This window comes from bacterium, assembly GCA_040755755.1.
GTDB lineage: Bacteria > SZUA-182 > SZUA-182 > DTGQ01 > DTGQ01 > DTGQ01.
Genome location: JBFLZW010000087.1, coordinates 1 through 105,637 on the forward strand (window position 1 = coordinate 1; position 105,637 = coordinate 105,637).

Annotated in this window: 87 protein-coding genes and 2 pseudogenes; 36 read left to right on the top strand and 53 right to left on the bottom strand. The window is 48.3% G+C overall.

Translation table 11 applies throughout. The annotated features are described in order from the left end of the window. Positions 1-197: 197 nt before the first annotated feature. The 4 genes from AB1611_22020 to AB1611_22035 form a co-directional block, all read right to left on the bottom strand. Positions 198-956, bottom strand: a complete 759-nt coding sequence (locus AB1611_22020; GenBank protein ID MEW6382250.1) for a hypothetical protein — start codon at positions 954-956, stop codon at positions 198-200. Positions 957-2,092: 1,136 nt separating this feature from the next. Continuing rightward, positions 2,093-3,601 carry an oligosaccharide flippase family protein gene (locus tag AB1611_22025; GenBank protein MEW6382251.1) on the bottom strand — a complete coding sequence of 503 codons (1,509 nt, stop codon included), beginning with the start codon at positions 3,599-3,601 and terminating at the stop codon, positions 2,093-2,095. A gap of 44 nt (positions 3,602-3,645) precedes the next feature. Beyond that, positions 3,646-6,486: a polysaccharide biosynthesis tyrosine autokinase gene (locus AB1611_22030; GenBank protein MEW6382252.1), complete on the bottom strand. Its 2,841-nt coding sequence runs from the start codon at positions 6,484-6,486 to the stop codon at positions 3,646-3,648. A gap of 56 nt (positions 6,487-6,542) precedes the next feature. Next, a complete protein-coding gene (locus tag AB1611_22035; protein ID MEW6382253.1) occupies positions 6,543-7,355 on the bottom strand; it encodes a polysaccharide biosynthesis/export family protein in 813 nt (270 codons plus the stop codon). A gap of 915 nt (positions 7,356-8,270) precedes the next feature. Between AB1611_22035 and AB1611_22040 the strand changes: the two genes are divergently transcribed. The 5 genes from AB1611_22040 to AB1611_22060 all read left to right on the top strand — a co-directional run bounded on the left by AB1611_22040 (position 8,271) and on the right by AB1611_22060 (position 12,936). After that, positions 8,271-9,317, top strand: coding sequence for an ion transporter (locus AB1611_22040; protein ID MEW6382254.1), 1,047 nt, complete (start codon positions 8,271-8,273; stop codon positions 9,315-9,317). Between the two features lie 168 nt (positions 9,318-9,485). Beyond that, positions 9,486-10,520 (top strand): ion transporter, encoded by a 1,035-nt coding sequence (locus AB1611_22045; protein MEW6382255.1) that lies wholly within the window; start codon positions 9,486-9,488, stop codon positions 10,518-10,520. 194 nt (positions 10,521-10,714) lie between these two features. Further along, entirely contained in the window at positions 10,715-11,386 is a 672-nt protein-coding gene (locus AB1611_22050) for a SatD family protein (GenBank protein ID MEW6382256.1), read from the top strand. A 79-nt stretch (positions 11,387-11,465) separates the two neighbouring features. After that, the gene (locus tag AB1611_22055) at positions 11,466-12,218 is read left to right on the top strand and encodes a DUF3307 domain-containing protein (GenBank protein MEW6382257.1); all 753 of its coding nucleotides are present in this window, start codon (positions 11,466-11,468) and stop codon (positions 12,216-12,218) included. A 49-nt stretch (positions 12,219-12,267) separates the two neighbouring features. Beyond that, entirely contained in the window at positions 12,268-12,936 is a 669-nt protein-coding gene (locus AB1611_22060) for a cyclase family protein (GenBank protein ID MEW6382258.1), read from the top strand. On the opposite strand, the gene AB1611_22065 is transcribed toward AB1611_22060, so the two are convergent. The 13 genes from AB1611_22065 to AB1611_22125 form a co-directional block, all read right to left on the bottom strand. Continuing rightward, positions 12,914-13,930: a 3'(2'),5'-bisphosphate nucleotidase gene (locus tag AB1611_22065; protein ID MEW6382259.1), complete on the bottom strand. Its 1,017-nt coding sequence runs from the start codon at positions 13,928-13,930 to the stop codon at positions 12,914-12,916. The two genes, AB1611_22060 and AB1611_22065, sit on opposite strands and share 23 nt — an antisense overlap. A gap of 3 nt (positions 13,931-13,933) precedes the next feature. Further along, positions 13,934-14,518, bottom strand: a complete 585-nt coding sequence (locus AB1611_22070) for a nitroreductase family protein (protein ID MEW6382260.1) — start codon at positions 14,516-14,518, stop codon at positions 13,934-13,936. 133 nt (positions 14,519-14,651) lie between these two features. Then, complete coding sequence (locus AB1611_22075; GenBank protein ID MEW6382261.1) at positions 14,652-15,818, bottom strand: AAA family ATPase; 1,167 nt, start codon at positions 15,816-15,818, stop codon at positions 14,652-14,654. Between the two features lie 19 nt (positions 15,819-15,837). After that, complete coding sequence (locus AB1611_22080) at positions 15,838-16,299, bottom strand: helix-turn-helix domain-containing protein (GenBank protein ID MEW6382262.1); 462 nt, start codon at positions 16,297-16,299, stop codon at positions 15,838-15,840. Between the two features lie 619 nt (positions 16,300-16,918). Continuing rightward, on the bottom strand, positions 16,919-19,030 hold the full coding sequence (locus AB1611_22085) for a hypothetical protein (GenBank protein ID MEW6382263.1): 2,112 nt from the start codon (positions 19,028-19,030) through the stop codon (positions 16,919-16,921). A 55-nt stretch (positions 19,031-19,085) separates the two neighbouring features. Continuing rightward, positions 19,086-20,687 (bottom strand): hypothetical protein, encoded by a 1,602-nt coding sequence (locus AB1611_22090; GenBank protein MEW6382264.1) that lies wholly within the window; start codon positions 20,685-20,687, stop codon positions 19,086-19,088. 249 nt (positions 20,688-20,936) lie between these two features. Further along, positions 20,937-21,548 carry a hypothetical protein gene (locus tag AB1611_22095; GenBank protein ID MEW6382265.1) on the bottom strand — a complete coding sequence of 204 codons (612 nt, stop codon included), beginning with the start codon at positions 21,546-21,548 and terminating at the stop codon, positions 20,937-20,939. Between the two features lie 497 nt (positions 21,549-22,045). Next, positions 22,046-24,301 carry a hypothetical protein gene (locus tag AB1611_22100; GenBank protein MEW6382266.1) on the bottom strand — a complete coding sequence of 752 codons (2,256 nt, stop codon included), beginning with the start codon at positions 24,299-24,301 and terminating at the stop codon, positions 22,046-22,048. Between the two features lie 203 nt (positions 24,302-24,504). Beyond that, positions 24,505-25,023, bottom strand: coding sequence for a hypothetical protein (locus AB1611_22105; protein ID MEW6382267.1), 519 nt, complete (start codon positions 25,021-25,023; stop codon positions 24,505-24,507). A gap of 196 nt (positions 25,024-25,219) precedes the next feature. Next, complete coding sequence (locus tag AB1611_22110) at positions 25,220-27,427, bottom strand: hypothetical protein (protein ID MEW6382268.1); 2,208 nt, start codon at positions 27,425-27,427, stop codon at positions 25,220-25,222. Positions 27,428-27,815: 388 nt separating this feature from the next. Then, positions 27,816-28,826 (bottom strand): metal-dependent hydrolase, encoded by a 1,011-nt coding sequence (locus tag AB1611_22115; protein ID MEW6382269.1) that lies wholly within the window; start codon positions 28,824-28,826, stop codon positions 27,816-27,818. Then, entirely contained in the window at positions 28,771-30,330 is a 1,560-nt protein-coding gene (gene hflX / locus AB1611_22120; GenBank protein MEW6382270.1) for a GTPase HflX, read from the bottom strand. Before hflX ends, AB1611_22115 begins: the two co-directional genes overlap by 56 nt. A 163-nt stretch (positions 30,331-30,493) precedes the next feature. After that, entirely contained in the window at positions 30,494-31,357 is an 864-nt protein-coding gene (locus tag AB1611_22125; GenBank protein ID MEW6382271.1) for a DUF3108 domain-containing protein, read from the bottom strand. A 256-nt stretch (positions 31,358-31,613) separates the two neighbouring features. Between AB1611_22125 and AB1611_22130 the strand changes: the two genes are divergently transcribed. Next, a complete protein-coding gene (locus AB1611_22130) occupies positions 31,614-31,991 on the top strand; it encodes a response regulator (GenBank protein ID MEW6382272.1) in 378 nt (125 codons plus the stop codon). 44 nt (positions 31,992-32,035) lie between these two features. On the opposite strand, the gene AB1611_22135 is transcribed toward AB1611_22130, so the two are convergent. From AB1611_22135 to AB1611_22150, 4 genes are all read right to left on the bottom strand, one after another. After that, positions 32,036-33,067 (bottom strand): phosphotransferase, encoded by a 1,032-nt coding sequence (locus AB1611_22135; protein MEW6382273.1) that lies wholly within the window; start codon positions 33,065-33,067, stop codon positions 32,036-32,038. An 87-nt stretch (positions 33,068-33,154) separates the two neighbouring features. Continuing rightward, positions 33,155-34,165 carry an NDP-sugar synthase gene (locus tag AB1611_22140; protein MEW6382274.1) on the bottom strand — a complete coding sequence of 337 codons (1,011 nt, stop codon included), beginning with the start codon at positions 34,163-34,165 and terminating at the stop codon, positions 33,155-33,157. 12 nt (positions 34,166-34,177) lie between these two features. Continuing rightward, positions 34,178-35,350 (bottom strand): DUF1343 domain-containing protein, encoded by a 1,173-nt coding sequence (locus AB1611_22145; protein MEW6382275.1) that lies wholly within the window; start codon positions 35,348-35,350, stop codon positions 34,178-34,180. A 460-nt stretch (positions 35,351-35,810) separates the two neighbouring features. Next, the gene (locus tag AB1611_22150; GenBank protein ID MEW6382276.1) at positions 35,811-36,584 is read right to left on the bottom strand and encodes a Sir2 family NAD-dependent protein deacetylase; all 774 of its coding nucleotides are present in this window, start codon (positions 36,582-36,584) and stop codon (positions 35,811-35,813) included. A gap of 293 nt (positions 36,585-36,877) precedes the next feature. Between AB1611_22150 and AB1611_22155 the strand changes: the two genes are divergently transcribed. Then, positions 36,878-37,345: a Rieske (2Fe-2S) protein gene (locus AB1611_22155; GenBank protein ID MEW6382277.1), complete on the top strand. Its 468-nt coding sequence runs from the start codon at positions 36,878-36,880 to the stop codon at positions 37,343-37,345. 151 nt (positions 37,346-37,496) lie between these two features. Here AB1611_22155 and AB1611_22160 read toward each other — a convergent pair whose 3' ends face one another. The 3 genes from AB1611_22160 to AB1611_22170 form a co-directional block, all read right to left on the bottom strand. Then, entirely contained in the window at positions 37,497-38,072 is a 576-nt protein-coding gene (locus AB1611_22160; protein ID MEW6382278.1) for a LemA family protein, read from the bottom strand. A 166-nt stretch (positions 38,073-38,238) separates the two neighbouring features. After that, entirely contained in the window at positions 38,239-39,084 is an 846-nt protein-coding gene (locus AB1611_22165; GenBank protein ID MEW6382279.1) for a TPM domain-containing protein, read from the bottom strand. Beyond that, positions 39,081-39,836, bottom strand: a complete 756-nt coding sequence (locus tag AB1611_22170; GenBank protein MEW6382280.1) for a hypothetical protein — start codon at positions 39,834-39,836, stop codon at positions 39,081-39,083. The genes AB1611_22165 and AB1611_22170 overlap by 4 nt, the downstream gene beginning before the upstream one ends. 184 nt (positions 39,837-40,020) lie before the next feature. Between AB1611_22170 and AB1611_22175 the strand changes: the two genes are divergently transcribed. From AB1611_22175 to AB1611_22195, 5 genes are all read left to right on the top strand, one after another. Further along, positions 40,021-41,073 carry a GAF domain-containing protein gene (locus tag AB1611_22175; protein MEW6382281.1) on the top strand — a complete coding sequence of 351 codons (1,053 nt, stop codon included), beginning with the start codon at positions 40,021-40,023 and terminating at the stop codon, positions 41,071-41,073. Between the two features lie 39 nt (positions 41,074-41,112). Continuing rightward, positions 41,113-42,189 (top strand): 4Fe-4S dicluster domain-containing protein, encoded by a 1,077-nt coding sequence (locus tag AB1611_22180; protein ID MEW6382282.1) that lies wholly within the window; start codon positions 41,113-41,115, stop codon positions 42,187-42,189. A 126-nt stretch (positions 42,190-42,315) separates the two neighbouring features. Then, complete coding sequence (locus AB1611_22185) at positions 42,316-43,143, top strand: FAD/NAD(P)-binding protein (GenBank protein ID MEW6382283.1); 828 nt, start codon at positions 42,316-42,318, stop codon at positions 43,141-43,143. Positions 43,144-43,194: 51 nt separating this feature from the next. Continuing rightward, complete coding sequence (locus AB1611_22190) at positions 43,195-43,992, top strand: oxidoreductase (protein MEW6382284.1); 798 nt, start codon at positions 43,195-43,197, stop codon at positions 43,990-43,992. After that, positions 43,967-45,262, top strand: a complete 1,296-nt coding sequence (locus AB1611_22195) for a nickel-dependent hydrogenase large subunit (GenBank protein ID MEW6382285.1) — start codon at positions 43,967-43,969, stop codon at positions 45,260-45,262. The genes AB1611_22190 and AB1611_22195 overlap by 26 nt, the downstream gene beginning before the upstream one ends. A gap of 5 nt (positions 45,263-45,267) precedes the next feature. Here the strand turns inward: AB1611_22195 and AB1611_22200 are convergent, their stop codons facing one another. Continuing rightward, a complete protein-coding gene (locus AB1611_22200; protein ID MEW6382286.1) occupies positions 45,268-46,782 on the bottom strand; it encodes a glycosyltransferase family 39 protein in 1,515 nt (504 codons plus the stop codon). 504 nt (positions 46,783-47,286) lie between these two features. Further along, positions 47,287-47,463, bottom strand: coding sequence for a hypothetical protein (locus AB1611_22205; GenBank protein ID MEW6382287.1), 177 nt, complete (start codon positions 47,461-47,463; stop codon positions 47,287-47,289). Between the two features lie 491 nt (positions 47,464-47,954). Here AB1611_22205 and AB1611_22210 point away from each other — a divergent pair, with 491 nt between their 5' ends. Further along, positions 47,955-48,119, top strand: coding sequence for a thrombospondin type 3 repeat-containing protein (locus AB1611_22210; GenBank protein ID MEW6382288.1), 165 nt, complete (start codon positions 47,955-47,957; stop codon positions 48,117-48,119). Here the strand turns inward: AB1611_22210 and AB1611_22215 are convergent. Then, positions 48,094-50,118, bottom strand: a complete 2,025-nt coding sequence (locus AB1611_22215) for a cache domain-containing protein (protein ID MEW6382289.1) — start codon at positions 50,116-50,118, stop codon at positions 48,094-48,096. The genes AB1611_22210 and AB1611_22215 overlap by 26 nt on opposite strands. Positions 50,119-50,453: 335 nt before the next feature. Here AB1611_22215 and AB1611_22220 point away from each other — a divergent pair. Next, a pseudogene (locus AB1611_22220) lies at positions 50,454-51,551 on the top strand (IS66 family transposase). 423 nt (positions 51,552-51,974) lie between these two features. On the opposite strand, the gene AB1611_22225 reads toward AB1611_22220, so the two are convergent. After that, entirely contained in the window at positions 51,975-52,367 is a 393-nt protein-coding gene (locus AB1611_22225; GenBank protein ID MEW6382290.1) for a hypothetical protein, read from the bottom strand. Between the two features lie 160 nt (positions 52,368-52,527). On the opposite strand from AB1611_22225, the gene AB1611_22230 reads away from it, so the two are divergent. Both AB1611_22230 and AB1611_22235 read left to right on the top strand, forming a co-directional pair. Next, on the top strand, positions 52,528-53,640 hold the full coding sequence (locus tag AB1611_22230) for an ABC transporter ATP-binding protein (GenBank protein MEW6382291.1): 1,113 nt from the start codon (positions 52,528-52,530) through the stop codon (positions 53,638-53,640). A 26-nt stretch (positions 53,641-53,666) separates the two neighbouring features. Next, complete coding sequence (locus tag AB1611_22235) at positions 53,667-54,524, top strand: ABC transporter permease (GenBank protein MEW6382292.1); 858 nt, start codon at positions 53,667-53,669, stop codon at positions 54,522-54,524. 41 nt (positions 54,525-54,565) lie between these two features. Here AB1611_22235 and AB1611_22240 read toward each other — a convergent pair. The 5 genes and pseudogenes from AB1611_22240 to AB1611_22260 form a co-directional block, all read right to left on the bottom strand. Further along, a pseudogene (locus AB1611_22240) lies at positions 54,566-54,709 on the bottom strand (GxxExxY protein). A 92-nt stretch (positions 54,710-54,801) separates the two neighbouring features. Continuing rightward, a complete protein-coding gene (locus tag AB1611_22245) occupies positions 54,802-55,257 on the bottom strand; it encodes a DNA polymerase ligase N-terminal domain-containing protein (protein MEW6382293.1) in 456 nt (151 codons plus the stop codon). A 40-nt stretch (positions 55,258-55,297) separates the two neighbouring features. Then, entirely contained in the window at positions 55,298-56,164 is an 867-nt protein-coding gene (locus AB1611_22250) for a methylenetetrahydrofolate reductase (protein ID MEW6382294.1), read from the bottom strand. Positions 56,165-56,179: 15 nt separating this feature from the next. Continuing rightward, on the bottom strand, positions 56,180-57,973 hold the full coding sequence (locus AB1611_22255; GenBank protein ID MEW6382295.1) for a B12-binding domain-containing radical SAM protein: 1,794 nt from the start codon (positions 57,971-57,973) through the stop codon (positions 56,180-56,182). Between the two features lie 232 nt (positions 57,974-58,205). Further along, positions 58,206-59,336 (bottom strand): ATP-binding protein, encoded by a 1,131-nt coding sequence (locus AB1611_22260; GenBank protein ID MEW6382296.1) that lies wholly within the window; start codon positions 59,334-59,336, stop codon positions 58,206-58,208. Between the two features lie 439 nt (positions 59,337-59,775). Here AB1611_22260 and AB1611_22265 point away from each other — a divergent pair, with 439 nt between their 5' ends. Together AB1611_22265 and AB1611_22270 are read left to right on the top strand one after the other, a co-directional pair. Further along, entirely contained in the window at positions 59,776-60,201 is a 426-nt protein-coding gene (locus AB1611_22265; GenBank protein ID MEW6382297.1) for a UPF0158 family protein, read from the top strand. A gap of 216 nt (positions 60,202-60,417) precedes the next feature. Next, on the top strand, positions 60,418-60,654 hold the full coding sequence (locus AB1611_22270; protein ID MEW6382298.1) for a zinc ribbon domain-containing protein: 237 nt from the start codon (positions 60,418-60,420) through the stop codon (positions 60,652-60,654). Between the two features lie 57 nt (positions 60,655-60,711). Here the strand turns inward: AB1611_22270 and dksA are convergent, their stop codons facing one another. The 5 genes from dksA to AB1611_22295 all read right to left on the bottom strand — a co-directional run bounded on the left by dksA (position 60,712) and on the right by AB1611_22295 (position 64,976). Next, positions 60,712-61,074 (bottom strand): RNA polymerase-binding protein DksA, encoded by a 363-nt coding sequence (dksA, locus tag AB1611_22275; GenBank protein ID MEW6382299.1) that lies wholly within the window; start codon positions 61,072-61,074, stop codon positions 60,712-60,714. A gap of 27 nt (positions 61,075-61,101) precedes the next feature. Continuing rightward, a complete protein-coding gene (gene accC, locus AB1611_22280) occupies positions 61,102-62,442 on the bottom strand; it encodes an acetyl-CoA carboxylase biotin carboxylase subunit (protein MEW6382300.1) in 1,341 nt (446 codons plus the stop codon). Positions 62,443-62,467: 25 nt separating this feature from the next. Further along, positions 62,468-62,902: an acetyl-CoA carboxylase biotin carboxyl carrier protein gene (gene accB / locus AB1611_22285; GenBank protein ID MEW6382301.1), complete on the bottom strand. Its 435-nt coding sequence runs from the start codon at positions 62,900-62,902 to the stop codon at positions 62,468-62,470. A gap of 168 nt (positions 62,903-63,070) precedes the next feature. Then, entirely contained in the window at positions 63,071-64,162 is a 1,092-nt protein-coding gene (locus tag AB1611_22290) for an aminopeptidase P family protein (GenBank protein MEW6382302.1), read from the bottom strand. A 22-nt stretch (positions 64,163-64,184) separates the two neighbouring features. Further along, positions 64,185-64,976, bottom strand: coding sequence for a tetratricopeptide repeat protein (locus AB1611_22295; protein MEW6382303.1), 792 nt, complete (start codon positions 64,974-64,976; stop codon positions 64,185-64,187). Between the two features lie 513 nt (positions 64,977-65,489). On the opposite strand from AB1611_22295, the gene AB1611_22300 reads away from it, so the two are divergent. Further along, positions 65,490-65,750 (top strand): AbrB/MazE/SpoVT family DNA-binding domain-containing protein, encoded by a 261-nt coding sequence (locus AB1611_22300; protein MEW6382304.1) that lies wholly within the window; start codon positions 65,490-65,492, stop codon positions 65,748-65,750. Positions 65,751-65,755: 5 nt separating this feature from the next. Continuing rightward, positions 65,756-66,160: a PIN domain-containing protein gene (locus tag AB1611_22305; protein MEW6382305.1), complete on the top strand. Its 405-nt coding sequence runs from the start codon at positions 65,756-65,758 to the stop codon at positions 66,158-66,160. A 5-nt stretch (positions 66,161-66,165) separates the two neighbouring features. On the opposite strand, the gene AB1611_22310 is transcribed toward AB1611_22305, so the two are convergent. Together AB1611_22310 and AB1611_22315 are read right to left on the bottom strand one after the other, a co-directional pair. Beyond that, complete coding sequence (locus tag AB1611_22310; GenBank protein ID MEW6382306.1) at positions 66,166-67,050, bottom strand: transposase; 885 nt, start codon at positions 67,048-67,050, stop codon at positions 66,166-66,168. Positions 67,051-67,405: 355 nt separating this feature from the next. After that, entirely contained in the window at positions 67,406-68,377 is a 972-nt protein-coding gene (locus tag AB1611_22315) for a hypothetical protein (GenBank protein MEW6382307.1), read from the bottom strand. 305 nt (positions 68,378-68,682) lie between these two features. Here AB1611_22315 and AB1611_22320 point away from each other — a divergent pair, with 305 nt between their 5' ends. The 11 genes from AB1611_22320 to AB1611_22370 all read left to right on the top strand — a co-directional run bounded on the left by AB1611_22320 (position 68,683) and on the right by AB1611_22370 (position 81,204). Then, on the top strand, positions 68,683-68,907 hold the full coding sequence (locus AB1611_22320) for a hypothetical protein (GenBank protein ID MEW6382308.1): 225 nt from the start codon (positions 68,683-68,685) through the stop codon (positions 68,905-68,907). Positions 68,908-69,032: 125 nt separating this feature from the next. Next, complete coding sequence (locus tag AB1611_22325) at positions 69,033-70,547, top strand: proton-conducting transporter membrane subunit (GenBank protein MEW6382309.1); 1,515 nt, start codon at positions 69,033-69,035, stop codon at positions 70,545-70,547. A 15-nt stretch (positions 70,548-70,562) separates the two neighbouring features. Further along, positions 70,563-72,536, top strand: a complete 1,974-nt coding sequence (locus tag AB1611_22330) for a proton-conducting transporter membrane subunit (protein ID MEW6382310.1) — start codon at positions 70,563-70,565, stop codon at positions 72,534-72,536. 418 nt (positions 72,537-72,954) lie between these two features. Next, entirely contained in the window at positions 72,955-73,722 is a 768-nt protein-coding gene (locus tag AB1611_22335; GenBank protein ID MEW6382311.1) for a F0F1 ATP synthase subunit A, read from the top strand. Between the two features lie 63 nt (positions 73,723-73,785). Then, complete coding sequence (atpE, locus tag AB1611_22340; protein ID MEW6382312.1) at positions 73,786-74,046, top strand: ATP synthase F0 subunit C; 261 nt, start codon at positions 73,786-73,788, stop codon at positions 74,044-74,046. Positions 74,047-74,104: 58 nt separating this feature from the next. Next, complete coding sequence (gene atpF, locus AB1611_22345) at positions 74,105-74,605, top strand: F0F1 ATP synthase subunit B (GenBank protein MEW6382313.1); 501 nt, start codon at positions 74,105-74,107, stop codon at positions 74,603-74,605. A gap of 321 nt (positions 74,606-74,926) precedes the next feature. Then, complete coding sequence (gene atpA / locus AB1611_22350) at positions 74,927-76,486, top strand: F0F1 ATP synthase subunit alpha (protein ID MEW6382314.1); 1,560 nt, start codon at positions 74,927-74,929, stop codon at positions 76,484-76,486. Between the two features lie 20 nt (positions 76,487-76,506). Further along, positions 76,507-77,439 (top strand): ATP synthase F1 subunit gamma, encoded by a 933-nt coding sequence (atpG, locus tag AB1611_22355; GenBank protein MEW6382315.1) that lies wholly within the window; start codon positions 76,507-76,509, stop codon positions 77,437-77,439. Between the two features lie 63 nt (positions 77,440-77,502). Next, positions 77,503-78,999, top strand: a complete 1,497-nt coding sequence (gene atpD, locus AB1611_22360) for a F0F1 ATP synthase subunit beta (protein MEW6382316.1) — start codon at positions 77,503-77,505, stop codon at positions 78,997-78,999. Further along, positions 78,996-79,472 (top strand): F0F1 ATP synthase subunit epsilon, encoded by a 477-nt coding sequence (locus AB1611_22365; GenBank protein MEW6382317.1) that lies wholly within the window; start codon positions 78,996-78,998, stop codon positions 79,470-79,472. The genes atpD and AB1611_22365 overlap by 4 nt, the downstream gene beginning before the upstream one ends. A gap of 154 nt (positions 79,473-79,626) precedes the next feature. After that, a complete protein-coding gene (locus tag AB1611_22370; protein ID MEW6382318.1) occupies positions 79,627-81,204 on the top strand; it encodes an ATP-binding protein in 1,578 nt (525 codons plus the stop codon). A 311-nt stretch (positions 81,205-81,515) separates the two neighbouring features. On the opposite strand, the gene AB1611_22375 is transcribed toward AB1611_22370, so the two are convergent. From AB1611_22375 to AB1611_22420, 10 genes are all read right to left on the bottom strand, one after another. Beyond that, entirely contained in the window at positions 81,516-82,931 is a 1,416-nt protein-coding gene (locus AB1611_22375; protein MEW6382319.1) for a M23 family metallopeptidase, read from the bottom strand. A gap of 56 nt (positions 82,932-82,987) precedes the next feature. Continuing rightward, positions 82,988-83,611 carry a V-type ATP synthase subunit D gene (locus AB1611_22380; GenBank protein MEW6382320.1) on the bottom strand — a complete coding sequence of 208 codons (624 nt, stop codon included), beginning with the start codon at positions 83,609-83,611 and terminating at the stop codon, positions 82,988-82,990. A 22-nt stretch (positions 83,612-83,633) separates the two neighbouring features. Then, the gene (locus AB1611_22385; protein ID MEW6382321.1) at positions 83,634-85,013 is read right to left on the bottom strand and encodes a V-type ATP synthase subunit B; all 1,380 of its coding nucleotides are present in this window, start codon (positions 85,011-85,013) and stop codon (positions 83,634-83,636) included. Beyond that, positions 84,997-86,781: a V-type ATP synthase subunit A gene (locus tag AB1611_22390; protein ID MEW6382322.1), complete on the bottom strand. Its 1,785-nt coding sequence runs from the start codon at positions 86,779-86,781 to the stop codon at positions 84,997-84,999. The genes AB1611_22385 and AB1611_22390 overlap by 17 nt, the downstream gene beginning before the upstream one ends. After that, the gene (locus AB1611_22395; GenBank protein MEW6382323.1) at positions 86,772-87,110 is read right to left on the bottom strand and encodes a V-type ATP synthase subunit F; all 339 of its coding nucleotides are present in this window, start codon (positions 87,108-87,110) and stop codon (positions 86,772-86,774) included. Before AB1611_22395 ends, AB1611_22390 begins: the two co-directional genes overlap by 10 nt. Continuing rightward, positions 87,103-88,125 (bottom strand): V-type ATPase subunit, encoded by a 1,023-nt coding sequence (locus AB1611_22400; protein ID MEW6382324.1) that lies wholly within the window; start codon positions 88,123-88,125, stop codon positions 87,103-87,105. Before AB1611_22400 ends, AB1611_22395 begins: the two co-directional genes overlap by 8 nt. A gap of 42 nt (positions 88,126-88,167) precedes the next feature. Next, positions 88,168-88,752 (bottom strand): V-type ATP synthase subunit E, encoded by a 585-nt coding sequence (locus AB1611_22405; GenBank protein ID MEW6382325.1) that lies wholly within the window; start codon positions 88,750-88,752, stop codon positions 88,168-88,170. A 44-nt stretch (positions 88,753-88,796) separates the two neighbouring features. Next, on the bottom strand, positions 88,797-89,312 hold the full coding sequence (locus tag AB1611_22410; GenBank protein MEW6382326.1) for a V-type ATP synthase subunit K: 516 nt from the start codon (positions 89,310-89,312) through the stop codon (positions 88,797-88,799). Positions 89,313-89,634: 322 nt separating this feature from the next. Then, a complete protein-coding gene (locus tag AB1611_22415) occupies positions 89,635-91,707 on the bottom strand; it encodes a V-type ATPase 116kDa subunit family protein (protein ID MEW6382327.1) in 2,073 nt (690 codons plus the stop codon). A 41-nt stretch (positions 91,708-91,748) separates the two neighbouring features. Continuing rightward, positions 91,749-92,048, bottom strand: a complete 300-nt coding sequence (locus tag AB1611_22420) for a hypothetical protein (GenBank protein MEW6382328.1) — start codon at positions 92,046-92,048, stop codon at positions 91,749-91,751. Positions 92,049-92,474: 426 nt separating this feature from the next. Here AB1611_22420 and AB1611_22425 point away from each other — a divergent pair, with 426 nt between their 5' ends. From AB1611_22425 to AB1611_22445, 5 genes are all read left to right on the top strand, one after another. Further along, complete coding sequence (locus AB1611_22425; protein MEW6382329.1) at positions 92,475-92,603, top strand: hypothetical protein; 129 nt, start codon at positions 92,475-92,477, stop codon at positions 92,601-92,603. Between the two features lie 1,190 nt (positions 92,604-93,793). Beyond that, the gene (locus tag AB1611_22430; protein MEW6382330.1) at positions 93,794-94,627 is read left to right on the top strand and encodes a hypothetical protein; all 834 of its coding nucleotides are present in this window, start codon (positions 93,794-93,796) and stop codon (positions 94,625-94,627) included. Between the two features lie 335 nt (positions 94,628-94,962). Next, on the top strand, positions 94,963-97,410 hold the full coding sequence (locus AB1611_22435; protein MEW6382331.1) for an Ig-like domain-containing protein: 2,448 nt from the start codon (positions 94,963-94,965) through the stop codon (positions 97,408-97,410). Between the two features lie 639 nt (positions 97,411-98,049). Next, a complete protein-coding gene (locus AB1611_22440; protein MEW6382332.1) occupies positions 98,050-99,495 on the top strand; it encodes a sigma-54 dependent transcriptional regulator in 1,446 nt (481 codons plus the stop codon). 26 nt (positions 99,496-99,521) lie between these two features. Continuing rightward, positions 99,522-100,409 (top strand): HDOD domain-containing protein, encoded by an 888-nt coding sequence (locus AB1611_22445; GenBank protein ID MEW6382333.1) that lies wholly within the window; start codon positions 99,522-99,524, stop codon positions 100,407-100,409. Positions 100,410-100,494: 85 nt separating this feature from the next. Here the strand turns inward: AB1611_22445 and AB1611_22450 are convergent, their stop codons facing one another. The 3 genes from AB1611_22450 to AB1611_22460 all read right to left on the bottom strand — a co-directional run. Next, on the bottom strand, positions 100,495-103,422 hold the full coding sequence (locus tag AB1611_22450; GenBank protein MEW6382334.1) for a hypothetical protein: 2,928 nt from the start codon (positions 103,420-103,422) through the stop codon (positions 100,495-100,497). Positions 103,423-103,785: 363 nt separating this feature from the next. Next, complete coding sequence (locus AB1611_22455) at positions 103,786-104,871, bottom strand: hypothetical protein (protein ID MEW6382335.1); 1,086 nt, start codon at positions 104,869-104,871, stop codon at positions 103,786-103,788. Positions 104,872-105,041: 170 nt separating this feature from the next. Further along, positions 105,042-105,637, bottom strand: a 596-nt coding sequence (locus AB1611_22460) for a hypothetical protein (protein MEW6382336.1), incomplete at its 5' end; no start/stop codon positions are given.

Sequence of the window (105,637 nt, forward strand, 5' to 3'; positions counted from 1 at the left end):
CTGGCATGATAATCACTCCTTTCAGACCTTTTTTGATACCTCTTCTCTGGTACCAAGGATATTTTACCATGTCCGAACCTCTTTTTGTTTTCTATGTGGTCGCGTATTTATGGCGATCTGTACTTAGGGGCGCACAGCCGTAGCCCCCTGCTGCAATTAAATTTCTGGAAATCTATAGCAGTGTGAGACAGGTAAGATCACTTCAGAGAAGGGAGGGAATGACCTTCTCGTGAGACATATATAATAGCCTGACCGTTATCTACATCATCAACATGAATAAACAATTCACCATTCCAGGGGATAATATCCTGCAATTTACCCAGTTCTTCTTCTTTATTAAGATCAACATTGAATTCTAGATCAACGCGGCAAAAAGTACTATGACAATCGAGATTGACTACTTTGAAATCTTTATTACTATCTCTTTCCTTTTTAGATAATTCTTTTTCCGCCCAATCCGACCATTCAGAATCGACCGGTTCGGCTTGAAGCTTCTCTTCCATCATGTCAATAATGGCTTGGGTTTCTGCCGCAACCTTTGCATCTTCCTGTTCAGGAGTCAGGACAACGTCGTCCTTATCCTCGTCAGATTTATTAACTGCTGCCGATTGTTGCTGGTTCGCCTTAAGATCGGATACTACTGATTCGAGTGCTTCCAATTTTTTCGAAAGATCCGATTGGGTTTGCTGCAGGTTACTCGTTTCCGTGAACTGTTTGTCGATAGCTTGCCTGCCGGAGGGTATCGTCGATTGAGAGCTTTCGGATTCTTCGTGTACCGTTAACGGTGATTTCGCTATTTCCGGGGTTGTTACTTGTGGGGTTGTGATTTGCTCCGGGATAACAATATGTTTTTCCCTCGTTGCCACGAATATCAGGATAGCGATTACAGCTAAGGAACAACCCAATCCCAGTTTGAATTTTAAAAAATTGACTTTTTTCAAAAATTTCTCTATCATTCAGGCATTAATCCTTAAATTATTTAGGTTGATAAGTCCTTGGAGTTACCCATGATCCGGGCATGGTTTCGTGAGACTTTATATTTCTTTAGATTTACGCCCTTTTGGTATGCACAGTGAAATATAGATACCCCGGCAGAGAATGCCGGGGATACTATACTTGCAGCTTTTAATCCTTGCAACTTTCAATCATATTCATTCACCTGATAGGTACATATTCCTGATCGATTATTGCTATAGACTGGTGGAATAGTAATACTATAGTAATAATGGGCATAAGTGCCGCCAGCTAGATCGGTGCCGATGGATAGCTGTTGAGGATTGCAGCTAGATCCCGTAGTTCTTCTCTCGGAAGAGCAATTCACAGTCCAAGAACAACCAGTACTATTCCGGTAAACGCTGCAGAGCCGAGCTGTAATGTCTTGACTATAATGCTGATCCACGGCTCTCACCCACCCGCTGTCTATGGAAGAAGAATCTTTTATACAGGGACAGTCCACTCTGAGTGAGGATGTTGAACTGGGATTCCATATTCCACTGTAACTCAACGCAGGTGCAGGTTGGGATTCGTTCCAGGGCACACACATCGAACCAGGATAATTCTTAGCATCATTTGCGGATGTTAATGACGGCATGGCAGCGCATAATAATACGAACAGTATTGCTAACATCAATGATTTTTGTTTCATTATATTGTCCTCCATGTAATTTTTAATGCCTACGAAAAATAGAAATATTTTTCTTAATTCTCAAATCTATAATAGATTCACTTCATCACCCTAAGTCTTATATATCCATCCTATCCCCCCTTTTAGTGACCGTTAGATGTTAATGTTAAAGCCAGGTCTCATCGTTTTAACCTGACCTTACACTTCCACTCCCCTTTGGGAACTCTGTTCTGTAATATCTTTATAAGCAAAAAATATGCCATTTTTATTATGAACATATATTTATATAATATATTATTTATATTTATTAGATATATATTGTTAAAATTAAATCTAATAATAAAATTGAATATTACTTATTTACATCAAGCCGAAAAATGTGAAAAATATGTAACAGTTATTGAAAAATTTTTCACACCATCTCCACCATCTCCCGCCGCTTTTTCTTGTTCCTGCCGCTTTTTCTTCCTATGGCACCACATACTTTCGGAGTAACTGACGCTGCAGTGGAGAGAGGATGAAAAAGTAACATACTGGTATAAACAGCACAATCGAGAGACCAGCCGTTACTAAAATGTTTATGTAGCTCGGCATGAGGTAGCTCCTTACAAAAAGCCAATATCCCCCAATAGGTATGATAGTCTTGATCGCTGTTACCAATAACGTATCAACAAAATATTCTTTCCACTTCAGGTCGATTACCCGGCAAACGTAGAGAGGTTGAAAGACCAACTTGGCAACTGCCAAGGGAATGAGTGTGCCCAGCGCAACACCATAAATTCCATAATATCTGACAAGTACAAGGCTTAATACGAGATTGACAATACCTTCACAACTGCTCAAAATTGCAAAGTAGCGATGTTTTGATATGCCGTAGAGCAATCCGACGCTTGGACTTTGAGCAAGAGCCAAGGCCATGGGAATACATAAAATGAGCAAAACAGAGTAGCTGTCATAGTAGCCTGCCCCCATCCATCGTTCGATAAAGACTCTCCCATACATAATCAGGCTGGTTCCCATAAAAACAGCCAAAATTACCCCCGCTTTTGAGGCCTCTAAAAATGCCTTTCTCATGGTCTGCATATCACCTTTACCCTCATACTGGCTGAAAACAGGGGCCATCATTCCAAGCGCACTTACCATAAATTGATAAAACAGGTCTATCAGCTTGGTAGCGATAAAATAGTGGGTCACGAGATTAACGCTCAAGAATCCGGCAATCACGAACTCATCGACCCTGAACCTCAGCAGGTCCGCAAGTTCCTGAATAAAGCTGAACATGCTGTATTGAAATAGGTCCTTGATTTTTCTCATGCTGACCAGGCCCAGGCTGAGCCTGAGCTGCCGGAATTCTCTTACCAACAGCCATAAATAGGCTATATCACCGATCAGTCCAACGATAAAAGTAATAACCGCCAGGGCCAAAATACCATTCCCGGCCTTGATGAAGTATACGATAAGGACAGTTCGCACCAGAAGTTTCAGAAGGTCCACACCGGCCAGCAGGTCATATCGCAGTTTCGAATGCAGAACACCCAGAAAACTCCGGGCTGGAAATCCTAAACCCAAACTGAGGCCTAAAATCGGAATAACTTTCCTGAATAAGACAATTTCACCCGGATCTTTCAGAAACCATGGACACAGCATAGCGAGCAGGAAAGATATTCCTAAAGCCACAATCCCGATCAGGCTGAACAGGGCAAGAGAGGTATTGAAAATGTAATTTATTTCCTCAAAATCATTCTGCCCATAAGCTCTCGATACGAATCTTGATACAGCGGAAGACAGCCCAAGATCAAGGACACCGTAATATCCCATGAATCTCCCGATCAGCACCCAGAAACCATGCTGCCTGTCCCCAAGGGCATGGACCAGAAAGGGCACCAGGAAAAATGAGACTCCAATGGTGCAAAAAAGCAGAGTTATCCTGACCAGGGAGCCGGAAATCAATTTTCTCACTATTGTTTTTGAATCCATGGAAATAGCAAAAGTTTTCTTGCCGGTTTTCGGTTACCTGCCGCTCAAATCTCGTGCTGCTTTTGGTAATAGTCACCATACCGATAGTAGCTGTAGTAGTAATAGCCATCTTTCTTTAAATCCAGCCGGTTCAGGACCGCACCAAAGATCCTGGCATCGATGCTGTCCAACTGCTGTTTGGCTTTCATAGCCACATTGCGGTTAACGCGGCCCACGAATACCACCATGATTACCCCATCGGCTAACGAAGCCAGGATGGAAGCGTCAGTTACCGAATTAATGGGGGGGGAATCCATGATAACATAGTCAAACCTTCCCTTGAGGATATGCATTAATGCTTTCATGCGCCTTGAACTCAGAAGCTCGGAAGGGTTTGAGGGCAGCGGACCTGAAGTCAATATCTTCATGTTCTCCAGGGGGCCGTTCTGAATAATGGAGAATATGCTTCTTTCCAGAAAGGGAATAGCCTGATTATCGACGATCTCATGCCACGAAGGAAAACTTTCGTCCAGGTAATTATGAGAACCCTGACCACTGTTTCCCCTTGGATACCCGTCTTTAAAGATAAAATATCCTTTTTCCAGGGTAAATATTCTTTTCATGACCGATGAGAAGTGAAGTGTCAGCGGACCTTTTATATCCTCAGCGGTTATCAGATTCATATTCAGGAGAATAGATCCGAGTTTCTCCTGGTAATGATCCTGCTGCTGCAAGGCCTTTCTCCTCTGCTCTTCGCTGATCCTGCGGCTGGCCACCAGGATAGCCCCTAACCTTTCCTCCTCCGGACGATCTTTCCATTGGGCTTCGATGAGCTCTCCTCCCTTGAAGGAAAGCTGGAAATTTTCCGAATGACCTGATACGATGCTCAATATCCCGCTTCTTCCCTGGATATTGACCAGATTGATAATATCAGCGAGGCTGTATTCCTCCAATGTCCCTTCATGAAGACTGGTGTTGAAAGAATCAACCAGGATATTGGTTAAGCCTTTGCTGTTCCGGTCCAGCCTAAATTTTTTATGCACTGAAGGTACCCGCAGGTCAGTATCGACCAGAAGGACCCGTGCACCTGCCTGAGACAGGGCAAGTGCCAGGTTGGCAGCCGTAGTTGATTTTCCTTCCTGAGGGATACTGCTGGTAATCAGGATAACCTTGCTCGGATTCTCACTATTTCCGGAATAGACGAGGTTGGTTCTCAGACTTCGGTAAGCTTCAGAAAAAGCCGAAGAGCAATGGCCGTCGGTGACAAAGGGGAATTCCCCCGGCTTCATTTTCCTTCGATTCGACCCCGCTCCCCTGCCAGTTTCAGTATTCTCAGGAATGATGCCTATCACGGGAAGCTGCAGGTAATACTGCACATCTTTTTCAGTCCTGATCTCCGTATCGACATGTTCCAGGAGAAATATCAAACCAAAGCCACCCATGAGCCCCAGAATAAAACAACCCAGAACAATAGTCAGTTTTTTCCGTGCACCCGAAGGGGATTCGGGTATCCGTGCAGGTTCGGTTATCCTGATATTACTTTTCTTCATGGTTTCATTTATTTTGGTTTCCTTGAACTTATTCAGCAGAACTTCATAGAGGGCCTTATTAGTTTCAACCTCGCGCTCAAGCATGGCGTAGGTAATCTCTACTTTATTGTCAGCCAGGGCTTCCTCTTCCAATTTGACCATGGCTGCCTGAAGGGTATCTTCCCGCGATTTGAGAACAGCATCCTGCAGGAGAAGACCTTGCAGGGACTTGTCCAGCGTACTGTTAAATTCCTTTTTGAGAATTTCAATCTTGCTGGTCGCATCCAGAACTTCCGGATGCTTGTCTTTATAATCGCGCTTCAGATTATCCAGGCGAATGCTCTCAACTGAAAGTTCTTTGCTCAAATCCATAAGGAGCGGATTATCGACGATATCCTTGCCCAGGATCCTGTCTTTTCTTCTATTGAGCAGAGTTTCCAGTTCCATGACTTTAGCCCTTATGCCCATCCTTTCCGTATGAGTTTTGATATAAGCGTCATTCAGTTCATGGACCTTTCCGGTGATAATATCCTGTCTTTCCTGAATGGAATAAATTTTGTTATTAGCTTTAAAATTGTAAAACTTTTTCTCGGCATCATCTATTTTTTGCTTCATCTCAGCGACCTGAACCGAGATCCAGTCGATAAACTCCTTGACCGACTTGTATCGTAAAGAGGTGTCATAATCGACATAGCTCCTGACGAGAGCGTTAGCTATGGCTGCTGCCCATGATGGACTTTCATCGCTTACCGTGATTGTAACCAGCCGGGTTTCCCGTATGGGCTTCACCTCGATTTTATCGGCCAGGGCTGACACCAGGGCAGCCATCTCACGGTCAGGTGCGGCCTGGATAAAATCCCGGGGGACGTCCTTATCCGCAAGGACCTTGCCCTCACAGCTTTCGCCTAATAAGCTCTTTATGCTCTGGATATTATCCCTGATAGCAGTCTTAAACTGCGAGAGAAAGCCATCCTTACCCATAAGTTCCTCCGCCTTTTTCTTCCGCTCCCGGTCTTGAAGTCCTAATCTGTTGATGACCTGTTCCAGGACCTGATAGCTGGTGATAATTTTCAGTTGGGTATTAAAGCTTAACTCTTCTGACAGGGCTGTCTCATAATAAAGATACTCCATGTTCTCTCCGGTTACCGGAGATCTGTTGACTTCCTTATCAATAATGATCTGACAATCAGCCTGATAGACAGGAACCATTGTCTGAACGAAGATAATTGCCGTCACAATGCTGATCAGGACACAGGCAATTAAAATCCATTTCCTCTTGCGGATGAGGTTCAGATAATCCAAAAGGTGAACTTCACTGGCTTGATCGATACCATTGAGAAGGTGTTCCTCAAGGTAATCATCTTTCGTTTGTTCCATATTCGGTTTGCCTTCCAAGAGAGAATTTCAGACTGAACCTGAGTAGTTACCCAGGATTACCAGAAAGATTCCGGTACATTCAACCTGTCGCCAGGTCTCAGCTTAAAGTCAGCAGCCTTGCCTCTTTTTATTTTATTGAGGTCTATCTTGTAAACTTTGTCTTCCCCATCGAGATTTCTGATTACCGTGGCCTTGTGAGGGGCTGCACGATCGGAGAAACCTCCGGCTATTATGCACAGGCTCAGGGCTGTCAAACCGTTTTGATATTCGTATGATCCGGGTTTTGCGAGACAGCCGGTAATATAAACCCGCTGTTCATTGATGTCAGAATCTTTCTGCGCCTCCACGATAATCAGGTCTCCTGAGGTTACCAGAAAGTCTTTGATAAGGTTGCCGTTTTTCGTAAGTTGATCAATATCTATGATAATTGAATCTTTTTTATCGAGTGTTCCGGGAATATCAATCCGGGCATCGTGCAGGGAATCAAGAGCATTATGAAAAAGCGCCACTCTCCTGCCAGCCTCTTCCGTTAATCCGCCAGCCTGAGCAATAATTTCAAGAAGCGTTGTTCTTCCTGTGAGCACATAAGCCCCCGGTGATTGAACCTCTCCCCAGACGATAACCTTCTGACTGTTATACTTTTCCATGCTTACATAAACCTTTGGATCGACCAAATAATCTTTGCCCAGCAAGTCCGTAATCTTCCGTTCTATCTCTTTAACTGTCAGGCCGGAAACCGGGACATCTCCTAACAGGGGAAAATTGATAATCCCATCGGGAGAGACAGGAAAGACTGCATCTATACCCGGTTTTCCCGCTACGCTGATCCTCAGGATATCCAGCGGGCCGACCTTGTAGGCGCTATCCATGGGTGAAGCATACAGGGTAGCTTGATGAAAATGGGTTAGATATATAAGGAATGATATGCAAAACGGCAGAATAATCTTTTTCATAGGCTTGGCTGTATCTATATTCTCATTTTAAAAGCTAAAGCTTCGCCCTCTCGATTTCAAGGATTTCTTCAAATCGATGAATAACTGCTTTCCCTCATACCAGGAGCATACCGTTGTCTGCTGAAAGAATTAATGATTAGGCGGGCTATAAATTTAAGACACTCACAGAGGCATACAGAGTAAGAGCCGTGACAGGTTAAACCATCGGCCTTTCCATCCCTCTCCAACCACCGGGATAAACCCTTGGCCAGATGTGACCGTTATTACCCGGGTTTCTTCACGATGCCTCAGAAGGACTCTCCTTTTAACCCTCTTTCAACTTCTTACTCCTGCTCTCTGTTGACAATAATTTTTTCACAAGCAATAAAACCGCTTTTTTAATTCTTTAATATGCTTGCAAGACTAATGCCAGCATAATATTATAATTATTGATCTATCTCATAGTTAATAATACTTTTTAATATATTTATATTTATTGTAGATATAACAGAAAATATAAAATATCGAACCTTAATCAGGAAACCGCCGGTCTTTTTTTTTATGTGCAAAATATTTACCTGGTATTAAATGCTTAAATAATCAATATAATATCAAGCTTATATGCAATTAATTTCATATTTAATCCACTCTCTCCGGATGAACTGATCAATGAGCCCCGTATCAGTAAACTGTTGAGCAACTCCTCCTGATTTAAAAAAATGGCAGCGAAACCTTGACTTTTTAAGTCCAAATTGCCGAAAAGGGAAAGTAAGGAATAGCCTGTTCATGGATAAAAACATCAAACAGTACGCAGCGATCAACCATCGGAAAACACTATCAGCGTAAAATACTATGTCTGCTGAAAGGCAAAATCCCGTCCAGACGTTAATCGCCGAATCCCTTGACGGGCAACTCCAGTCGATGGATAAGGGAAAACTCATTCAGACCGTAAAACAGCTTTCTCTGGAACTTGAACAGCAAAAAGGAATTATTCATTATCAGAGAAGTGAAATCCAAAGCCTGACTGACCGTCTTTTGAATGGAGAAAACCGGATGGGTTCCCGGCCTCAGCATGAGGATACCGGGGAAGAGGGAATGCTGCTGCCCCTCCTCGAAGCCATGGAAGATGGTTCCTCACGGAGGGTGGGCAGCAGGCTGCACCGGCTGCTGGCAGATGCCTTTTTGAACAGAAATTCAAAGCATTACTGCACAGTCAACACTTTTTTGGTCGGGCTGATCCTTTTTTCCGTACTCAGCGTTACTCTGGAATCCGTGCCCTCGATTGCAGAGCGATGGGGAGCCTTCTTCCACTGGTCGGAACTGATCATCGTGGGACTTTTCACCATCGAATACCTGATAAACATCTTTGTAGCTGATGATAAGCCCGGCTATATCTTCGGCGTCTGGGGATTGATCGACCTGGTAGCTATTCTTCCTTCCTATTTCCACCTGATGGATCTTCGGGGAATAAAACTGGCCAGGACTCTGCGGATTGTACGCTTCCTGCGGACAATCAGGATGATGCGGATTCTGAAACTCGCTAAAAATACTGCCAGCCAGTACAATCAGAGTGCCAGCCAGCGTATTAATACTTTAAAACTCGATCTCCAGATATATCTTACCGCCCTCTTCAGCGTAATTATTATTTTCAGTACCCTGATCTACTATGCGGAGCAGAACACTCCCGGCACATCCTTTAGCAGCATACCCGCAGCCATGTGGTGGTGCGTGGTCACCATCACCACGGTCGGATATGGAGATATGTACCCCTCCACCCTGGCCGGAAAGGTCATTGCTGCCGCAGCCATGATTGTGGGTCTGGCTCTGTTCGGCATTCTCATGAATGTCATTGGCAAGGCCATGATGACCTCTCTCTTTGGAACCGCGGACCTGGATTGATTTTTGGACTGATACGGACTGATACTCCTGGTAAAAATTGCGGCTTCCTTAAGACTTCTCGGAAAAAACGTATTCAGCCCGCTGAGCCGCCGATAAGAAAAGTAGTATACAGCCAGTCGGCAAATCCATTACCCGATTCAAATCCGTCTCAACCAGGATATTTGATCTATGTCGGCCAAAAAGAGAGCTTCTCTCCCTGAATCCATCGATCCCGGTGTCCAGCCCAAGGACCGGGAAGAGCTCATCAGGACCATCAGCCGCCTCTCTCAGGAAAATGAACGGCAAAAGGGAATAATCCACTATCAAAAGGAGGAAATCCAGACCCTGACCAGCCGTCTTCTGGATATGAAAAAAGGGGTGAATTCCCAGACCCCAAATACCCTGACCGAAGAGGAATCGCTGCTGCCGCTGCTTGAATCAATAGAAGAAGAGGAATCACCCCCGCAAAAGGGCAGCAAACTGCACCGGATATTAAGCGAGGCTTTCCTGAATAAAAGCTCAAAATACTATGCATGGGTCAACAATTTTCTGGTGGGACTGATCCTTTTTTCCGTTCTCGGTGTTACCCTGGAATCCGTGCCTTCGCTCATGGAGCGGTGGGGAGCTTTTTTCCATTGGTCTGAGCTTATTGTGGTCAGCCTGTTTACCGTCGAATACCTGATCAATATCTATGTTGCCGAAAACAAGCTCGGTTACATATTCAGCATCTGGGGACTGATCGACCTGATAGCCATTCTTCCTTCCTACTTTCACCTGATGGATCTTCGTGACGTCAAACTGGCCAGAACCCTGCGGATCGTCCGATTCCTGCGAACGATCAGAATGTTGCGGATTTTGAAATTGGCCAGGAATGCCTCCGACCAATACCACCAGAGCGCCAGACAGCGCGTTCATACCCTGAAGTTAGACCTTGAGATCTACGCCACCGCTCTCCTGAGCGTGGTTATCATTTGCAGCACTCTTATCTATTATGCAGAGCGAAACACGCCCGGCACATCCTTCAGCAGCATACCGGCAGCCATGTGGTGGTGCGTTGTTACCATCACCACCGTCGGATATGGAGATATGTACCCTTCCACCCTGGCGGGGAAACTCATTGCTGCCATAACCATGATCATGGGTCTGGCCCTGTTCGGCATTCTCATGAATGTCATCGGCAAAGCAATGATGACCTCACTCTTTGGAACTGCGAAACTCGAATAAAGCAACTCGCGACCATGACTCTTTTGGAAACACTAAACATAAAAATACGTTGATCTTTTCCCTCTGTTGTATTATCCTTCATGAAGGATAGACCGAGATAAAATATAAGGGATTATCCTTATATGTCAGGATTATAAGCATAAGACCTTATTTGAGATGGGCCGGGTGATTATAGCCTGTCCACCACTCAGGGAATGGAACAAAACAGATTCTATGCAGCCATCACTGGAGATGTTGTAGGATCGACCAGGTTTTCAGCGGATCAGCGGGAAAAGGTATTGTCAACGTTAAAATCTTCCTTTGAGGCCGTGGAAGATACCTTGCCCGGGGCTCTGTGTGCACCTTTCGCCGTGTACCGGGGTGACAGCTTTCAGGGAGTACTGGACAGGCCGGAGCTTGCCCTGCGGGCAGTGCTCATTATTCGGGCCGGACTGAACCGGGGTTTTGTGTCCGGAAATCGTCGGCTGCGTATGGATGCCCGCATGGCTGTCGGAATCGGATCGATTGATTTTCTCCCCAAGGGCTTAAGCTCTGAAGGGGATGGAGAGGCTTTTCGTCTTTCCGGGCCTGCCCTGGATAAGATGAAAGGAGATCAGCGGCTGGTGATTCGGACCCGATGGCCGGAGGTTAACGCTGAATTCGATGCCGAGTGCGCCCTGCTGGATGTTCTGATCAGCAAGTGGTCTGCGGAGCAGGCCCAGGCCATAATGGGACAGATCCGGCATCTGACCCAAGGGGCGGCTGCCCGCGAGTATGGCATTTCTCAGCCTGCGGTCCAGCAGCGTCTGAAGCACGCCGGCGGCTGGGCAGTGGCTGAGCTTTGCCAGCGGTTTCAGGAAGTCATCAGCCGGTTGACTGGGGAGTGATGAGTGGCCAGTGATCAGTGGTCAGTGGTACTTACGGGTATGGGGGGGCAGGGGAGGAAAGGAGACGGAAGAATTCATCATGCTACAGCAGGGCAGCGAGGTACTTCTCCTTCGCCTTATCATGGCCCATCTGGTTGCTGACTTTCTCCTCCAGAGAGAGTGCTGGGTACGGCAGCGATTTCAGAAAAAATGGGCTTCCCTCTGGCTTTACGCTCACGGAGCCACGGCTGCGGTTTTGGCCTATCTGCTGGCAGGATACTGGAAAGCCTTCTGGCTGCCGGCTGGAATCTTTATCTCTCATGTGCTGCTGGATGGTTTCAAGGCATACCAGGGAGAGGACAACTGCCGGGCTTTCCTTCTTGATCAGGCAGGGCACCTTCTGGTTCTTCTGCTCTGCTGGGCTTTCCTGGCCGGAATAAGATTGGCCGATCTGTCGGACTTTCTTCTCTCCTTGAATTCAACGAGAAAATTCTGGATTCTGGCTTTGTCCTACTTTTTTGTCCTCTGGCCGGCAGGTTTCTGGATCGGCAACATTACCCAGGCATGGCGGAGGGAGTTTGAGGAATCAACCTCTCAGGGGCTGGCCAGGGCAGGGCTTTGGATCGGCTGCCTGGAAAGGGTTTTGATTCTGACCTTTGTGCTGTTAAACCAGTTTGGGGCCATAGGCTTTCTGATTGCCGCCAAGTCTATATTTCGCTTCAATGAAATCAGTCTTCCGGAGAGGAGGAAGGAAGCAGAATATATTCTGATCGGAACCATGCTCAGCTTTACGATCGCCATTGGCCTGGGGATACTGGTGCGCCTGATCCTGCATTATCCCCTGATACAGTAGCGGGCAAAGATTCAAAGCCTCCATCAGTACACAGAGAGATTTAAAGACCATGATCTACGATATTACCATGCCGCTTTTTCCCGGACAGTTGGTCTGGCCGGGAGATCCTGAAATCGAGATTGCTCCCCTTTTGTCCATCTCGTCAGGAGACCCTGCCAATATCTCATTATTGAAGTTTGGAACCCATACTGGAACCCACATCGATGCTCCCCGCCATATGCTGGCAGATGGGCCAGGGGTTGACCAGATCGAGCCGGAAAAACTCATCGGCCCCGTGCAGGTTCTGGATATCACCTCATCCGAAGAAAATCTGATTCTTCCTGAAGCCATCCGTCGGGCAGGATTTTGCCGCACGATTCCGCGGGTGCTCTTTAAAACCGGAAACTCACAAATTGCCGATGATCAAAAGTTTCATCGGACCTTTGTCTCCCTGGCCAGAGAGTCCGCGGAGTGGCTCGTTCAGGAAGGTGTCTTTCTGATCGGCATCGATTACCTGTCCATTGAGGCCGCGGATACTTCAGATTATGGCCTGCACCGGATTCTGCTATCACGACAGGTCGTTCTGGTCGAGGGACTTATCCTGAACAGTGTTCCGGCAGGGATTTACGAGCTTATCTGTGCACCCTTGAAAATCGTTCAGGGAGATGGTGCTCCTGCCCGGGTCTTTCTTAAAACCCTCTCAAAGAGATCATCCATTATCCCTTCAGCTTCTGGATAGCCTCAATAACTGACTGGTGCACCCTTCCATTGGAAGCCGCGATACCCTGGTTGGCCGCAAGCTTTTTGCCCGTACTGAAGTCGAGAGCCTGTCCGTGAATATCGGTCACTACTCCTCCGGCTTCTTCCACGATGAGTGCACCGGCTGCATGGTCCCAGATCTTCTCATGATAGTCAGGAGTTCCCGGTGAAGGAAGACGCAGGTAGATATCGGCAGCCCCGCGGGCCAGCATGCCATATTTTGTCTGGCCATCCATCCGGATGGAGGGGACTGTGTTTTCAAAGCTTCTGAGAATGCGCTGCTGAGTCTCATGGTCGGCATGGCCAGCCTCAACGCTTTCAACAAAGCGGGCATGGCGAAGATCAGTGGTTGAAGAGACCTGCACAGGGGTGGTCTGTCTGCGATCAAGACTCATCAGGTATGTCCCCTGCCCTGCCACTGCCACATACAGGCTTCCTGAACCGGGGCTGTCCCAGGTGCGGGTTGCGGGAGAGTCAAACGAAAGGTTCGGACAAGCCAGAATACCAAGCTGTACCTTATGGTCAATGATTAATGCCAGGGCCACGGCATATTGTTCCATTCGCAAAAATCCCTTGGTTCCGTCAACAGGATCAAGGGTCCAGAAACGGTTATCCGGCTGTCCATCTCCTGAATCGATCCAGTCACAAACCTTTTGCCTGCTGACCTTTATCCCCAGGGCCTGCTCCACATAATGCACTGTGCCATCAAGCAGCGGCAGATTCTCGGAACGATTGAGGATGAAAGAATTTTCTTCGGCTACAATGGTATCGTCCGGGAAGGCATCTTTCAGGGCATGACAGATGACAGCCTGGGCTCCATAGTCGGCAATGGTAACGGGACTGCGGTCAACTTTTTCCACTGCTCCTTCCTTCCTGCAGCCAACCATCTCTTTTTGTACCCGCTGACACAAAAATGCAGCCCTGATAAGGGCCTCGATTCCCACATCCCTTTCATGCTCATAGCGTTTTCCCATGGATCAACCCTCGAAATTTCCGGTCAAGATAATACTCTCCAGCAGCCTTTTCGGCACATGATGCCCGGACTGACTATCCCGCCAGTACCGTATATCCCCTCCTTCGCCAACATCCTCAAGGAAAACCTGTTCAGCCGGTTTACCAAGAGCTAAAACCAGCAGGATCTTGTACTGTTCAGGAATAGACAGTGCCTTCCGTAACCCCTCCCGCTGAATGGACCCTATCATGCATCCTCCCAGCCCCCTTTCCACAGCCCCAAGCAGTATGCTCTGGCTGGCGATGCCGGTGTCTATATCGAAAGAGGAGGCAAGAGCGGTGTCTCCCAGCACGATAATATATGCCGATGGGCGCTCACCCTCAACTGGACCGGGCCAGTCCTTCAGATAACCTGCCCAGGCCAGATGGGGGAATATCCGGTTGTTTTCTTCCGGCTCCCAGGATAGATAATACTTCAGCGGCTGCAGATTGGCAGCCGAAGGGGACAGTCTGGCCAGATTCACCAGGTCCTCCAGATCTTTTCGGCCCAGGCGGAAACTCTGGTCAAATCTCCTCATGCTGCGGTTCTTGGTAATCAGCTCTTTAAACATGGCCTTGTCTCACCCTCTCGTTGATAAGTTTTATGGAGGAAGTTTTACCATGGAGATCATGGTCATCCGCTCCTATTGTATAATAGTTCATATGCTCTTTGAAAGCACTTTTCTTTCAATAATCCTTCCCGGTTCAGGATATCGCGCAAGCTGCGGCCATTTTCCTTCTTCCTCCGTGCAGGGGGTGTCCCGATGCATGCTCCTGCAGAAGCTTGAGGGCTGAAAAGATGCGGCCCTTGGCCTTATCCCAGAGGATCACCGGGTCATCATGGGAATTTTTCGGCTGAGTCTGCTGAACATATTGAACAGCTATTTTCCCCGCCAGATCCTGCAATTGTTTCTCTTCCATTGAAGATATCTGGCTATGAAGGTAAGATGGAATCCACTGAATCAAACCGGCAATTTCCGAATCGAGACCTGCCGGGATATGATCTGCAGGAGAGGGTGGTTTTGTAATCGGGTCATCGGGGATGGGTAATGCTTTCTCCCGCTCGAACATCGAGGCTATGGCCTGAACCATGTCAGCATCAATCTGTCTGACCTGATTGGTTTCTCCTGCCTTCAGGCACAGCTTGGCAAGTTTATTGACCAGCCGTGGAACACCACGGGAACATGTCCAGATAACCTCGGCTGCCTCTTTGGTGAAAATCTCCGGCGATCCGCCGCAAAGCCGGATGCGGTGGGCAAGATACTGCCTGATATCTTCCGGCCCGCTCAATCCCTTGATACGGCAGTAGACACCGATTCTCTGATAGAGGTTTTCGAGGGACCTGGACTCAAGCCGCCTCGCCAGTTCCTTCTGGCCAGCCAGGACGAAGATGACCATATTCTGCTGATCGTCCTGCAAGTTAGTCATAAGCCGCAGATTGTTTAACTGGGCAGTGGACATGACATTGGCCTCATCGATGAAGATAACCACCTTTTGACCCTGATTGGCACATTCAAAAAGGATAGCGTTGAATTCCTCCATGAGCTGATCCTTAAAATGAGTAGCCACCTTTTTATTTCTCAACTGGCCGATGATCTCACGCATAAACTGCGACAGGGACAGCTCCGGATTGGTGATGAAGGCAATCCGGTATTTCTCTGGATTCAGCTCATTTAAAATAACGCGCAAACTCAGGGTCTTCCCTGTCCCGATATCTCCAACCAGCACAGCCAGACAATCATTTCCATCTTCGATAGCAAACAGGATTTCGGAAACAGCATCTTCCACCGAACTGTTTTGACTCCAATAAAGGCCGGGGTCCGGCACATTATCAAAAGGAGCTTTTTGCATTCCCCAGTATTCGTAATACATGACCGGTATTCCTCCTTTTTCAATCTTCCGCTGTCTTAGTGAGAGAATTCGAAGATATCCGCCACGTGCGCCCGATTTTCAAACCCTGCAAACTGCCCCGATGGAGTCGTCGATAGATGATATCTTTGGATACCTGGCAGATTCTGGCCGCTTCCTCGACCGTCAGAAAATCCTGATTGGACTGATCCGAATCGGCCAGTTCCAGGGAAATGCGCATTTTCAGGGGTTTTTCGAGTCCCGAGACGATTTCCACCATAAACTGATGCCTGTTGATTTGAAGGAGGCTCACCTTCTCACGAATCAGAGAGCCTAAAGATCGAGATTGTACTTCAGGAGCTGGCAATTCTCGATGAGCGGGTGATGATTCCATTCCGGGAAGGGGCATACATGCTTCCCTTCTCGATGGAGCGGGATCGGTTTGTAGGGAAAAGAAGGGCTTCTGCTGTTCCCATCGCCGGCGGGCAATACTGATCTTCTCCATATGGTCTATCTCCTTTGCACAAACTCATGGGTTGAATAAAAGGCCTCTTGTTCTGGAAAATGATGCAAAAGGGATGCCACGTGAGAGAAAAGAAGGTATTCCCCGATCCTGACAGAGAAAAAGCAAGAAAAACAATCAGCTACCGGATAAAAAGAGATCGCGGGAAAATCTCTCTCACCGCAGCCGATTTCACTTTTGTATATCCTGATTTCATTTTTGTCATATCAACCGAAAAATGAGCTCAATTTTGTAATCGCCTGGCAATCAACCGCATCTTTCTGAAAATATTGAGAGGCCTTTTATTTCCCCGGTGCGCTCAGCGAGACGCCACACCTGCCATTAAGTACTGCAAAAGCAATGCCACTTTTGATTTCTCCCGCGACCATGAGGAGTACCTTATTGAAAAATAACGTGTTCAAATCAGGAGTAAGTTTATCTTCGGAAAAACGCCAACCCTGGGACCAGATTACAGATTTGTAATCGGACAACAGAAAGGAATTACAATTTTGGTATTCGGTAACCATTCATCACAGGGCAAAACCTCTCTCCCAAAAAAAGAGGCAGGGGCCTTGGTAAAGGCCCCTGCCTCTTTCAGTCAGTTCTTTGGATGTCAAAAAAGCTATTTCTGAAAAAATCCCGGACGAATCGCTTTGATAAAGCATTCGTACCAGTGATCACCCTCTGATTTCTTGGGCGGCTTCGTGGTAGTCGCGGTTGTTGTTGTCTGTTCGGGCTCCTCCACTACTTCCTCCTCAACAGCGGTAAACCAGTCACTCGTATGCTTGGTCGTTACCCTGGCAAAGAGTAGCTTGTCATGATATCTCAGCTCGATACCTTCCCCCCAGGAGGTATTGGGGATAAAAAGCTCAGCCTTCTTTCCAGCTCGCTGGAAATAGATCCCGTATCGCTTGGGGGCAGTTGATTCAGGTTTCACATAATCAGGAGATGCCGGATTGTGTGACTCCTCGGTTCTCAAACAATGAGCGTAGATTTCCTCCAGGGTGGCAGATTCAAGAGAATCAGGCAATGAAGTGTCAGGATAATAATGCTGCTTGAGGTAAGTTTGAAGCCCTTTGTGCAAGGGGACCTCAATGATGATCGGACCTGCTGAAGCCCTTACCTCTTCAGGCGGATCATACTCAAACGATTTTCCGTTTTCATCCGTGAAATCGATTTTAACAACAGTAATGTCAGTCTTTGCTTCAAGAGGCTTAAACTCGACCGCCAGATTAAACCTCGTTTGACTCAGTTTATTCGGGTCAATATAATCACCTGCCTGACCCGCTGCCGGGGCAGTCCCCTTAAGGTAGTTGAGACTCATTTCATTGGCCTTGAATTCGGTTACGATTTCCTGATGGGTATTCTGATTAAGGTAAAAATTACCCTTGACCGTCATTTCACCCACTGAGGCAATTTCACTCCCGGTGAAGGTGTTGGTGGCCTGGGCAATACTCACCCTGGTCATGTCAATACTCCCGGCAGAAACGGGCACCTCCACTTCAATTGTACTCGTAAACCTTTCGACCCCTTCGGTTAATGTTCCTGTTTCAAAGGAAATCGTATATACTATTTTGTTACTCTTGATCTCCTTTGTTACATAATAAGCATTGGGATCGATAGTCATGGAGATGTATTTTGCCTGCCCGAATAAGCCGCCTCCGGTTGGAGGGGTAATGATTTGCGGGAAACCGTAAGACACAAATGCACTGGCACTTGGACTATAAACTCCAGTTCGCGGATTCAATGTCACTGAGGGACCTGCCTTGCCATCCCTTCCGGTAAAATTCACCGCCAGGGTATTGGCGTCATTTTCAGGCCAGCTAACTATCTGCCCCCTGCTATTTCTATATCCAAAACCGAGCTCCAGCTTTTTCTCCGTTGTGACCTTTCGGACTACAGCAATCCGTGACTTGATCGCTGTCATTGCAAAGTCGTAGTTCGGCTTGGATGTTTCGGCAGGACCTATTACGATCTTCTGCAATGTGCTGCTTTGGTAGCCAATGCTCTCCACGACCGCCCAGTAGGTATTGCCCGGTTTCAATTCAAAAGTACTGTAGCCGGAAATGTTCGTATCCTTTTTACGCTCTATCGTTCTGTCTGCACTCCAGAGTCTGATGGTATACGGATGATTCTCCGGCAGACCAGTCGGTTTAATATTCACCGTACACAAGACATCGGAAAAATTGACTTTTACCGTTGTGGGGGTCAATTCCTGAATCTGATTCTGGCCGACAAAGCCTTCAATGGTGATGTAGGTACTTTTACCGGCTTTGGCCATACTATCAACATCTTTGTTAATAGTAAAAGGAAGGGTCAGGAACTTGCCTGCTGGCTGGGCAGTATCCAGAGACCATGCCTCCAGCATATTTTCCGCTTTCATTCTGACACAGGCACCGATCATGACGGCATTGGCCCTCGTCCCTCCATCGGTCCGTTCAATTACCTTGTTTATCGCCAGGTGCAGGCTATCATATGATGTAATGTCACTTCCCTGTAAATTACCCAGGGTCACGAAATTCGGGTCATAGGACACGCTCAGGGTAAAGTGCTGTACCCCAACATACGGGGAAAATCTGAGGGGTATGTTTACTGCGGTGTCACTTACTCTGACGTCGATCGACGGGTTCTCTGCAAGCAGACAGTAAGTTGTCGCTGCCCATCCGGAGCTGCAGACCAAATGCAGTACCAGACCTAAAATCATTGGTATTGACCAAAATTTTATTTTAGCCAAGGCTAAATCCTCCTCTCTTATTTTCTTCAGCGATTCGCACAATTTTTTCAACTACCTACTCTCCATCTAACACATCTACCAGACTGTTTATTGGGTTACGGTCAGGATCAGCAACAGAATCCTTCAAAATGGCATCGATATCGTCATCGTCGATGACCTCGTCGCCAAGACCACGGACACGATCAGCGGCAATGATCTGAGGGCCGTTTAACTCAACCAGTCCTGCATGTGCCTTGACAATTTCCAGCGCATTATAGGCAGTAATATTTCCCGCCTTGGTAACGTCACCCTCCTTGCAGCCATAATAAAGGGCCAGGATCGCCTCGCTATTGCGATCGACCCGAGGTACCGCATATTCACCGGTGGAAGTATAATCCATACGGTCTACGAACACCTCATACTCGTCAGGAACTGAGGCCATCATGGATTTAATCAGGTAGTTAAGACCCCAGTAGGTACCTTTGTAGAGATCGCGTTTTTTCCAACTGGTCTGAAAATTGTTGGCCATGGCCCTGATTCCGTAGCATTGATCCTCCAGGGAGATTCCGTTCCAGGGGGATAATCGTCCGTCTCTCGTCTCTCCTCCCCAGTAAAATAAACCGCACGATGGATCGACCTTGGTTGAGGTAAACTGGAGGCCCTTCAGATAGGCCAATCCCGCCTTGAGATTAGCCTTGCGTGTGGCATCGTGAGAGTAGAACCGCTTGAGCACTTCGACCGCCTTGGCCTGCCCCGCGGTCCGCACATAGTTACTGCTCCCGCTCTGATGGTAGAAAAATCCGCCTGCGCTGTCCAGGCAGGTACTACTGCAGAGTTTATCCATTAAATCATCGGCCCACTGATCGAACGTTGTACCTACCAGGCCGGATGTTCTGAGACGGTATAATTTGGCGGCTTCAACCCACGTGGCTAACTGCCAGATTTTGAGCTGCTTGAGATTGATATCGGCACTATTATAAAGATCATATACCTTTGCTGCGGTATCGTACTTTTGAACAAAAGCCCGCAGGCCCTTCAGACCCGCCTGATAGTACTCGCTCTTATCAGCGGTATCAACAGCCGGAACCTTGGACAGAGCGTGAAGGAAGATGATATCCGTCGATACCAGGTTAGGATCGGATTCAGCCCTCTCAACCAGCTTATCCCCTGCCTTGCAGGCAGCAGCAAGATATGAGCTTCCCTGACGCCTTTGGATTATAAGACTACCTTCACACCGATCCGCTGTAACATCCATGTCATAGGCTGCCAGCAAGCTCAGGCCGACGATTCCATAGTTGTTTGGCAGCAGATTAGCCGGATTTTTCGTCGAGTCGCTCAAATCTCTCGGCCATCCATTGTTCCCGTTCGTCCCGGTTATCTGGATCTGCACCAGCCTGTCAGCTACATTGGTCACAATGGCGGATATATCAGCCATAGTCTGAGACCTTCTTCCCGGAGTGACCGTGACCTGATTGGCATAGAGCTCTTTGGCTCTGCTCGGACTGACCGGTGTATTGTCTCTATCTATTGGCTGCACTTCTGTCTGTCCAGGGTCAATGGTAGCTCCCACTCTGGCACGATAAATCGGCTCTTCGGCTGATGGGGCTTTCAGGGTAGTTCCTAAAAATGCAGGAATAACAGCCAGAAATAAAAGTGTTCGAAGCCATCTACTTTTCACGTATTCTTCCTCCTCTCAGCGATTCAGATGTTTTGATTATAGATAGCGATCTTGCGGCAAAGTAATTGATACCATCTAAACTGCGATAACAAATCCATCCTGTGACTAACCAGATATTTGACCGTGCGGCTCAGAGAGTTTGGCCACTCTTTTTGAGAAGCTGAAAACAAAGAGGAAAAAATAAGAATGGGAACTAAACATTGTTGAAAATTTGAATATGCTCCATGCCCCACTCACTTCAATAAAAAATTACCAGTAAGGGCTTGCCCATGCCCATGGTGACTGCTGTCCATACGAGGCATTCCAGGGCAAATTGATAATATACGGACCTCCCTGATACGGCAAATAGCTATTGGGCGCACTTTGAGAAGGATTTACTACCAGGCCGGAGAGCCGTCCTTCCACCCGTTCCCTCAATCGTGCCCCGCTGGCGGTTATCCCCTGAGAGCCGACATTCACTGGCAGGATACTTAAGGCGATAACTTCACCCCGCCCCACTTTGCGGGTTCTTTGACCTGAAACCGCTTCGATCGACCCGGACAGGCATCTGAATTCCCTGTTTGTTTCTGACTCATAGGCCATCTCGTCACCCTTGTCGAGAATCAGTTGGGCATTCTCAACTTCAATAACGGATGTACCTTCCAGGGATATAATTCTTGCCTGAGGAGTGAGAGGAAGGTCTTTTTCCCCTTTCTCACAGAAAATTTTTTTCCCCTCAGCAGTAATCAAAAGCAATTTCCCGGTATTTACCCTCACCATGCCCGTAACCATTCCCTGGATTGCAAAGGCCGGAGCAGACAATGCCGCCGCGAGCAATACAATCACCAACACAATACCTGATTTTTCCCTTCTCTTTCTCATGTTACCTCCTTGCTTGATAATGATTTTGTGTTAAGTTCAATACGCTTGCTAAAATCCACCGTCAGCAACCCGCTTATGAGAGGTTATCGAACTCTCGGCACCACTCTCCTTCCCTATCACCAACAATAAGCCAGTCAGTGCAATTGTATTCTAAATTCTATTCTCTCGTATGCTTCACTCAATTCCTTTTTCCTTTTCCTGGTTGATCAACAGTGCCCGCCCGCTTGTTTCTCTGGGTATCACTATCTGGATAAGGTCTTGATTTATTTGATTGATAGTCATGGAAGCAGCCTTTTGAGGAAAGTCTTTTCCTGAATATTTTCTAAACCCTAAACTCTTTATCGGAGCAAAGCACGGTTTTCATCGTGAAAAGGTGAATCACAATAATCAAGCTATTTTAATCTGCAAGTCTACAAAGGAGAGAAAAAAATATCGGGCAGTATAAGGATAATCCTTATCCTGCCCGAAGAAGGATGATAGGATGTTGGAGCAGGTGGTCAATACGCCCACCAGGGCTGGACATCGATGGGGAACACCGACTGTGTCCATCCGCCCCGCGGGTCGAAAGCGGTAATTTCCACAAAATAGAAGCCGGGTAAATTGGTCTGGAAGGTCCAGTAAGCTCTGGCTATGCCGTCATCGTCCTTATCAAGGATAATGGATCCGATGTTGCAGGAGTAATACAGCTCATCTCCATCCGGATCATGAAAGTCGAGCATGGGCGGACCGAGAATAAAAAGCTGGCCTGCCTTGATAACCAAGGGTGCAGCATCATTAAAATCTCCCATGATATACGGGCTATGGTTGAGCCAGGTTCCGGGAGAGGTGCATAAAATACCGATGTGGGAGGTGGCAGATAATCCCCGGGAATCGGTCACCTGCACCCGGACATGAGCTACTCCCTCGAATTGGGGAGTAAAGGTAATCTCTCCGGTGTGAGGATTGATAATCGACTCTGACCAGGGGCCATACTGGTAGGAAGGCAATCCGCTGATGGTTGCACTCCAGGTGAGATTCAACTGATCCGCGGTGAACGATCCATCCGGACTGAACCAGTCCTGATCCGTAGCCACCATCTGGTAGCGGTAGACTTCTCCCACAGCCACTGCCTGCTCATCGACATTTTCCATCTTGGGCGGGTAATTGGTCACTGGATAGTTAGTCACTGAAAGAGGAAAGGTTTCAAGATCCGTCCGGCCATGCGCATCCTGTACTCTTACCGTCACTACCAGGTCTTCCATGACCTGGGGAACGAAGAAGAGGCGGGCGATATCCGGCCAGGTTTTAAAGCCCAGACCGAGAAGGTAATTCCCGTAAGCAGCTACAGCTTTCGGATGATAAATTCTCACCCCGCCGGTACCGGGCTTGAGGTGAGGAATGGTTTCAGGGTCATAGTCAGAAATCCGTTCAGGATCCCGGGCTATCAGTGCAGGATCATACGGAGTAGGCAGATCCACCATGCAGGGCTTGTAGGGACTCAGCCAGAGCTGAGGGATCAGGGCAATGATATTGGGATCGCAGTAATCGGCAATTCCGTCAGCATTGCTGTCCCTGTTGGCTATGGGCACTTCGCTGAGGAGGCTGGCTGGTGCTCCGTGTGCTCCCCATCCCCCGACGGTAGCTGTCCAGAACAGCCGGTCACGGGCTGGATCGATTTGCTCCGGATCGCTGATGTGGCCACTGTGGCCCTCATCCTGTGCGCTGCGGATAAAGATATCGGTCAGCTTCCTGACATAATTCGGGTCAGGCTCCGATCCTCCTCCCATCTCGTATTCATTTTGCCAGATATCGAGAAACACCCGATAAGCCAGATCCGGGTCCCTGGCATAGCAGTAATACTCGAATGGGCTGAAAAGCTGGACAAACTGAGGTCCGATCTTGAAGAAATAGGGCGGCTCCCCTTCGATAGGAACAGTATCTTTCATCAGCCAGATATTGTCAAGGCGATATTTATTGCCGCAGATTATGATCCTGTTCACTTTTCCGAGCACAAGGTCAGGGTCCTGGCTCGCCCTGTTGACTATGGCCGAGAGGTCGGCTTTCAGGGTATGCCAGGAGCCATCCTGATAGTTTCGGCCCATTGGCACTTGAATCATGGCGGGGTTGGTATCCTGGGAGTTTCGAAAGTCAATCGTCCCCGCTCTTACCATATCCAGCCCGGTCTGCCCATCCATGCCAACGGGCGTAAAACTGATGGCGAAGGGATAGTTTTCCCTGTCCGGGTCGCTTTCAGCTTTTGACCTGGTAGTTCCCACGACAATCAACCGCCACTGGGCAAATTGCTCGATCTCCAATGGCGCCCGGATGCTGACCCAGAGCACGTTGGCCTGTACGCCTTCCTGTCCGGTATCAGGATCTTTGATCGCCTTTTGAATCTGTAATTGCCAGCCATTCATTGGTAAGAAGACCGAGTAGGGCATCTCCACATCCAGAACCCGGCTTATGATTCTGGAATCGATCAAAGTCCGCAAACTTCCATAGCCGATGCCTGCGCCCCAGACCGGATAAGGAGGTTCGCTGGCTGTCCATCCATGATTCCGGGGACTGTCCCAGTATTCGAAGTTATCTACCAGAACATCTCCCCGCTCGTTTGAAACAGGTGTTACCAAGGGAGTATCGGTGCTGAGTACATGGTCATAAGTGAGGTATTGAGCCTGAACAGGATTACCTCTGCCGAAAACTCCTACTGCCAGAATAATTACAATGAATGTCATCTCTCCAAGCCTTTTCCCTCTGAACCTTCTCTTCTCCATAACTTCTCCTCTTCGCTGGGGCATTATCGCTTCCTCGTACTACCCACATCCTCACTCTTCAATCACACGTCGAGAACTTTTCTCCTGTTTCCGGGGGCCGGTAAACCACTTTGTCCAATAACTCTCGATATACGTTTTCCCGTGTATAATTCCTATACACCGGTCAACGAATAGAAATTATGCATGAAAATGGGTGATGATTTTCAGGAGATAATTACTGAGGTATTGAGAATTGTTTGATTGAATGGGAGAAAAAGCGGCTCCCCGGTCTTCAATAAGCCTGGTTTGGCAATTAAGGGAGCAAGCTTCCAAAACCATAGAAGAATAAAGGAAGGGGAGGGGATGATATTATCTCCGGTAAAATCATCCTTGTATCGGGGAACCAGATGATATGCCTGCTGCTGATGATGCTTTTTCAGTTCATAATTTGGGGTGCGAGGATGAATCAGGGAAGGATGAATAAGATCGAGTATCGAAAAAGGCGGGGGCACCTCCCAGCGAGCTTTTTCGGCAGATTCGCCTGAATTGAAAGATTCATTCGTCCCTATAATGTCCAGGAATTCGCAGATTCCCAAATCGCTGCATTGTGCGTAAGCGGAGGCATCAGCCAGGTAGAGGAAGGGCATGAGTATAATCAGAACCAATGAGATTCCAAGATATACGGTAATGTTCCCCTGGGTACCAGGACGGAGCATGCATTGACCCTGCTGATACTGTGCCATCTGTTTTTCTCCCCAAAAACTTACTCACCCGCCATCCACATCCGGTTACCTTATTGACAGCATAGTTGATGCCAGTGTGCCAGCCCTGGCGTCGAGTATAGTATGAAAAGAAAATCCCCAGCCGGCAGGCAGCGCAGTTTCCTGCATGCCTGGCCAGGTGGGGATTCCTATTACCGGACTTCAGCCCGATGTTGGGTTACATCGACCACCAGGGCCGGACCTCGAGGTGGATGGTAAATACCGTAAAGGCTCCGTGGGTATCCATGGCAAAGATGTTGGCCGCGTAGAACCCTGGAAACTGGGTCTGAAATGACCAGATAGCATGACCGTTGGCATCTACTCCGATAGCGCCGATATCACAGGTGTAATAGACCTTGTCTCCATCCGGATCCACAACATCCAGGGTCGGTTCAGATAAAATAAACATCTCTCCTGCCCGGCAAACTTGAGGATGGTCCCAATCACCCAGTACAACCGGCGGATGATTCAGCCAGGTCCCCCTGTTGACGCAATGGAGGACAAACCGTCCGATATTGAACAACCCCCGGTCATCCTGAACGGTTACCACCACGGGGTAGACTCCCTCAAACTGCGGGGTAAAACGGATCAGTCCGGTGCGGGGATCGATAAGCTGCTCATTCCAGGGGCCAAATTGATAAGATGGCAGACTGGCGATGGTCATACTCCAGGTTAAATTGAATTGATCGAATCTGGGATGGGTCGGTGAGTAGATGCAGCTATCCGGATCGACAGCGGAAAGGGCATATTCAAAAACTTCACCGACGTAGGCGATTTGATCATCCAGGTCCTCCATGCAGGGAGGGTAATTTTCAACCGGATAGTTGACCACCGAGACCGGAAAGGTTTCTATATCGTTGGTTCTCCCGTCGCTTACCTCCACGGTAACGATCAGGTCTTCCAGTACCTGAGGGCAAAATTCCAGGACAGCTACTCTCGGCCAATATTTATAGCCGGCATGCTGGAGGGCCAGCTCGATGTTCCTCACCCGCTCAGGAGGATAATAGAAGGTACCTTCCGAGCCAAGGCTGCAGCCGCAGGCATGTTCCACCACGGGATCTCCCTCATCACCCGTCAGCCGGTAGTAGGCCGGGAGAAAGAGAGGATATTCGTCATCGGGATTGACTTCCAGAGGGCGGATCATACCTGGTGCCAGGCTCCCGTGCGCTCCTCCTTTGCCGATATACGCATAAAAGCGAAGCATGTCTTCCTCATGGTTGTTCCTGCTTGTTCTCATATTACAGTCAGCCAGCACTGGCCTGGTGGTATCGATAAGGGCTGCATACCTGGTTCTGAGCCTGAGGTAATCCTTATCGGGATCGGCATCCCAGTCGCGGGCGATGTTAGGATCGATGAATCCAGCGCGGGAATCCTGGATATAAGCATCACAGATCTCATTGGGGTCAATCAGGACATCGTTCTGGTTGCAGACATCATCAGTGGCATAGACAAGCCTTTGAGTCCGGGTAAATAACTGAGCAAAGAGAGGGCCGATCTTAAAGATGTAGGGAGGCTCTTCGGCTCTATGATCATGGGTGTGGAAGATGATATCATCCAGCCGGTACCGGTTCCCCTGAATGGTTATAAAATCGATGCTGCGCAGATACTTGCCGGTTGTTCCGAGGGATTGGGTAATAGTATCCTGGATATCGACATAAATGGTGTGCCAGGTCCAATCAGCGTACTGTCGTCCGATTTCTACATTAATCACCCCAGGTTTTTTGGGGTCATCGGTTGGATCGCTGACCAGGACCGGGTCCATTTGATAATCATCACAGCCTGGACAGTTCTCTCGCGGAATCAGACGGATAGCATAGTAATATACTTTGTCCCGGTAGAGGGGATCCTTGAGCGTGCCCTGAATTATAAAGGTAAAGCTGTCAAACATTTCAACAGTCAGGGGAGCCCGGATTTTAAAACTCAGGTGAGTGCATTGCGGCGATTGCGAGGGATTATTGTTCGGATCCGGGTTGACAAAATCTGCAGGATCGGGACTGGCAAGGGCTTTCGAAATGGCGAATCTTTGAAAGTTTGGAAGAAACACCGAAGGAGGCATATAGACATTCAGTACCCTGCTTACTTCAATGGTATCCAGGACCGTCATCAGTCTGCCATAGCCGATATCCTCCCCCCAGATGGGGTAAGGTGGTTCATTCGTGGTCCATCCGTGATTGAGCGGATTGTCCCAGTATTCAAAATTATCAACAATTACATCACCGTTCGGCAGTGAAAAAGGAAGAGACGTAGCCTGGTAGAGTTGTTCCGGCTGTGCCCAGGTGTCACCGGATGAAACCGCAACCTGGTGGCTGAAAATCAATAAAAACAGCAAAATCATCATTGAAAAAGTTATTATCGTGAGTTTGATATTCCTGCCAGTTTTTACCATACCTGTTTTTCTCCTCAAGGACTTTTCTCGAACCTGAATTGTTGTAGAATATTTTTTACCAAGATTAATCATCGCATAATATTGATGCGTTATCGTATTGATGAAGCATGAGTAAACAAGTTTATTCCGGGGAAAATTTCAGTTTGGTAATCCAAAAGGAGGGACAATCGGAAGTAACGCACTGCCGATATACTTCTCTTTTTGACTATGGAGGGCTGGACAGTCCTCCAATACAAATCAAACCATACTTCCGTATAATGCTTGCTGGGCCACTTCTTTCAGAACCACCAAAATCGTACTACCTATTCACCAATAAAAATGATATATAAAGGGTTATTCTTATGTCAAGTAAAATTTGTCAAAATTTGCTTTCAGCGGAGAAGAGGAGTTAGTGGGCGACAGCATCTCTCAATCCTCTGGCCCACCTGCGCACGTCCCAGTTGCGATGGAAATACTGGGAGCTCACCTGCCCGTCGGGATTAAAATCAACCACATAGACAAAGGGAAGTTTTCCCTTAAATCCTTCGAACCGATAATCAGAGAAGGAAATGCGATGGGTATTCTGAACAAAGCCATGATACTTCATCACCGGAAACCGGGCAAACCAGAGGTAAGTCTTGACCTCTGGAAGCTCCATCGCCTTCCGGAGCCAGGCGGAATTCTCCCGCGAGGATTGATAGCTGACCTTTGGCCACATCTGGTAATCCCTTTGACCGGAGTGCCGGGTCAGAGTATTGACACCAGCCTTATAAATGTAGTCCTCGGTCTCAATCAGATTCCTCCACCGGAAGGGGGAAAAATGGGTGGGCAGTGAAGCGGATTTGGCAGCCTTGAGGCAGTTCGCACTGATGTAGTGCTGATTATGTCGGCAGGCCCGCTCATGGTTGATAAAGCGAAAAATGATATAGAGGGACAGGCATACCAGAGAGCCGACGCAGATTAGCCTGCCGTGCTCCGGCTGGGTATAAGAAGCAATCAGCGGGAAGAGGAGCAGGCTGGTAAAGATGATATCGACGATATAAACCACGTCCCAGGAAAAGCGATAGTTTGAAAATGGGGCAAAGATCATGGTCCCGAACGGATTCAGGGTATCGAAGAATATGTGACTAGCCAGGGCGATAAAAGTCAATGTCGCGAAGGCAGGAAATTTATGGAGGCCGGACAGCCAGTTGAAGAGAAAACCCCACAGCAGCGAAAGTGGAATGAGGCAGAAAAGTGAATTGGCAAGGCTGCGGTGATACTTAATGTAAAGCTGCTTATTGACAAATTTCAGGAGAAAATCGACGTCCGGCAGCAGAGATACGGCTACACCGGTGATTACACCCCATTTTCCCAACGATGGCTCAAACGCAGCCCTGGCAATGACTATTCCGGCTAGACTGTGGGTAAAAGCATCCATACTCTTCGAGTATCCTCTCTATCTGGCAGGTGAGGGGAGCAAGGGTATCGACAGACCGGGCGGAAATGAAAATTCCCTGATATCTTTTTCGGTATGCGGTGAGTGTATCTTCAGGAATTTTATCAATTTTGTTAAAAACCTGAAGGACTGGAATATGAGACAGGTTCAAATCATGCAAAATCTGCTCTACCGCTTTCATCTGTTCATGAAACTGCGGATTACTGATATCGATGACGTGCAGCAGTAAATTGGCATCCTCCAGCTCCTCCAGAGTCGAGCGGAACGCTCCGAGCAGGTCTGGCGGCAGCGAGCGAAGGAAGCCGACAGTGTCAGTGACGATCACTTCCCGCTCCCTGGGAAAGCGGAGTCTGCGCGATGAGGTGTCGAGAGTGGCAAAATACAGGTCTTCGACCAGGACCTGACTATTCGTCAGAGCATTCAACAGGGTGGATTTCCCGGCATTGGTATAGCCGATAATGGACACAATCGGCAGGCAGGAGTTAGACCTTTTGGCTCTCCTTTGCCTGCGGCTCCTGCTGGAAGCCTCCAGTTTCTTCTCAAGATACGAGATGCGATTGCGGATATGCCTTCTGTCGGTTTCCAGTTTTTGCTCGCCAGGGCCTCTTCCGCCGATGCCTCCGGCCAGCCGGGAAAAGGCGGCCGTGTTCTCCTTGAGCCGGGGAAGAATATATTTTAATTGCGCCAGCTCCACCTGGATTTTCCCATCGGGGGTGTGAGCATGCCGGGCAAAGATGTCCAGAATGAGCTGGCTGCGGTCCACAACTTTCATTTCCGTAATTTCACTGATCGACCGGACCTGGGCAGGAGTCAGTTCCCGGTCAAAAATCAGGAGGCTGGCACCCAATTGCAGTGCCCGGATAATCAACTCCTTGAGTTTTCCCTTTCCCAGCAGGTACTTGGGATTCATCCGGTCAGCATTTTGGATGATAGTATCCAGAACCTGCACCGAGCTGGTCCGGGCCAGTTCTTTCATCTCCTCGATTGAATTTTCAACTGCATTGATCCCCTGGCCATCACGCACTCCGACCAGAATAGCCCGTTCATCGCTGCCGACCTCATGAGATCCTTTTTCCGCATGGGCGATTTCCCGCTCCAGCTCACCAATAAGCTGTTCAAAGTCAAGATCGATGTGGTGAACGTCGCGAGGCGGCAGAAGCTCATATTGCCTGCCCTCTCCGTTGAGCGGAAGAAGGTGGGCCAGAAGTATCTGCGAGGGCAGACCCGCATCTCCGACGCCGATGCTGCCAACAAGATCGAAGCGGGACAGGGCCAGATCCGCCAGATCGTCCCGGGACAGCGGCTCTCCCTTAAGATGCGTATGAATGAACCGTAAGCCCCGCAGCCGGCGGTGCCCAAGCCGGTAATCATCGAGCGGCGGGATGGATATTTCCTTTTGATTTCCGACAACCACGGAGGCGACTTCACCTCTTCTGGTGATCAGGATGCCGATCTGGCGGCCAAGATCAAATGACAGCTCAGTCAAGTACCGGCACAGCTCAGGGGTGATAACCTCCTGAGCGGGAACCCGTCGGCGGTAGACTCTCTCCAGCCGCTTCAGGCTGCCGGGACCTAACCCTTGAATTTCTCCATAAATGTTTTTGATTTTTATTCACCTTCTTAGTGTAAAACCTTACTGGCTCCCGGACTTACCGCACTGCGCCCTCTGGACCATGAACCTCCTTCAGCAGGCCCTGAATAGAGCCCAAAAAAATCTCACTCTGCATCTTGACCGGGATCTTGAGATGGTCATTGGTTACCCAGATATGAAGCTTTGCATTGACCTTTTTATTGAATACGCCTTCCAGCTTCTGCATTTTCGGTTCAATCTTCAGGCAGTCATAATAGCCTGTCCAGGCTTTGACCCTCTCACGCTTTAAGACATTGATCTGCATCAGATACATCGCCATTCCATCCGTAACCCGGGCATTGATCTGATCTCCCACCCGCAGATTCATTCCTCTTACATAATATAGCACACCAAAAGGGTCGAGTAAATCTTCATCTTGCCGTATTTTCATAGTATTCTTAAGCTTGCCCCCCCGGTTCAGGATCGCCATCTCTCTTCGGTAATCAATAACCAGTTCATCATCCCGGCGAAACGATCCCTCCTCCTGCTTCTTGCGGTAATATTGCGACCTCTTCAATGAGGTTTCGATCAGGGACCCTATCGAATCACGAACTTTGTGGATATTATCCAAAAATGAATTTGTCCTGGTAGTAATCTTTACCCAGTAGCAATCCACGCCATCCCATCGCACCAGGGAATCAACTTCAAGAATGGCTGTGCCAGCCGGCACGACTCCCCAGGTTAAAGTATAAACGAGCTTCTCTCCGACTCTCAAACTGGCTGAAGCCGATGGTTGCTCTGTAAGGGATGCTGACGCCGGTACCAACATATCCTCTCTGGAAATCGCAGGGCTTTCCGGCGCTACTCCGGAAGCGGGCAAAGGACAGGACCGAAATAGAACGATAAAGAAAAGCAAGCTGATGGCAAATCCAATTCTTTTCATGTTACCTCACGATCGAGCGCTCAGGATTATGGTGAGCACTCAAGATGCATCTATAGCCCAATTCAGGGTCCTCAATCAGGAGATTATTTTATCGTATTTTCCCCATAAAGCAAAAAAATTTTTTTCATAAGAGAATCATTCCTTTCATCGTCTTTTCCAGGAAAAACAGGTTAGAGCAGGATATGAGAAACAGCAAAAGATAAAAAACAGCAGGAAATGAGACAGAGCGAACTTTTACTATTTGGAGAATGCAATAATGAACGATTATAAATCGCCGGTTATCCTTGTCGTTGATGATGAAGAAGATTTACGCGAAAGCCTTGCTGAGATTTTAGAGCTGGAAGGATTGCAGGTCTTACAGGCTCAGGATGGATATGTTGCTGTTGAAAAGGCTAAAGCAAACATGTTCGATATTGCTTTGATTGATATCAAGATGCCCGGAATGAACGGTCTGGAAACCCTTAATCAGGTGAAATCCCTTCAGCCGCATATCAAAGCCATTATGATGACCGGCCACCCCATGGAAAGTACCAGGAGTAATCTGGTAAAAGGGATCCACGGAATTCTCCAAAAACCCTTCTCCATTGCCAAACTCCTGTCCATGATTCAGCAGATCACCTGTGTCCTGGCTTGATTGGCTATTCCGCATGAGCCGGTATCGGAATTATTCATGGGGAATCATCCAATAGCCAGAGTCAATATCTTTCTTTCGAGAATCCGCAGTGGCGCATAGCGGGGAAGGTTTGATTTCAGGTACTGAACTCCCGTTGGAATGTATTGCTCGAATTGCTTTTTCTTTTTATTCCGGGAAAGAAAACTGAAGGCACCCAGGGCCTGCATATTTCTCTGAAGTGCAGCCCGAAGGTATAAATCCTTAAATTCCTCCTCTCCCTGCGTAATTCCCAGCCGCTGCTGCCGTTGCACAAGATAGTAGGAAATGAGGGATTCGCGCGTCTGATCGTCCAAAACAAGGTAGCAGTCGTTCAAGAGAGAGGCAAGGTCATAAGCGGCTATCCCCATTCTTGCACCTTGAAAATCAATAAGATACGGTTCACCTGATTTGAGCATGATATTCTGGGACTGAAAATCCCGGTGCATCAATGCCAGGGGCTCTCCCGAAAAACTTGCTGCCAGACAGTGAAATCCCTCCTCCAATTCTTCCTCCTCGATAGGGAGTTGACAATATTCCCTGAGAAAGAAGCGGGTGAAATAAGCGGTTTCCCATCTCAACTGCCCGTAATCAAAGACCCTGTTTTTGATCGGAGCACAGGCAGCTATCCGGTCTGTTGAAACTCCCTGCACGGCAATGAGAATATCGATGATTTTCCGGTAATATTCCTGCAATAGGCGGGTATTGTGACACGATATCCCTCTCAGGTAGAAACTCTCATCCCCCAGATCCTCCAGCAGGGCTTTGCCGGACTGATCATCATAGCTGTAGATACGGGGAACGGGAAGGCGGTTTTCGGAAAGAAACCGGCCAACTTGAATATAGGCTGAAAATTCCGTCGGATTGGGGTCGATAAGGAGAATAAGGCTGCGCTCCCCCTCCCTGATCCGGCAAAAAATCCGGTCCGATCCACCGGCAGTAAGGGCGGATATGACCGCCGAATTACTGAAACTGCCGCCAGGTGCATCCTTGAAAAGAGGCTCCTGGAGAATCACCTCTCGGCACAGGTTTTCCTGATGCAGGCTCTGCTGTTCTATCATCACGGTATTTCCTTCTCACAGACTTTCGATACTATTTGAGTTTCAATGAACAGTACTTTTCGTGTGTTTCGTGGTTAATATTCTTTATTATCTCTCCCGGCAGATAAAGCCATTACCCAATACAGCCCGCTGCGCCCGGGTGTCAGCCGACACCCTGGTCCCTGGCCAGAGGACGCAATCTTCTAAAAAGACATTATCTTCGATAATGCATCCATCTCCGATGGATACAAAACCCCGTAACTGAGCCCGGCTGGAAATCACTATCCCCGCACCGGCCCGATGGACACATCCGACACATCCGGTTGTATGCCCGGATGTCTGCGTAAGCCTGGCTGCCGGTACTTTCCTCTGAGAGCGATCGATCACAAGATGGCGATGGACATCGAGGTAACTGGTAATGGTTCCAAAATCCGCCCAGTAATGTCCCTGTCCCCTGAAACCGCAGATTTTTCCCATGCCCTCAGAGGCAATGATATCCTGATATATCCCTGGCATTTCGGAATATCCCTGTGGTATATAATCCAGGATCCGGGGGCTGAGGATCGAAATGCCGGTAAAGGTTAATGAGGTAGTGTGGCAATCCCTGCCAGCGGGCTCTGCACCGGGCTTTGCAAACAGGCTGACGATGTTCCCCCCCCGGTCCACAGAGACCGTATTGATCGGCGGATAATCCCAGAGGATCAAAGTTGCCAGGGCTCCTCTGGCCTGATGAAAATGCAGGGCGGAGGCAAGGTCAAGATCGGAAATAATGTCTCCGTTATAAACCCAGAATGGTTCCTCTCCCCGGAGGAAATCCCGGAAATTATCCAGCGCCCCGCCGGTGCCGAGTATTTCTTCCTCACGAGAGATACTGATTTTGATATTTTTTTTTAAGCGGCAGCCTGATGCCAGGCAGACATCAGATTCCAAATGCTCCCTGATCTGCTCAGCCCGGTAGTGCACATTGACTCCCACCTGCCGGATACCCTGATCATGCAGCCGCCAGAGCACATGATCTATGGCCGGGATGCCTAATATCGGCACCAGGACCTTGGGAAGATGGTCTGTCAGAGGCCGCAGCCTCTTCCCGAACCCGGCAGCCAGAACAATAGCCTTCATCCCAATGTCCTGCTATTCATAATGAAGATAATTCCTGCGGGTGGCCAGGAATTCGTCCAGTCCAGCAGCCCAGCCCGCTTCCATGTCGGTGAGTGGGGTATGCTCTTCGATCTGGCGGCGGACCTGATCTGTACCACAGAGGATATCGATGGGCAGCTTTTCGTACTCATATTCATAGGGAGGCGGTTTCCACTTCAGGCGGTCAGGATACAAGCGGTGAATTGCCTGGAGAATGGCGATTGCAGTCAGGTATGGTTTGAAGGAAGCCCAGTTTGTTACATGCAACTGGGCCCCTGCGCACAGCTCGCCCTGGAATTTATGGAACGTGGGTTGAAAATAGCAGGGCCGGAATACTACTCCCGGCAGGGAATGATCACGCAACTCGCGGACAAGGTTCCAGGGCTGGATAAAGGGGGCCCCGAAGATTTCGAACGGCAGCGTGGTTCCCCTTCCTTCCGAGACATTCGTTCCTTCCAGCAGACACATGCCCGGATAAACCCGGGCTGTTTGCAGGCCGGGCATATTCGGCGAAGGGGCCACCCAGGGCAGTCCTGTGTCGGCAAAGCTCATCCGGCGATTCCATCCTTCCATCCAGACTACCGTAAGATGAGCATCGAGCCGATGTTCCCGGTTCAGCAGACAGGCCAGCTCTCCAATGGTCAGGCCATAGCAGGCCGGGAGAGGAAAGAGCCCGACAAAGGACAGGAAATCCCCCTGTGAGACATTCCCCTCGACCTTCAGCCCCCCCAGGGGATTTGGCCGGTCCAGAACCACCACCTTCACATTCGTCTCCGCACAGGCTTCAAGACACAGGGCCATAGTCCAGATAAAGGTGTAGTAGCGGGCGCCAACATCCTGTAAATCGATAACCAGGGTATCGATGGTATCGAGAATATGCTTGTGCGGCTTCCGGATCTTTCCATACAGGCTGTACACCGGGAGCCCGAAGGTCGCCTCATGAAAGTCTTCCCACTCGATCATATTATCCTGGGTCTCTCCGTACAGCCCATGCTGGGGACCCATCAGGCAAACCAGCCGCCCGCCCAGCTTTTCCGTGAAGATTTCAACCGCATGGGTAAGGTCCGAAGCCACCGAAGCCGGATGAATCAGCAACCCGACTTTTTGGCCCAAGCCGTGAAAACCGTTTTTGAGAAGAACCTCTAAGCCTGAAAGAACCCTGTTCATAAGAGAACCTTTTTCCTTGAGAATTCAGGAGCCGGAAGCCAGGAGTCAGGAGTTAAAGAAAGTGGTCAGTAGTCAATATCCAGAATAACGGTCGTTTTTACTTCTGGCTCCTGACTTCTGACTCCTGCCGTAGTATAGCTATCTATTTAACCTATTCCTATGAGTCAAGTCAACTGGTTTCGTGTGCATGGTGAATCAAAGGGGCAATCGAGGGAAAAGCATTGACAAGGTGAAAAAACGAGATTACCATCCTTTTATGGAGCATAAAATATCCTTGAGGAGTTAATTCTTGGAGTTTATCAAAAACATCAGGGTATTTCTGGTAATCAATTTGGGGTGATTCCACCATTTTTTTATGCCTCCTTTACTACTTTTTTGAGGCATAAAGGATAAAAATTCACCTCATATAGCAAAATTTATTCCGATCTCGAGGGGTAAGTTCTGTATGGTGGGCCTGGTCTTATGGCAGCCTTCCGAAGGCCTCTTGAGCCAGTTCAGCGCTGATTTCATCACAGTTTCCCAGCAGCAATTCCATTTTCCGCCGGAATGCCGGGGGTGGAGCGGTCTTGTTAACCATGATGATAGGGCAATCCGGCGCTACTACATCGACCAGGCCTGCAACCGGATAAACATTGAGCGATGTTCCCATGACCAGCAGGAGATCAGCCTGGGGGATGTCCAGGGCAGCCGATTTAAAAAAGGCATCCGGCAATGCCTCGCCGAAAAAGACTATGTCCGGCTTGATAACGGATTGCGGATGACAGGTACACGAGGGCACTTTTCCTGCTCCTATATCTTTTTCGATATCGCTCAGTTGATACTTCCTGCCGCAGGACAGGCAGGTAGCGGTCTGGAAAGTGCCGTGGCAGGCTATGACCCGCTGGATATGGGCTGCCTTTTCAAGGCCGTCGATGTTTTGCGTGTAGTTGCGCAGGAGCTTTCCTTCTTCTTCCAGCATCCGGATAAACCGATGAGCAATGGTGGGCTGGTAATTGCCGGGTAAAAGCTCTCTGGCCAGCTCGAAAAAAGGTTCCGGATGATGAACAAAATAGTCGATATCAAAAATGGCCTCCGGATACGGGAGATGATACTTTTGCAGGTTGTAATAAAGCCCTGTTCCCGGTGACCGGAAATCGGGGATTCCCGCTGCCGTAGAGATTCCGGCTCCGGTTATGACGATAATACTCCATGCTTCCCGGATACGAGAAGCGCATTCTTTTATCTGATCGGACATGGATTTCTCAGCACTCCGGTATTATTGTCTTTTTATCCCAAGCCATTATAGCCCTGAACGCAGTGAGAAGTCAAACTGAAACCTCTCCTCGCGGGAAGGGACAGCAGGAGTTGCCCTGCTTGACAGGGAGGAATTTCACACCTGGCACGATCTTTGCTTCATTAAGAATCAGGACATAGAGCATTGACCTTGCGGGTAAAAAATTTCCCCTGGCCGGCTTTCTGGTTGCAGGAGAATGCAATACCGGTGTTTTTCAGCGATACAGTCCCAAAGAGGCAGAAGGAGTCAGGAGTATGAGTTATCAATCAGGAGTTATTTATTCAGTAGCAGGAGATATATACGTAAAAAAAACCGCTTTTCGCAAGGTTATTGTTCGATGGGTGATCGCCCTGGCAATGCTCACTCTTTTCCTCTATCCTCTCATTCGCTATCTGATTGCTCCTCCAAGCCAGGTCAGGTACCTGGAAGCTATCCAGATTCCGCTGGCCAGTCTCCCGGAAGGGGCTTTTCAGTTGATCGCTTACCGCGGCCAGCCGGTAATCGTCATTAATAATCATGGGAATATCAAAGCTCTTTCCGCCCTGTGCACGTATAGTGACTCGCTCCTGCAATGGGACAAGGATCGGGAAGAGCTGGTTTGCCCATCTCATGATGCCCTGTTTGATATCAATGGAAATGTGAAAGCCGGTCTGGCTCCCAGGCCCCTGGAGCGATTTAAACTCATGGTTGTAGAGGACCATATTGTCATTGGTGAGCTATAGCCTCGGAGAGATGCCAATCAACCAAATGCCAGAGCAGGGGGAGAATTCCCGACAAGTTGTCTGGCGGATACTGAACAGGTATAATTTATGACAGGATCGTAAATTATCCGGCTCCCTCGATTGAGTTAAGAGGCTAATTCCCTCCTGATGGTTAGAATTCCACTTTCGGAACCCGCTTTTCCTCTTCTGGCACCTGGTAATATACTCCCTTTTCAAAGCCAAAGAGCCCGGCAAAAATGCGGTCGGGAAATCTGCCGATAGTGGTATTGTACTCCTTGACCACGTCATTGTAGCGCATTCTTTCCACAGCGAGGCGATTCTCCGTACCGGCCAGCTCATCCATAAGCCGGTTGAAACTCTCATTGGCCTTCAATTCGGGATATCGCTCCACGATGACCAGTAATCTTCCGAGAGCGGACCCCATTTCCTGCGCTCCCTGGATTTTCTCCGGAATGGTTTGCGCGCCGGCCAGCTTTGCCCGTGCCTCGGCGATCTTGATGAATATTTCCTTCTCGTGAGCAGCATATCCCTTGACCGTATTCACCAGGTTGGGAATAAGATCGTTTCTCCTTTTGAGTTGATTATCGACCTGAGCCCATGCTCCGTCGATATTTTCTCTCAGGGTCACGAGTTTGTTGTAATGAGACACTCCCCAGCCAGCCAGCAGGACAAAAAATATGGCTATTGCGGCCAAAACCGCCAGAAAAATGCCAAGACCTCGCTTCATTTGTATCTCCTCCGTGAAAAGAAGTTAGTACCCTCCGCAGCAATTCCAGGTCAGTTGTAGGGGCAGGCCCCTGTGCCTGCCTTTGGGCGGCCACAGGGGGCCGCCCCTCCAGATTATTAAGCTGCCTGTTGTCTTCACTGACCACTGACCACTCTCCCCACTCCCCTTACCATCTGCCCGTTGCTCCACCGCCCCCGCTCGATCCTCCGCCGAACCCGCCGAACCCGCCGCTGCCCCAGCCGCCGAACCCGCCTCCACCGAACCCGCCGCCTCCCCTGCGGCCCCAGTAGCCGCCGCCTCGCGGGCCTAAGAGCCAATAGCACAGGAGGCCGCTCTTCCATCCCAGAAGAAGAACCAGGAGAAGCAGAGTGAATAAGAGTTCCACTCCGGCAGAATCAGGGGCTTTTTGATCTTCCGCTTCCGGCATTTCCGGCAGGCCGGTAATCCGGACCTGATACTCCCTGGCCACCTGGAAAACAACAGCCCTTGTTCCGGCTATGATTCCCTGTCCGTAGTTCTCTTTTTTAAAGGATGGGATCATGTACTTTCGGATGATTTCACCGGCCAGACCGTCAGGTAATATTCCCTCCAGTCCATAGCCGACCTCGATCCGGACTTCGCGCTCCTTCAGGGCCAGCAGGATGAGGACGCCGTTATCCTTGTCTTTGGTCCCGATGCCCCATTTTTCAAAGAGCTTGACTGCATAAAGGTTGATATCGTACGGGGCCACGCTCTCCAGGGTAACGAGCGCGATTTCGGCAGTGGTTTTCCGGTGAAGCTCCCGGATGATCCCGCTGATGGCCTCTTCTTCCCGGGGAGACAGAATCTGTGCATAATCATTGACATACCCCACAGGCTCAGGGAATTTCATCTCCTGACTGTCCGGCTGCGGTGACAGTGCAAGGGCCGGGGTGCTTTTCCCTCCTGCTGTCAGACACAGGAGACAAAGGAGAAGGGTTGCCAGGAAGAGCCGTGTCGGCAGGGCTTTAATCCGAGCGTGTGGATGGATCATAGAACCACCGGCAGGGTATCGACTTTTTGAGCCAGCACCTGAAGGTTATGGAGATAGGCATCCATGATGCTCTCCAGTTCCTGCTTTTTCATCCCGACTCTTCCTTCCTTAAGATCCAGCACCTTCATAAATACCTCAGCCTGAAGCTGGAAGCTTTCGGCTGTCTGCTGAATGATCCTTTCCCTGGACTGGGGAGGAATGCCTCCCTGAAGGCGGATAATGCTGCGAAAGACAGGGATGAGGGAGGTCAGGGAATAGGACAAAAGGTGCTCAAGCGGCTTTTTACATAATCCTGTTTCCAGGTAGGTCTGACGGATCCTGATCAGTTTGCCTTTGATTTCCTGCTCGCACTGAAGGCGGAGATTGGATTGATCGATGGTAAGCTTCTGGAAGATATCCTCACCATAGAGAGTGACATGCTTTTCCTTGATCTCGATGAATTCAATGGGGAAGGTATCACATGAAGAGAGAATGTGCTCCTCGGTGAAAAAGAGAGGTGCCGGAATTTTTCCCTTCCTGCCGGAGGCGATAAGCTTCAGGCTGTTTTGTAATGTGGAAAAGGGAATATCCTGAAAGATGAATACGAGATTGATATTGGATTTTTTGGGAATATAGCCTTCTCCGGCAGCGCTGCCATAGACGGTAACTGATCTCAGGTTTGCCTGGTGGATCTGAATCATGTCCTGGCAGTACCGGCTCACTGCCGACTGAATGCCGGGAGGCAATTTGTCCAGATTTTTCAGCTCGATCACCCTTTTTCTCCTTTGGGTTACACGGTGTTTGATGCACAAAAAAAGATAAAATCAGAGAGATTTTATTATTTATCAATCCGATTGTCAACTGAGGCCGAAGTCTTCCGGTTTTCTGTCGTGATATTTTTCCTGATTGCCCGAAAAGCAGATCAACATATAGTTGCCAGATGAGAAAGGAAGATTTATGCAAGAGATGGAAACAAAATACCGGGACGATTTTTGTCAGCGATGCGGGGAAATTTCCTGTACTCTCGACTTTAATGAGGCCCTTGAAACAATTCTCAACAATGTGGAGCGTTGTCTGGATATTCAGGCCTCTTCCATTCATCTTGTTGATAAGGCTTCGCAGACAATGGCGGTTGTGGCCGCCAGAAATCTGTCGAAGGAATATGCCGGTCAGGGGTATCTGCGGCTCGAAGATAATCCGGTGGAACGGGAAGTGCTCAAGGGAAAGGTCATTACCATTGCCGATGCCAGGGAGAATCCGGCATACCGGAAACTGGCCGAATCGGAAGGCATCCGCTCCATCCTCTGTGCTCCGCTGAAATCAAGGGACGTCATAATCGGCAGCCTCTGGGTTTTCACCCGCACGGAGCGGTCGTTCGATCCGGGAGAGATCAGCTACCTCACTACCCTGGCCAGCCAGGCAGGCGTGGTGCTGAGTAATGCCAAAATGTACCAGAGCCTGCACGCCCTGTCTGAAATAGGCAGAGCCATAACTTCCCGGCTGGATCTCCCGGAGGTCCTGCAGATGATTGCCGAAAAGGCTACTCAGCTCATGGGCGGCAGGGGAGCTTCTATCCTGCTGGTTGCGCGGCAGGAAGAGACCCTGGAGGTTGGCGCTACCTATGGCCTGAGTGAAAAATTCCTGAAAAAAGGGCCGGTGCATATTCAAAAATCACTCCGGGAATGCCTGGATCACCTGCTGGTTATTCCCGATGTTTCGAAAAGCCCGGATGTGCAGTATCCGGAGCACCTTGAGGAAGAGGGCATTCGCTCCATTTTCTGCATACCCTTGAAGGTCAGGGAAAGACCTATCGGCACGCTGAGAGTGTATATGGTTCATCCCCGGGAATTTTCCGCCGAGGATCTGGAGCTGCTGCAGATCTTCGCTGATTTCGGTGGCATTGCTATTGAAAATGCCAGGTTATTCAATCACATAAAAAGAGACTATGAAGATTTGACGCAAGATGTATGGCAATGGTATGACTGGGGCAAGAGATCACCGAATATATGAAAACCCCTTGTTAACAACATGACGCTCAGGATAGAGAGAATGCAGTATCAGGCTTTTGTGATTGAAAAGATAAGTTTTTTCTCCTGGCTGGAGGAACTGGGGCAGGAATTCCAGTTAATCGGGCCACGAGAGCGGGAGGGAGGCCCTGCCTTCAGCCGGATTGAATCCATCAAGGATCTGAATTTGGACTACGGGCTTACCATGATGGGGCCGCAAGTCCATCTCTACCACCCTGAAGAGCAAATCTGCACCATTGAGGAGAGGGGTGCAGGGTTTGAAGTCTCGGTCAGGCAGGAGGTTCCCCGGCAGGTTCTGATCGGTGTTCATTCCTGTGACCTTCACGCCATTCTGGTGCTTGACAGGGCTTTTTTGAAAGCGGGAATGGAGGACCGCAATTACCGGCTGTGGCGTGAAAATACCGTCGTGATCGGCCTTCACTGCCCCCATGTATGTCCCCAGTGCTTTTGCGCTTCCATGGGCACCGGGCCGTTTTTCGAGCCGAAGCAGGGATATGACTTCCTGCTGACCGATCTTGGGGACAGTTACCTGACCGAAACTCTGGGGAACCGGGCACTGAAACTTATCGCTCACCTGAATCCGCACCTGGCCACCCAGGACCACTTTGACCGGAAAAGCCAGCTTGGCCTGGAATTGCTCAACCAGTTTCAAAAGAGCATAGATACGACTCACCTGGTTGAGATCCTGCTGCGGAATCAGAATCACCCGGTCTGGTCCCAGACCGCCGACCAGCGATGCCTGAACTGTACCAATTGCACCAAAGTCTGCCCGACGTGCTTTTGCTACAACGTGAAGGATACCATCAGCTTTGACCTGACGCGGTGTGAACGAAGCCGGTACAAGGATTCCTGCCAGGAGCTGCATTTTGCCGAAGTGCACGGGGCAAATTTCCGCTCTACCCGGACAGCGCGGCTGCGTCAGTTTGTGACTCACAAGCTGGCTACCTGGGTGGAGCAGTTTGGCTGCTTTGGCTGCATCGGCTGCGGCCGGTGCATGACCTGGTGTCCGACCAAGATCGATCTGACGGATATGGCCAGGGAGATTATGGCTTCCGAGGGGCTTTATACAGCCGGGAGAGTGAAGAAGAGAGCGGATTGACAAGGCGCGAGACGCCAAAAAACAAAGGAAACCACAGAGACACAGAGACACAGAGACACTGAGATACTTAAGGCAGATACCGGGATTAAGGCACAGAGAAAAGCAACGGAGTGAGATAAACGGCTTATGGATCATCCACATTATCGAACCGCCAGGCTGGTAGAGGTTCAACCGGAGACAGCGGATACCAGCTCCTATGAATTTATTCTGGAAGATGGGCAGGATTTGCGGTTTTCACCCGGACAGTTTAATATGCTTGGTCTTCCGGGTGCAGGGGAGGCAGCTCTCTCATTCAGCTCCCTTTCGGCACCGGGCAGCAGCCGGTTCGTTCATACTATCCGCAGGGCAGGAAACGTAACCGGCCTGATCGAGGAGCTTCAACCCGGCCAGAGACTGATGGTCAGGGGACCTTTCGGGAATGGCTGGCCCATTGAACAGGCCGTGGGGTGTGACATCCTGCTGGTTGCCGGCGGGATCGGGCTGGCACCCATCAGACCCTTGCTTCTCCATTGTCTGGAGAAGAGAAACCGGATCAGAAACCTGGTTTTGATCTTCGGGGCCAGAACACCTGGCGAGATGATCTTTCAGCAGGATCTGGCCACCTGGCAGGAGCAGGATGAGGTAACCACGATCTACTGCGTTGACCGGCTGAGCGGAGAATCCTCCCTGCCGCTGCGGCAGGGACTGGTGACCCACTTCATGGAAGGGCTGGGCCTCGATCTTCGAAACACGGTGGCCTGTATCTGCGGCCCGGAGATCATGATGCGCTTTGTGGCCCGCAACCTCATGCTGCAAGGATACCGGGAAGAGCGGATTTTCGTTTCGATGGAAAGAAGAATGCGCTGCGGCACTGCCCATTGCGGCCATTGCCAGATTGGTTCCAAATTTGTCTGCCAGGACGGGCCGGTCTTTTCTTATCCCGATATCCAGCGATTTGCGGATACGGTCTTATAGAAATATGTCAGGCAGGGCAGGGCGCAGAACAAAAGACAGGGAGTCAGGATCATGCTGATGAAAAAAAAGAAACTCCGGCTGGGAGTCTTTAAATATAGCTGTTGTGCAGGGTGTGAATTTGAACTGATCTATTTTCAGAAACATATTCAGGAAACGTTCGACAATTCGGAAGTTGTCTATTTCCGGATGGGGGAGAGCGGCGGATCGGAGGATGGTCCCTTCGATCTTGTCCTGATCGATGGAGCCATTACCGAGGCCTGGCAGGCGGACCAGTTGAAAAGGGTGCGTCAGGCCACCAGGTTCCTGCTTCCGATTGGCTCCTGCGCGGTCAATGGAGGAATTCCGGCTATCAAGAACCATACCTCGGAACTGGAGATGGAAAAAAGAGTCTATCAGGATATTACCCCTGTTCATTCCATGAAGACCCATCCGGTGGATGATTATGTCCAGGTAGATGGGTATATCAAGGGGTGCCCTATAGGCAGGAGGGACCTGTACGAGGCTTTCACTTCTCTGCTGCTGGGGAAAAAACCTGATTTTTTCAACTATTCAGTCTGTGTGGAGTGCAAGATCAGGGGAAATACCTGTGTGCTGGTATCCTACGGCTGGCCCTGCATGGGGCCGGTCACCAATGCAGGCTGCGGAGCCTTATGTCCATCCTATAACCGTGCCTGCTACGCCTGCTGGGGTCCGATGGAAGATGCCAACGCACCGGCCCTGGCCCGGCAGTTTGAAGCGATGGGCCTGACCCCGGATGATATATTCCGCAGATTCACCCAGTATGGATCACCAAAACCGGAATTCCGCAGGGGAGCAGAACTCTATGGATCGACAACAAAACCCTTCTAAACCCAAGATCATAACTATCGATTATCTGGCCCGGACCGAAGGCGAAAGCGACCTGGTGGTAAAGCTCGAAGACAGCGATGTCAAGGAGGTCAGATTGAAAGTTTTCGAGCCACCCCGGTTTTTCGAGGGATTTTTGGTCGGTCGAAAATATAGTGAGGCAGGAGACATTGTCTCCCGCATTTGCGGCATCTGCCCCATTTCCCACATGACCACATCCCTCCAGGCGGTCGAGGATGCAATGGGTATTGTACCAAGCGTTCAGACCAAGCGGCTTCGCAGGCTGATGTGCGTGTCTCAGGTAGTGGCCAGCCATATTATCCACCTCTATATGCTTGCCCTGCCCGACTATTACGGGTATCCGGGATTTCCCGAGATGATGCATAAGTTCGAGAAGGAAACCAATTACTTTCTCAAAATGAAGGATGCACTCAACAACGTGGCCGAGCAGATCGGCGGACGGCCTCTCCATCCTGTCTCCATGGTGGTCAACGGCTTTACCAGGGTTCCGGCCAGGGAAACCCTGCTTTCCCTGGCTGACGGAATCAGGGCCGTATTGCCTATGGCTCATTATACCGCCCGGATGATAAGCGGCCTTTCATATCCTGACCTGGAAACGGAAGCCGAGTTTGTGTCTCTTCGAAAAGAGGATGAATACGGCTCAGAATATGCCATCAACGAAGGACGGCTGGTTTCCTCAAATGGGCTGAACCTGGAAATTCACAGCTACTCTTCCGCCTTTCATGAAGAGGAGCAGGAGTACGCTCATACCAAAAAATCTTTCCTGAGGGGAGGGAGCACGGTTATGTCGGGTGCCCTGGCCAGAGTAAATCTCAAGTTCGACCAGTTCCACGAGGAGACCAAAGACCTGGCCCGGGAAATAGGCTTCAGCGTGCCGGATAAAAATCCTTTCCATAACAATGTGGCTCAGGCTTTGGAAATCTACGATGGAATGCTGGAGAGCATTAAACTCCTTTCGGAAATCAATCCCCACCGGGAAGAGCCTGCGGTGAAAATCAGGGCAGGGGAGGGCATGGCAATTACCGAGGCACCAAGAGGGCTTCTCATGCACAGCTATGTCATCAACCGGCAGGGGGTAATCGAGAAGGCCAATCTGGTTACTCCCACTTCTCATAACTTTGCCAATATCGAAAAGGACATTCGCGCATTGGCCTTACGATACGCACACAGCGATGATGAGGATGCCCTTCGGTTGAAATGCGAGCAGCTCGTCCGGGCGTATGACCCGTGCTTTTCCTGCTCCGTGCATTGAGCCTGTCAGGGACGTTTCTCCAGGGCAAAGAGAAAGAAGCTGCACTTTTTAAACTGCCGGGTGCCTAACAGCTTATAATTTTTCTCCAGGTGCTGGAGAAATTCCTGAGAGGGATATTTGTGGCCGATGAGATACCATAAAAACCTTTTCCCGGATCCTTGCGCCAGAGCTTCGAAGGCCGGAATATCTTCCGCATTCTCATAGATGTGGCTGACCCTGAAGGGACTGGCTGCCTGCTGAAAGTAGTAGTCGAAATAACCGGCATTCCAGGCGCTGGCAATAATCAGGGACTGATCGCTGATCTCTTTGTTTTCCAGGACCACGTCAGCCACTTCGCGAAACTGGTCCTTGGTTATCCGGTAATAATACTCGTTTGTAAGTAAAAGACTCGAACACCCGGCGATGACAACGGCTGCCAGCAGGGCAGCCGACAGGTCTTTATTCTTTATGCTGGTTATCCCTCTGGCCATCATCAGTATCAGGGGAGGGAGGATGATAATCGTATTCCTGTCTGTCAGAACCGGGGTTGACAGGATCGACCGGGCATAAGCTGTAACCAGGGGAACTATCACCCAGACCAGGACAAGTGCTGATCGGTTGAACCCGGGTTGGGTATCGTTTTCCCCTTCATTTTTCCGGAAATACCAGAAACAAAAAAGGCACAGCGAAGCAAGGAGGAAAAAAGTCTCGCTCCTGCCCCAATACTCGTGAAAATACTGGATGAAAAAATCGACACGCGGTCTGGGTATCCATGTTTCGGCAAGCTGCATCTTGGCTCTGATGACTGAAATCTGCGGCAGATAGAGGATACCGATACCAAGCTGACTGGCCAGTATCTTCAGATAACCTTTCTCTCCTCTGCGGCCTCCATAGGCAAGCGCCATCAGGATAAAGACAAATTGGGAAAAGAGAACCAGGATTCCAAAGTAATGCGTGTAGATCAGCATGGTGGTGGAGAGAATATACAGGATATATGAAAGAACCAGACCGCTCTGACTGCGTGAGGCCGTGCTCTGGGGCTGAATTTTCAGGAAAAACAGATATGAGCAGATTGACAGCAGAAGCAGCAGGCTGTAGCTTCTCACCTCCTGGGAATAGTAAATGCCGAACTGGGAGATCGCGAGGATCAGGGCGCTGATCAGGGCCTCCCGCGCGGTGTACAGCGTGCGGCCAAGGAAAAAGATGGCCGCGATAGCGAGTACTCCGAAAAGGGCGGATAATGCCCTGACCGAAAATGGACTGCTTCCGATATTTTTTCGCCACAGATAGAGCAGGCAGTAGTAGAGCGGCGGATGAACATCCGATTTGCTCGATTCGATTACTTCACCCAGGCTGTTGAAATCAGTCCTGACCACGCTGCTCAGCTCGTCGTTCCACAGCGATTGATAATCCAGTTTCGCAAACCGGAGTATTCCTCCGATCAGGATGATAACCAGGAGGAACATGATGGTTCTGTTACCTTTGTCTTTCCCGTTACCTGTGTTTTGGGTATCCAATGACTTTCCGGTATGTTCTGCCATATAATTCCAGCAATCCTTTCTATTTTTTTACCCTACTATACTACACAATGAGTTTCCAAGGCAAGGCAGCATCAGCAGCAGTAGAGATAAATGTTTCGCATCCGAGTCATTATCAGAATTCGAGGTATAATAATGAAAAGTTATGTTTTGAATTGCAGGTCTGTTGAAGTGTCTTTTTTTGCTTTTACCTGGATAAAAACCTGGTAGAGAGAGTAGAGAGATTCGATTGAAATCCAGATTAAGACAAAAGCGCCTACAAGCATAAATACATGGCGCTCCTGATATTTATCTGGAGTGAGAAGAACTCCGGGGGATATTAATATCTCATATAACATGTTGCAGGCAGCAGTGATGCCTGTACATGATAAAATTATTTTTATCGCACTATTGAGGTCTGGTCTTATGTTATCACGTGAACAACAATAAAGATAATACCCAATTAAAGCAAATCCAATACATACACCCAAAAACCAATGACAGGGGGTCATCAAAAAACCATACTAGTTAATTATTCTCATTTTTTAAATTTTTTTTCCATAAATTCGCTATATGATAATCTGATCCGACCAGAAATCCTAATATCCCCCCAATCAGTACTCCCCAAGGGTAAAATATTTTCCCGCCGAGGAAAGCCCCACCACTAATACAAGCTAAAATTATGGTTGACCTATGTTCTTTCATAAATTATTATCCTTAGTTTTAATAAATTAATATTTAAATACATTGCGGTTTCCTATTTAAGAAGACGGAAAACATATTTTTCTCTTATCGTAGTTTTTAGCTTGTATATAGTATACACAGATAAAAAATCTGATGTCAAATTAAAATACAAAAAATTTGATACTAAAAATATTAAATAATGACAGATGGACGGACTTTTCTCCCTGCAAAACCTGCGGGGACAAGCTTAATATTACAACGAGACTTTTTCCTTTCCCCTCACATAAGAGGAGTGGTTAGAGGACTCCAGGGGGTGATGTATTATGACCATTCCTCTTTCATTAAGTGAAAGTCTCGTTGTAATATTAAGAGTGTATGCTACAAGGACAGAAACAACTTTTTATCAACCGGGAATTGGTGAAACAATGCTTCGGCAACACCTGCACGTATCGAGGTGATTCTTATCCTGACGGATTTGAATACTCCATCAAGTACAAGAGTTCAAAAGGTGAATCCCTGGCAACGCCCCCTTTACCACGTGTTATTCTCCAACCAGTGATCAGGATGGAGACGGGATTGTTGATGCCGGGGATAACTGTCCTTTCTCACCGAACCCTGATCAGCAGGACATTGATAATTTCATTTGCGGCACTAGTTGGCATCGGCGCTCTCACTGAGTTGAAATTTATCGACAATTGACACCATATTCTGAGCATTGCCGGCGTTTTGCTGGGTGACTCTGCTGATATTGAATAATGCCTGGTTAATCTGCTCGATCCCTTTGACCTGTTCTTCGGAGGCCAGGGATATCTCCTGAACCATATCGCTGGCTTTGCAGATACGATTGGAGACCTCGGAAAAAATTGTGCTTGTTGTACTGAGCAGGGTATGGCCATTTTCGATTTCCCTGACTGTTTTCTCGATTATTTCCGCCGTGTTTTTTGCAGCTTCCGAAGCCCTCATGGCCAGGTTCCTCACCTCATCCGCTACCACGGCAAAACCGGCTCCGGACTCTCCCGCTCTGGCTGCTTCAACTGCGGCATTCAGGGCCAGCAGATTGGTTTGAAAAGCAATCTCGTCAATTGTTTTAATAATGTTTTTCGTCTTTTGGCTGGCATCGGAAACATGCTTCATGGACTCGGTCAATTCGATCATAGCTGTATTGGCCTGCCCGATGGTTTCTTTCGTTTCCGACATCAATATATTGCCCTGGCTGGCATTTTCAGCATTTTGCTTTGTCATGGCCGTTATTTCTTCCAGAGAAGCGGAAGTCTGCTCCAGCGATGCAGCCTGCTCGGATGATCCATCTGACAGGCTCCTGGAGGCGGCGACGATTTCACCGATGGTCTTTTTGAGATATATGCCCATCTGCCGGAGTGATAAGGCCAATTGACCGACTTCATCCCTGCTTTCAACTTCAATATCGGTACCATCGAGGTTCCCGGAGCTGATCCGTTCGGCAAATTCGGAACAGGCCCGTAAGGGAGTGGTAATTTTTTTGGCCATAATCCAGAACGCGAAGAACGCAATAATGGAAACAATTAAGCTAACAGCCATTATTTTCAAGAAGATACCTTTGATCTGGCCTCTCAGGGCGGATGCTTTTTCAGCTACCGCTACATCTATGGAATCGATATAAACACCAGTGCCGATTATCCAGCCAAGGGGCTTATATAGCCTGACATACGACAATTTAGGCTGTTCTTGTGTCAGCCCGTCTTTAGTAGGCTTGGGCCAGAGGTAATCCACAAATCCTTCGCCATCTTTGGCGCACACATCGACAAAGGCTGCGAAAAGGTTTTTCTTCTCCCCCAGGGCACAGTTGTATTTTGCATCATCCAGAACCTTCCCATCAAGCTCCGGCACCGTAGGATGCATTATCATCCTGGGATATGGCCGTCCCATATCGTTTATCCAGAAGTAGCCGATCTTGTTGTCATATCTCATTTTACCGATATCTATCTTTACTTTCTCGATAGCATCCCGGACAGCGTCATCCACATATATGCCGGTGCCGATTATCCACCCCCAGTCGGGAATCAGTCTGACATAGGACAATTTGGGCTGCTCCTGGGTCAGCCCGCCTTTAGTAGGCTTGGGCCAGAGGTAATCCACAAACCCTTCGCCATCTTTGGCGCACACATCGACAAAGGCTGCGAAAAGGTTTTTCTTCTCCCCCAGGGCACAGTTGTATTTTGCATCATCCAGAACCTTCCCATCAAGGTCCGGCACCGTAGGATGCATTATCATCCTGGGATATGGCCGTCCCATATCGTTTATCCAGACATAACCCGTTCCCTGCGCATAGCGGATCCTTCTGACATTTTCAATCGCCCGCTGCTGTGCCTGTTCAAGTGTCAGATCACCCTTTGCAACTAAGGATTTTGCATCCTCGATAAAATCATTGGCAACGTCGATAATATTTTTTAACTCCTGGCCATATCTCTTTTGGAGATATTCTCTGTCCTGAGCATGCTGGTAATTCGAGTTGACGGTTTCAAAGGCGATATCAATATAGTTTTTCAGGGTCTCTTTTACTTTATTCAGTTCTTCCGCTCTAAATTCTTCGATTTCCGTTTCAACATTTTTTTTCACGGTGTGAACTAAAGATAAGGAAATGAGCAGGGAGGACATCGCCATCACTGAACATAAAATAATCAGGAATTTCCAATGCATTTTGATATTTTTCAGCATATCCAGCTCCTTATGCCTCTTGTGAAATGTAGCGTTCATCCACGTGCCCAAATGGTGACTCTCATCTGGCGTAAATCTTGATATTCCCAATAACCATACTTTTCTTATCGAGTAAACCTTTATCCTGCTTGGGTAGACTCACATACCTGCAAAATTCGATCTACCTGAATCCAGAGCGAACGACTTATACATGGTAAGCTCCAGCGTTTTTCCCCTGAATTTTTGTAACTACTCAGGCATAGGCAGGAGATGGTTATAGTTTTCATGATTTTTGTAGATTATCCGATAAGGTATAAAGGAGAGATGAAAAAGTAATTGAATATGAAAAGCGTCAAGTATTTGATATTGCCCCTATTCGGGTGGAAGTGACGGAGCATCGGGCAGAAATCAAGGATTGCCCTCATTGTGGTAAACGCAACAGGGCAGAGTTTCCATCCGAGGTGAGCCAGCCAGTACAGTATGGGAGTGGCATCAAGGCATGGGCTGTGTATTTCAACCAGTATCATTTTATCCCACTGGAGCGTACGTGTGAGATCTTTGAGGATCTGGTTGATCATCGGCTTTGCGAGGCATCTGTGTTGCAGGCGAATACAGAGTTGGCAGAGTGTGTAAAACCAGCTTGTGAGGCGATCAAGCAGCGGTTGATAGCATCTGAGGTGGTCAACTTTGATGAATCCGGCTTACGAGTAGAAGGCAAGCTTAACTGGCTGCATGTGGCCAGTACTGCAAAACTTACTTATTACCAGGTCCATCGCAAGAGGGGTAAAGAGGCAATGGATCAGATAGGTATCTTGCCTGAATTTAAAGGAGTTGCCGTTCATGACCACTGGGCACCGTATTCTAACTACGACCAATGCCGTCATAGTCTGTGTAATGCTCATCATTTACGAGAGCTTATCTTCATTCATGAGTGCTACCACCAGGAATGGGCAGAGCAGATGAAGGAGCTGCTGGTGGAGATTAAAGGGCAAGTGGATCATAGCCGTCTACAAAGCAATCAGCTCAATCCCAAAGAGGTTGAAAAGTTTGAAACCATTTATAGTAAGCTTATTGAGAAAGGATTAGAGGTCAATCACCCTCCTCCCCAGGAGCAGGTGCCAAAAAAGAAAAGAGGCAAGGTCAAGCAATCTCCCCCTAAAAACCTCCTTGACCGATTAAAGGAGCACAAACAGCAGGTGCTGACCTTTATGTATGACTTCCGTGTACCTTTTGATAACAATCAGGGAGAAAGGGATGTCCGGATGGTGAAAGTCAAGCAGAAAGTGTCAGGTTCTTTCCGAACACGAGAAAGAGCAGATAATTTCTGTTGTAGTCGTAGTTATATCTCTACAGTAAGGAAAAATAGTCTCAGGGTCATCGATGCTATCAAAGATGCTTTCAAGGGAGTTCTCTTTATCCCCTCCCTCGTCGAATAAATCTCAATGAATCTCTATATCCAGGCTGAGTAGTTACGAATTTTTAAAAAAACGCACCGCGTTCCTCAAAATAAGATAAAAAATTGCAGGATTATGTCATTGTCTTCACCTTGACGATGAAAAGTTACATTCTCCAGGCATACCTATCTCCTCACACCTGGCGATTAGCGGTGTATCAGGGAGCCAGGGATAGCCAATATGCCTATACCGGCAATGGATTCAGTACCCGATACAGCCGTAGCAGATGAAGTGATCATAGTCTAAGTCCTTGATGTTGAGCTCGATCTTGGCCCGCTTATTGTAGTCTTCCCACACCTCTTCGGGGGCTCATATCCAGTTGGTTATGGCAAATGATCTGATAGCGCCATCTGGGAAAGAGAATCCCCTGGCCGTTATCCTCATGACCTGCTAACTTTTTTACTGCTACAAAATCACGGGGATGTTCCCAGTTATGCAGGCAGAAGGAGAAGGATGCTCCATAGATAGTAAGGTCAGGGTCTCAGGATCAGGATAGGCACAGATACCAAGCTTTTTCTTCAGTACATCGTCCAGGTTTAATGCCCGGCTGCTCTCGATGCGATCATAACCCAGGATATTCTGCACAATCAAAATATGTACCTGCTCTTTCGAAATCCCCGGCAGACCAATCACATGCACAAAATCCACCAAAAACTGTGGACCCAGTGCAGAAAGGGTCGCATTTTTGTCATCTGCTCTATAGGTGAAGTCTGATAATTGGAGTTGCTTGGTGAGCTTTGCCTTATCTTTTTTTTCCTGCCGCTCTTGTGCTCTTCTTACTTGTCGTGATATACTCATTGTCGGGCTCCTTTCAAGGTTTACTTAACGATTTCAATATCATACCTGATCGGAGCCCTCTCTGCAACAAATTATTTTAGATTTGTTCTATTATTTCAAATAATTATCCTGCTGCCTCTGGTTTCAGGTTTAAATGATCATAATTGTCAAAAATAAAGATTTGACCCCAATATTCCAGGAGGCTCTGGAGAAGCTGATTTGCCTCATGTGCCCGGCAATTGAAACCTTTCAGATAACCAAAAAGTTCTATCAGACAAGGCGCTTGCGGGATTTGCTCTCTGCTCCCTTCTCCTGGAAGGAGATTTGTGCCCTTCAGGGCGTGTCCCTGAAGGTTAACCAGGGGGAAGTATTCTGCCTGCTGGGGCCAAACGGGGCCGGAAAGACAACCCTTATCAAGATTCTCTGCACCCTGATGCTGCCGACCGAAGGCCGTGCCCTGGTCAATGGGCTCGATGTAACTGCCAGCCCCGGTGAGGTGAGGCGGGCCATCGGCTATGTCATCAGCGAGGAGCGCAGTTTTTACTGGCGGCTCACTGCCTGGCAGAACCTGAAATTTTTCGGCATCCTGAATAATATTCCGGCCACGGAACTGGATCGGCGGATTACCAGTGTGCTGAAGCTCGTTGACCTTGAGGGGAAGGCACAGACCCTGTTCAAGGATTTCTCCCTGGGGATGAAGCAGAGACTGGCTATTGCCCGCGCCCTTTTGACCGATCCGCTCATCCTGTTTATGGATGAGCCCACCCGCTCCCTGGACCCTGCCAGTGCCGACTCCCTGAGACGCTTCATCCGGAGGCAGATCGTTGACCGGGAGGGCAAAACCGTTTTTCTGGCTACCCACAATCTGAAGGAAGTCGAAGAGATCGGCCACCGCATGGCCATCATTCACGGGGGGAAGGTCAAAGCCTGCGGCACTCCGGCGGAGATGCATCCCGTGCTTGAGCGGCTGGACCGATATGTGATCCGCTTACAGGCACTTCCCTCTGACTTTATCGGGAGATTGAACCGGCAGCTTGGAGGAAGGATCGGCATCCGGGTGATTACCGGAACAGGGCAGGACTCAAATGGGGCAGGGCAGGGGACGGCAGGGCAGGGAGCAGCAGGGCAGGGGGCCGAACTGGAGGTCAGCCTTGGTGAGGCAGACGGACACGACCGGCTGGAAATCCCGGATGTGATCTCCTGTATGGTCGCTCTGGGTGCCCGCATAGAAGGCTGCCTGAAAAAGGAAATCCCGCTTTATGAAATCTACTCAGTCTATACCAGGGGTGAATAGAGCAGGGGAGGGGGGCAGACAAACGTGTGTATGGTGAAGATTATCAGACAATTGAGCGGAGCAGCGGCGGCATGAGTTTTCCCAGAAAGGCCCTGGCCTTTATCCGGCGAGATTTCATTGAGGAGACGAGCTATAAGTTTTCCTTCTTTCTCCAGTTCTTTAGCATCTTCATCTCGGTCATGGTTTACTATTTTATTGCCAGACTCTTTGGAGCAGCGGCCGTTCCCTACCTGAAGCCCTATGGCGGAGACTATTTCTCCTTTGTCCTGATCGGCGTGGCTTTCACCAACTATCTGGAGATCGCCCTGCACAGTTTTTCCTCCAGCATCAGAAACGCCCAGATGACCGGCACCCTGGAAGCTGTTCTGGTTACCCAGACCGAGATACCGACCATCATTGTTTCTTCCGCGCTCTACAGCTTTATCTGGACCTCGTTCCGGGTTATCGTTTACCTGATGATCGGCATCTTCCTGTTCAAGGTCAATATCAGTCAGGCAAATTTTGCCGGTGCAGCCGTGATTCTGCTCCTGACCATTACCACCTTCAGCAGTATCGGCATCATCTCGGCCAGTTTCATTATGGTTCTGAAGAAAGGGGACCCGGTGGCCAGCATATTTTCAGGCCTGTCCTGGTTTCTGGGCGGGGTGTATTACCCGATTGCGGTCCTGCCGTCCTGGCTCAGGAGATTTTCGTATATCATCCCGCTGACCTATTCTCTTGAGGGGATGCGGTTTGCCCTGCTCAAGGGCTACTCCCTGAAAGAGCTGAGCCCGAATATCATGGGCCTGGGACTTTTCTCGATGATCATGCTGCCCTTCAGCATCCTTGGCTTTCGCCTGGCCGTAAACAAGGCCAAGCGGGACGGCAGCCTTACGCATTATTAAAAAATTTTAACCACGAAACACACGAAACACACGAAAGTATTTTATAAAACAATTCTTTCTATTTGTACCTTGGGGTAGTGCCCAAAGTTTACCAGCAGGCCAAGGCGCAGACCTGTTGCTTTCAGGTAATTAAAAACCTGTGCTTTGTGCTCATCTGCAAGTTCTTTTACCGCCTTTAATTCGATTCCTTGAATAGCGTAACATTCCTCCCTGTAAAGAATCTTTTTTTCGTGTATTTCGTGTGTTTCGTGGTTCATACAAGCTTTTTGCCTGTCGTCTAGACGGTCATCTTCATGATTATCCAGTTCTTGCCCTGGGTGTGGATCAGGGCATACCTGCCCGTAAGTCGCTGGCCGCTCAGTTCGAAGACGATCTTTTTTCCGCTCCGCTCTTCCAGCCGGTATTCTCCCCGGTCCCAGATTTCGACTGTGCCTGCGCCGTAATTGCCTTCAGGAATGATGCCTTCAAAGGAGATGTAGTCCAGGGGGTGATCCTCGGTCTCGACTGCCAGCCGTTTGATTTTGGGTTCATCAGGCACGCCTTTGGGCACGGCCCAGCTTTTCAGGACTCCATCCATCTCCAGCCGGAAATCGTAGTGAAGATGGGTGGCCTGATGCCTGTGCACCACGAATCGCAGCCGTGCAGGGTCGCTGATCTGCTGATCGCCCGCGGGTTCCGGCGTGGCCGGGAAATTCCTTTTCTTTCGGTATTCATCCAGGGAGATAAGCCTCACCTCCTGCTTTTCTCAAGTGCCTCCGGGCTTCTCCGGCTGCTTATTTCCGTTCCTTAAGGGCTTGCACAAACTCGATGATTTCATTGGTGCCGTCGATATTTCCCAGGGCCATGATGTGAATCCCGTTGACATACGGGTATATCTGCTGGATAAGCTCACAGGCGATCCTGACACCGGCCTTACCATCCTGCCGCAGCCTGTCCATGACCTGTTCCGGGATATCGACCCCGGCCACGTTTTTTTGCATGTACTCGGCCATCTTCAAGCCCTTGAGAGGCATAATACCCAGAATTACCGGCACCTGCAGGGGGCTCATCTCCTGCATGAAAGCAATGGCCTTCTCGGCATCATAGACCGGCTGGGTCTGGAAAAAATGCGCACCGGCCTGTATTTTATCCTGAACTCTTCTGAATTCGATCTCCCTGTTTCTGGCCGAAGGTGCTGCGGTGGCGGAAATGGTAAAATCCGTGCAGCCGCCAAATTCCTTTTCATTATAATCGACCCCGCGGTTCATGTTTCTGATGAGGGAGATCAGCCCCAGGGTGTCGAGGTCATAGACAGGTTTCGATGGATACGGCCCATGCTGAGGGCCATCTCCCGTAGTCGGCAGAATGAAGCGAATCCCCAGGGCATGAGCGCCGAGAAGGTCTGCCTGAGTACCCAGGAGGCTCCGGTCCCGGCAGGTAAAATGGGGGATAGTCTCAATCCCCAGCTCGGTCTGAACGATATGCGACAGGGCAATCGAGTTGATCCGCAGATTGGCCATAGGACAATCATGAATGTTGACTGCATCAAGGGGCAGATATCTGCGTGCCTTCTCTAACGTTTCCTCGACATTCACCCCATTGGTAGGGCCCAGCTCGGTGGTGATTACAAATTGCTTTCCCAGTTTCTCTTTAAAGCTCATTCCCGCTGACTCCTTCTAAGCGTGGGTTATGCCTTCGACCCACTGGCCGTAACAGGCATTGAGAGAACTTTCCAGGGTACGGAGCGACTCTTCCACCAGATGACGAAAGTCCTTGTCGATCTTGAGATATTCTTTGTGTAGATCCTTCAGGAGATTGTCTTTGGCAATTCGGAGGTCCTTCATGGCCTTCTCCAGTTCAAGAGAATAGGCATCGACAACCTTTTGCCGGTATGAATCTATCATCAGCCTGACCTGGCTCTTGAAATCATCCACAGCGAGAATCTCCCGGGTGATTTTAAAGAAATGATACCCCATAATCGCCTGCCGCACCGCTTCCGAAAACATCCGTGGATTAATGAACACAGACTTCACGAGGTAGTTCAGGTAATGGTGCCCATAGGAAGAAAAGGTCTGCCTGGTGAGCGACAGAAAGAAAGCATACATCTCTCTGGTCCTTACCCGGCGGGAGGAATTCTGATGGGGGTGAATGTTGCGCAGGAAATTCAGGCAGCGGTCAAAGTATGATTTGGGTTGGTAAATTTGAGCAATAACCCGCTTATATCCGTCGAGAAGGGTTGAAATATCCATTCTGGGCGTAAAGTTCAACTGGAGGTCATGGGTATTGTTCCCTGTGGAATCCTGCAGGAGCCTGCCTTCATTTTGCAGACGGCGATAGAGCTGGGTGCCGGGCAGAGCGGTCAGCAGCCCCACCATGGCCAGGACAATTCCCGACTCCTGAATGAATTGGACCTGACGTTCGAAAATGTCCGGCGGATCGGTATCAAAGCCAACGATAAAGCCGCCAGCCACCTCGATCCCCTTATTCTGGATTTTGATCACGCTGTCAAACAGATCCTGTCTCACATTCTGAGATTTGCCCGCCTCGATGAGCGTTTCCCTGACCGGCGTTTCGATTCCCAAAAATACCATGTTGAACCCGGCAGCACCCATCATATCCATAAGCTCTTCATCACCAGCCATATCCACCGAAGCTTCCGTAAATAAGTCGAATGGATAGCCGTGCTGTTTCTGCCAGGCGGCAATCAGGGGCAAAAGCTGTTTAACCTGCTGCTTATTGCCGATGAAGTTATCATCCACGATAAATACAGACCCCCGCCAGCCAAGAGAATACAGGAGGTTAATCTCACTCATAAACTGCTGATTGGTTTTCGTGCGCAGCTTGCGGCCAAACATCTCGATGATATCACAGAATTCACAGTTAAACGGGCATCCGCGAGAGTATTGCAGGGCCATACTGCCGTAATCATGGATGGAGGAAAGCAGGTCGAATCGCGGCAAGGGTGTAGTCGTAATATCCGCTCTGTCCTGGGCAGTATAAATATGCCTGGCCTGTCCTCTTTCAAAATCGGATAAAAATAGCGGCAGAGTCACTTCAGCTTCATTCAGGATAAAGTAGTCGACATTTTCTATTTTTTCATAGGAAGAGGTGGGATAGGGGCCTCCTGCCGCCAGCGGAACAGCCAATCGCCGGCACCGTGCCGCCAGCCTGGCAAAAGATTCCTTTTGCACGATCATGGCTGAGGTAAGTACCAGATCTGCCTGGGCAATCATTTCATCATCCAGCGGCATCACATTCATATCAACAAACTTGAGCTCATAGGAGGGGGGAAGCATGGCTGCTACGGTCAAAAGACCAAGTGGCGGAATCGCTGCCTTCTTGCCGACAAACGGCAGAGCATACCGGAAGCTCCAGTAAGTAGGCGGAATCTCCGGGTAAACAAGTAAAACCTGTTTGGAGGGCTGTGCCCCTCTGGCATTTCTTTTATCTTTTTTCAGGACATTTGTCATCGCTTTTCCTCTTCATACAAAATCATACATCATACAAAATCATACATCGAGAGAAGGGCAGAAGGTTTCCAATATTGAATATATCGTCAGGAGCTGCCTTATCCTTCTGCCTGTTTCAGGTACTTGAGTATAACGCAGGGATGAGCATGTGGTCACTTTTTGAGAATTCAGGAGTCAGGAGCCAGAATAAAGGCTGTCTTTTCTCCTGACTTCTGAATTCTGACTCCTGGAGTTATGAATGCGGCAGCACCATGGTACATCTTGTTCCCTGTCCCGGCATACTGTCAAAGAGAATATGGCCATTATGGGCTTCAATTATCCGTTGGGCAATTGTAAGACCCAATCCAATATTTCGGGTTTTGGTAGTAAAAAAAGCCTCAGTGATATGGGGTAGATACTTCGGGTCAATCCCTGTTCCCTGATCGATGATCCTGACCTCCAGGGTTTTTTTGGCATACGCGGTCTGGATGGTGAGCTCTCCCCCTTCAGGCATGGCCTGAATTGAGTTTCGGATGACCTGGGAAAAGGCAATCTGCATCTGTTCAGGATCGATCATGCTGACCGGGATAAGCGGATCCAATTGAAAATTGACTTTAATCTTTTGAGAGATTGGGATATGATGAACGGTTTCCGTTAAAATTTCATTCACCTGCGAGGGCACCGGATTGGTCTGTATCTTCCTGGTAACAGACAGGAGAGTTGAGAGAAACCTGTTCGAGCTGGCGATTTCATTTTCGACGATGTGAATATACTTGGGGAAAACAGGATCAGCCTGATCAGGTATCTTTTTCTGGAGGAAATACAGCGCATTGTTGATCGTGGTAAAAGGGTTTTTCAACTCATGGGCGATAAAAGAAGTAAGCCGATCCAGAATCTTAAGTTTCTCCTCGTAAACGAGGGGAGGTTGCTCTTTTTCAGCGGGGAGGGGCGCCTCCGCCGCTCTTGTCTCACCTCGTCTGGCCTGCCTGGCTCTTCTCTCCTGAGATGAGAGGAATTGAATCATCCGGCTGACAAGCTGAAGAACGACTGCCGGGGATTCCAGGTCGTCAACATAATAGGAGAATGCTCCTTCCATGATGGCCTGGTTAAGAACCTTCTCGTTGCCCGGAGGGGCGATGACCAGCATCTCAGCAGGGAAGTTTTTTGAAACCACAGCCCGAACCAGGCGAAGGATGTCAATAGCCGGAGGATGATGATAGATAATAACAATATCACAGAGGTGAGACTCCAATTTACTGAGACAGATATCTTCCGATTCAGCTATGTCAATTGTCATTTGAATCTTCTGAAAGTCCAGAGGAGTAATGATCCTTTGAATAAACTGGCTAGAATCGGCAACGAAAATTCCCTGAAAATTTATCATCTTCTATCTTTATTTACACTGACAATTTTGGTATAAAAGCCTTAAACTGCTGGATGCCGGAGGCGACAGCCAGGAACTTGAGCTCGTCTATCTAATTAGCATACATCATTAGAATAAAATTTGCACTACAAAACTTGCGATGTTGATTAAATACCTGAAATTCTCATTCAGAAAGCAAGAATTTCCCATGCCTGTTTTCATCTGTTTCGGAATATATTTTTTTATTGACTACCTTTTCATACCTATTTTAATTGGATTGATCCTGCATAAGGAGTTGGCATCAAAACAAGCCTATATTTAATGATGAATCCTGGGGTATTATTCCGAAACTTATTAAGAGGAATGTCGCAAGGATATTTTTTCCTCAATAAGCATATTTTTTGTCTCTCTCTCATTGATCTCATGGCATATCGGGGAAGGGATAAAGGGGGCTGTGTTTATGAGAAAGGTATGCATTGAGCTTGCTGATTTGATCGAAGCCTTTGAAAATGAGGCTGAAGGCATTTTTTATTATCTGGATTTATTGAGTGGCGAGATTGTTAAAGTCTCCGAAGACTATTGTGCTGACGAGACGATCTCACAGATTGATTATAATGATCCTGACCGTTTTTTAAAAATTGATCCTCTGTCATCGGATGAGCTGCACAAGGTACGGGAAGATTTTCTGGAATCAGTTGAAGATGAACGTATTCGGGACAAACTGGAGGTCGCCCTCATGCACAGGGGACCAATCAGGAAGTTTTCCGAGGTTATCGAGAATTATCCGGAGTACCACCAAAAGTGGAATCAGTTTCAAAAACAGCAGATGAAAGCTTACGCTCAGAAATGGGCAAGCACTCTCGATTTAGCTGTTGAGTTTATCTGATCAGAAGCACAAAAATGGCTTCCCCGAAAATTACTGGCTTGTTTAAACTGCCGGCCAATGGCTGCTCATCCGGGTATTGCCATTTAGTTTGAATTCGAGTACCATAGTATGGTTTGAGAGAACCGGGCGACCTGCAAAGTCGCCGAATACTGATCACTGACCACTGATCACTGAATGCTGATCACTGGCCACTTGAAGACAAGAGAGGAAAGACCAATGCCGATCTATGAATACCAGTGTCTGGATTGTCACCAGGACTTTGAAAAGCTCGTCACGTTCGGCCACAAGGAGGCGGTTGCCTGTCCCCATTGTCATGGGTATCATGTGGACAAACAACTGTCAACCTTTGGCGCGAAAATTTCCAGGGGAAAGAATTCCCTTGCCGAGGGGAAATTTTCTTCCTCGGCTGGTTGCGGCTCCTGCACCAGCAAAAATTGCAGTACCTGCAGATAGAGCTTTTCCCGTAAAAACAGGCAGCGATTCTTCAGTGGACAAAATTAGGAGGGATGGTCAGAGAAATTTTTCCTGCTTTTCCTGGAGCTCCTTACAGTGTACACACAAGGTGACGAACGGCCGGGCTACGAGACGTTTTAATCCTATCTCTTCTCCGCAGTTGTCACAGATTCCGAATGTTCCATCTTCAATGCGCTCCAGAGCATGGTCGATTTTAACCAGGAGCTTTCTCTCCCTGTCTCTCATCCTCAGCATAAAATTCCTGTCCGATTCAAATGAAGATTGATCGGCAAAATCCGGCAAATCTTCAGGATTCTGCTGTAAACCATTTTCAATGGTTTTATCTCCGGCGGTAAGGATTCGAGTCCGTTCCTTCAGTAACTCTTTTTTGATAGTCGCCAGATCCTCTGCACTGATCATCTCTCTAATTCCTCCTGCTTATTGACATTAACCAACATCCAATCGATGCAAAATTTCGGTATTGATATTTCCATCAATAAAATCCTTATTCTTCAACATCTCGATATGAAAAGGGATAGTAGTATCAATCCCCTCGATAATAAATTCCTCCAGAGCACGATGCATTCTGCTGATAGCCTCCTGCCGGTTACTGCCGTGAGCGATGAGCTTGGCGATAAGAGAATCATAGTAGGGAGTAATCCTGCAATTGAGATACGCTGCCGTATCCACTCTCACCCCAGGCCCTCCCGGTAAATGAAAACTGCTGATCGTACCGGGGCAGGGGGTAAATGATTTGGGATTTTCAGCATTGATCCGGCATTCGATAGCATGACCCCGTATCAGGATATCGTCCTGGGAAAAGGATAACCGCTCACCGGCAGCCACCTTGATCTGCTCCTTGATAAGGTCGATTCCGGTAACCAGCTCAGTGACCGGGTGTTCGACCTGTATCCTGGTATTCATCTCCATAAAATAGAAGTTGCCATTTTTATCGAGAAGAAATTCGATCGTGCCGGTACTGTAATAGTTAACCGCCCTGGCAGCTTTGATGGCAGCTTCACCCATTTTCTCCCGCAGTTTGGGAGTCAGGCCGGTCGAAGGGGATTCTTCGATCAATTTTTGGTACCGCCGCTGAGTGGAGCAGTCTCTTTCTCCGAGGTGAATAATGTTACCGTAGTGATCACCGAGAATCTGAAATTCGATATGCCTGGGCTGTTCGACGAGCTTTTCTATATAGAGTCTGGGATTGTCGAAGGAGCTGATGGCCTCAGCCTGGGCAGTCATAAAGGCGTTCAGGAAACTGGCATCGGTATGGACTACCCGCATCCCTTTTCCTCCTCCTCCTCCAGCCGCTTTGATGATAACCGGAAACCCGATTCCATGTGCGATTTCAGAGGCCTCTCGATCATTATCCACCGCATTCCCGCTGCCGGGAATGACGGGAATTCCGGCAGATTCCATAATCTCCCTGGCCCGTGCCTTGTCTCCCATCTGCTTGATACTCTCAAGGCTGGGACCGATAAACTTGATTTTGCAGGTTTCACAGATTTCCACAAAACGATGATTTTCGGATAAGAAACCATATCCCGGATGAATGGCTTCAGCATCAGTAATTTCGGCGGCACTGATAATAGACGGAATATTCAAGTAACTCTTATATGCTTCCGGAGGGCCGATGCAGATAGCTTCGTCAGCGAATCGAACATGCAGAGAGTTAATGTCACTTTCGGAATAGACAGCTACGGTTTTAATACCGAGCTCTTTGCATGCCCGGATAACCCTCAGTGCAATCTCTCCCCGGTTAGCAATTAATATTTTTGAAAACATAGATGCTCAGTCCTCATCAGGGGAATCAGCTCTTTTCAATCAGAAAGAGCGGCTCTCCGTATTCAACCGGTTGGGCATTTTCAACAAATATGGAAACAACCTTCCCTTCTGCCTCGGCTTCAACCTCATTCATCAGCTTCATGGCCTCAACGATACATAAGACCTGCCCTTTTTTAACCACATCTCCCACCTCGATAAAAGGGGGAGCGTTAGGCGACGGGGCCCGGTAAAAGGTTCCAACCAGCGGAGATCGGGTAATGAAACAATTATCATTTTCCGTGACGATGCTTTTGCAGGCCATCTTGGTTTGAACTTCCGGTTTCATTTCCGTCTTCGGAACCAAAGGTGATGAAATTCCTTTTCTGGCTTTAATCCGAAGACCGGCCTCCTCTACTTCGACCTCTATAAAACCGGTTTTTTCAATGAGACTTAATACTTTTTCAATTTTTTGAATGTCCATTGTCTCTCTTTTGCTCAAGAGTTTTAAATTAACTTCCGTTGCTCTCTCTTACTTCACTACTGATAAGAATTCAGGAGTCAGGAGTCAGGAGTCAGAATACCTGCTTCGCGCTCCTGGTTTCTTTTCACTGGCCACTGATCCTGACCACCGACCACTGGCCACTGGCCACTAACTGCCGACTACTACCATTTCTCTTGCAATGGCCGAGCTGAGAATCTGACAGCCCTGCGGAGTCACCAGGACCATGTCTTCCAGCCGCAGTCCCAGCCGTCCGGGCAAGTATATTCCCGGCTCTACGGTAAAAACCATGCCCTCCTCCAGCACGGTCTCACTGGGAGGAGCGATCCGGGGAAGTTCATGAACTTCGATTCCGACGCCGTGGCCAGTGCCGTGTCCGAAGAACTGACCATACCCTGCCTGGTCAATGACCTGGCGGGCTGCGGCATCGACGTCCCTGGCCGATACTCCGGGCCGGACATGATCAATGGCCGCCTGTTGAGCTGACTTCAAAATGTGGAACAGCTCTTTTGCCTCTTTTGATTCCTCTCCCAGCCAGAAGGTGCGGGTTACATCGGAATGGTAGCCTTCAAAGGCGGCTCCCAGGTCGATGAGCACCACCTCCTGAGGCCGCAGCTTCCGGTCAACAGGTGCGGCATGCGGCATGGCTGCCCGCTCTCCTGAAGCGACGATAATGTCAAAAGCGGTCCGCTCCGCTCCACCTCGTTTCATTAAATACTCGATTTCCAGACTAACATCTCTTTCGGTAATTTGCAAAAAGTTGCTGAACAGGTCCGGTATCTTTTCGATAACTTTGGCCACAATATCGATCGCCTGCAGAATGAGCTGAACTTCAGCCTCGTCCTTGCGTATCCTGGCATTTTCAACCATGCCCCGGCAGGGGATGAGCTGACCGGAAATCTTCTCCTGCCAGGTAAAAAAATTATGGTAAGAAACGAAATCAGATTCGATACCGATCCGGTGCAGGTTGTGGCTGCTGAGCCAGTCGGCAATGGTTTGATATTTATCTTTGAACTGGATTACCTCGACCGGAAAGGGAAGTTCCCTCTCCTGAGCCTCCAGGAGATAGCGGGAATCGACAAACAAAGCGCTTTGTCCGGGAGTCAGAACAAATTCCGCATCACTCATGAGGAGACCGCTCAGGTATCTCAGGTTACTGGGATTGCTGAGCAGAAGAGCATCAATGTTCTTTTCTGCAAACTGAGCTATGACTTTCCGATATTTCGATACATAGTCAATCATGGGATAGTGCTTTCCTGAGAAATCAGTTGGTAGTGAATTCTTCGATATTTTTCAGCCAGGTTTCAAGCTGCTGTACGATCCTCCCGTTCCTTTCCTGGGGATTTTCAGCTTTCTGCAATGGGGCTTGTGTTCCGGTTTCTCCCTGAATGGAACGGATACGCTCTCTCCATTCCTCGCGGTCCGGCTGCCCGGTCAGCAACTTTTGGTAAATTTCAATGGCTTTTTCCCGAAATCCCTGAGACAGATACAGCTCCGCAATCGCCGGGGTAATGATTTCCTTCTCCTCCAGGGAAGGAATGAGGTTTTTCCCCTCGCTCGATAGGGGCTTCTCCTTCGCCCCCCTGCTCTGAAATCTTGATATTTCCTCCATGATGCTCAAGCATTCCTGATCATGAGGAATGACAAACAACACCAGCCGACAGTATCGGGCAGCCTTCTCAAACTCTCTCCGGCTAAAATAAATTAAGGCCATTAACCTGTGGAGGAGGAGGTTTTCCGGGACATGGTCAACCGCCATTTCCAGTTCCGCAAGGGCCTGATCAAAGTCTCCCTTCTCAAGAAGAGCCCGCCCCAGAGCTACACGGGCAGCCCAGTATTGCGGATAGAGCGATAGACCCTGACGCAGCACTTCTATGCACTTATCGAGATTATTATTATTCCTGTAGGCATTCGCCAATGGCAAAAAATATCTCACATAAGGATAATGGTGAATTTTTCGCTTCAGTGATTTCAAGTCGTTACTTTTCACTGTATTAAACCCTATAGCCCCCACAGTAGTCCGCCCGGCCAAAGTTGCGCGGTCTTTGACCAGCATCGGTTTGATGTTATTGATCTTCTATGGCTTTAGAAATATAACATTACCTTCCATCTCTGTCAAGGATATATGATGTCTGTCCACGCAAGAATAGGGATTGTTATGATAACACGCTCTGAACGGTTGGTTATTTATGAACGGCAAGGATGGTTACGAAAGGGCAGGATTCAGGTATTTTCTATTGATTTTTCCAAAAGAGGATGGAGCCACATGCCCGATAGAGGGGAACAGGTGAGACGGAGTGTTAAAAAAACCGCCTATTGGTACCTATACATCGTGTCGCATCTTGAAAATTTTTGGATTGGTAAGACCGTCCGAGTCCCAATAGACAAGTCTATCATAGCCAGGAAAAGTAATACCTATGAAGGCGTGTTTATTCTTCAATTATTCAATAGAAAAATAAACCCGCCAAAGAAGATTGGTTAGGGAAAGGGAGGGCAGCCCTTGACTTTTTGGTAAGATCCTTTAAAATGAGTAATACAAGGATAACAAGTAATACTAAATATCAAAGGTATGTTTAAAATGTTGACCAAAACTTCAATAACCAAAAAAGGACAGGTAACCATCCCTAAAAATATAAGGGAATTTTTGGGAGTAAAGGCTAAGAGCCAAGTAGAATTTAAGATCGAGAAAGGGAAAGTGACTATTCAGCCCGCTACTTCCTTAGAGGCAAATTTTGGCAAAGTAAGACCCCAAAAAAAACCTGAAGATTTTTCCAAGATAAGGAAATCTTTTGAAAAAACAGTGGCTGAGGAAGCAGCGAGAGAAGATTAACTTATATGCGGTTTATAGACACAAATCTGTTTTTACGGTACTTTACCCGGGACGATGAGGACAAAGCCCAAAAGGTCTTAAACCTTTTAAAAAGGGTAGAGAAAAACGGAGAGAAGATAATCACCTCTTCTTTGGTTATATTTGAGGTGATTTTTACCCTGGAGAGTTTTTACAAGATTCCAAGGGAAGAAATAAAAGAGCTTATGACTCCTATTCTTGGCTTGAGAGGACTTAAGCTTTCAGATAAGGAAATATACCGCCAGGCTCTCGATATTTACACCCAAAAGAAAGTCTCTTTTGCTGATGCCTTCAATGCCGCATTTGCCATGAGGAAGGGGATCAAAGAAATTTATAGCTATGACAAAGACTTTGACAAACTGGAAGGCATAGCAAGAACAATCCCCTCCTGATGTTCTTACTTATTTACTGCCTCCTGTCTTTTACTCCTCATCTCTTCCATTCTCTTGGTCATCCACTCTAAAGGCGAAAGCAAACTCATTGAATAAGGGAAATCGGGGTCTTGTGCTGCCTCTGTCACTAAAAGAGCCTTTTCTGCCAAGGAATTACGATTTTGGCTTTTATCAGCAAAAGCAAACCCGGCAAAGAATGAGCAGCTTACAAAAGCATAAGTCAAAGCAAGGACTAACATCAATTTAAATGGCTTTCTCATTCTTATCACCATTTCGTCGATGTAGGCTTTGTCTGCATAGACTTCTCCCTCTCTTACCAGGTGTGAAATGAGACCGAAAACAATCAGGTCATGCTCACTCGCTGAAGTGAGGCCGATATATTCAGGCAGAGGAAGGGTTCCTTGTCGCTTGAGGCCCAAGATATGGACTTTGACGCCGTAATAGTAGATACCCTTAGAAGCACAATATCCTTTATTGGCCAGTTGGTTAGCAACCTTAGCCTTGGCACTTCTTTTGGCATTAGCTAAGATTATGGGCATAGAGTCGATGAGTCGAATCTGTTGGATGAGGTCAGATCCGGAAAAGTCATTGAGAATGAGTTCAATGAGCATGGGAAATAAGCTGTCAAACCGATTAAGACGTTGGACAAAGGCCACATAGGAAGGCAAATGGGGAAACCATTCCCGCAAATGGCTGCTGGCATAGTTGTAGATGTCTTTAAGCTCAAAACGCTTTTTCATAACACCATAGAGAAAAATGGTGAGCAGTTCTTCATCGCTAAATTTAGGATCATGGTTGTTACTCATCCTTTGGCAAAAAGGCCAAAGCCGGGTTTTATACTGTTCACCGATATATACAAAAACAGTGACTAATAGGGTTTGCCAGTCCATTGTTTCTCCTTTCGATAAGGATGGTAAGTTTAAGAACCTTTCCCCTTATCGGGGGAGAACAATGGATTTATTTAACCCTTAATTCGCATTATAAGCGGTTTTATAAGCCTAATATATTGATTTTGGGTATACTTTTATTATGGGCCAAAATCTTGTCCTTTTGGCCAAGATTTTGGCCCATCTTAACCGGCGTGTCAGCGGGGCAGACTACGGTGAACGGAGCCCGGAAAAAGACAGGCTCGTCAAAAGCATTTATAACAGGACTACAGCAATCTGGAGGGAAAGAAAGGCTCCCGGGATGCCCTGCTCAACGGGTTTAAAATGAAGGCGCGGACAATGCTCAATGCTCCCCGGCTTATCGGCGAGGGGTATCACAAATGCCTCCTTCCCCTGTCTTATTAAAAAACAGATCAGAGGGAAGGGTCTCGGAGACGGATTGGGTTGAATCTTCCAGCAGGGAGATGACCTTTTTAATGATGACTTCAAGGCGGGTTCTCAGGGGTTTGTTCCATTCGGACAGGGCAATTTCCGTTAATATCTGCTCCAATTGCTCTTTGTCCTGCTCAAGACGCAGCAGGCCGATAAAGGAGGCAACCACAGGAAGTATCTCTTCGAGATGATTGTGTGGTTCGAAGGAGAGTATCTTGCCCAGGCTTCCTATGTGCCGTCCAAACCTTCCGAGTTCCTGGTCAAAGAGCATCCTTACTTCGGGCCGGGTTTCGATCAGGTAGTAAGCCCGAATAGCAGGCATCAGGTCTTCTTTCAGCAGGAGAAACTCCGATAGAGACGAGATCGCCCGCAGATCAGGGATATTCTCCTGAAGGTCTTCATGAATAGCTTGAAATATCTGCCTGAAAAGCTCATGCACCTGGTCAAGATGAACGATCGACCCGGTTCCGGTCTGCCAGAAATGGTGGAAAAATTTATAGCCCCTGGCTTTGATTTCGGGGGACTGGCGAAGGAGCGGGAAAAGGTAGGCAAGACCTGCCGAAGGCTGCCGGCAGCCAGCCAGACAGGAACCCGCCTTGGCCGGATAGCCTGCTTTGGTCACTTTCGTCAGGCTGTAGAGCAGGATGGCCATAATCAGCGCCTGGTCAGGATAATCCTGGATCACACTGACGGCGATGTGGGAGACATCCTTGTCGTCTGAGCTCAGGAATTGAACAACCGTGGCTGCGGAGGAGCCTTGCAGTCTTTTTCTGGTCCACTCAAGATTACCCTCCCGTGAACGCAGCAGGCTGAAGAACCCCTCCATATAAGGAAAGAGATCGAGGTTTCTTTGACTCCATTCCTTTTCCAGATAGTCGGTATCGTAAGTTTTTTTCATTTACTCCGCCGAGATTAGAAATTGATATTATCAGATTTCGATCACAATTTATCCTAATGCTGAATGGATGTCAAGATGCAATCCCGAAATCTGCCGATAGAGAATACGAGGGTTTTAGAACGCTTTTTTAGAGAGATAAAAGTGTATTGTAACTTTATCAAATGTTGTTAAATTAGTACTTGACAGTTGAGAATAAACTATGCCATAATCTAAAAAAATTCTAAAACATCGTTCTAATAATCCTCTCATTAAAATAATTAAGCATGCTAACCCTCGATGAGGGTAATTTCAAGGAGGACACACCAATGGAAGGGAAGATACCGGCAACATTAAAAGATGCAGCTACAGCAACCTATCAGTTTGAAGAAATATTAAACCGTACTATCCTGGGTATAGGCTCTGTCTTTGGCTTGCTCAGCAGCAAAGCCGCCAGATCCCTTCACACCGGATATTGGCGGTCGTATGTATTCATTATTTTTTCTGCTATCATTCTCTTTATTCTGATGAACCTGTGGATTGCCAAGCCTTGAAGGAGTGTAATAGCTAACCGAAGACTCAGAAAGAATAATTTTAAGTTTACCTATCTGTCACTTTTTCCCTCCGTCACTTTCCCCAGCATGACGAGGCAACAAAGAGATGTGAGCTTGGAGGAAAAATGATTGTATACCACCTTATTTCCATTCTTGTAATACCCCTTGTAGGCATAGGTGCCTTAAGTATCCTCGGCAAATGGCATTCAGACCGCTACGGAGGCATTATTACCACCGCTACCTGCGGTTTGGTGCTGGTTCTTGCCTCACTGATCTACCCGTATATCAATACGGCCCAGACCTTTAAATACCAGATGGATATCGGCTTGCCAATCCCCTTTTCCCTGTATCTCGATGCCATGGGTTACCTCATGGTTATCGTCGTTTCATTCCTGTGGCTTATGGCCTCGTGGTACTCGATTGAATACATGAAGAAAGAGCACGATCAGCGTCGCTTTCATATCTTTTCACTTTTTTCCCTGTTCGGCATGCTGGGGATGGTGACGACCGGAAATCTCCTCAGCCTGTATATTTTCTTTGAAGTCATGAGCATTCTGTCATATTTCCTGGTCATTCATGAGGAAAGTCCACGGGCCATGCGGGCTGGTGCTCAGTATCTTTTTATGGGAATAATCGGCGGCCTGATTCTCCTGGCGGCAATTATCATGACCTATCTTGAGGCAGGCAGCCTGGATATGTCGGGAACTGGGCTTTTCCTGCTTCACGAAAGCCCGCATTTTGTCTGGATATTCTGGGCTTATATCTTTGGATTTGCGGTCAAGGCGGGCATGTTTCCCGTTCATGTCTGGCTGCCCGAAGCCCACCCGATAGCCCCGACCCCGGCCAGCGTTCTGCTGTCGGCAGTGATGATCAAGGCCGGAGCTTACGGAATTATCAGGACTATCTATGCTGTGTACGGTTCATTCCTGGTTATGGACCACTACTTTAACCAGATCATCCTGTTCGCGGCAGTCGTGACCATGATTCTGGGATCAGTTGCAGCCCTGGCCCAGACTGAATTAAAAAGGCTGCTGGCCTATTCTTCCATCGCCCAGATCGGCTACGTGATTCTGGGGGCCACGCTCCTGTCAAAGGAGGGCCTGATGGGCAGCGTTCTCCATATCTTCAACCATGCTCTGATGAAAGGTGTACTCTTTATGGGTGCCGGAGCCATCGCCTATCAGACCGGTCTGAAAAATATCAAGGACCTGAAAGGAATCAGCCGGAAGATGCCCCTGACCATGCTGACTTTTACCATCGCTGTCTGCTCGATCATCGGTTTTCCACCCTTTGTCGGCTTTATCAGCAAGTGGTTTCTCGCTCTCGGTGCTCTCAGCTCAGCGCAGGGGAAGGTTATCAGCTCCACAAGCTCACTCATCATTATCGGCAGCCTTATCTTGAGCAGCATCCTCAATGCGATCTACTTCGGCCCCCTGGTCATCAATGGCTGGTTCGGGCATGATGGAGACAATCCCCACGGCCATGCGCTGCCGGTATCTTCAAAAATCAGCGATCCCGGATGGAACATGCTGCTGCCCATGATGATCTTGACCAGCGGAATCGTCCTTTTTGCCATATTTCCTGGATTCCCCCTGAGCCTGGCAAGGCGGGTGGCGGGATCTTACCTGAAAATCTGGTGAAGGGAGGAAAACACTATGGATCATTCTCAAACCATACAGGTTTTAACCTCGGCCATCAGTCAAAAAGCAGCACTTCCGGCAATCATCATTCTTTTACCCCTGTTGGGTGCTCTTCTTACCCTGCTCTGCCACAAAAATCACAAGCTCAGGAATGTCCTGGTCATCCTGACCTCTCTGACCACTCTGGCCCTGGTACTATCACTGTATCAGGCGGCAGTCCCGGGGATTCATATCGGCGGACGCTGCTATCAGGGAATCGCCTATAACCTGCCATCCATCCTGGGCGTCAACCTTTCTCTCGGTCTCGATGGCATCGGGTTTTTATTCGTCCTCATCACCGCCTTTGTCTGGGCTGTCGCTTTTCTCTTTGCCACCAGCTATATGGCCCATGAGCATGCTCAGGGGAGGTTCTTTCTCTTCATGCTCCTTACCTTTGGAGCCAACCTGGCTGTCTTTTTGACCAAAGATCTTTTCTCCCTGTTCATCTTTTTCGAGCTGATGACTCTTTTTTCCTATGTCCTGGTCATCCATGAAGAAACACCTGAAGCCATGGCCGCAGGCAACTTCTATATTTTCATGAGTGTTATAGGCGGTCTCCTGATCCTTGGATCGATCGTCATTCTCTCCTTTTATACCGGAACAACCGCTATCCAGCCGCTTTCAGAGCTGGTGAACAGCCGGCTTTCGACTCCACTCAAATATCTCATCACCTTCGGTTTCATTGCCGGCTTCGGCATCAAGGCAGGCATGTTCTTCCTCCATGTCTGGCTGCCCAAGGCTCATCCGGTAGCTCCGACACCGGCCAGCGCCATACTGTCAGGCCTGATCGTCAAGGTCGGAATTTACGGGATTATCAGAAGCCTGTATACCCTGTTTACTCCGATTACGGTTGAGACAGAGTACCTTATGGCTGTTCTGGGTTATATCCTGATCTTTGCCGGCGTGATAACCATGTTCGGCGGAATGGTCAATGCCCTGCTGGATAAAAATTGCAAAAGAGTCCTGGCCTACTCTACGGTCAGTCAGATGGGATATATTATTCTGGGGATCGGATGCGCTCTGTATTTAGGCGCTGAAGGGGCCATGGGACTGGCCGGGAGCCTGTATCATGTCATCAATCATGCCCTGTTTAAATCCGCCCTGTTCCTGGCTATCGGAGTAGTCTATTTTTCTACCCGCGAGCTTCAGATGAATAAACTTGGCGGGTTGTGGAAGCACCTGCCGATGACTGCCGCTGTTTACGTAATAGCGGCTTTCAGCATCGCAGGCTTTCCCGGGTTTGGCGGTTTTGCCAGTAAAACCATGCTGCACCATGCTATCGTGGAAGCCTACGAGCATTCCGCTCACTTTTCTCCTTTCCACCAGCCCGATCCATGGTTGAGGTTTGCCGAATTCATCTTTCTGATTACTGCCTCAGGAACCCTCTGCTATATCATCAAGATGTTTATCGCTGTCTTCCTGCCTTCGTCCCTGACCGACCTCCAGCCCAAGGCCCCGCCGGTATACCGGGAAACATGGGCCATGAGGGCTGCTCTTGCCTGCCTTGGCGGAGCGATCATCGTAATCGGCATATGGCCGAACCTGCTGCTCGAATATATCATCGGCCCGCTGCTGGCTCTTTTCGGTTTTAATCCGGCTTCGCACGCCTATCACCTCATATACAACAGCCATGCCCTGGCAGGAAGCGTGAAGTCCACCCTGCCACTCCTCTATGATCCCAAAACCTGGTCACTGCTGGGCCCGGAAACTCTTCATAATATCCAGAACGTCGGAGTCGTGATTATTGGAACTTCGATCTACTTCATGTTCGACTATGGCATCCATTTGTTTGATCTGGCGATACCTCAAAAGCTTACGGTGGCTTACTGGTATCAGCGGGGCTATGATTTCTTTCTCTCCCTGTTGGGACCGGTGCGAAAAATTCTTGCTGTCTGGGACAGAATTGTTTCCTTTATCATGGTTGAATTGTGGCTGATCAGCGAGGATTGATATGAGTGGTCAGTGGCCACTGGCCACTGACCACCCTCATCTGCTGGCTCCTCGCTCCTGCGATGTAACGATGAATCTTCAAATCTGCCGATATTTACTCACTCGTTGTAGAATGAAATATGGGCTGACGTATACTGCTGTCTTGAGTGAGAGATGATTTCTGCTGGAGTTTTTATGACAGCAGGTCGAAAATCGTACTTGACAGCTTGAAATTCACAATGCTATAATCCCAAAAATCAAATTCCATGAAACTATTTTCGGCCTCAATTCCCCAGCAAGTGATGTATTTTTTATGTCAAATTACCCGAATTCCGTTTGAAATTTGTCTGAGTATCTGTTATTCTTTTATTGGTAACTGTCATAAAATTTACGACAGTATGGTACATTAAGCAGCGTTATTGTGTGGTTAGGAGGGTGCATGGGACAGGGTATTCATTTCCTCAGTATTGGTGAGTCTTTTTTCTGGACCCTGGTTGTAACCGGGGGATTGTTTGTATTTTCAAAACTGGCCCTGAGCAAGAAAAACCTGGGGGTGCCGCAAGGTCTCCAGAATATTGCCGAGGGTCTTGTCGAGTTTATGCTCAACATGTTTGAGCCCGAGTTAGGCAAGAAGCTTATGCCGCTCGTCCTCCCCTTTCTCGGAACATTCTTCCTTTTTATCCTTGTTTCGAATATCTTCCTCCTCATACCTTTCACCCAATGTCCTACCGGGGATCTGAGCACGACCGTCGCACTGGCGGTTATCTCGATTGTCGGTATCCACATTCTCAGTATTAAACTGAAAGGTCCCAAAAAGTATATAACCGATTGGATCAATCCTTATCCGGAGCTGACTCAGAAGGCGGAGGGGGAAGAGGAAAAAACCGGCATTATGAAAAAGTTCAGCGGCTTCCTGTTTTCCTCGATGATGAGAATTATTGTCGGGTTACTGATAATCCTCCATGTAATGGATAACGGTGCCCGGCTCCTGTCGCTTTCTTTTCGACTTTTCGGGAATATCTTTGGCGAGCATACGGTATATGCCATGGTATCTCAGGTAGCCATGGGAACCTATAAAATGATTGTACCGTTATTCATTCCCTTATTAGTTCTCCTGATCGACGTCCTGGCGGCTACAATTCAGACAATTGTTTTTTGCATGTTAAGCACTTTTTATCTGAAAGAAGAAGCTGCAATTCACCATTAATATAACGAAAGCAGCATTACCCATCAACTTAACTTTTAATTTTTGAATGGAGGTATAATTATCATGGATAGTATGAGCTTGCTGAAAATGGTTGCAACCTTTAGTGCGGTTATTCCTATTGCTATCGGGTCCATGGGTGCGGCTTTGGGTATGTCGAAAATTGGTATGGCTGCACTGGAAGGTATTGCCAGGCAACCTGAAATGGCCGGGAGAACCTTCACCACCATGCTGATCGCTATGGCTCTTATTGAAGCTCTGGCCATTTACTGCTTGCTGATTTCCTTGATTCTTCTTTTCGGAAATCCGTATATTCCTCACGTTTAAGCAGAAAAGAGAGGGTAAGCCTTTTTCATTTTCCATACTCAGTAAAGGTGGATAAACCATGCTAGGGTTTAACTTTGTAAAGTTTTTGTTTAGTATACTTAACTTTGTAGTGCTCATGATTCTTCTGAAGAAATTTTTCTTTCAGAAAATCCTCGATATTCTCGAAGAGCGGAAGGCCAAGGTTGCCGCAGAGCTGGCTACAGCGGATGCAGCGAGGGCGGAAGTAGCGAAATTGAGGGAGAGTGGAGAAAAGATCGTACTCACAGCCAGGCAGGAGGGAGAAGTAATTCTCAAAAAGGCCCGGGAAACTGCGGATCAGATCATCGCTCAAGCCAAGGCTGAAGCGGCTGTAGTTGTTCAGGAGGCCAAAGCAGGCATTGAGCGCGAAAAGGAAGAGATCCGGCGGGAGATGTATTCCATGTTAGTCGATCTGGTATCCTTGGCTTCCCGGAAAGTCATGTATGGATCAATTAATGAGGATCATCAGAAAGCATTAATTGAAAGTGCCGTTGGGCACAGCCTTAGGCAGTCATACCTGCGAGGAGGAATGACTAATTAACTTTTAATCCCAGAGTAACTGACTTCTGAATAAGGGTCGTCAGGGAAGGTTAAGGTTATGAAAGATATTTTACAGCAGGATTTGAAAGAGGTTCTCTCCGAATGTAAGCTACCGCTGATCCTCCTCACCTCTGTTCCTCTCAATAACAATTTTGTGAACAGCCTGGAACAAAAGCTGTCAGAAATGGCTGACCGCAAGATCCAAATCCGGGTTTTTGAGGATTCAAAGCAGGAAGGGAGTGTTCTTTTCCTGACTGAAGAATTAAAAATCAACCTGGATATCCGGCATTCCTTTGCCGATGCGCTTGAGGAAAAGCTGCGAATGCTGCGGGAAGGAATCGATGTTGCCAAGGTTGGTGATGTAACGAGCCAGATCAGGCAGCTTATTGAGTCCACTGAGCCAGCTTTTAAAGTGGATGATATCGGCCACGAGGGAATAGTTCTGGAAGTCGGAGATGGAACCGCCCGCGTATCCGGCCTGGGGAAGGTCGGCTACAACGAAGTTGTCCAGTTTGAAAACGGCGGCTACGGCATGGCCTTCAACCTGGAGCGCAACAGTGTGGGATGCATTTTGCTCACTCCCGAGGAAGAGGTGCCGGAGGGAAGCCGGGTAATCAGTACAGGTAAGCTGATGCAGGTTCCGGTCGGAGACGGGATGATCGGCAGAATCGTCAATGCCATGGCCATGCCGATCGATGGCAAGGGAAGGATCGAGTCCAACAAATTCCGGTTGATCGAGCGCAAAGCCCCCGGAGTTATGCTCAGGAAATCGGTCTGTGAGCCGGTGCAGACCGGCATCAAAGCCATCGATGCTCTGGTTCCGATTGGACGGGGACAGCGGGAGCTGATTATCGGTGACCGGAAGATCGGCAAGACCGCTCTGGCCGTGGATACCATCATTAACCAGAAAAACTCCGATTTGATCTGCATCTATTGCGCTATCGGACAAAAAGCAGCAGCCGTAGCCAAGGTAGTTCACGTCCTCCAGAAAGAAGGCGCTCTGAAGCACACGATTATCGTTGCCGCCCTGTCGAATGAACAGACCGCTTTCCGGTTCCTTGCTCCCTATACTGCCTGCGCCATTGGCGAGGAATTCATGGAGCAGGGGCGGCATGCCCTGGTCATCTACGATGATCTTTCAAAGCATGCCATGTCATACCGGGAAATGTCCGCCCTGCTCAAGCGACCGATCGGCCGGGAAGCCTATCCGGGTGATATTTTCTATATCCATTCGCGGCTTCTTGAGAGGGCGGCCAAACTGCGAGATGATCTGGGAGGAGGCTCATTAACGGCCCTGCCCATTATCGAAACCCTGGGTGGAGATGTTACTTCCTATATATCAACCAATGTTATTTCGATTACCGATGGACAGATATACCTCCAGGGCGAGTTGTTCAACACCGGTTTCCGGCCTGCTATCAATGTCGGTCTTTCGGTATCCCGCGTTGGTGGTGCCGCTCAACTGAAGGGTATGAAACGAGTAGCCGGTCGTATGAGGGTGGACTTGTCACAGTACCATGAAATGGCTGCCTTCGTAAAATTCGGGGCTGAGCTGGATGAGGCCACCAAAGCCCAATTGGCCCGTGGTGAACGCGGACGGGAGCTTCTCAAGCAGATTCAATATGCCCCAATGCCGGTCGAGGAGCAGATCGCTGTCATTTATGCAGTAGTCAACGGTTTTGTAGATGACATTCCGGTCAAGAGGATGAGTGAATTTGAAAAGGAGTTTGTCACCTATATTCGTCAGAATGTTCCTGCAATATTCGCCAAAATTCTCGAACTGAAAGATGTCAACCAGGAAACCGAAGGGTTGTTGAAAAAGGCAATTACCGAATTCAAGAGCGTTTTTACTGCGGGCGACAAGGTAATGCAGGGGAAATGACGGGCTAAAGGGATAAATCGATGTCACAAAAACTGATTGAATTACGGCATCACATCCAGAGTGTGGATAATATCAAGGCAACTACTCAAACCATGTCCACCGTTGCTGCCGCCAAGTTAGCCCGTTCGAGAAACAAGGCGATCTCCCTGCGGACCTATGCAGAAAAGATGCGGGAAATTGTTCACGTTCAATCCTACTATATTGCAGAAATGGGCGATAGAGTTGCGGATATTTCGCCGCTGTTCCGGTCAAAGCGCATTGAAGGGGGAAAAATCGTCTTTGTGGTCATTGGCTCTGATATCGGCATGTGCGGGAGCTATAACGGACAGATTGGCCGACTGGCCCAGAGCAGGATCCAGGAATTGCAGGGGGAGGGCCAGACATGTGCCGTCTATTGCAAGGGCATTAAAAGCGAGGAATTTTTTCGACGAAAGACGAAAATCCCTATCCTTGGTATGGAAAAATGGTCTGAGGAAGGAGTGTCGATCAATGATGCCATCAACCTGCTGGTGACTATGGTCAAGCTCTTTAATCAGGATGATGTCAATGAGGTTCACTGTGCCTATACGAAATTCTACAGCCCGGTCAAACGGGAGCCGGCAATTTTAAAGATGCTCCCGTTGAGTTTCGATGTCCTGGCTGCAGGCAAATATCAGGTCTTCGAGGACTGGATCTATGAGCCGGATCCCATTTCCATCTTGAGAGACCTTATTCCGACGTATTTCCGGATCCATGTTTTCGATATGCTGCTTGAGTCCTACGCCAGTGAACAGGGTGCACGGATGATGGCTATGGAAGAGGCCTCTGACAGAGCAGAGGAAACCCTGCGGGAATTGCGGATCAGCTATAACAAGATGCGAAGGGACTTGATAACCCTGGACCTGTTGGGAATCTTAAGCGCAGCAAACGTAATTGAGCTGGAAGCAGCCAAGAAAGCAGGCGGCTTATTATAACTTTTTTATCGATGATCGGGTAAGAATAGCTGCCAAGTCAGCTTGAGGGAGGATTTTATTTCCATGCCAAAGGAAATGGATGATAATATTTCCTTAGATTTGAAGGAAAAACTGGATAATGTCAAGAAAGTCAGCGGTGGAAACGGAGATTCCGCTGGCCGGGTGATTCAGGTATTGGGACCCGTTGTCGATGTGCAGTTTTCGGGCGATATGCCGCAGATTAACAATCTGCTGAGAGTTGATGACCCCAAAACCGGACTCCCCCTGGAAGCAGTCCAATTGATGGGGCAGGGGATAATCCGCTGTATTGCCTTGGATTACAACGATGGCCTGCAAAGAGATTCCCTGGTCTATGATACCGGTGCACCTATTTGTGTGCCGGTAGGACAGGCTGTTCTGGGACGGATGTTCAACATCCTTGGAGAGACCATTGACGAGCGGGGGCCGGTCGATACCGACAAATTCGAGCCTATTTACAAACCGCCGATACCCTATGCCAAACTCGAGACTTTTCCTCAGGTATTTGAAACCGGAATTAAAGTTGTCGATCTTATCACTCCCTTTCCCCGGGGTGGGAAAGTCGGCCTGTTTGGAGGTGCTGGAGTCGGTAAAACCGTTATCATTATGGAATTGATCCGGAACGTGGCTATGGAGCACTCCGGCGTGTCGATTTTTGGTGGTGTTGGAGAGCGTACCAGAGAGGGAAACGATCTGTGGCATGAAATGTATAATTCCAACGTTCTCAACAAGGCAATTCTCGTTTACGGTCAGATGAACGAGTCTCCGGGATGCCGTTTCCGTGTTCCCTTTACCGCCCTGACTATGGCCGAGTACTTCAGGGATGAGGCCAGGCAGGATGTTCTCCTCTTTTTGGATAATGTCTTCCGCTATGTTCAGGCCGGACTTGAAATATCCCTGCTGCGGGCCCGCGTACCTTCTGAAGTCGGCTATCAGCCCACTCTCTTTACCGAAATGGGTGCTTTGCAGGAGCGGATCGCATCCACTGCCCGCGGAGCCATTACCTCGGTTCAGGCCGTTTACGTCCCGGCTGACGATCTGGCTGATCCCGGTCCTGCTTCGGTCTTTACCCACCTCGATGCTATGGTCGTTCTGTCCAGGAAGGTAGCGGAGCTTGGACTCTATCCAGCTCTCGATCCTCTTGCCTCGAACTCCCAGATTCTGGAGCCCTGGATTGTCGGAGAACGGCATTGTGAAGTAGCCCGCAAAGTCAAGATGAACCTTGAAAGGTACAAAAACCTGCAGGATCTGATCGCTATTCTGGGGCTGGAAGAGCTTTCCGAGGAAGACCGGCTGGTAGTCACCAGAGCGCGGCGTATCCAAAAATTCCTGACCCAGCCATTCCACGTGGCTGAAACTTTTACCGGAATGCAGGGCCGCTATGTCACCCTTGAGGAAACTCTGAGTGGTTTTGAGGCCATCTGTGATGGAAAGTACGACGACGTGCCGGAGCAGGCATTCTATATGGTGGGAAACATCGATGAAGCCCTGGCTCAGGCCTCCCGCTACAAAGACCTTGAAGAGAAAGGCAAAAAGAAATGAGCCAGGAGAAAGCAGGCCATAACAGCCAGGAGAAACTGGCTTTCCAGGTGATATCTCCGGAAAAGGTTCTCGTTGACGAGAGGGATGTAGAAATTATCATCTTCAGGTATAATTTAAGCGAGACCGGTGAGGGAGAACTCGGTATCATGAGAAATCATGCCCCTATGCTCGTCAGCCTGCCGGCAGCATGTCCGGTACGCTACATAAAAGATGATAAGACCTATTATCTGGCTGTAGCCGGAGGCTTCGTCGAAGTAAGAAATAACCGGGTGACGGTTCTCTCAACCGGAGCGGAAAGGGTATCCGATAAAGAGGAACTTCATGCCGCTATTCAGGCCAAACGCCGGGCTGCAGCCTGGCTGGAGGAAGGAGAGCGTGTCGGTAAGGTTGAATTCGACGAGAGACGGGCTGAGGCAGAGGTGAAGAAAGAGGTCATCCATATGTATAAGGATCAATCAGGCGATCATAAGTAGCATAAGCGGAATCACTTTCACTACGCTATGCCTGATGAGGAAAGACAAAACAGGCACAGAGAGAGAGACAGCGGTTTTGGCCGCTGTGTTTTTCTCTGTGCCTTTTGTGTTTTCCTGAAATTATTTTTGTATTTAGGGGAGGGAACCCGAAAAGATGCGTTTTTTCAATACGGCTGGGCCGGTAAGGTGTGAGGAACACTACTGTTTACCCCCCCTTGGACGGCTTGACCTTGAAGAAATACTGTCCCTCATTGCCCAGAAAAAATACTTTGTCCTCCATGCACCACGGCAAACCGGAAAAACCACCTGTCTTCTGGCGCTGATGGATTATCTCAACGCTACAGGCAGCTATCGGTGTTTGTACTTCAATGTGGAAGCGGCTCAGGCTGCCAGAGAGGAAGTGCGGCAGGGCATGAGGGCTATACTGAGCGAGATGGCCTCCAGTGCTGTAGATTTCCTGAAAGATGACTTCTTGAAAACCCGATGGTTGAAGGTTCTGGAAGAAAGTGGGGAATATGCGGCTTTGGGTGAGTTGCTTTCCCTTTGGGCCAAAGAAAGCCAACTCCCCCTGGTTATTTTTATCGATGAGATCGATTCACTCATCGGAGACACCCTGATTTCCGTATTACGTCAATTACGGGCAGGATATTCCAAACGTCCGGCCATGTTCCCTCAGAGCATCGTGCTGTGCGGTGTGCGGGATGTGAGAGACTACCGGATACATTCTGCCACAGACAAAGCGATTATTACCGGGGGAAGCGCTTTTAATGTAAAAGCAGAATCTCTTCGCCTTGGAAGCTTCTCCAGGGATGAAGTATTGGCTCTTTATGGAGAGCACACGGAAGAGACAGGCCAGGAATTTGCTGATGGAGCCCTGGACCTGGTTTGGAACTTAACCCAGGGCCAGCCCTGGCTGGTAAATGCTTTGGGCTATGAGGTTTGTTTTAAAATGAAGGAGGGGCGTGACCGAAATAAGCAAATTTCAGCCACGATGATTCAACAGGCCAAAGAAAATATCATTCTGAGAAGGGACACCCACCTCGACCAGTTGGCTGATAAACTCCAGGAAGCCAGGGTCCGTCGGGTGATTGAGCCAATACTCGAGGGACTTAAAGAGCCGGAGCAGATTCCTACGGAAGACCTGTCATATGTAATAGACCTGGGATTAGTGAGAGTTGATGGGCAATTGCGCATAGCAAACCGGATCTATCAGGAGGTGATTCCCAGAGAGCTGACCTACAGCACCCAGGTCACTATCTCGGAGCAGCCTTCATGGTATACTGGTCCGAATGGCCAGCTCGACATGAATAAGCTTCTTGGCTCGTTTCAGGAATTTTTCCGTGAACATTCGGAGCACTGGGTGGAGCGGTTTCAGTACAAAGAGGCAGGCCCTCAACTGCTGCTGCAAGCCTTCCTTCAGAGGATCATCAATGGCGGAGGCCGCATCGAGAGGGAATATGGTCTTGGCAGGATGCGGACCGACCTTCTCATTATCTGGCCTTATAAAGGTGGTATTCAAAAGGTGGTGATTGAGCTTAAGGTACTCTATAAATCGCTTGATGATACTATTGAGCAGGGGCTGAAACAGATAGTTGAATATATGGACCGATGCAATACGGATCAGGGCTATCTGGTGATCTTTGACCGGAGTGAAGGGAAAAAGTGGGAGGAAAAAATATTCGAACGGGAAGAGGAATATCAAAACAAAAGGATTACCATCTGGGGAATGTGAGGGAATTGGTCTTAGACAGAATGGCACTTACATAAGCTAAGCTTATAATATAGAGAGAACACAAAGCGCACAGGGGAAAACGATCTCCCGCAGAGACGCAGAGGCGCAGAGAGCAACCAATCCGGCAAGGGCCTGATGAAAGTCGGGATATCCCGATGTGTCAACGGCCTGGAAGCAAGCAAAAAGTAAAAAGGCACAAGGAGGAACTTATTTTACTTTTACTTTTCAATGACATCCTCTGCGTCTCAGCGTCTCTGCGGGAAAATTACTAATTCTTATGTAAGTGCCATTCGTCTTAGACAGAATGGCACTTACATAAGCCAGTGCCGCTTTTTCCCTCCCGTTGCCGCTGCCGGGGCCGCCGCCGGAGCGGGCGGAGGGCTCAGAATTCCCAGTTTCAGCTCGATATTATCCTTTATCCAATGCTCATCCCACCATTCAATCGGATTGACAAACGTTCCGCCAATCATCATGGAAAGATGGAGGTGGTCTCCACCAGCCCAGCCGGTATCGCCGGTAATGCCGATTGTCTGGCCGATGGTTACTTTTTGACCGGCGGTGACGGAGAAATTACTGAGGTGACTGTACATACTGAAGACGTTCTGGCCATGATCAAGGATGATTGTTTTGCCATAGATCCCCAAGTCACCCTGGTAGATTACCAGGCCGCTGTTGGCAGCGGGCACGGGGGAGTGAGCCAGCGAGGCCAGATCCAATCCCAGATGGGTCTGCTCATCGATTTTACTGCCATTATAAATATAGATACGATGATCGGCGTATAAGGCCGATGGCTCGGCATTCGGCAGCCGTAAAAATTTTCCTTTCCACAAGCATTCAGGCTGAGATTTCTGGCAAATTTCCCTGAGTTGCCGGTGGCTTTGATCCCGCCAGTAGTTATTGATTCTTAAAAAGGCATCGGTCAGCGACATTCCCGGCAAAGTATTATCCATGGCATAAAATTGCGGGATCTTTTTTTTCAGGAAATCGTCGGAGATGGTCAGGGAATCCTGCCGGAAAGCCTTTTTCTTTAAGAGATAATAAAAGCTGACTCTGGCTTCATTGCCCGCTTCATCCGCTGAGATCAACTCGATTCTGGGGTCCGGCTGATCATAGGGCAGCGCAAAATAAACCACATGCGCCAGGGGATTGCTTTCTGTTTTGACTGCAAACCCGGGATAAAAGGCATCGCCTACCTGGACGCCATCTTTTATTGAATCTTCGGATGTCTGGTAAACAGCAAAGCCGGTGCCGCCCTGATTCAGATAATGCTGAGTGCTCAGGCATACGAGGTTTGGCGGTATCCGGTCGAGGGTAAAGGATTGCTCCTCGATCGTGGTATTTCCGGTCAGTTTGTTCCGCCAGGAATAATCGCGGGCTGTTACCACGAACGTAAGCGGTCCTTCCTTGACCTTCATCGCTGCCGGATCAAAAGGTATCTGGATGGTTTTGCGGATGGTGTTCTTTCTGTTCCAGAGCAGGCTGCCAGGCAGTTCTTCGCTATAGATTTCATTTTGTGAATCACGTTGTACTATGGCAATGTGTATGCTGCGAAGGCCGCTTCCCAGGTCCTCTATGTGAAAATTCAGGGTTTGAGGTTTATTGAGATATTTTACCTTGATATCATGGCTGATCTTCGGCCCCTGTGATTCCAGCTTCCTGATCCAGGACCAGATCAAAGCGATGGTAAGGATAAGGATAACAATAAGGAGAAGGATTCTTTTATTCATGAAATCGACCTCTTAGTCAGGTTTTGGGATGTTGACTCAAACCTGACAGGCATTGGTTAATGTGCGCGGATAATATCTTTTATTTTCATGAGGCGGGAATTATTTGAACGCTCGATCTCATCCAGTTTAAACCTGATAAATCGTACCGTCTCTTCCAGCTGTGGTATGAGAAAATATTCAAGAGCATTAACTCGTCTGCGGATCTTCCCGATTTCCTGAGCCATAAGCCTTACCGTCGCTTCCAGTTCGGCCATTTTCAAAATCTCAGGGAAAATTTCCTGCAGGGAAGTGAGAGCAGAATCCAGTTCCAGCGGCGTATTCATAAGCCCGTATGAAAATGAATCGACCTTGCCCTCCATCGTTAATTGAGGAATCATGACATTCATGATACTCTTTTCCGACATTCGAATCAGCAATTTCCCTTTGGGATAATTTAAGGCATCCTCAATGATTTCCTCTGAAGAGGAGGTGGCTTTGGCCAGGAGGAATGTCTTCAATATTTCAGGAAGAGCAGTGTCAACCAGGATTCTCTGCTTTCTATAGGCATCGACCAGGGATGAAAATTCCTTGATCAATCCTTCCAGTTTATCCTTTAAAAGATGATGTCCGCGCCTGGCAAAATCCAGCCTTTTGCGAAGGCGCTGCAAGATCATCCTGTTCGGATTTACATTGAGTCTCATGGTTATCGGGTACCCCTAACTTTTATTGAATGAGAGGTTTCAGGAATTCTTCTTTATAAGCGTCACGGACCCTTTTTAATTCTTCCATCGGCAGCCTGCTCAGCAGTCGCCATCCCATATCCAGTGTAGTCTCGATATTCCTGTTTTCATCCTCACGTTGCCGTACGAATTTATCCTCAAATGCATCGGCAAATTCCACGAATTTTAAATCCACCGGAGTCAGCGCTGATTCACCAAGAACAACAGCCAGTTCCTGGGCCTCCTTGCCGCGTGCATAAGCGGCAAACAACTGATTCAATAAATCCGAATGATCCTTTCTGGTCTTATCCCTGCCAATACCCTTGTCTTTCAGCCTGGACAGTGAAGGTCGCACATCCACGGGCGGATATATTCCCTTGCGGTGCAGCTCACGCGAGAGGAATATCTGCCCCTCGGTAATGTAGCCGGTGAGGTCAGGGATGGGATGGGTCTTGTCATCTTCCGGCATGGTAAGGATAGGAATCTGGGTTATAGACCCATTTTTCCCTTTAATCCTTCCCGCCCGTTCATAGAGAGTGGCCAGGTCCGTATATAAATAGCCAGGATACCCGCGCCGTCCGGGAATCTCTTTGCGGGCTGCCGAGATCTCCCGCAAGGCCTCACAGTAATTGGTCATATCACTCAGGATTACCAGAACGTGCATATCCAGATCAAAGGCCAGGTATTCAGCACAGGTCAGGGCACTCCGGGGAAGGGCGATTCTTTCGATGGCCGGATCGTTGGCCAGATTGATGAAGAGTACCGTCTTGTTTATGGCTCCGGTCCGCTTAAAATCATTGACAAAAAATTCCGCCTCTTCAAAGGTGATGCCCATGGCTGCAAAGACAACGGCAAACTTCTCTCCTTCCTTGAGTACCCGTGCCTGCCGTGCTATCTGGGCGGCAAATTGCGGATGGGGCAATCCTGATCCGGAGAAAACCGGCAGCTTCTGCCCCCTGACCAGGGTGTTCATGCCATCGATGGTTGAAAATCCAGTCTGGATAAACTCATTGGGATAATTCCGGGCATAGGGATTAATAGGGTTGCCGTTAATGTCGAGTTTCTTTTCCGGAATTATTTCCGGCTTTCCGTCCTTCGGATTGCCAAAAGCATTAAAAACCCGGCCCAGAATGTCAGGTGAGACAGGAAACTCAATGCCATGTCCGACAAATTTGACCCTGCATTCATCCGGGTTCATGCTTTCCGCCCCTTCAAAGACCTGAACCAGAACCTTTTGCTGATTGGCTTCCAGCACCCGTCCCCGCCGGGTTTCCTGACTTGGCAGTCGTATCTGGACCAGTTCACCAAACTTGACATCCTCGACTTCTTCAACCAACATCAGCGGCCCAAAGATCTGGGAGATAGTTTTATACTCTCTGCTCAAGTATAACTCCTTCCTTGTTTTCTTCAAGATCCTTAAACTGCTCCTTTATTTCGTTTTCCAAATCCTCGAACTTGAACAATGATTTCTCGTCGATATATTTAGCCCGGGCAATCTGTTCCCTGACGGGCAAACGGGCGATCTTTTCAAAGGGAACATTACTTTTTATTGCCTTTGCGGCATACTTTCCGAACATCAAAATGATATTCAGCATCTTGAATTGCTTCGGGTAAGAAGTATAGGTATCCTCCTCCATGAAGGCATTTTGATGGAGGAAATCCTCCCTGATGGATTTGGCTATTTCCATAGTCAACTTATCTTCAGAGGATAAGGCATCAAAGCCCACGAGCCTGACAATTTCGATGAGCTCCGATTCCTTCTGCAATATCTTCATGGCTTCAACCCGATTCGATTTCCAGTTTTTGTCTATCTTCTCACCCGCAGCCCTATCGACCTCGTCATTATAGAGCGAATAACTCTTCAGCCAGTCAATGGCCGGAAAATGCCGTCGTGAAGCAATGGCATCATCAAGTCCCCAGAATACTTTCACCACCCGTAAAGTAGCCTGCACAACAGGCTCCGAGAGGTCTCCACCCGGCGGTGATACTGCACCGATAAGGCTTAAGGTGGCAGGTCTGTCATCCTGTCCCAGACACTTTACTCTTCCTGCCCGCTCATAGAAGCCCGCGATTCTGGAGCTTAAGTAAGCAGGGTATCCTTCCTCGCCCGGCATCTCCTCCAGACGGCCTGACATCTCCCGCATGGCCTCGGCCCAGCGGGAAGTGGAGTCAGCCATGAGGGCTACGTTATATCCCATATCCCGGAAGTATTCGGCAATGGTAATTCCGGTAAATACCGAAGCTTCCCGTGCAGCCACCGGCATGTTCGAGGTATTGGCTATCAAAACCGTTCTGTTCATTAAAGAATCGCTGGTCCTCGGATCTTTGAGCTCCGGAAATTCAATGAGAACATCGGTCATCTCATTGCCGCGTTCACCACAGCCTACAAAAATGATGATATCGGCATCGCACCATTTGGCCAACTGGTGCTGGACAACGGTTTTCCCACTCCCGAATGGCCCCGGCACGCAGGCGGTGCCCCCCTTGCAGAGGGGAAAAAGCATATCGATGATTCTCTGCCCGGTTACCAAAGGCTCTACGGGAGGCAGTTTTTGTTTCACCGGCCTTGGTTTTCTCACCGGCCAGCGCTGGAGCAGGTTTAATTTTTTGTCACCCTCTTTGGTAGTGAGGATGCAGACCGTCTCTTCAACGGTGAATTCTCCTTTCCTGATTTCTTTTACGACCCCTTCCAGGGGAAAGGGGACCATGATTTTATGCTTGACTATTTTGGTCTCCTGAACGAATCCGACCATGTCTCCGGCAGAAACCTTATCCCCTTTTTTGACGGCTGGTTCAAACAGCCATTTTTTATCGCGAGGTATGGCAGGGCTTTCGATTCCCCTCACGATGTAATCGCCATACAAAGATTGCAGGGCATCCAGGGGTCTTTGAACCCCATCAAAAATAGATCCAATGAGCCCTGGTCCCAGTTCGACGCTTAAGGGTTCGTTAACGAGGTAAACAGGGTCTCCTGGTCCGATACCGTCAGTTTCCTCATAAACTTGAATAGAACACAATTTTTCCCTAATCTCGATAATCTCTCCCAGCAGCTTTTGATCGCTCACCCTGGCGATCTCGAACATTCTGGCACCCTCCAGGCCTTCGGCTACAACGAGCGGGCCAGCAACCTTAATTATTCTTCCTACTCCCATGAATGATTATCTCCTTTTGAGATTAAGTCAATCCCTACAGCCCGTTCAATGATCTTCTTCATTTCAATAAGGCTGGTATTCTGGCTTCCCTTATGGCCTGGTATGATGACAATGATGTTTTCAGCCCTTTGCCGTAATTGGCTTATCTCGGCTCCTATGGGCAAGGCAATGGATTCGGTGATCAAAATAATGCCATACGAGCTATCAAAAGCAAGCTCATTCAGTTTTCTCAGGCCTTCTTCAGGTCTGGTAACCGGAAAAACCTCCACTCCCATGCCCTTAAAACAGAGCAGGACATCTTTTTCCCCGATAGAAGCGACTTTAGACATATCCCTGCCTCACCTTGACCCTTATCAAGTCCTCCGTCACGTGGTTAATCTTGGCTATGATAATGATCTTGATGTTTAATACTTCCATGAAAAGTGCCGCTGTGTAGGCGAACGCGACCTCGATGCCAAACGGTATGTATTTTGCTCTCTTGAGAATATCCATGAGAAAGTCATCACACCGTTTCTCAAGACCTAATGCTGTTGAAGACATCTCACGGGATGCTCCCTGCCCGGTGAAGACATCCCGATAACCATGACCGGACAGCATCAAAGGCCATCTATCGTACGATGCCTCATATAACTCCAGCATGATATTCATGGTCAATCCGGACTGGGGAGGAATGAATACAATATCTGAAATCATAGCGGCAGGCGCTCCCAGGGCTTTCAGCCGCCAGAGCGCACAGAGGTTCTTCAATTCTATGAAGCTCTGGGTATATTTTCGCATCATCTCATTCGATGATGCATCGGCCATCTGATGAAGAATGGCAAGCATCTGACGGTCAGCCTCAAAATCAACAGCCTGTAATGACTTCTTTTCCCGGTATTTGCGAATTACCTCCCGGTATGCCGTCAGGTATTCCTGAGGGATTTCATCCCCCTTAAAGGCAGAACCATAGAACTGCGTATCTTCCAGCCTCTGCTCGCTCAACTCTTCATTCCGCGGAAGCTGACTGAGGTAAGACTTTATTCCGGCCTTGAAACTCTGGATATTCCCTCGTACGGTAAAATAATCATAGACAAGAGTCTGGGGAGAGTATTTCCTGATCCACTGGAGCTTGGCTGCCAGATGATCGTTGAGAATCTTTTCATAGTCGAAAAGGTCCTCCTCTTGGCGCACAATGGATTTATACGGAGAATCAGACAGGGACCGGAGCAGCTCATACTGGTCTTTGGCCGAGATAAGAGACTGATATTGATTCGGAGAAATCAGTTCCTTCTCCAGGGCCTTTATTCGTCCGGATAGATAATTCCACCTTGTTTCCTCTTGAGCCTTTTGAGCTAGAGATCTCATAGTTTGGACCTGTTTTTTGCCATGAATTCATGAGCTAAATGGTTAAAAAAGCACCCGGGAGATTTCGGGCTTCAACTCTTCTTTCTTATCAGCTATTATCTGCTGTAAAGAGCAATCTATTTCCGCCTTTTCGCCCCGGAGGATAAAACCTCCCTGAATATCGTGAGAGGTAACAATTTTTAACCGCAGACCTTCTTTCCGGGTCTTTTTTAAGAGAGCATTAACCCAGTCCTGGGTGATTCTGCCATGATCCTTTTGGCTGATAATCAGAGTATCCACCCCGAAGGTAAGGTTTTCAGCGAGGTAGCGGGCAATAATATCAAGATATTTCCTGTCCTCAAGCTGTAATATTCTTTCAATGGCCTTATCGAATACCTCATCAATGAGCTGGTTCTTTAACCGTAACACCTCGGCACTCGTATTTGCCCTGTATTCAGTAAGAAGCCGCTCTTCCTCAAGGGCCAGAGCTGTTTTTTCATTCTCTATTTCTGCTTTATACCGTGCCTCAGCATTTCTTCCGGCCTCCTCGCGCGCCATTCTGACCTTTTCTTCAGCTTCCCTGATGATCCGGCTTGCTTGTGCTTCAGCCTCTTCCAGGATTTTTTGTCGTATTTTCTCAAGGCTCACGATTGATTCCCTTGTATGGTATAAGTAAGGTTGTGGTTGATGAGCTAAAATTTTGTTCCGGTAACCCAGATCAATAACAGGATGTTGGCCAAAAGCGCAATAACAGCATAGGTCTCGACCAGAGCTGGAATAAGAATAGCCTTTCCAGCCTCTGAAGGCTGTTTGGCGACCATGTTTGCCGCTACGGCAGAGGCCTTTCCCTGATAGATGGCGCTCATTAATTCTACCAGGCCGGTGCCAAGGCCTAAAAAGAAGACAACCAGTCCCTGGGAAGGCGATATGGTTATCGTCCCCGCTATCAATCCACAGCGCAAGGCCGCCATAATAGCGCAGATAAATCCATAAAAACCCTGGGTACCGGGAAGTGCCATAATCACCAGAAGCTGCCCGAACAGGTCTGGTTTCTCGGACAATATCCCACCTGCCTGACTGCCCGCAATCAAGATACCTTTTGCTGAACCTAACCCGCCCAAAGTAAATACCAAAATAGCCCCCAGAGCTGCCAAACCTGCGCCTGTCTGCACAAAAAAGAGATTGAGCATCTGTTGCCAAGAACTCATTCTTTTCATCCTCCCTGTAACCCAAGTTACAAATTTTGCCTATTGCCCTGATTTAAGTATTTAATTCCTGGTTACTCAGTTCCTGATATACTTTTTACCAACATTCGAATAACTAACGCTGCCTGCCATAAAACTTTCCTGCCATAACGTAAATGCAGGTAAACCGCAGAGACCTCAGAGGTACAAAGGGATAACCACACGTTGAACAGCTATGAAGAACCATGATGATTAATTTTTATTGACAATCTGTAATTATTGAGAGACATTTGTTATGCTGAGATCGCTTGAAGGAAGAGGTAAATTCTATTTTACCTTAATCAATTCAAGATCCTCCGGAGCATAATTCCTCTCTATAACACCTTTCATCAACAGCCTGAGCAGTTTCGACAATTTCCAGAGCGGCATATTCATTGGAGAAGGCCCGAAAAGGCGTCCCGCCACTATCATAGAATCTTCCGAAAAACTCCAGAAGGGTCAACCTGGCTGGATGGATAAATGCTCCAAGAATATTCATGATAAAATTAAACATATGACCTAAAATGAGAACAGACGCAATCATACATGGCCATATAACCGGAATTTTAAATAGAAAGGCTATAATATTAAAGGCCATACCGACTATGGTGGTGGTCAATCCAAGGGCCAGGAGACGGGAATAGGAGAGGCAGTCTCCAATAAACCCTGCCAGGCCGTAACTGCCGACAATACCATATAAACTCGCTATTCCTGTCAAGAACTTGGCGAGCAAAAGCTCCTCATTCCGTCCTTGAGTCAAGACCAGACCGACTGCACCCCCGATAAAAAGAATGAATCCCACTTTGTACAACAAAGGATTTACCGTGGTAAAAAGGGAAGAAATAAGGATTATGGCACCTGAAAGATATGGATACCAAAGAATACCATCAAATAGGGCATTTTTTATATTTCCCTGCCGTATTTCTTTTACAACCTTCAAAAAAATACCATAAAACTGGTTCAGAACACCGATGAAAATGGCAATAACCAGGGCAACTAACGGCTTCCCCATTGGATCAAGAATAACTAAGCTATCCCTTAAGATAAGAAGAGGATTGGATGCGGAGAGATATTTGGCCGAAACCAGATCTCCACCCCAGGAGCCGGTTATGAGCCCGAAAAAGGTAGTCGAGAAACCTGCATACCAGAAAAGCCGTAAAAATCTGACCAGTCTTTTTTCTTGGTTATATTTCCTGATCAGGAAGGTACAAAGGCCAACCAGCATAATTCCGTAGAGAACATCTCCGAGGCAGATGCCAAAGAAGGATAAAAAGGTCCAAAAAATGAAAGGAGTTGGATCCAGAGCAAAATAGTTGGGGTAGCCAAACATCTCGACAAGAAGCTCAACTGGCCTGAAGATTCTGTTATTTTTTAATGAGACCGGGACATTATCTGACGATTCCGGAGAAGAAAATGTGTAGCTGATATCTTGAAAAAGAGAGCCAAGCCCTTCATCCAATGCCTTTACATCCTGAGTACGAACAAAGCCTTCCAAAATTACCGTATGCGGAGTCTGTAAAAAATTCTTCTGAACTTCGTGGAAGGACTTTTTATTCTGGTAATCTTCCAGCAAAATCCTGACATGCACTCTGTGCCTGAGATATTCTCCGATCCTGCCGACAATCTTTTCCTGTTCCAGCTTCAGCTTTTCTGACTCTTTTCTCAATTCCTGACATCGCTCACTCACGGTTACGGTTAAGGGCGGCAGGGACACGGGTATGAAATGAGTGCCGATGAGAATATCATTGATCTGCTCTTGTATACCCTTTAACCCGATAACAAGGATTAATCGCGAAGATTTGTCTTCCGACAGAGTTTCAAGGTGCAAGCTATCAAGGTATTCTTCCGCCTTGCTTAAGAAGGTTTCATAATCATTGCGATTCATTTTCCCCAGTAAGGCGAAAGTTTTTTTACTCTCTCGAACGAGAGCAGGCGGGAAAGAGATAGCGGTGTAAGGCTCGATTTCCTTCAGCTCATGAGCTATCTCCTCTTCTCTCTTTTTACTATCCTCAAAACTCTTGTCGAGTGCTCTTACTTTCTTAAGTAATCCTTCGACATCGAGGCTGTGTGCTTCCTCCACATCTGATTGGGTGGCAAAGGTTGTAGGTGTAGTAGTAAAAAGGGATATGAGACCTTTGTTTTCAGGATGGAATTTATGGAAAAAGTCAAGAATGGAGTTTAGTTGAACGATCCTCTGATCATATTCCGTAGTATCGACTGATATCAAATTACTTTCATGGTTGCCGTTTTCTTCGAGCTTTAAAGATGGTCTGAGATCGACGACATGTAAAACACCTTTTTTCATTAAGAAGGAGCGAAGTTCCTCCTCCCTGCTTTTTAAGCATACAATGGATACCTTCGTCATCTTCTCAATAGCCATAGCTGTCTATCCTTAGTTTGCTGTTATTTATTGTTGAATTATTATATATGACTGAGGACCATTTCTATTGCTTTATCGATATGATGAGAGGAGTTTGCCTTCATATTTTTTAAAACAGCCTCTTTTTTTTGGGCCTCCTCTGTGCTCAGAGATGAAAGCCTCCGATTCCACTGGGCCTGTAAAGCTTTTTTTTCCTGAGCAAGCTTGTTTTCCCAATCTTTCTCGATCTTTTTTCTTTCTTCTTCCTGGCTTATTAAAAGCTCCTGACCTCTTTTTTGGGCTTTTTGAATAATATCATCAGCTTCTTTTTCGAAATCCAGTACTTTTTCTAAGGTATTCATTTTGATAATCAGACCATCCTTAATGAGAATTAACCAACTTTAGTGAAACCAAGAAATTATTCAATTCTGAGATTTATTCGCCAAATCAGAAATCAATCTGACTCCACTTATTATCGTGCTTCTATCGGTACAGTCTGTTCATCAAAGGCAAGAAAAAAAGAAGGGAAGAGCCCACTATCCCCCCCATACCGGCTTTTTAAATTGTATTTAGTATATTTCAGAACTTGAATATTGTCAAGATGATTGACAACAATTTCAGAAGATAGACACCACGAGGAAGATTATACTGTATTACAGCAGCCTTTCACTACCGGCCACTTTTTTAAAAATAGATTGAGAGTGCCTCAGCAGTCACTCATGATATACTCTAACTAACTGAAACAAATTAAACTTACGATCGGTAAAAATGATGGATTAAAAGAAAACATGAAGCTCATTATCTATGGTGCTCTCGATAATGACCAAAATCAAACAGGCGATTATGCTATTCTTGGAGAGGCTGAAGTAAGCGAAGTCAGGGAAACGTACTCATTTTGGAAGGCGATTGCACGGTGAAGTGTCCCGGCGGCAAGTAGGGTGATGAGAGGGGAGAAAGGGGCATCTCCTTGGAGCTCCCTGAAGTTTACATAATCATTATTTATGTAAACTTAGTGGTTCTCTCGCTCAGTAAATACCGCAGGAAGAGTCCGGCCAGTTAGGTGTTAACCTGAATGGCACTTACCTAAGACAAGAAGGGGGATACGAAGAGCACGAAGAGAGAGAAAGAGCGGCGGGTCCCTGCCCTGGACCCTGACCCTTTAAAAAGTTTAATCTCTGCGTGGTCTTCGTGTCCTTGGTGCGCCCTTTCTGTTCTCATAAGGAGAGGCTTGGCCTGTGTAAGTGCCATTCGGCTTGGCTTAACACCTGCGGGGAGAGGGTTGGGGGGGAGGGACGTTCATGGTTTCCTCTGTTTTATTTTTAACAAAACGATGTTTTACCATTACTTATCATCTAATAACTTATTGAAATAAGTATAATTTATTGAATATACATTACCTGTTACATTAAGCTACTACCGATAAGAAGCTGTTTAATTTAAGATATGGACTTCATATGAATAATAAATCAACTATAAGCCTGTAAAATCAATATATTAAACATGCTAATATCAGGTATAAGTTGAATACTTATCTTTGATAAATAAATAAATTATGATGTTATCCTTATTAACACCCGAAGATATTCCAGGCAAGACCATAAAAACGTAACGGATGTAAAAATATACCGTCTGAATTTTAAACTGGAGGATCAGGCCTTAATATTGGCGTGAGTCTTTTTTCTGACCAGGTGAAACAAATGATTTCCTGGCTTAAAAGGGGGTGACTTTGCAGTACATAACTTTTTACCCAATATCATAGGGGTCTTCGTAGATGTGACCTATTGTCGCGAGAATAGAGGAGGTAAAATCAAGGTAGAATTATGAAGGTAATTGGTTTTGGCAAAGCTTGTTCGTAAGGCTTAAGCAGGGAAAATCAATCCGGTTGGAGGGGGGATTCATTGATTTCATCAGACACGCTCATGCCGGGAACAGGGTAAGAAGGTATGGCATTGATATTGCAAACTCAGACTTCGCAAGGCGGCGTCTTGAGCTTACAGTAATTACAGGTCAGATAATTTTTATGGTTAGGATGGTTAGTAATGGTTAGAGAGGAGTAGTCATGAAAAAGAGTATTGTTTCGGCTGTTCTGTTTATATTTTTTTTCTCAATGAGTTCTTTTTTACCGTTTGGAACTGCCAAAGCTCAAACAACAACCACCGGTCTTGGGTATAATCCCTTCCTCTTTTCGGGAGGACTGGGGCACTTGAATCCTTATTTACTCTATGGTCTTCTCGGCAATTCCGGGACAACAGGAACCACCACTACAGGAAATCTGGGCTTCCCCTTCTCCTTCCCCTTCATGGGCATGGGCGGCATGGGAGGTTTCGGCCGCTTTAATCCCTATCTGTACAGCGGTCTGCTGGGCAATCTTGGCACTACGGGAACGACAAGCACGACGCCGACCACGGGCAGTTTTGGTTTTCCCTATTCCCTCATGGGCGGCATGGGAGGTTTCGGCCGCTTTAATCCCTATCTGTACAGCGGTCTGCTGGGCAATCTTGGCACTACGGGAACGACAAGCACGACGCCGACCACGGGCAGTTTTGGTTTTCCCTATTCCCTCATGGGCGGCATGGGAGGCTTTGGCCATCTGAATCCCTATCTGTATTCAGGGCTGCTTGGTAATACGGGGCTGTTTGGCAGCACCACCAGCAGTTTGTCGAGTAATCCCTATCTCCCCTTTGGATTCATGGGTGGTATGATGGGGATGGGCGGTATGATGGGAATGGGATATCCCGGCCTTTATAGCAGCCTGTTAAGCTCTCTTCTGCCTCCTGCAACCACACCGGTGGTAACCCCAACGGTCCCTGTTCCGGCGGCTACTGCACCGGCAGCAACCGTTATTCCGGCAGCAACCGTTATTCCGGCAGCAACGGTCACTCCGGCAGCAACCGTTGTCCCAGTGAGTACAATACCGGTAGCTACGGCTGTTGCACTGTAATTTATGACATATTGTGTGTATATCCGAATAAGCTATTGATATAATTGCAGTAAAGTTATTATATCGGTTTTAAACTCTTCCCTCTCGCTTCTTTTTCAATCAAAAAGAAGCGAGAGGTTATTTTTCCAGTTTCCACAAAATTATTTTTTCCCACCCGAGTTTTATCAGACAAAGCACAGGCCAAAAACAGAAATGGTATTACCCTCATGAAAGGGTTTATACCCTGTATCGTTCATTCTTTTTATGGTTCTTACAGCATAATATATATACTCATGCTGCTTGCTCTCCTCGAGGGGTATTGCCAGCAGGGAGTCAGGATGATGAAAGGAGAGATAATGGAGAATAAAAAAGTAATGATTACACAGATCCTTACTGTATTTTTATTTTTTTCCCTCTGCTTTTGGGGGGCAGGAAAGCCATCGGCTTCTCAGGCTGCATCTGGCGAGGTATCGGCCGCTCTATCACCAGCGGTTATCGTTGAAGCGGACCCCGCCATCTATCCGCCTCAGGAGGAGGTGCCGGTATCTCAGGCTGTTCGCGTTACGTTCAATAAAAACATGGATCAGGCAACGACCCGGTCAGCCTTTGCCCTGTACCGGATTTCTGGAGCCGGTGAGCATCTTTTGGTTGACGGAATTTGTCAGGTTACGGGCAATGTTCTTACCTTTACCCCATTCCACCCCCTGGCCGCAGACTCCATCTACCAGGTGGCCCTGAGCTTGAAAGCCACTGATGCGAGCGGCCAAAATTTGCAGGGCATCCAGAATACCCCTCCAGCGCAAGGAGATATCCTCTGGTATTTTGTCACTGTAGCCGATGCTATTCCTCCGGAGATTACCGATTGCTCACCTGCTTCGGAAGATAGGGATATTTCTCCTCCGACTGAGATCAGGTTTCATGTCCGGGATAATAACGCGGGCGTGGATCCTGGTTCTCTGGCAGTGAAAATCAATGGCCAACAGGTGGCCCCTGTTCTCAGCCCAATGTCAAAGAAGGACTTACAGGTAGTATATTCTCCGGATACTCCTTTCCCGTATGGCGAGAGAATCACGGTTTCCATTTATGCCAGGGATTATGTGGGTAATCCCGTTGAACAGTCCTATTCATTCACCACCATGAGCAGGCCGGATCGATCCTGGTCCCTGGAGCATAAGGCCCTGACGGATGTTGCCGCTCTGGCTATCGACAGCCAGGACCAGCTCTGGGTGGCTTTGCGGCAAGGCCCCGATGGCAGCACCGGCGGGGTCAGAATGTTTGATGGCAGCCGCTGGCACCTGTACGCCTCGGCAGGGGAGGTATTCATTGATAATGCAACAGCCATAGCCGTTGACAGCCGGGATCAGGTATGGGTTGGCCTTGGGACGGATGAGGCTGCGGGGGATGATCCGAATGCTGTCCCCAAGCTGGCAAAATATAATGGACAGAATTGGACACTCTACACCGCCAAAGCCCTTGGTGTTTCCTCTGAAGAAGAAATCAATGAAATAGCCGTCGATTTTCAGAATCACCTCTGGATCGCCACATCCTCAAGCGGAGTGATTGAGTTTGACGGGAATTTCAGCCTGCCGCGGGGACTGGAAGATACCGGCCAGGAGGATATCCAGGTCAGGGCAATTGCCCCTGGACCGGACAACGATATTTGGGTTGGAACCGACCTTTACGGGGTCCTGCGGTTAGGCGCGGTCGGGGGATGGGTGCAGTATGCTTTTTCGGTCCGCGGCCGGGATCCGGTTGATTTTATCGTCAACGACCTGGCTGTCGGTACTGATGGAAAAGTGTGGGCAGCCACCAGCTCAGGTCTATTGCAGCTTTCTCCGGATGATGAGGCAGGTGGAGGATGGAAGTGCCTGATCCCCAATAATTTCGTTCATGCCGTGGCTGTAGACAGGCGATCGGGAAATATCTGGATTGGAACGGAGCGGGGGCTTCTCAGGCTCGACAGCCAATCGAACCAGGTAAATTTTTTGCCAGATGAGCCATACTATCCTCTTGCAGCCGAGGCTGTTACCCATATAGCCATAAATCCCAACCCCGGTCATCCAGAAATCTGGGTTGCCGGCACTGACTCACTGGCCAGGAGAGATGAAAATGCACCTCGGATTATTTCCAGTCTACCGAAAGGCGGAGCTCAAAATGTAGCTGAAAATACTTCTATTACCATATACTTTTCCGAGGCCATGGATCCAAATTCCAGGGCATTTTTCAACCTGTATGACTCTCGCCATAAGCCCGTTTCAGGCAGTGCCATAATTGACGGAGATACCTTGACATTTGCTCTTCCTCCAGGCGCATCTTTGCTGGAGGGTGAGACCTACACACTCATCGCCGCCTCTCAGATGCAGGATCTGGCCGGTAACAGGCTCGATGGAGATCGGGATGGACTGGGAGGAGAGCCGGAGGATACCTGCTCGCTTGTTTTTACGGTCGAGAAGAAGGCCGTACCACTTCCTTCCAGTGAAGGATGGCTATCCGCTTACAGCGGAGGATGGAGCGGTGCGGGTTTTGGTTTTCCAGGTTCTCCTGCCGGACTTTTCGGCACTCAGATCATCCCCCTGAATCCGTGGTCCGGCCTGAGCCCGATGTCCGGTTTTAGTTCATGGTCTGTTTTCAATCCTCTGTCCGGCTTTGATTCGCAATTTCAAAACAACTGGGGGGCCTCTTTCGGTCAGGGAATCTCTTTTAATCAGTTTGGCTTTCAGGGATGGAGCAGCAATAGCTGGTCTACCCAGCCTCTGGGGAATACACTGCGCAATTTTCTCCCGGGAGGTCTTGGTTCTAACTGATTGTCCGCCATTGACGGGCAGGACGAATGAAGTGAGAGCCCCCTGAAGCACTCTGAGATTGAGACTGCTTCAGGGGGCTTGAAATTTTATCGCTCATATATGGTAGCCATCACACTGTTTGGATCTGATGCCTTTAGCGAAGTGAAAGTCCTATAGATGGGATTTCCCGCAGAGGCGCAGAGAAAATAATTTGTCTTTTTTACCTCTGCGTCTCTGCGTCTCTGCGGGAGAAATATTACTGTGTTGTCTTACCAATATGAGCGAATTTTATTTATGCGGTGTTTCCGCCACGGCACAGGATAACGCCGTGCGCCACTGACCACTGATAACTCACCTTGTTCCCGGTTTGATCAAGGAGTTCATTTTTCCCGGTAATTCCTCTGATGGGAAAGCACACTTATTCCGATATCTGTAAAGAGAGGGGATATTCTGGCTATTTAAGGTGTACTTCATGGTATTAACCCTGGTTTATTTCTTCCCTGATTTTTCTGACAGGAGTGTATGATGTGACCTCATCCGGGGCTGCACACTCCAGGCTGAAAAAGCCTTGTGGCTCCCGGCTGAAGTATAGCTGACAAATCAACAACAGGCAGATAATGGTTCCAATTGTCTGTGTGACTACCCTGATGGAGCATATTCATGTGGAAAGTTTTACTGGTCGATCAGAATAACTGGTTTGCTGATGAGGTAGCCCAGCGAATCGAGGGGAGTGATAAAAAACTGGTAATCGCCCGCGATGCGGACACTGCGATTAAAATGCTCCAGGGTGAGCAATTTCATCTGATCGTCATCAGCGACGAGCTTCCTGACAGGGGCTGTTTTCGAATCCTTGAACTGGCCATGATGATCGATGAAGCCATGCCGGTAAACCTGATTCTTCTTCAATATCAATTGGAGGATTTCAAGGACATTATTAAACCCTACACCTGGAGTGTGCTGGAGGGTGTGGTTACGGTTGACACTCTTCTCAATACTATTCACAATACGATCAAAGAAATAAAGCTTAACCATAAGATCCGTTATTTAACCCATACTCAGAAATATATTTGTAAATTCGATAACATCGTCGGGGTCAGCCCAAAAATTCAGGAAGTATTCTCTTTTATCAAAAAGGTGGCCAAAAGTGATTCTACGGTGCTTATTCAGGGAGAGACAGGAACAGGGAAGGAATTGATCGCCGCGGCTTTGCATTACAACAGCCTGCGGTGCCAGGAGAATTTTGTAGCGGTAAATTGTGCCACTCTGAATGAGAATCTTCTGGAGAGCGAGCTTTTTGGTCATGAGAAGGGTTCTTTCACCGGCGCTCACAATCTGAGGATTGGTCGATTTGAACAGGCAAATTGCGGAACGCTGTTCCTCGATGAGGTTGGGGAAATGAGCCTGTCGGTTCAGGCCAAGGTTTTACGGGTATTACAGAAACAGGAATTTGAACGGGTTGGAGGCAGCAAGACAATCAAGGTGAATGTCAGAGTGATTGCGGCCACGAACCGTGATTTGCTGAAAGAGGTCAGCGAGGGCAGATTCCGGCAGGATCTTTATTACCGCTTAAGTGTCATTCCCATTACTATTCCTCCCCTGCGGGAGAGAAAAGAGGATATTGCCCCCCTGGCTGCCTACTTTTTCAACAAGTATAAAAAAAGGGGAGGGAAAGAATTAATTGGTTTCCATCCGGCCTGTTATACCATACTTGAAAAGTACCATTGGCCGGGCAATGTCCGGGAGCTGGAAAATGTTATCGAACGGGCCGTCCTGGTCACCAGTAATGAATCTATTTTACCGGAAGATCTCCTGATACCGAATACGCTCCGGCCAGATTCGAATACTCTGCAATCCAATCCATTGCCTGGCAGGCCAGCGGCACAGAGCCATGACAGCGGCCATGATGATGGTTTTCATCTCGTCCTGCCTCCTGGAGGAGTAAGTTTAAAGGCCGTCGAACAGGAACTTATCATTCAGGCTCTGCGGATGAGTAAGGGAGTTCAGAAAGATGCAGCCAGGTTACTTGGAATCAGTTGCCGGGTGATTAACTATAAAATCAAAAAGTATCGATTGCAGGAATCAGGAAAGCCTTTCAGAAAAGAATGACAGGTAAAAGAGCTGGAGTGAGGTCAATGACAGTTGATGAGGCTATTGCCAAAATCGAAGATATCCCCACGATCCCGACAATTTTAGGAGAAATTCTGCGGATAACTTCTTCCGAGAGAAGTTCGGTGAATGATTTGACCAGGATTATCTATTCTGATCAGGCACTGGCTACCAAGATTCTGAAAATGGCCAATTCATCTTTTTACCGGCTGGCTCAGCAGGTAAAAAGCATTGACCGGGCTATCGTGGTTCTCGGATTCGAGGAGGTCCGCGCCATAGCTACGGCCATGACAGTTTTTGATTCCGTGTACCTGCGAAAAGACGGGGTCTACTATAACCGGCTGAGATCATGGAACCATTCTCTGCTCTGCGGCATGGGCACCAGGATATTGGTCAACCAGGTGAAGAATGGCAGGGGGCTTGAATCGGAAGTCTTTGTAGGAGGATTGATTCATGATATCGGCAAGGTTTTGATGGATCGGAATTTCCCGGAATATTTTGCCAGGGTTTTGGAATTGGTCGAAGAAACATCCATGACTATGGAATCCGCCGAGCAGAAAATTTTCGGTTTCGATCATGCCCTGCTGGCTGGCAGGTTATTGAAAAAATGGAAATTCCCTGACCAGTTGATCGACATGGTTTTGCATCACCATCATCCCGTTTCCGGAGAGGATAATCGGTGCTGGATCAGTATACTTTTTGTGGCCGACATGATGTGTCATCAGCTCGGATGTTCAACCTTTGCCTGTGAGCCCAAACCCAATATCAGGAAGTTTCTCCGTTCCGATTTGATGAAGTCACTCAGGAATAAAGGGTTGCCTCTGACGCCTCCAAATTTTATTGCTTCTCTCCGAAAATTAAAGGGACATCTGGCAGAGATAGACCGTCTGGCGAACATTTTTCTCCCTTCTTAAGAAGCGGAAAGAGGAAGACCGGGCATCTTTCAACGGAATAGTATAAGTCAAGAGGCCCGGCCTGATGAATCGTGGTATCTCCCTTTTATTTGCACCCAAACCATGAACCAATGGTTCCAATAAAGCACATCTTCGACTTGTCATCGGAAGACCCGGAAGAAACTGGTGTAGGCACATAGATATAATTGGTCTTGCTGGTATTATTGGGGTCTACCGGTGTTGCGTAAATGTCCTGTGATGGTGAGCTTTCAACGTCATATTCATTATATGCGGTCAGCAGTATCCGGTAAGTAGTATTGTTCTGCAGGTTCGTGAGGTTATAGGAAGTCACATTCCCGACATCGACCTTGTTCCTGAGGTTTCTGATAGAGCCGTTAGTCCCTGAATTGTTCCCGCTGTTTCCCCCCGGGGTTCCCCCATTCATGTCTCCGCCGTTTCCTCCCGTTCCGCCGGTACCACTATCCATACTCCCTCCATCGCCGCTCGATCCGCCGGGAGTATATCGGCTTGCCGATTGCACAGCCCTGATAGCGGAAACATCGTAATAGAGGTTATATCCCTGAGCTTCGGCGACCCTTTCCCAACTGAGCTTGACCGTGGAGCGGTCAACCGAGACCACAATCGAGGATGGTTCTGCCGGAGGCTCGGCTATGCCCTTGAGTCCGAAGCTGTCTTTGATGATGTCCCTGTAGGCCCGGTCATATTTAGCTTCATCGACAGCCAGAATATCGAGGAGAAAATCCAGGTATGAGACCGGTTCCGCATAGGCGGCAAACAAAAAGAGCGTATTGGCTGTTTTGATTCCATTCTCTCCGTATCTGCGGCGAAGCTCCTTCCGAAGGTTCCACATGGCCCCGGACAGAATAAGGCTGCTTTCGTAAAGCTCATCTCCATAATTCAGCCGGTAATGCAGGTCATTTTCCAGATCCCGTAAGGCTCCCTGATTCCAGAAGCCACCCTCGGCGATCAGAGAATCATTATTGATAGTGCAGGCCCAGTAATCGGAAAATGCCTCATGCATGGCATCGAACTGATTAAACCGGCTGGGATTGGATACAGGATTGCTTTCATAGATAGTATCGGTGACGGCATGACTTACTTCATGGTAGATAATATCTGAATAGAGAGAAAAATCCTGATATTCAGCCTTATCACCTTCTCCAAGGTAAATCCCGTCACCTTCAAGCCAGTAAGAGTTGTTGATCTCCTCAGTATTGTGAACCGTAATGGAGATGGGAAAGAAAGAATCCCTTCTTCCCGGAAAATTAGGGTCTATTGCCTTAAGATATTCAATGAGATAGTTGGCATGATAGTAGGCGTTCAACTCGTCGATATCCCCGGAGGCACTGATAGTTCCGGTATCCGTTTGGGGATTGTAATCGCTGGCGGCTTTGAGCGTGACCGTGATTTCGTCGGGCCTGTTTCGCACGATGTTGCCATTGGTATAGACCAGACCCTCTCCCTCATGGTTCCTGACCTGGAAATAGGTTCCCTTAAGGCTGATATCAAGGATATTATTTGCCGCCTCATTGGTGAAAGTAAAACTCCCGTTCTCATCAGTCACTCCCTGGACAGCGTGGTAAACGCCGATATCGTCGATGTTCCATCCGCAGTAATTATAAAAGCTGTTGGTGGGTCCCATGCCCCAGCGGATAGAAAAGGTCCCCGGATTCCCGCTCAGAAAGGAGGAAAGATCATAAGACACCAGTTTCCATTCTCCATCATAGATCGGCTCGAGGGGATTTGACCAGACCACATGCCAGTTGCCCGGCAAGCTGCTGATTTCGATATTGGCTTTATCCGAATTCGATCCTTCAACTCCAAGCCAGCGCCAGAATCTGAGGACTGTTTTTTTGCTCCCGCTCTGCCTGGTGATTGGCTTTGTAGTCAGGTACTCCCGGTTGGTCAGGTTCTCGTAATAACTGCCGCGCAGATTGTATCCATAGACAGCGGAGCCGGTATGGCCTGCATCCGGGTCCGTTTCCTCTGATCCCGAAGAGCCTGCCACCGGAATGCCGTATTCCCACCGAAATAGTGAGGTCCCGGCCCATCCTGGATCCTGGTTGAGATTTTCAAACATCAGAGGAGATGTTTTATCAAGGAGCGTAGCGGTCAGATTGGAAAACGGGACCGTAAGTATCGTGCCGGGATATTCGGGCAGGATTTGCCCCTCCACTTTTCCGAAAACCGAATAGCGTGCCCGGTCATAGTATTCGATAATACTTCCGTCCTGGGCATCGATAAAGTACCTCCACCCTTTGGCCAGCCGGGGGCAGGTTGCTTCGATCTCCCAGCATAAGCGGTATGCAACAGGTTGTGTGTCCTGCAGGGGATAGATAACCAGCCGGGGCTGGTTGCAGGTCAGGGAATCCGGGGAGAGTCCGCGGCTCTGGGCAACCATGCCAATGGCTGTCCGGCTGTCCAGGGAGGATTGCGGATCGATGGTTATCCCTGGATAGACAGTTCCCCCAAAGGTTAAAAGCTTTCCTGATTGCTGATAGCGCAAGGTCAGATATCCCCCGTAGACGGGAATTGACTGAGCGTATTGGCTGAACCTGACATACCATATTTCTCCCCGCTGATAAACCCTCTCCAGATGAAAGTCCTGGTAGCTTACCTGGAAAATCGATTCGTTTTCCCGGATGAATTTTTTTGATTCCTCAATCAGGTCCGCCTGGCTGCTCAGCTTTCGTTGAGCTTTGCCTGAAGACGAAGTACCGGTAGCCTCCACCCGCAGATAATTTGCCGTTTGGCTTCGCAGGACCTTCCAATCTCCTCCATTCCTTGCGAGAAAATATCTCCATGATTCATCCTTCTGGAGCCTCTGCGGAGAGATTATTTGAGCATCCTCTCCGCGGCTCGAATAATTCCCGGTTAAACTTCGTTCCCTTTTTCCCTTGCCGGACTGCAAAAGAGCATAGGCAGGGTTGTCCCATAAGGCTATTCCTCCAATAAAAATAATCAGAGGCAGCAAGGTGGAAATGGAAGCAAGCAGGCGAACACATTGAACCATGACGTACTACTCCCCCCTTCAAATGATGAAATAGAATAACCACGTTAGACTTTATTTACCTTTTCAGCATATTCTGTACCAGGACTGATCTTTTTAAGGAATTAAAAATTGGCTTGACAAAGCAGGCATCTCTGAGGAAAAAGAGGGATGCTCGTTCTTTGAGGAGGAGAGTGGTGTGTTCTTTTCCGCGAGAGCAAGTGACAGGTTTTTGAACAGTTCCGGGGATGACTGATTGAATACTGGTTGAGACCGGGAAAAACCGGGAGGGCAGCCCTGAATGAAGGCTGCCCTCCCGGTTCGAGCAAGCAATTATCATTATGAGTGAATGAGATTAAACATACCTTAGCAGGAGATTCACCTCAGCTACCAGATAAAAGGAATGAGAGGGAATAAAGCAGAGATAACAGCCGGTGCCGCTGTAGCTGTGGGAACCAGAACCGTAGGAGCAACAATCGTAGGAGCAACAATCGTAGGAGCAACAACTGTCGGAGCTGCAACGGCTGGAGCTACAACAGGGGCGGAAACCGTGGGAAATACGGTCAGATCAAGATTGAAGGTTCCTGTCTGGTCAACTCCCAGAGCCTTGACAACGATACCGGTAGCTACACTGACAATACTCCAGGTTCCGGTCATGGTGGTAGGACTGGTCAGGGTCCCGCTGATCTGGAGAGCATAGGTTCCCAGAGCATTAATTCCACTCAAGGTGACAGAATATGGAGTAGAGGTTCCATAGACCGTAACCGGCGTCGGGATAGAGGCATTTCCAAAGAGTGTGGCTGTTCCGGTGAGGAATCCGGTCAGAGGATCTTCAACCAGAGTCAACGTCATATCAGCATACAGGAAACCCAGATACCAGGTTCCGGTCCATGATCCGTCAAACTGCTCGGCAGTAATAGCCGCAGTGGCAGCAGGTGCCGCAGTAGTGGTTGTAGTAGTAGGCGGAGTGAGCCCGGCCAGAGCTGTCAATATAGCATTCGACGTACTGCTCAGACCTGAAAGACCGCCAAGACCGCCATACAGACCGCCTAACCCGCCGTACAGTCCACCCAGACCACCATAGAGGCCGCCCAGACCGAGCATGCCGCCATACAGGCCATACAGACCGCCCAGGCCATACATACCATACAGGCCGCCGTACAAACCGCCATAGAGACCGCCGAGCCCGAACATTCCGCCATACAGGCCATATAAGCCACCATACAGGCCATACAATCCACCGTACAGTCCGCCTAATCCATACATACCACCATACAGACCGCCGTACAATCCGCCATACAAACCGCCATAGAGACCACCCAAGCCGTACATACCATATAAGCCACCACCATACAAACCGCCATAGGAGCTGTAATACCCTTCGCTTGGCTTGGAAAGAGTGATAATCAGGCAGAGTATCAAGAGGAACGAGAGGCAGGTTTTCAACCATGATTTTCCAGGGTCTTTCATCATACGACTTTCCTTCCCTACAATGAGTGTTTTCATGCATCCTTGAGAATTGCTCTCAAGAGCCTAATGAAAAATCAGGCTTACACTGGGAAGGCAGCCTTCTTCGGAAAAGCTGAAGAAGGCTGCCCTCGTCTCCTATTACGATATACACCTTCAGACTGAGCCTGTTAAACCTAGATTACCGGAGCAAGCAGGCTGAGCTTAAAGCTGCCGGTTTCCACCAGTGAAGTACTGTTGGTCAGGGTATAGGTTCCGTCCATAGTGGTAGCGGTAGTCAGGGTACCAACAATATCAATCGTAAAGGTCATAGTACCAAGGCCAATGCCGGAGCCGCTGAGGATAATCTGACTGTTCAGTGCAGTTCCGGTAACATCCACCAGACTGCCCAGCGTGGGATTACCCAGCAGTTGAACATAACCGGACAGGGTTCCCAGCAGAGGATCTACAACCAGGTTGAGAGTCATTGGGCCGGAAACAAGCCCTGAAGACCAGATACCTTCCCAGGTTCCAGCCTGCTCGGCAGCCGTTAGCGAACCACTTAAGGCGGAGATGAGAGCCAGGGTGCTCAAATCACCCATGCCATAGAGCCCGCCCAGACCATAGAGCCCACCCAGGCCGTACATACCATAAAGCCCGCCATAGAGGCCGCCCAGGCCATACAAGCCGTAGAGCCCGCCATAGAGGCCACCCAGGCCGTACATGCCATAGAGTCCGCCGTAGAGTCCCATGCCGTAAAGTCCGCCGTAGAGACCGCCATACAAGCTTCCTA

What these genes read in the sequence shown, in the direction of transcription:
- AB1611_22020 (MEW6382250.1), bottom strand. Translation starts at nt 956, where the DNA reads ATGATAGAGAAATTTTTGAAAAAAGTCAATTTTTTAAAATTCAAACTG.
- AB1611_22025 (MEW6382251.1), bottom strand. Translation starts at nt 3,601, where the DNA reads ATGGATTCAAAAACAATAGTGAGAAAATTGATTTCCGGCTCCCTGGTC.
- AB1611_22030 (MEW6382252.1), bottom strand. Translation starts at nt 6,486, where the DNA reads ATGGAACAAACGAAAGATGATTACCTTGAGGAACACCTTCTCAATGGT.
- AB1611_22035 (MEW6382253.1), bottom strand. Translation starts at nt 7,355, where the DNA reads ATGGATAGCGCCTACAAGGTCGGCCCGCTGGATATCCTGAGGATCAGC.
- AB1611_22040 (MEW6382254.1), top strand. Translation starts at nt 8,271, where the DNA reads ATGTCTGCTGAAAGGCAAAATCCCGTCCAGACGTTAATCGCCGAATCC.
- AB1611_22045 (MEW6382255.1), top strand. Translation starts at nt 9,486, where the DNA reads ATGTCGGCCAAAAAGAGAGCTTCTCTCCCTGAATCCATCGATCCCGGT.
- AB1611_22050 (MEW6382256.1), top strand. Translation starts at nt 10,715, where the DNA reads ATGGAACAAAACAGATTCTATGCAGCCATCACTGGAGATGTTGTAGGA.
- AB1611_22055 (MEW6382257.1), top strand. Translation starts at nt 11,466, where the DNA reads ATGCTACAGCAGGGCAGCGAGGTACTTCTCCTTCGCCTTATCATGGCC.
- AB1611_22060 (MEW6382258.1), top strand. Translation starts at nt 12,268, where the DNA reads ATGATCTACGATATTACCATGCCGCTTTTTCCCGGACAGTTGGTCTGG.
- AB1611_22065 (MEW6382259.1), bottom strand. Translation starts at nt 13,930, where the DNA reads ATGGGAAAACGCTATGAGCATGAAAGGGATGTGGGAATCGAGGCCCTT.
- AB1611_22070 (MEW6382260.1), bottom strand. Translation starts at nt 14,518, where the DNA reads ATGTTTAAAGAGCTGATTACCAAGAACCGCAGCATGAGGAGATTTGAC.
- AB1611_22075 (MEW6382261.1), bottom strand. Translation starts at nt 15,818, where the DNA reads ATGTATTACGAATACTGGGGAATGCAAAAAGCTCCTTTTGATAATGTG.
- AB1611_22080 (MEW6382262.1), bottom strand. Translation starts at nt 16,299, where the DNA reads ATGGAGAAGATCAGTATTGCCCGCCGGCGATGGGAACAGCAGAAGCCC.
- AB1611_22095 (MEW6382265.1), bottom strand. Translation starts at nt 21,548, where the DNA reads ATGAGAAAGAGAAGGGAAAAATCAGGTATTGTGTTGGTGATTGTATTG.
- AB1611_22100 (MEW6382266.1), bottom strand. Translation starts at nt 24,301, where the DNA reads ATGGAGAAGAGAAGGTTCAGAGGGAAAAGGCTTGGAGAGATGACATTC.
- AB1611_22105 (MEW6382267.1), bottom strand. Translation starts at nt 25,023, where the DNA reads ATGGCACAGTATCAGCAGGGTCAATGCATGCTCCGTCCTGGTACCCAG.
- AB1611_22110 (MEW6382268.1), bottom strand. Translation starts at nt 27,427, where the DNA reads ATGGTAAAAACTGGCAGGAATATCAAACTCACGATAATAACTTTTTCA.
- AB1611_22115 (MEW6382269.1), bottom strand. Translation starts at nt 28,826, where the DNA reads ATGGATGCTTTTACCCACAGTCTAGCCGGAATAGTCATTGCCAGGGCT.
- AB1611_22125 (MEW6382271.1), bottom strand. Translation starts at nt 31,357, where the DNA reads ATGAAAAGAATTGGATTTGCCATCAGCTTGCTTTTCTTTATCGTTCTA.
- AB1611_22130 (MEW6382272.1), top strand. Translation starts at nt 31,614, where the DNA reads ATGAACGATTATAAATCGCCGGTTATCCTTGTCGTTGATGATGAAGAA.
- AB1611_22135 (MEW6382273.1), bottom strand. Translation starts at nt 33,067, where the DNA reads ATGATAGAACAGCAGAGCCTGCATCAGGAAAACCTGTGCCGAGAGGTG.
- AB1611_22140 (MEW6382274.1), bottom strand. Translation starts at nt 34,165, where the DNA reads ATGAAGGCTATTGTTCTGGCTGCCGGGTTCGGGAAGAGGCTGCGGCCT.
- AB1611_22145 (MEW6382275.1), bottom strand. Translation starts at nt 35,350, where the DNA reads ATGAACAGGGTTCTTTCAGGCTTAGAGGTTCTTCTCAAAAACGGTTTT.
- AB1611_22150 (MEW6382276.1), bottom strand. Translation starts at nt 36,584, where the DNA reads ATGTCCGATCAGATAAAAGAATGCGCTTCTCGTATCCGGGAAGCATGG.
- AB1611_22155 (MEW6382277.1), top strand. Translation starts at nt 36,878, where the DNA reads ATGAGTTATCAATCAGGAGTTATTTATTCAGTAGCAGGAGATATATAC.
- AB1611_22160 (MEW6382278.1), bottom strand. Translation starts at nt 38,072, where the DNA reads ATGAAGCGAGGTCTTGGCATTTTTCTGGCGGTTTTGGCCGCAATAGCC.
- AB1611_22165 (MEW6382279.1), bottom strand. Translation starts at nt 39,084, where the DNA reads ATGATCCATCCACACGCTCGGATTAAAGCCCTGCCGACACGGCTCTTC.
- AB1611_22175 (MEW6382281.1), top strand. Translation starts at nt 40,021, where the DNA reads ATGCAAGAGATGGAAACAAAATACCGGGACGATTTTTGTCAGCGATGC.
- AB1611_22180 (MEW6382282.1), top strand. Translation starts at nt 41,113, where the DNA reads ATGCAGTATCAGGCTTTTGTGATTGAAAAGATAAGTTTTTTCTCCTGG.
- AB1611_22185 (MEW6382283.1), top strand. Translation starts at nt 42,316, where the DNA reads ATGGATCATCCACATTATCGAACCGCCAGGCTGGTAGAGGTTCAACCG.
- AB1611_22190 (MEW6382284.1), top strand. Translation starts at nt 43,195, where the DNA reads ATGCTGATGAAAAAAAAGAAACTCCGGCTGGGAGTCTTTAAATATAGC.
- AB1611_22195 (MEW6382285.1), top strand. Translation starts at nt 43,967, where the DNA reads ATGGATCGACAACAAAACCCTTCTAAACCCAAGATCATAACTATCGAT.
- AB1611_22200 (MEW6382286.1), bottom strand. Translation starts at nt 46,782, where the DNA reads ATGGCAGAACATACCGGAAAGTCATTGGATACCCAAAACACAGGTAAC.
- AB1611_22205 (MEW6382287.1), bottom strand. Translation starts at nt 47,463, where the DNA reads ATGAAAGAACATAGGTCAACCATAATTTTAGCTTGTATTAGTGGTGGG.
- AB1611_22215 (MEW6382289.1), bottom strand. Translation starts at nt 50,118, where the DNA reads ATGCATTGGAAATTCCTGATTATTTTATGTTCAGTGATGGCGATGTCC.
- AB1611_22225 (MEW6382290.1), bottom strand. Translation starts at nt 52,367, where the DNA reads ATGAGTATATCACGACAAGTAAGAAGAGCACAAGAGCGGCAGGAAAAA.
- AB1611_22250 (MEW6382294.1), bottom strand. Translation starts at nt 56,164, where the DNA reads ATGAGCTTTAAAGAGAAACTGGGAAAGCAATTTGTAATCACCACCGAG.
- AB1611_22255 (MEW6382295.1), bottom strand. Translation starts at nt 57,973, where the DNA reads ATGACAAATGTCCTGAAAAAAGATAAAAGAAATGCCAGAGGGGCACAG.
- AB1611_22260 (MEW6382296.1), bottom strand. Translation starts at nt 59,336, where the DNA reads ATGATAAATTTTCAGGGAATTTTCGTTGCCGATTCTAGCCAGTTTATT.
- AB1611_22265 (MEW6382297.1), top strand. Translation starts at nt 59,776, where the DNA reads ATGAGAAAGGTATGCATTGAGCTTGCTGATTTGATCGAAGCCTTTGAA.
- AB1611_22270 (MEW6382298.1), top strand. Translation starts at nt 60,418, where the DNA reads ATGCCGATCTATGAATACCAGTGTCTGGATTGTCACCAGGACTTTGAA.
- dksA (MEW6382299.1), bottom strand. Translation starts at nt 61,074, where the DNA reads ATGATCAGTGCAGAGGATCTGGCGACTATCAAAAAAGAGTTACTGAAG.
- accC (MEW6382300.1), bottom strand. Translation starts at nt 62,442, where the DNA reads ATGTTTTCAAAAATATTAATTGCTAACCGGGGAGAGATTGCACTGAGG.
- accB (MEW6382301.1), bottom strand. Translation starts at nt 62,902, where the DNA reads ATGGACATTCAAAAAATTGAAAAAGTATTAAGTCTCATTGAAAAAACC.
- AB1611_22290 (MEW6382302.1), bottom strand. Translation starts at nt 64,162, where the DNA reads ATGATTGACTATGTATCGAAATATCGGAAAGTCATAGCTCAGTTTGCA.
- AB1611_22295 (MEW6382303.1), bottom strand. Translation starts at nt 64,976, where the DNA reads ATGCTGGTCAAAGACCGCGCAACTTTGGCCGGGCGGACTACTGTGGGG.
- AB1611_22300 (MEW6382304.1), top strand. Translation starts at nt 65,490, where the DNA reads ATGTTTAAAATGTTGACCAAAACTTCAATAACCAAAAAAGGACAGGTA.
- AB1611_22305 (MEW6382305.1), top strand. Translation starts at nt 65,756, where the DNA reads ATGCGGTTTATAGACACAAATCTGTTTTTACGGTACTTTACCCGGGAC.
- AB1611_22310 (MEW6382306.1), bottom strand. Translation starts at nt 67,050, where the DNA reads ATGGACTGGCAAACCCTATTAGTCACTGTTTTTGTATATATCGGTGAA.
- AB1611_22315 (MEW6382307.1), bottom strand. Translation starts at nt 68,377, where the DNA reads ATGAAAAAAACTTACGATACCGACTATCTGGAAAAGGAATGGAGTCAA.
- AB1611_22320 (MEW6382308.1), top strand. Translation starts at nt 68,683, where the DNA reads ATGGAAGGGAAGATACCGGCAACATTAAAAGATGCAGCTACAGCAACC.
- AB1611_22325 (MEW6382309.1), top strand. Translation starts at nt 69,033, where the DNA reads ATGATTGTATACCACCTTATTTCCATTCTTGTAATACCCCTTGTAGGC.
- AB1611_22330 (MEW6382310.1), top strand. Translation starts at nt 70,563, where the DNA reads ATGGATCATTCTCAAACCATACAGGTTTTAACCTCGGCCATCAGTCAA.
- AB1611_22335 (MEW6382311.1), top strand. Translation starts at nt 72,955, where the DNA reads ATGGGACAGGGTATTCATTTCCTCAGTATTGGTGAGTCTTTTTTCTGG.
- atpE (MEW6382312.1), top strand. Translation starts at nt 73,786, where the DNA reads ATGGATAGTATGAGCTTGCTGAAAATGGTTGCAACCTTTAGTGCGGTT.
- atpF (MEW6382313.1), top strand. Translation starts at nt 74,105, where the DNA reads ATGCTAGGGTTTAACTTTGTAAAGTTTTTGTTTAGTATACTTAACTTT.
- atpA (MEW6382314.1), top strand. Translation starts at nt 74,927, where the DNA reads ATGCTGCGGGAAGGAATCGATGTTGCCAAGGTTGGTGATGTAACGAGC.
- atpG (MEW6382315.1), top strand. Translation starts at nt 76,507, where the DNA reads ATGTCACAAAAACTGATTGAATTACGGCATCACATCCAGAGTGTGGAT.
- atpD (MEW6382316.1), top strand. Translation starts at nt 77,503, where the DNA reads ATGCCAAAGGAAATGGATGATAATATTTCCTTAGATTTGAAGGAAAAA.
- AB1611_22365 (MEW6382317.1), top strand. Translation starts at nt 78,996, where the DNA reads ATGAGCCAGGAGAAAGCAGGCCATAACAGCCAGGAGAAACTGGCTTTC.
- AB1611_22370 (MEW6382318.1), top strand. Translation starts at nt 79,627, where the DNA reads ATGCGTTTTTTCAATACGGCTGGGCCGGTAAGGTGTGAGGAACACTAC.
- AB1611_22375 (MEW6382319.1), bottom strand. Translation starts at nt 82,931, where the DNA reads ATGAATAAAAGAATCCTTCTCCTTATTGTTATCCTTATCCTTACCATC.
- AB1611_22380 (MEW6382320.1), bottom strand. Translation starts at nt 83,611, where the DNA reads ATGAGACTCAATGTAAATCCGAACAGGATGATCTTGCAGCGCCTTCGC.
- AB1611_22390 (MEW6382322.1), bottom strand. Translation starts at nt 86,781, where the DNA reads ATGGGAGTAGGAAGAATAATTAAGGTTGCTGGCCCGCTCGTTGTAGCC.
- AB1611_22395 (MEW6382323.1), bottom strand. Translation starts at nt 87,110, where the DNA reads ATGTCTAAAGTCGCTTCTATCGGGGAAAAAGATGTCCTGCTCTGTTTT.
- AB1611_22400 (MEW6382324.1), bottom strand. Translation starts at nt 88,125, where the DNA reads ATGAGATCTCTAGCTCAAAAGGCTCAAGAGGAAACAAGGTGGAATTAT.
- AB1611_22410 (MEW6382326.1), bottom strand. Translation starts at nt 89,312, where the DNA reads ATGAGTTCTTGGCAACAGATGCTCAATCTCTTTTTTGTGCAGACAGGC.
- AB1611_22415 (MEW6382327.1), bottom strand. Translation starts at nt 91,707, where the DNA reads ATGGCTATTGAGAAGATGACGAAGGTATCCATTGTATGCTTAAAAAGC.
- AB1611_22420 (MEW6382328.1), bottom strand. Translation starts at nt 92,048, where the DNA reads ATGAATACCTTAGAAAAAGTACTGGATTTCGAAAAAGAAGCTGATGAT.
- AB1611_22425 (MEW6382329.1), top strand. Translation starts at nt 92,475, where the DNA reads ATGAAGCTCATTATCTATGGTGCTCTCGATAATGACCAAAATCAAACA.
- AB1611_22430 (MEW6382330.1), top strand. Translation starts at nt 93,794, where the DNA reads ATGAGTTCTTTTTTACCGTTTGGAACTGCCAAAGCTCAAACAACAACC.
- AB1611_22435 (MEW6382331.1), top strand. Translation starts at nt 94,963, where the DNA reads ATGGAGAATAAAAAAGTAATGATTACACAGATCCTTACTGTATTTTTA.
- AB1611_22440 (MEW6382332.1), top strand. Translation starts at nt 98,050, where the DNA reads ATGTGGAAAGTTTTACTGGTCGATCAGAATAACTGGTTTGCTGATGAG.
- AB1611_22445 (MEW6382333.1), top strand. Translation starts at nt 99,522, where the DNA reads ATGACAGTTGATGAGGCTATTGCCAAAATCGAAGATATCCCCACGATC.
- AB1611_22450 (MEW6382334.1), bottom strand. Translation starts at nt 103,422, where the DNA reads ATGGTTCAATGTGTTCGCCTGCTTGCTTCCATTTCCACCTTGCTGCCT.
- AB1611_22455 (MEW6382335.1), bottom strand. Translation starts at nt 104,871, where the DNA reads ATGATGAAAGACCCTGGAAAATCATGGTTGAAAACCTGCCTCTCGTTC.